Raw genomic sequence first — 98956 nt, forward strand, 5'->3', positions numbered from 1 at the left:
GCTGGCAGCTGGGGCCGGGGACGTCCACGCCCTGCCACAGCGACAGCGTGCCGAACAGACAGGTCTTCGGGTCGGCCGCGAAGTTCTTGATCAGCTCGCCTAGGGTCTCCTCGCCCTGCAGCAGTATCGGGAACTCGGGGATCCGGACCCGCAGTTCCTCGGCGGCCTGCTGGGCGCCCCGCATCGAGGAGAAGAGACCGAGGGTACGGCCGCCCGCGGCCTGGATCAGTTCGGTCAGTTCGTCGAGCATGTCGGCGCGGTCGCCGTCCCGCGCGGGGCGGGACAGGTGCTTGGCGACATAGAGGATGCCCTGCTTCGGGTAGTCGAAGGGGGATCCGACGTCGAGGCCCTTCCACTGCGGGAGGTCCTCGCCCTCCGTGCCCTCCGGGGCGAGGCCCAGGGAGGCGCCGACGCCGTTGAAGTCGCCGCCGAGCTTGAGGGTCGCCGAGGTGAGGACGACCGAGCGGTCCGCGAAGAGCTTCTCCCTGAGCAGGCCCGACACGGACATCGGGGCGACGCGGACGGAGGCGCCGAATCGGTCGTGACGCTCGTACCAGACGACGTCCCACTCGGAGCCGTTCACGATCCGCTCCGCCACGTCGTGCACGGTCTCCACGGAGGCCAGTGCCTGCTTGCGGACCGCGTCCTCGTCCTGGACCGACTTGTCGCGGGTGGTGCCGATCGCGGAGATCACGGTGCGGGCCGCGTCCCGCAGGGCCGCCAGCGCATAGCCGAGATCCTCCGGGATCTCCTCCAGACGGCCCGGCAGGGCCAGCTCCATCAGCCGCTCGAAGCCCTCGGCGGCGGTCTGGAGCTGATCGGCGGCCTTCTCGTCGATCAGCTTGGCGGCCCGTCGGACGGCGCGGTTGACCTGGCCCGGGGTGAGTTCGCCGGTGGCGACGCCGGTGACCCGGGAGACCAGCTCGTGCGCCTCGTCCACGATCAGCACCTCGTGCGGCGGGAGGACCGGGGCACCCTCGATGGCGTCGATGGCGAGCAGGGCGTGGTTCGTGACGACCACCTCGGCGAGCTTCGCGCGCTCGCGGGCCATCTCGGCGAAGCACTCCGCGCCGTAGGCGCACTTGGACGCGCCGAGGCACTCCCGGGAGGAGACCGACACCTGCGCCCAGGCCTTGTCGGAGACACCCGGGGTGAGGTCGTCGCGGTCGCCGCTCTCGGTCTCGTCGGACCAGTCCCGCAGCCGCAGCAGGTCCTGGCCCAGCTTGCTGGTGGGCGCGGCCGCCTCGAACTGGTCGAAGAGGCCCTCCTCCTCGTCCTGCGGGACCCCTTCGTGCAGACGGTGCAGGCACAGATAGTTCGACCTGCCCTTGAGCATCGCGAACTCGGGCCGCCGGCGCAGCAGCGGGTGCAGGGCGTCGACGGTCCGCGGGAGGTCCCGCTCCACGAGCTGTCTCTGCAGGGCCAGGGTCGCCGTCGCCACGACGACCCGCTCCCCGTGGGCGAGCGCGGGCACCAGATAGCCGAGCGACTTTCCGGTGCCGGTGCCGGCCTGGACCAGCAGATGGGATCCGTCGTCGATCGCTCCGGCGACCGATTCGGCCATGGTCACCTGGCCGGGGCGCTCCGTGCCGCCGACAGCTGTGACAGCGGCATGCAGGAGTTCAGGGAGTGAGGGCTTCGTCATAGCGCGACCACCCTACGACCCGGCACTGACAATCGGGCGATCAAGGCGGGGACGAGGGGTGGGATCACGCCGGGGCTCCTGGGCGGACGGGCCAAGGGGAGAAGGGCAGGCCGGAGACGGGACCGGTCCGAATTCTTTCGGACGGCCGGGAACTTGATCGGTCGCCGCTTCGTACTACATGTGTACGCGCAATCACTCAGCGCTACATCAGATGACGTAGGGACCGGTCTCGGATCATGAGCGCGGCCCGTTTGGCAGGCAGGTCGACCTCGGCGGCATAGCGGTAGCCGGCGTTGAGGAAGGCGGCCACGGAGGGGGTGTTGTGAAGATCGGGCTCCGCGACGACGCGCGCGCAGGCCGGGCGACGGTCGAGTACGAGATCGGCCACGGCTCTGAGCAGGGCGGACCCCAGTCCCCGTCGCCGGTCGGCGACATCGCCGATGAGGAGGTGGATCCCGGTGTCGTGCGGGCGGGCCGGATAGTGGCGGGCGAGAGGGTCCAGGTCGGCCCGGTAGATCTCCCAGTAGCTCATGGGAGTGCCGTCGAGCAGGCCCAGACACGGCACGCTGCGGCCGTCTCCCGCGAGTTGGGCGCGCAGATGCTCCTCGGTCTGCGTCAGTGAACCGGCCAGTTGCCAGAACGCGGCCACGGCGGGGTCGTTCATCCAGCGGCTGATGGCCGGCAGGTCGCGTTCGACACGGACCGGCTGGAGCCGGAAGGAGCCGACGGGGGTCTCGATGGGGCCCCAGGTCCCGACCTGGTCGAGCAGATCGACCGTGTCGAGTGCCTCGGACGCGTCGGGTGCGTCGGGTGCGTCGAAGAACACCTCGAAGGGGCCGATGGGGGTGTGGACGCGTGCCTCGGTGGCGGGGGCGGCCGTCCCACCGATGTCGGCGTCGGGTGCCTGTCCGGCGAAGAGGGCGCGGAGTTCGGAGGGAAGGCGGAGGTCCAGGGTGTCCTCGCAGTCCCGGACGTCCTCGGCGGGTCCAGGGTGGCCGGAACAGCCGGGATGGCCGGGATGGACAGGGTGCACGGGGTGAACCGGGACGGGGCCTGCGTCGGCGCTCGCGTCGGTGGGAGGCACGGTGCGCTCCTCTCAGGAGACGAGGTGGGTCATGTTCCTCGGTCGGTGGATGACGGGCGGTGCGGGAAAGGCGGTGCGAGAGAGGTGGTACGAGAAAGGCAGTGGGGTGTGCGGCCGGTGGTGAGTGGGTCGGTGGCAGGTAGGGCGGTGGCGAGTGGGGCGGTCCCGGCGTCGGTGGGATCGGGAGGGTCAGGAGTGGAGGGGGTTGGTGATGGTGACGTAGACGGACTGGGTGTCGACCGGGCCGACGACTTCGTCGAGGCCGTGCAGCCGGGTCAGCAGGTTGGCCTTGCAGCGCAGGACGGGTGAGTCGAGCAGGCGGCCGGGCAGGGAGCTGTGCAGCCCGGCGGGACCGGAGGCCGCGTCGGTGAGGAACCGGCGGAACGCGGCGAGCAGCAGGTGTTCGTCGGCGAGACGTTGGGAGCCGAACGCGCCGATCAGCCCGAGCACGTTGTTGATGGCGAGGTAGTAGGCGAAGCGTTCGTCGGTGACCTCGTCGGAGACGAAGGTGTCGCTGTGCTCGCCGATGCCGGGCAGCCGGGCGTCCAGGTCTGCCCGCCGTGACTCGCGGAAGTAGTAGCCCTGGTTGTCGCGGTAGCGGCCGCCGGCGGGCCAGCCGTCGGCGTCCAGCAGGAGCAGGGTGTTCTGCTGGTGGGCCTCCAGGGCGATGCCGGCCTCGCCGTCGAGCCAGAGCACCGGGCGGACGACCTGCTCCAGGTAGCGCAGGAACCACTCGGCACCGACGGCGCCGATGGGTCGGCCGGTGCGTTCGGCCAGCCTGGCGAGCAGCGTGGCGAGCCGTGACCGGTTCGGGCGGGGCCTGTCGGGCGCCGTCGGGGCGTCGAGGGGACGGGGGGTGACCAGCGCGGCGACGCAGGACACGTCGTCGGCCGGGGTGAACGGGTTGTGCCGGATCACCACGTCGAGCCCGGGCACGGGGCGGCCGTCCTGGCCGTCGACGGCCAGCCAGGCGGGGTCTCGGACGATGTCGAAGCCTGGGTGGGCGGCCTGCCAGTGCTTGCCGAGACCGGTGCGGAGCAGGCGGTGCACCTCGACGCCCCGGTGGAGTTCCTTGCGGAGGTTCTCCCGGCGGGAGTTGGTGATGCGCAGGCCCAGCGACAGTTTGAGCATGGCGGGGGCGCCGGTGCGGTGGACGGTTCGTACGGAGGAGGTGGGATGCCAGGGGGCGCCGAGCGGGCCCAGGTCCCGGAGGAGCCCGGCGTCGAGCAGAGCGGCGGTCTCTTCACGGTGGCGGATCTCACGGGCCTGCCAGGGGTGCAGGGGCAGGGCGGCGGCGTAGCCGTCGGGAAGGGGCAGCGGCAGGGCCGTGCCGACCAGGCGTTCCACGAGGTCCGGCGCGGGGACGGGGCGGCCGCGCTCGGTCCAGGCCGAGTCGGTGGCGAGAAGGGAGGAGGCGACAGCCATCCAGTGCAGACGGAACGAGCCGCGCAGCTCCGGTGAGTAGAGGCGGGCTTCGGAGTCGGTGAGTCCCTCGCGGCTCTTCGGGGTCGGGTGCAGCGGGTGTCCGAGGAGGAGCGCCTGCTCGGCGGCGAGGAAGCGGTCGGGACCGTCGGCGGGATGGGCGCGCCGGTCCGCGACGAAGGTGACCGTACGGCGTAGGGAGTCGGCGACCCGGGCCACGAGATCGCCGTCGTCCGGGGTGGCTCGGGCGGCCGGCAGGCCATCGGTGGGGGTGGCCGGGGCGACGGGGGCGGGGGCGTGCTCGGCGACGCCGGGGACGCCGTCGGTGGGACCGGGGTTGGCGTCGGCTCCGGCGCCTCCGGACCCGCCTCCAGCGCCAGCTCCGGCTCTGGTTCCGGCTGCGGCTCCAGTTCCGGCTCCGGCTCCGGCTCCGGCTCCGGCCGCCGTCTCGCGGGTGAGGAGGGCGGCGAGGGTGACCGCGTCGACCGGTGGCGCGGTGTGGGGGGCGTTGGTCAGGCGGGGTGGGCCGAAGCGGTGCCAACCGGTCGGGGACCAGTGGCGGACCGGGGTGAGCAGGCCCGCGCCGCTGGCGGGCAGCGGGATGCGGAGGGTGCCGGTGTCGGGCGCGGGGAGGTTCGTCTCGCGTACCCAGCAGCGGAGCAGGTTCTCCACGGCGGCGGCCTGGGCGGCGGTGTGGGCATCGGGGTGTTCCAGCAGGTCCCCGGTGTCGTCGCGGGGGCTCTCGGGCGAGGAGGTACGGCCGCGTTGCTGGGGAACCGACTCGGCGAGCGGAACGGGACGTCCCTGTGGGCCTTGGTCTCCGTGGTCGTCCGGGGTGGGGGTGGCGTTCAAGGGGGTTCCTCGGGGCTCGGGCGGTGCGGGTTCGTCCTCGTGCCGGGCGAACGGGGCTGATCGGGAGGTGAGAGGTGAGTGGAGTGCTGTCGGTCCGGAGGAGTTGGAGGGAGGGATGCGGAGGAAGGGGGTCGGGGGCGGGTCGGCCGGTTCGCCCGGGTGGGAGCGGGTGGGGGGGGTTGGTTGGGTGGGGCTGGGTGGGTTGGAGGCGGGCCGACCGCGCACCGGTCTGCTCCCGGTGTTCCGGTGGCGGGGGCCGGTGCGTTCCAGACGGCCCGCCGGGCTGGTTCCCTCCCAGCCCTGCTCCGGGCGACCGGTCCGCCTCGGGCACGTCACCCGCCTCGGTCGGCCGGGCCTTCCCGGATGCGTCGGATGCGTCCGGCCCGTCGGCCCGTTCCGGATCCCTCGGCTACCCAGCCGGCTCCTCGCGGCCGTCCGGGCGTCGGCGTCGGACGCCGTGGGCGGCCGGGTCGCGGGCCACTGCCGCGATGGCGTCGGCGAGGCGGTCCAGTACGGCGGTCGCCTGTTCGTCGGTGATGGTCAGCGGCGGCAGGAGTCGTACGACACCGGCGTGGCGGCCGCCGAGTTCGACGATCAGACCCCGTTCCAGACAGGCGCGCTGCACGGCGGAGGCCAGTTCGGGGGCGGCGGGGTGCGGCCCGGATCTGGCCGCACCGTCCGACCAGGCGGCGTTCGCCTCGGCACCCGGCCTCACCGCCGAACCGACCGCACCACCCCGGCCACCACCACGCACCACCTCACCCGCCGCCTCCGCCGAACCGACCGCACCACCCCGGCCGCCACCACGCACCGCCTCACCCGCCGTCTCCGCCGAACCGGCCCCACCACCCCGGCCGCCACCACGCACCGCCTCACCCGCCGTCTCCGCCGAACCGGCCCCACCACCCCGCCAGCCCCCGCACACTCCGTCACCCGCCGTCTCCGCAAAACCGGCCGCAGAATCGCCCAGTCCCAGTCCCAGTCCCAGTCCCAGTCCCGGCGCCGGGGCCGAAGCCGGGGCCGGGGCCGCCCGCTGCCCTGGACGGGCGTCTCCCTCGGGATCCACCAACTCCACGCCGATCATCAGTCCTCGGCCCCGCACATCCCCTACGCAGGCGAACTCGGACTGGAGGGTGCGGAGTTGGGTGAGCATGTGGGAGCCGAGGAGGCGCGCGCGGTCGGCGAGGGCGTTTTCGCGGACGTGGGCGAGGGTGGCGGTGCCGGCGGCCATGGCGAGTTGGTTGCCGCGGAAGGTGCCGGCGTGAGCGCCGGGTTCCCAGACGTCGAGGTCGTCGCGGTAGACGACGACGGCGAGGGGGAGGCTGCCGCCGATGGCCTTGGAGAGGACCATCACGTCGGGGGTGACTCCGCTGTGTTCGACGGCCCAGAACGCGCCGGTACGGCCCACCCCGGTCTGGACCTCGTCGGCGATGAGGGGGATGGACCGGTCGGCGGTGAGCCGGCGCATCCGGCGGAGCCAGTCGTCGGGGGCGGGGATGACCCCGCCTTCGCCCTGGACGGGTTCGAGGATCATCCCGGCGGGCAGCGGGACGCCGGACTTGGGGTCGTCGAGGACGGACTCGGTCCAGCGGGCGGCGAGTTCGGCGCCGCGCGGGCCGCCGACGCCGAACGGGCAGCGGTAGTCCTGGGGGTAGGGCAGCCGGGCGACGCGGACGTCGCCGGCTCCGCCGGAGGCGGCCAGGGCGCCGGTGGTCATCCCGTGGTAGGCGCCGGTGAAGGCGAGGATGCCGGTGCGGCCGGTCGCGGCGCGGACGAGTTTGAAGGCGGCCTCGACGGCGTCGGTGCCGGCGGGCCCGCAGAACTGGACGCGGGCGCGGTCGGCGAGGCCGGGAGGCAGCGTGCGGAACAGTTCGGTGATGAAGGCGTCCTTGACGGGGGTCGCCAGGTCGAGGACGGAGAGCGGGGCGCCGGAGTCGAGGACCTTGCGGATGGCCTCCAGCACGACGGGGTGGTTGTGGCCGAGGGCGAGGGTGCCGGCGCCGGAGAGGCAGTCCAGGTAGCGGCGGCCGTCGGCGCCCTCGATGGTCAGGCCGCGGGCGCGCACCGGCACGATGGGGAGGGCGCGCGCGTAGGTGCGGGCGCGCGATTCGCGGGCGGACTGGCGTCTCAGGATCCCCTCGTGCGCTGTGTGCGCTCCCCCGGACGTCTCCCCGGTCACCGACTCCGTCACGGCCACGGCTCGCTGTCCTCCCCGCTGTCCAGAGGCGAGTTGATCGGCGGGCACCGGGCACAGGCAGCGGGCACCCCACCGCTACCAACCCCGGACCGGCCGACGGGTTACGGGTCACCTCAAGATCCTTGCCCCCGGCGGGCCGGGCACCGTGTGCGGAAGGGAGCGAAGCCGGCGGCGACCCGGCGAACAGCGCCTCTCTCTCCGCACACAACGAACAGCGGCCGCCTCCCCACGCGGCGAACTGTCGCGCCCCCTCGCCCCGTTCGGCTCACCGAACGCGACGCGACCTCCCCTGAAATCTTTTCAGCCATGTCTTGACATACGAATGAAACGATTCGTAGCTTGGCCCATCATTTAGGTTCGTGAAGAGAGTTCACGGATATGAACTCGGAGGTGTTCATGGGCGTACGCCGACGACGTCGCCGCCCGGCAGCCGCCCTCGCCGCAGTGGGACTCGCCTTCAGAACGCTGGAGGTGTGGACCCGGAGCAACCCGGACCCCGCCGCCACCTACGAACGCATCTTCGCCGCCTTCACCAAGAAGACCGGTATCAAGATCGACTATCAGCCGGTCATCACGGCGCTGATGGGCAGTTACCAGGCGCAGGGCCTGCTCAAGACCGTCGGACTGGACGGCCGGCACTACGGCATCCCCTACTCCCGTCAGGCCCAGACCCCGATGATCCGCAAGGACCGGCTCAAGAAGCTGGGCCTGAAGGCGCCCACGACCTGGGACGAGATGCTCAGCGTCGCCAAGGCCTTCGCCGACCGCGACCCGGACGGGGGCGGCAAGAAGGACACGTACGGCATCGTCGTCCCGGGCAGCGCGCAGAACGGGTACGTCTCCCGGTGGGCCTCCAGCTTCCTGTGGCAGGGGGCGTGATCCTGCCGCTCGGCGCCTGGGGCTTCTCGGTGATGCTGCTGACCGAGTTCATGAAGGACATACCGGCCGAGATCGAGGAGGCGGCGCGGCTCGACGGCGTCGGCGAGTTCCGGATGCTGTGGCAGGTGATCCTGCCGCTGTGCAAGCCGGCGCTGGGCGTGGCCGGTGTCCTCGGGTTCGTCATGATCTGGGACCAGTACCTGCTCCCGCTGATCGCCTCGAAGGACCCCACCGACTACACGGTCACCGTCGCCCTCTCCATCCTGCGCACGGACCCCGAGGTCGGCTCCGGGGCGGTGCCGGCGGGCGCGGTCATCGCGCTGGTGCCCAGCCTGATCGTCTATCCGCTCCTCCAGCGCTCGCTGGTCACCGGCATCGCGGCCGGGGCCACCAAGGGCTGACAACCCCCACGTCTGAGAGAGACATGAAGTTCCAAGGAGTGCTGTTCTTCCCGGTCACCCCGTTCGCGGCCGACGGCTCGCTGGACGAGGACCGGCTCGCCCTGCACATCGAGTCCGGGGTGGCGGCCGGGGCCGGGGGCGTGTTCGTGGCCTGCGGCACCGGTGAGTTCCACGCGCTGACCGCCGAGGAGATCGAGCGGGCCACCCGGGTCGCCGTCGGCGTCACCGCCGGCCGGGTGCCGGTGCTGGCGGCGGCGGGCGGTCCCGTCCCGGCCGCCCGCGACCAGGCCGCCCGGATCGGGAGAGCGGGCGCCGACGGGATCCTGCTGCTGCCGCCGTACCTGGTGAGCGCACCGCAGCAGGGCCTGGTGCGGTACGTCGAGGAGGTCACCGATGCCACCGACCTGCCGGTCGTCTTCTACCAGCGCGGCACGGCCCGGCTGACCGAGGGCACGGCGGCCGCCATCGCCTCCCTGCCGCGGGTCGTCGGCCTCAAGGACGGCATCGGCGACATCGAGCTGATGCACCGCGTCGTCCGGGCGGTCCGGGCCGTCCCCGGCGGTGACCGGTTCGCCTTCTTCAACGGCCTGCCGACCGCCGAGATGACCGCGCCCGCCTACCGGGGCGTCGGCGTCGGCCTGTACTCCTCGGCGGTGTTCGCCTTCGCCCCGGAGATCGCCCTCGCCTTCCACCGGGCACTCGAAGAGGGCGACGAGACGGTCGTACAGACGCTGCTCGACACGTTCTACGCTCCGCTCGTCCGGCTCCGTGACGAGGTGCCGGGGTATGCCGTGTCCCTGGTGAAGGCCGGGGTGAGGATCCGCGGCCTGGACGTGGGCGGGGTGCGGGCGCCGCTGCTCGACCCCACGCCGGAGCATGTCGCCCGGCTCGCCGAACTCATCGATCACGGTCTGGAGGCCGTCACCGCATGAACACGAGAATCCGTGGGCTGATCATCACCCCGATCGCCTTCCGCGACCCGCCGCTGCTCAACTCCAACGGCGTGCACGAACCTCTCGCCCTGCGGATCGTGCTCCAGCTCGTCCTGGAGGACGGCACGGTCGGCCTCGGCGAGTCGCCGGGCGGGGCAGCACGCCTGGAACGCCTGGAGGCCGCGGCCGAGGTGGTCGTCGGCATGGACGTCTTCGACACCACGGCCCTCACGGCGGCGATCGACGCGGTGCTGCTGCCGACCGTGCCGAGCTCGCACGAGCGCGGCTGGACCACGAGCGCGGTGGAGGTCGCCTGTCTCGACGCGCAGGGCAGGCTGCTCGGCCGCCCGGTCAGCGACCTGCTCGGCGGCGCGGTCCGGGACGCGGTGCCGTTCGCCGCGTACCTCTTCTACAAGTGGGCGGAGCACCCCGCCCTGGACGGCCGCCCGGCGGTCGGCGACGACTGGGGGGCGGCGCTGGACCCGGCCGGGGTCGTCGCGCAGGCGCGGCTGATGCAGGAGCGGTACGGGTTCCGGTCGTTCAAGCTGAAGGGGGGCGTGTTCCCGCCGGACGAGGAGATCGCGGCGATACGGGCGCTGGCGGAGGCGTTCCCCGGGCAGCCGCTGCGGCTCGATCCCAATGTGGCCTGGTCGGTGGAGACTTCGGGGTACGTGGCGCGTGAGCTCGCCGACGTCCTCGAATACCTGGAGGACCCGACCGCGACCATCGAGGGCATGGCGGCCGTGGCGAAGGAATCGCCGCTTCCGCTCGCGACCAACATGTGCGTGATCGCCTGGGAGCAGCTGAGGCCCGCGATCGAGCAGAACGCGATCCAGGTGCTGCTGACCGACCACCACTACTGGGGCGGACTGCGTCGCACCCGTGAACTCGCCGCCGTCTGCGAGGCGTTCGGGCTCGCCCTGTCCATGCACTCCAACTCGCATCTGGGCATCAGCCTCGCGGCCATGACCCATGTCGCCGCGGCCATCCCGAACCTGGACCACTCCTGTGACACGCACTACCCGTGGAACAGCGCCGACGACGTGATCCGGCCCGGGGTACTGGAGTTCACGGACGGTGCCGTCCGGGTCCCCACCGGACCCGGGCTCGGCGTCGAACTCGATCACGAGGCGCTGGACCGGCTGCACCGGCTGTACCTGGAGTCGGGTGTACGCACCCGCGACGACACCGGCTACATGCGGCGCGTGGATCCCAGCTACGAACTGCGGTTGCCCCGCTGGTGAGTCCCGTAGCGAAACCGTTGCCCTTCCAGGGGAAGACCCCCACAGCGAGCGCATAGTGTGTGGCGCTGAAGTTCCTTACCAACAGGGGGAGTCACCACCATGCGATCCATCCGGCCGTCGTCCGCCCCGCGCCGGCGAAGGGGCGCGCCCCGCGCCCTGGCGGCCGTCGCCCTCGCCTCCGCGCTGGCGCTGACCGCCACCGCCTGCAACGGCTCCGGAGACGACAACGCGGGTGGCCCGGCGTCCGCGTCCGCCACGGCCGACACCGGCGACGGCAAGATCAAGATCCCGGACGACATCAAGAACAAGCTCAAAGAGCACGGGATCGACATCGACAAGTGGAAGAACGGCGCCTGGAAGAACTGGGACAAGGACGACTGGCTGCGCGAGGCCAACGACTTCATCAACCCCATCATCAAGGGGCTGTGGGACCCGAACCGGATGCGGGACGCCAACGACCCGGACAAGGACAAGGGTGTCGACGACAACGACATCTCCGGTGACCAGGGCGTGACGGACCCGACGCCGGAGCCGGTCCAGGCGAAGGCGGTCCGGCCGACGTACCACGGCAGCGCGGCCACCTCCGGGAAGGTGTTCTTCGACTCCCCCGAAGGCACGATGGTCTGCTCGGCGACGGTCGTCGAGGACCCCGCGCACCCGGGCAAGTCCAACCTGGTGTGGACGGCGGGGCACTGTGTGCACGCCGGCAAGAAGGGCGGCTGGTACCGGAACATCGCGTTCGTGCCGTCGTACAACGACCAGGGGCTGACGGGTGCGGCGCTGGCGAAGGCGACCCGGCCGGAGATCGCGCCGTACGGTGTCTGGTGGGGTGACGGGGCGCAGACCTCGCAGCAGTGGATCGACCAGGGCGGCGAGACGGGCGGCGACGGGGCGTCGTACGACTACGCGGTGATCCATGTGACGCCGGAGCAGGGGAACGGCGGCAAGTCCCTTGAGGAGACCGTCGGTTCGGCGCTGCCGGTGAACTTCGACGCGCCGGCGGTGCCGAAGGTGTCGAGCATCACGGCCACCGGGTATCCGGCGGCCAAGCCGTACGACGGGTCGCTGCTGTACCAGTGCGCGGACAAGCCGGGGCGGCTGTCGGTCGACGCGGCGGCGCCGACGATGTACCGGATCGGGTGCACGATGACCGGTGGGGCGTCCGGTGGTGGCTGGGTGGAGACCGGGGCCGACGGCAAGGCGGCGCTGGTGTCCAACACGTCGATCGGGCCGGTGAGTTCGGGGTGGCTGGCCGGGCCGCGGTTCGGTCCGGTGGCGAAGGGCGTGTACGAGGCGGTCAGTAAGAAGTTCGCCGGGCAGTAGGCGACTGTCGTCTCCCCGTAGGGGTGACTGTGGTTCGGCGGCTGACGGCCGTCGTGGGGTGCTCGCGCAGTTCCCCGCGCCCCTGGGTAAGTGAAGGCCCCGCTCCTCGAAAGGGAGCGGGGCCTTCACTTACGCCAAGCGTCACGCAGTCGGAGTCGGCACGTACGGGGCGAGTTCCGCCGCCAGTTCCTCGTGCACCCGGACCTTGAGGAGGGTGCCCTCGGCGGTGTGTTCCTCGGAGAGGACCTCGCCCTCGTTGTGGGCGCGGGCGACCAGCTTGCCGTGGGTGTAGGGGATCAGGGCCTCGATCTCGACCGACGGGCGGGGCAGCTCGTTGTCGACCAGGGCCAGCAGTTCGTCGATGCCCAGGCCGGTGCGGGCCGAGACCGCGATCGAGCGCTTCTCGTTGCGCAGCAGCCGCTGGAGGACCAGCGGGTCGGCCGCGTCCGCCTTGTTGATCACGACGATCTCGGGTACGCGGGTGGCGCCGACGTCCCTGATCACCTCGCGCACGGCGGCCAGCTGCTCCTCCGGGACCGGGTGCGAGCCGTCGACCACGTGCAGGATCAGGTCGGCGTCGCCGACCTCCTCCATGGTGGAGCGGAAGGCCTCGACCAGGTGGTGGGGCAGATGGCGGACGAAACCGACCGTGTCCGCCAGGGTGTAGAGGCGGCCGCTCGGGGTCTCCGCGCGGCGGACGGTCGGGTCCAGGGTCGCGAACAGGGCGTTCTCGACCAGGACACCGGCGCCCGTGAGGCGGTTGAGCAGGGAGGACTTGCCGGCGTTGGTGTAGCCCGCGATGGCGACGGACGGCACCTTGTTGCGCCGGCGTTCCTGGCGCTTGATCTCGCGGCCGGTCTTCATCTCCGCGATCTCCCGGCGCATCTTCGCCATCTTCTCGCGGATCCGCCGCCGGTCCGTCTCGATCTTGGTCTCACCGGGACCACGGGTGGCGAGGCCGCCGCCCTTGCCGCCGCCCATCTGACGGGACAGCGACTGACCCCAGCCGCGCAGCCTCGGCAGCATGTACTGCATCTGCGCGAGCGAGACCTGCGCCTTGCCCTCCCGGGACTTGGCGTGCTGGGCGAAGATGTCCAGGATCAGGGCGGTCCGGTCGATGACCTTGACCTTGACGACGTCCTCCAGCTGGATCAGCTGGCCCGGGCTCAGCTCACCGTCGCAGATGACGGTGTCGGCGCCCGTTTCGAGGACGACGTCGCGCAGCTCCAGGGCCTTGCCGGAGCCGATGTAGGTGGCCGGGTCGGGCTTGTCGCGGCGCTGGATGACGCCGTCGAGCACGAGCGCGCCCGCGGTCTCGGCGAGGGCGGCCAGCTCCGCGAGGGAGTTGTCCGCGTCCTGCACGGTGCCCGAGGTCCAGACCCCGACGAGCACGACCCGCTCCAGGCGGAGCTGTCGGTACTCGACCTCGGTGACGTCCTCGAGCTCGGTGGAGAGGCCCGCGACACGGCGCAGGGCCGCACGCTCGGAGCGGTCGAACTGGTCGCCGTCCCGCTCTCCGTCGATCTCGTGGCTCCAGGCGACGTCCTCTTCCATCAGGGCATCGGCCCGAAGACCGTCGGGGTAGTCCTGCGCGAGGCGCCTGGTGTCCTGGGAAGGGGAAGAAGAGGAGGTCATTGGGTCCTTTACGTCGATGGGGATGCCGAAACCGGCGCTCAGTGTGTCAACGTACGAGTACCCCGGGAGATTCCCCGCGACCCGTGCCGCGTGCCGCGCCGACCCCATGATGGTCGCACGGCACGCCCCGGCCCGGCACCGTGTTATTCCGAGGGCCGTTGTTCCGGGGGCCGCCCCGGCGTCACTTGCGGGCCTTCTGCTTCGCCGGGGCCGGGACCTGCTTCCAGTCCGGGTGGCCGGGCATCGGCGGGGTCTTCGCGCCGTACAGCCAGGCGTCGAAGAAGCCGGTCAGGTCGCGGTTCGCGATCGCGGAGGCGAGGTGGACGAAGTCGGCGGTGGTCGCCGTGGCGTCCTTGTGCTGCTGGACCCAGATCCGCTCCAGACGCTCGAAGGCGGGCTTGCCGATCTCCTGGCGCAGGGCGTAGAGGGCGAGGGCGGCGCCGTCGTAGATGTTCGGGCGGAAGATGCCGATCTTCTCGCCGGGCTTGGGCGGCTTGGGCAGGCCGGGCGGTCCGCCGGCGGCGCGCCAGCGGTCGGAGGCGCCGTACGCGGCCTTCATGCGGTTGATCATGGGCTGCTTGCCCTTCTCCTCCGCGTACAGCTCCTCGTACCAGGTGGCGTGGCCCTCGTTCAGCCAGACGTCCGACCAGACGCGCGGGCTGACGCTGTCGCCGAACCACTGGTGGGACAGCTCGTGCACCATGATCGACTCGAGGTACCACTTGGGGTACGCGGGCTCGGTGAACAGGCCCTTCTCGAAGAGGGAGAGGGTCTGGGTCTCCAGCTCGAAGCCGGTGGACGCCTGTGCCATGAGCACGCCGTACGTCTCGAACGGGTACGTCCCGACCTTGCTCTCCAGCCAGGCGATCTGGTCCGGGGTCTTGGCCAGCCAGGGTTCGAGCTTCTTGGCGTCGGCGCTGGGCACGACGTCCCGGACGGGCAGGCCGTGCGGTCCCTTGCGGTGCAGTACGGCGGAGCGGCCGATGGAGACCTGGGCGAGCTCGGTGGCCATGGGGTGCTGGGTGCGGTAGGTCCAGGTGGTGTCGGCGCCGACCCGGGCGGACCCGGTGGGCAGTCCGTTGGCGACGACCGTGTAGCCGTTCGGAGCGGTGATATGGAAGGTGAACATCGCCTTGTCGGACGGGTGGTCGTTGCACGGGAAGACCAGGTGGGCGGCGTCGGCCTGGTTGGCCATGGCGAGGCCGTCCGTGGTGCGCACCCAGCCGCCGTCCTGGTCCTTGGCGGACACCGGGTCGCTGGTGTGCCGCACCGTGATCCGGGTCCAGCTGCCCCGCCCCAGCGGCCGGTCGGGCGTGACGACCAGGTCCTCGCCGGCGCTGTCGAAGGCGGCGGGCCGGCCGTCGACCTCGACGGACTCCACCTTGCCGTGCGCGAAGTCCAGGTTGAGCCGGTCCAGGGCGGTGGTGGTCCAGGCGTCGATGGTGGTGACGGCCTGCAGCGGCTTGTCGTTGCTGCCGGGATAGGTGAAGGAGAGGTCGTACGACGCCACGTCGTACCCCGGGTTGCCGAGGTAGGGGAAGAGCCGGTCGCCGAGGCCGAGCGGGACCGGCGGGGCGCTCGCGCCGAGCAGGGCGACGGAGACGGCGGAGGCGAGGAGAGCGCCGGCCCGCCGGTGGCGGAGCGGGCCGGTGCCGCGTCCGGACGGGCGGGCGGGGCGCTGTGACGGGCGGGTGCGCAGGGTGAGCGGCATGGACCACCGCTACCAGCGCACCCCGGCCTCACGGCGGCGACATGCGACAAATCCACTCGAACGAGTAAGTCACTGGTGTTGCGCCCGGCCCACGTCGTACACACCGGCCACGTTGCGCATCGCGCGCATCAGGGCGGGCAGGTGGGCCGCGTCCGGGAGTTCGACCGTGTAGGTGTGGCGGACCCGCTGCTGACTGGGCGGTTCCACGGTCGCCGAGACGATCTCGGCGCCCTCCTGGGCCATCGCCTCGGTGAGGTCGGCGAGCAGATGCGGCCGGCCGAACGATTCGGCGACCAGGGTGACCCGGCAGGCGGTGCTGTCGCCCCAGCTCACGGCGGACTCCGGGCGGCCGGTGCCCTTCATGTGCGCCACCGCGGCGCACTCCACGCGGTGCACGGTGACCACTCCCCCGCGCACGGCGAAGCCGGTGACCTCGTCGGGCGGTACGGGCGTGCAGCAGCCGGCCAGCCGTACCGTCGCGTCGGGGCGGTCGACGACCACGGCGCTGGCGGTGCGGGGGGCGGGGGCCAGGGGCTCCGGGACGGGCCGCGTGGGCGCGGCCGCGGGGGCCTGCGGCTCCTCGGCGGCGTCCGGGTGGGTGGCGAGCCAGCGCTGGATGGCGATCCGGGCGGCCGCGGTGTGGGCGTGCTCCAGCCACTCCCGGGAGGGCTCGGAGGCCGGGTCCTGGCCCATCAGGAGCTGGACGGTGTCGCCGTCCCGCAGGACCGTGCTGAGGGTGGCGAGCCGGCCGTTGACGCGGGCGCCGATGCAGGCGTGCGCGTCCTCGCCGTACTGGGCGTAGGCGGCGTCCACGCAGGTGGCGCCCTCGGGCAGGCCGAGGGTGCCGCCGTCCGGGCGGAAGACGGTGATCTCGCGGTCCTGGGCGAGGTCCTCGCGCAGGGTGGACCAGAAGGTGTCGGTGTCGGGCGCGGCCTTCTGCCAGTCGAGGAGCCGGGAGAGCCAGCCGGGGCGGGTGGGGTCGGCGCGCTCGCCGTCGGCCGGGTCCTCGGCGGTCTCCGCCGCGGGGGCGTCGGCGGCCGGGGCGTAGGGGTTGCCTAGGGCGACGACTCCGGCCTCGGCGACCTTGTGCATCTGGTGGGTGCGGACGAGGACTTCGACGACCTGGCCGTCGGCGCGGGCGACCGCCGTGTGCAGCGACTGGTACAGGTTGAACTTCGGTACGGCGATGAAGTCCTTGAACTCCGAGACCACCGGGGTCAGACAGGTGTGCAGTTCGCCGAGGACGGCGTAACAGTCCGCGTCCTCGCCCACCAGCACCAGGAGCCGGCCGAAGTCGGCGCCGCGCAGTTCGCCGCGTTTGCGGCTGACGCGGTGCACGGAGACGAAGTGCCGGGGCCGGATGAGGACCTCGGCGGGGATGTCGGCCTCGCGCAGCACCCCGCGCACCTCGTCGGAGATCTCGGCGAGCGGGTCGTCGGCGCGGGCCGCGTTCTCGGCGATCAGCTCCCGGGTGTGCGCGTACTCCTCGGGGTGCAGGATGGCGAAGACCAGATCCTCCAGCTCGGTCTTCAGGGCCTGCACGCCGAGCCGTTCGGCGAGCGGGATGAGGACGTCACGGGTGACCTTGGCGATGCGTTCCTGTTTCTCGCGGCGCATCACCCCGAGGGTGCGCATGTTGTGCAGCCGGTCGGCGAGCTTGATCGACATCACGCGGACATCGCTGCCGGTGGCGACGAGCATCTTCCGGAAGGTCTCGGGTTCGGCGGCGGCCCCGTAGTCGACCTTCTCGAGTTTCGTCACCCCGTCGACCAGATAACGGACCTCCTCGCCGAACTGTTCCCGAACCTGGTCGAGCGTCACCTCGGTGTCCTCGACGGTGTCGTGGAGCAGGGACGCCGTCAGGGTGGTGGTCTCGGCGCCGAGTTCGGCGAGGATCAGGGTGACCGCGAGGGGATGCGTGATGTACGGCTCGCCGCTCTTGCGCATCTGGCCGCGGTGCGAGGACTCCGCCAGCACGTAGGCGCGGCGCAGCGGTTCGAGGTCGGCGTCGGGGTAGTGGGCGCGGTGCGCCTCGACGACATGACCGATGGCGTCGGGGAGTCTGCCGCGCGCGGCGTTCCCGAGCAGCGCCGCGCGGCCGAGCCGGCGCAGGTCGATCCGGGGGCGGGCCTTCCTGCGGACCGCCGCCGTGGGCACCGCGGGACCGGGCGTCGCAGGGTTCGTGGCCTCCGCACTCATGGGCACACCTCCGGCTCGTGACCGGCGGACGGGGCCCCAGGGCATACGCGGCTCAGGGATTGGCGACGTTCCCCCGTCCGTGCCGGTGCTTGATGCTATCGAGCCCACCGCGCCCGATTGACCGCCTCCCGCCGAGCGTGAAACGGATCACCCAATCGAGCGACGGTTTGGAGGTTTACGATTTTGCGCCACCTGTTCGGGGGGTGGCCGACGTTTCTGGCCATCAAGGCCAACGCGGGCCGTGCATCCGGGTGTTCACAGGCACCCGGACGCAGGGATCACGCGTTCAGCGGGCGGCGTTTTCCAGCCATTCGGCGTCGATCTCGCCCTCGGCCACGATCACCGCGGGACCGGTCATCTCGATCTCGCCGTCGGGGCGCTCCGTGATGACGAGGCGTCCGCCGGGCACGTCCACGGTGTACGTGGCCGGGTCGCCGGTGGCGGCGGGGTCGGCGCCGTCGCGGCGGGCGGTGGCCACGGCGACCGCGCAGGCGCCGGTGCCGCAGGAGCGGGTCTCACCGGAGCCGCGTTCGTGCACGCGCATCGCGACGTGGCGGGGGCCGCGGTCGACGACGAACTCGACGTTGACCCCTTCGGGGTAGGCCGACGAGGGGCTGAAGGGGGGCGCGGTGTAGAGATCGCCGGCGTCGGCGAGGTCCGCGACGAAGGCGACGGCGTGCGGGTTGCCCATGTTCACGTTCCGCGCGGGCCAGGTGCGGTCGCCGACGCTCACGGTGACGTCGCCCTCGGGGAGGCGGGCGCGGCCCATGCCGACGGTGATGTCGCCGGCCTTGTCGATGTGCACGGTCTTGACGCCGCCGCGGGTGGCGACGGTGAGATCGCCTTCCGTGACATGGCCGGCGTGCTGGAGGTAGCGGGCGAAGACGCGGACGCCGTTGCCGCACATCTCGGCGATCGAGCCGTCGCCGTTGCGGTAGTCCATGAACCACTCGGCGGCGGTGGCCATCCCCTTGGCCTCGGGGTGCGCGGCGGACCGTACGACGTGCAGCACGCCGTCGGCGCCGATGCCTGACCGGCGGTCGCACAGGGCGGCTACGGCGGCCGGGGTGAGGTCCAGGGTGTTCTCGGGGTCCGGGACGATCACGAAGTCGTTCTCGGTGCCGTGGCCCTTGAGGAAGGGGATGCTCATTCTTCGAGGGTAATGGAGGGTTGTGTCGTGGTCCGGCTGCGGGCCGGTGGGGGTTGGTCGCGCAGTTCCCCGCGCCCCTGACGGGGCGCTCCAGTGCGGGGCGCTTTCAGCATCCCCGCATTTCAGCGCAGTCTTGCTACGCGCCAGACGGCCAGGACGACCACGATCGCCACCAGGACCACGTAGCCGATCACCACGCGCCAGTCAGGGCGGCGGCCTGCGCCGCGGGCCGGGAAGCCTGGCAGGGTGTAGCCGACCTTCCTGGCCGCCATCATTCCCCAGCCCGCCGCGCAGGAGCAGATCAGCAGGCCCAGCATGGCGATCACCGCGCCGCTGTCGCCGAAGTCGAAGGCGAGGGGGAAGGCGAACATCAGGGAGCCGACCGCGGCGAGGCCCACGATGGGGGCGAGCTGCCACAGGCGCAGCCGGCGCTGCGGGCGGAGTTCGACCTCGACCTCGGGGCCGCTCGCGAACATCTCCTCCGGCTCGGGGCCGTCGGCGGTCACACCGCCGCCCACCGTGTCGTCCGGACCGTCCGAGCTCAGCCTGTCCTCGGCCTCTTCCGCCTCACTGGGCCCGACTGCGACGTGCTCGGTGTCTTGTGCGGTGTCGCGAGGGCCGGCCTCCATCGCCACGCGCCCTCCCAACCTAGGACTCCACTTGCGATCGAAGCTCGATGATGGCACGGCGCCGGAGGCCGCGATGACCGGTGGCGCATCCCGATGCCATGACGTGATCAGGCTGTGACCGGTCGTTCGACCAACGCCAGGGCCAGCCGCGGAAGTTCCTCGCGGTCCGCCGCGGCCCCACTCAACCAGTGCACCCGCGGGTCGCGCCTGAACCATGAATCCTGGCGGCGCGCGAAGCGCTTGGTGGCACGGACGGTCTCGGCCCGCGCTTCCGCTTCCGTGCAGTCTCCGGCGAGCGCCGCCAGGACCTGCTGGTAGCCGAGGGCGCGCGACGCCGTGCGGCCCTCGCGCAGCCCGTGCGCCTCCAGTGCGCGGACCTCGTCGACGAGTCCGGCCTCCCACATCCGGTCGACACGCAGCGCGATGCGCTCGTCGAGCTCGGGGCGCGCCACGTCGACACCGATCTGGAGGGTGTCGTACACCGAGTCGTGGCCGGGGAGGTTGGCGGTGAAGGGCTGGCCGGTGATCTCGATCACTTCGAGGGCACGGACGATACGACGGCCGTTGCTGGGCAGGATGGCCCGGCCGGCCTCGGGGTCGGCGGCGGCCAGCCGCGCGTGCAGCGCGCCGGAGCCGCGCAGCGCGAGTTCTTCCTCCAGGCGGGCCCTGACCTCGGGGTCGGTGCCGGGGAACTCCAGGTTGTCGACGGCGCCGCGGACGTAGAGCCCGGAGCCGCCGACCAGGATCGGCCAGCGGCCCTCGGCGAGCAGGGCGTCGATACGGGCGCGGGCGAGCCGCTGGTACTCGGCGACGGAGGCGGTGACGGACACGTCCCAGATGTCGAGCAGGTGGTGCGGGACACCGGCGCGCTCGCCCGGCGTCAGCTTGGCGGTCCCGATGTCCATCCCCCGGTACAGCTGCATGGAGTCGGCGTTGACGACCTCACCGCCGAGCCGTTGGGCCAGAAAGACACCGAGGTCGGACTTTCCGGCCGCGGTGGGGCCGACGACGGCGATGACACGGGGGGCGGGGGGTGCGCTGCTCACCGCACCAGTCTCGCAAACCTCGGCAGCGGGTCTCGAACGAGTTACGTGACAGTCCGTGTCCGGCTTCGTTGCCCGTTGCGAGGTCCCGCCGCCGCCGAGAGGCGGTGACCGGTTCTGACGCAATCGGACGCACCGGGTGACGCGGGATTTCGCTCGCACGAGTAACGTATGGAGTGGATATGGGCGTTTTTGCACGACTCCTCGGAAGGAAGCCGAAGGCGACGGAGGAGCCCGACGCCGAGACGCCGGTCGGCACCGAGCCGGACGGGTCCGAGGCGGCGAGCACGGCGGAGGAGGCGGCGGCCGAGGCGACAGCGGCGAAGGGGACGGACGAGGGCGACGACGGGAGCGCGGAAGCGGCGGCGGTGGCGACGGAGCCCGAGCCCGCCGCGGTGACCGCCGTCGCGAGCACCGAGATCCCCCGGCAGCAGTCCGCCAAGGAGGCCGCCGACAACGAGGCCGGCGAGGGCGCCCGCACATAACGGCCCGCGAGGGAAGCCATAGGGAAGGTAGCCATGGGTCTTTTGGACAATTTGAAGGCCAAGCTCGCCCCGGCCAAGGACAAGGCCTCTCACCTCGCGCAGCAGCACGAGGACAAGATCGACAAGCTTCAGCACGGCATCGACAAGGCCGCGCGGGTCGTCGACGAGAAGACCAAGGGCAAGTACAGCGACAAGATCCAGACGGGTACGGGCAAGGCCAAGGTCGCCATGGACCGGTTCGTGCATCCGGACGCCATGGGCGGGACCGGGGCCGACCCCACCACCCCGACCCGGCCGGAGGGTCCGCCGTCGGCTTCCTGAGCGGGGCGGACCGCGAAGATCGGCGGACGGCCGAGAGTCACCCGACTCCCGGCCGTCCGCCGTTTCCCCGGTTCGCCGTTTCCCGGAGTGCGGTGCTCAGGACCAGGTCGCCACGAGGTAGCAGACGCCGTACGGGGCGTCGTCGTGGAGCAGTGTGCCGGTGAGGTCCGCGTGCTCGGCTGCGCCGGCGAGGATCTGCCAGGGGGCGCGGCCGTCGGCCTTGAGGTCGTGGGCCAGCGCCGTGTCGAGGTTCTTGATCGCCGTGATGTCGGCCGTGCCGAGCGCCCGGGCGACCTCGGCGTCGAAGGGGGCCGCCCGCTCATCGAGGTAGCCGGGGGCCTTGAGCGTGCGGCAGGCGCTGGCGTCGCCCATCACCAGCAGGGCCACGCGCGCGGCCCGGCCGGCGATCTCCCGGCCGGCCTCGACGCACCGCTCGGTCTCCAGGGGCTCGCCCACCCCCAGTCCCTCGATCGGCGCGTCGGCCCAGCCGGTGCGCTCCAGCAGCCAGGCGCCGACGGCGAGCGAGGTCGGCAGTTCCCGCTCCCCCGCCTCACCGTCGCCCAGGCGTACGCCGACGTCGACGCCGAAACCACGGAAGGAGCCCCGGCTGCCCTGCGGGAACACGCCCCGGCCGGACTGCTCGGCGGGCCCGACCACCACCAGGAGGTCGGGCCGGGCGGCGGCGAGCACCCCGAGCGCGTCGGTGCAGGCGGCACGCGCGCCGTCCAGTTCGGGGGCGGCGCCGGCGGCGACCTCGGGCACGAGGAGCGGCGGGCTGGGGCAGACTGCGGCGGCGACAAGCACGACCGGCAGCCTAGTGCGGGTACCCGCCCTCGGGATCACTGGTCCACGCCAGTTCCGCCAGGCGGTAGAAGACCCGGTGGGTGGACATCATGCCGTCGATGTGCACGTAGTACGCGTCGCCGTCCCCCGTCCGGAACACCTCACGGCGCTGCTGGCGCAGGCCCATGCGGGGACGGTGGGTGCAGGCGATCTCGTAGAGGCTGGCCCGGGCCTGTTCGGGGGTCGCCTCGAAACGGACGACCTCCTCGACCTTGTACTGCTCCCCGTGGCCGAACTGCACGACCACCACCCACCGCGCCATGGTCCGCCGCCCCCTCGTGATCGGCGCCCGTGACGGCGCCCGTGATCGACGCGAGGAGTATGGCGCGCGCTCAGTGCGCCGCACAGCCCCCGGTGGCCGCCGGGAGCGGTTCCGGCACCCCGATCTTCGGCAGGCCCAGCAGCACGCCCGCCGGCTTCGCGGCCTCCGCCGCGTTCCGCTTCTCCCAGGCGTCGCCCGCGCGGGTGTGCCGTACGCCGAGCACCTGGCCCTCGGCGAGGAGGTGGTGCGGGGCGGCGTAGGTGATCTCCACGGTGACGACGTCGCCGGGGCGGACCTCCTGCTCCGGCTTGGTGAAGTGGACGAGCCGGTTGTCGGGGGCGCGGCCGGACAGCCGGTGCGTGGCGCCGTCCTTGCGGCCCTCGCCCTCGGCGACCATCAGCTCCAGGGTGCGGCCGACCTGCTTCTTGTTCTCCTCCCAGGAGATCTCCTCCTGGAGGGCGACGAGACGCTCGTAGCGCGCCTGGACGACCTCCTTGGGGATCTGGCCCTCCATGGTCGCGGCGGGGGTGCCGGGGCGCTTGGAGTACTGGAAGGTGAAGGCCTGGGTGAAGCGGGCCTCGCGCACGGCGTGCATCGTCTGCTCGAAGTCGGCCTCGGTCTCGCCGGGGAAGCCCACGATGATGTCGGTGGTGATGGCCGCGTGCGGGATGGCGGCGCGGACCTTCTCGATGATCCCGAGGTAGCGCTCCTGCCGGTAGGAGCGGCGCATGGCCTTGAGCACCGTGTCCGAGCCGGACTGGAGCGGCATGTGCAGCTGGGGCATCACGTTCGGGGTCTCGGCCATGGCCGCGATCACGTCGTCGGTGAAGTCGCGGGGGTGCGGGGAGGTGAACCGCACCCGCTCCAGTCCCTCGATGTTCCCGCACGCCCGCAGCAGCTTGCTGAAGGCCTCGCGGTCGCCGATGTCGGAGCCGTACGCGTTGACGTTCTGCCCGAGCAGGGTGATCTCGGAGACGCCCTCGCCGACCAGGGCCTCGATCTCGGCGAGGATGTCGCCGGTGCGGCGGTCCTTCTCCTTGCCGCGCAAGGCCGGGACGATGCAGAAGGTGCAGGTGTTGTTGCAGCCGACGGAGATCGAGACCCAGGCGGCGTAGGCGCTCTCGCGGCGGGTGGGCAGCGTGGAGGGGAACGCCTCCAGCGACTCGGCGATCTCGACCTGGGCCTCTTCCTGGACCCGGGCGCGCTCCAGCAGGACCGGCAGCTTGCCGATGTTGTGCGTACCGAAGACGACGTCGACCCAGGGGGCCTTCTTGACGATCGTGTCCTGGTCCTTCTGCGCCAGGCAGCCGCCGACCGCGATCTGCATCCCCGGCCGGGAGGCCTTCCTGGGCGCGAGCCGGCCCAGGTTGCCGTACAGCCGGTTGTCGGCGTTCTCCCGGACCGCGCACGTGTTGAAGACGACGACGTCCGCGTCGCCGTCCGAGCCCTCGGGCGCGCGCACGTACCCGGCCTCCTCCAGCAGCCCGGACAATCGCTCGGAGTCGTGGACGTTCATCTGGCACCCGTAGGTACGGACTTCGTAGGTCTTGGGTGCCGCTACGTCCACTGCGGGGCTCCGGTCGCTGCTGATGGTCATGGGTCAAGGGTAGGCGCTCCGCCGGGACCCCTGTCCCCCACTGCGGCGGAGCCCTCCTTGCCCGCGTACCGCAGGGGAAGCCCGGCTGGGCGGGCAGCCGCTAGCCGGGCCGGCCGAGGCCGAGGGCCGCGTGGACGGCGGTGTGGACCTGGGCGGTGACGGTCTCCGGGGTGGAGGTGTCGAGCTTGCCGTCGAGGTGGAGGAAGGCCAGGCCGTGGACCAGGGCCCAGACGGCCGTGGGCAGTCCGTCGTGGGCGCCGCCGGGGAAGGCGTCGCGGACGAGGGCGTCGACGTAGGCGGTGAGCGCGGCGGTCGCCTCGGCGCGTTCGGGGCTGTCCGGGTCGCAGGGCTCCGCGAACATGGCCCGGAACAGCGCCGGGTGGTCGAGGGCGAACCGGACGTAGGCCACGGCGACGGCGACCAGGTCGTCGGGGGCCGCGGGCGCGGGATGCGCCGCCGTGAGGCAGCCGGCGAGTTCGCGGTAGCCCTCGGCGGCCACGGCGGACACGAGCGCGTCCCGGTCGGCGTAGTGGCGGTAGGGGGCCGTGGGCGAGACCCCGGCCCGGCGGGCCACCGCCCGCAGCGACAGCGCGCCGCTGCCGTCCTCCTCCAGCAGTTCGCGGGCCGCGCGCAGGCAGGCGGCCCGGAGATCGCCGTGATGGTACGAGTCACTCGCCGGTGGCATGGGTCACCCTCACGCATGTTTACAGTGCTGACATCGGTCGCCTAATGTGAGCGCCGTACACATTGTTGGCGCCGCGCACATTCTACGGCGGCCGGAGAGGAGACCCCGGATGACCAGCCCCTTGTTCTCGCCCCTGCGACTGCGCTCCGGGCAGGTGCTGCCCAACCGGATCGCGAAGGCGGCCATGGAGGAGGGGATGGCCGGCGCCGGTCAGCTCCCGGACGAGCGGCTCCTCGCCCTGTACCGGCGGTGGGGCGGTGGCGGCGCCGGCCTGCTGATCACCGGCAATGTGATGGTGCACGCCGAGGCGCTGACCGGCCCGGGCGGTGTCGTCCTCGACGCGGCCACCCCGCTGGAGCCGTTCGCCGCGTGGGCCGAGGCCGGCCGGTCCGGGGGCGCGGCGATGTGGATGCAGATCAACCATCCCGGCCGCCAGGTCCAGGCCGAGATGCCCGGCGTGGTGTGGGGGCCGTCGGACGTCGGCGTCGAGATCGGCCGGCACAGCAGGCGGTTCGGCCGCCCGAGCGCCATGGCACCGGACCAGATCGAGGCCACCGTGCGGCGGTTCGCGGTCACCGCGGAGCGGGCCGCGCGGGCGGGCTTCGACGGCGTGCAGATCCACGCGGCCCACGGCTACCTGCTCTCGCAGTTCCTGTCCCCGCTGGTCAACCGGCGCACCGACCGGTGGGGCGGTCCGCTGGAGAACCGGGCGCGGATGCTGCTGGACGTGGTGCGTGCCGTACGGGCCGCGGTACCGCCGGAGTTCGCGGTCGCGGTGAAGCTGAACTCGGCCGACTTCCAGCGCGGCGGCTTCGACGTCGACGACGCCCGCCGGGTGATCGCCCTGCTCGAACCGCTCGGTGTCGACCTGGTGGAGCTGTCCGGCGGCAGCTACGAGAGCCCCGCCATGTCGGGCCGCCCGGCCGACGCCCGGACCCGGGCCCGCGAGGCCTACTTCCTGGACCTGGCGAAGGACCTGGCCGCCACGAGCCCGCTCCCCCTCATGCTCACCGGCGGCATCACCCGGCGGGACACCGCCGAGCAGGTCCTGGCCGACGGCGTCGACCTGGTCGGGATGGGCACCGCGCTGGCGGTGGCCCCGGACCTGCCCGGCCAGTGGCGGCGGGGCGCGGGGGCGGACGCCCGGCTGCGGCCGGTGACCTGGTCGGACAAGACGCTCGCCGCGGCGGCCGGGATGGCCCTGGTCCGCCGCCAGCTGCGCCGGATGGCCCGGGGCGGCGAACCGGCGCTCGGCACCCGTCCGGCCTGCGCGCTCGTCTCCGAGCAGCTGGTGGCGCGCCGCCAGCTGCGCCGCTACCGCGCCTGGTTGCCGGAGGCGGCCTCACACCGCCAGCGCGCAGACCACTGACGGCACGGACGCGGTGGCGACCGGCTCGCCCAGGACCCCGGAGTCCCGGACCGGCAGCACGGCCAGGGTGCCGCTGTGCTGGTTGGCGACGAGGAGGTGGCCGGGGACCGGGGTCAGCCCGCGCGGCCAGCCGCCACCACAGGGGGTCTCGCCGAGCGGCACCAGGGTGATGCCGTCGATCCGGAAGGCCGCCACCGTCTCGGCGCCCCGGTTGGTGACCCAGACGAAGCGGTCCGAGACGACGATCCCGCCGGGCTGGTTGGGCACCCCGGCGTCCGTCGCGGGCACCCGGGACAGCTCGACGAGGGTGCCGGTCGCCGCGTCGTACCGGTGGCAGGTCACCGTCGAGGAGAGTTCGTCGGCGCTGAACACCAGGTCGCCGGTGGGCGTGAAGGCGAGGTGGCGGGGTCCGGAGCCGGGGCGCAGCCGGTTCACCGCGGTGCGCTCCAGGGTGCCGTCGGCGGTGTCCAGGCGGTAGGCGAACACCGCGTCGGCGCCGAGATCGGTGGCGAGCACGAACCGGCCCGCCGGGTCGACCAGCACCTGGTGGGCGTGGCTGCCCTCCTGCCGTCCGACGACCGGACCCGACCCCTTGTGCTCGACGACGTCCGTGAGGTCCGCGATCCGGCCCGCCGCGTCCAGCCGGTGCACGGCGACCGTGCCGGGCAGGGTGTCGGTGCCGTAGTTGGCGGTCAGCAGCCAGTCGCCGTCCGGGTGGACGGTGAGGTGGCAGGGGTTGGCACCGCCGCTGGTGACCGGCGCGCCGAGGGCGGTCGGCGCGCCCCCCGGCGTGGCGAAGGCTCCGACGGCGCCCTCGGTGGACTCGTGGGTGGTGTAGACGACGGGCAGGGTCGGGTGGGCGGCCAGGAAGGACGCGCCGCTCGCGGGGACCGGCGACGCCTCGGTGGTCAGCACCGGCCCGTTCAGGCGCAGCGAGGTGAGACCGACCCCCTCACCTCCGGTGTCGGGGGTGTAGGAGCCGGCGAGAACTGTGGGCATGGGGATTCCTCGGGTGCGGTCGGCACAACAGGTCGTCGGGGCGCCGGGGCGTCGGGGCGCCGGGGCGTCGGGGCGCCGGGGCGTCGGGGCGCCGGGGCGTCGGTCGGTGCGGTACGTCATGGGCAGGTCCAGCACGTCGTACGTCAGCGCAGCACGTCGTCATGGTGGTCCAGCAGGGCGAGTTCGGTGCGCCGGGGCAGGCCCTCCCAGTCCCCGGTGGTGGAGACGGCGAAGGCGCCGAGCCGGGCGGCGGTGCGCAGCCGGTGGTGCGGGGGCTCGCCGGCGAGGAGTTCGGCGAGGTAGCCGGCGACGAACGCGTCCCCGGCGCCCACCGAGTCGTGCACCCGCACGGGGAGCGCGGGCTGCCGGTAGGGCACTCCGTCGAGGAGGGCGTACGCGCCGTCGGCGCCCAGCTTCACCACCGCCCCGCCCGGTCCCAGCTCGCAGAGTCCCTTGGCGAGTTCCTCGGGCTCGTGGAGGTCGGGCACCGCGAGCCGGGCCTCGTGCGGTCCGGCGAACACCAGGTCGCTGTCGCGCAGCAGGGGCAGTACGGCCCGCCGGGCGTCGGCCTCGCTCCACAGCAGGGAGCGGAAGTTGATGTCGAAGGAGACGAGGACACCCGCGTCCTTGGCGATCCGCACCGCCCGGCGGACCGCGCTCGCGGGGTCGTCGCCGAGGGCCGGGGTGATCCCGGTGATGTGCAGGACCGCGGCCCCCGCGACGACCTGCTCGGGGATGTCCTCGGGGGCGAGCCGGACCCCGGCCGTCGCGGTGCGGTAGTACCGCATGCGGTGGTGGCCGCTGGTGCGCCGCTCCTTGAGGAGCAGCGAGGTCGGGGCGGGGTCGCGGACGGCCAGCGCGGTGACGCCCTCGGCACGCAGTTCGCGCAGCACGAGTTCGCCGAGCTGGTCCTCGCCGACCCGGCCGATCCAGGTGGCCCGGCCGCCGAGCCGGCTCACCCCGACAGCGACGTTGGACTCGGCCCCGGCGACCCCGAGGCGCAGCGCGGTGCCGAGGGCGAGGGGGCCCGGCTCGCCGGCGGCGAGGACGGCGAGGGTCTCGCCGACGGTGACGAGGTACGGCTGGCCGGCATCGGCAGTGGTGTTCACGCGTCGCCCTTCCCGGCCCGCGCCGCGGGCCTGACCGTCTCCAGCAGGTCGCGTGCTCTCCGGGTGAGCGCGGCGAGGGCCGCCGGGTCGCCGGGGGCCCGGTCCGCGCCGCGCAGCAGCGGGGAGCCGACGCCCACGGCACAGGCCCCGGCGGCCAGGTACGCCGCGGCCTCGGCGAGGTCCACGCCGCCGACCGCGACCAGCGGGATGTCCGGGAGCGGGGCGCGCAGTTGCCGTAGATACGCGGGTCCGCCGGTGCAGGCGGGGAAGAGCTTGACGGCGGCGGCGCCGGCCCGCCAGGCGGTGGCCACCTCGGTGGGGGTCCAGGCGCCCGGGTAGCAGGGGATGCCGAGGTCGGCGGCGGCGCGGATCACGTCGGGTTCGACGACGGGGGCGACCAGGAACTCGGCACCGGCGGCGACCGCGTCGCGCAGGTCGGCCGGGGTCATGACCGTACCCGCGCCGACCGCCGCGGACGGGCCGAGCTCCGCCCGGATCCGGGCGAGGGCGTCGAGGGCGCCCGTGGTGGTGAGGGTGATCTCCAGGCAGGTGACCCCGCCGGCGGCGAGGGCGCGGGCGACGGCGGGCAGCCCGGTGGCGTCGGCCGAGCGCAGGATGGCCATCGCACGGGTGCGGACCAGCTGCGGGGTGAGGGCGGGGCGTGCGGTCACTTGACCGCTCCCGCGGACATGCCGGCGACGACCTGGCGCTGGAAGAACACGAAGATGACCAGCAGCGGCAGGACGCCGAGCAGGGCGGCCGGGAACAGGGTGGTCGGCTGCACGGTGTGCGGGTCGATGAAGGAGTAGGCGTTCACCATGACGGTGCGCTTGTCGGGGTCCTGGAGGAAGACCAGCGGGACGAGCAGGTCGTTCCAGATCTGCAGGGCGACGAAGGTCAGCAGGGTGCTGGTCACCGGCCGCAGCAGCGGGAGCACGACGACGAAGAAGGTGCGGAACGCGCCGCAGCCGTCGAGCGCGGCGGCCTCCTCCAGGTCGACCGGGATGGAGCGGATGAAGCTGGTGTAGAAGAACACGGCCAGCGGCAGGTTGATCGCGGTGTAGATGAAGACCACGCCCGCGTAGGTGTCGAGCAGGTTCATGTCCCGCATCAGCAGGTACAGCGGCGCCACCACCACGAACACGGGGATGGAGGTGCCGAGGATGAACAGCCGGTACACGGTCGTGGACCAGCCCGCGGTGATCCGGGCCAGCGGGTACCCGGCCAGCGAGCCCAGCACGGTGATGCACACGCAGGAGAGCCCGGTGATCAGCAGGGTGTTGAGGGTGCTCGGCCCGTAGTGGATCTGGCTGAAGGCGTCGCTGAAGTTCTTCAGCGTGAAGGAGTGCGGGATCCCCAGCGGGGAGCGGGCGACATCGGCCGCGGTGCGCAGCGAGGTGACGACCGTGAAGAGGAACGGCAGCACGAACAGCACGGTGCCCAGGCAGAGCAGGGCGGTGCCGAGGCCGTGGGCGATCAGCCGCCCCTTGGCGGATATGGAGGGTGGAGAGGTCATGGTGGCGATCCGTCCGAATCGATCAGGTGCGGTACGACGTCACACGCGCCGACGTCAGATGCGCTGCCGTCGGCCGCGCTGTCAGATGCGCCGTTCGCGCAGCCTGAGCAGGGAGTTGGTCGCGCTGGACAGGACGACCACGGTCACCAGCAGCAGCACCGACAGCGCGACGCCGAGGGCGAACTTCCCGCCGCCGAAGATGTTCCGGTAGACCAGCAGGGTCAGGGTGTCGGTGGCACCGGCCGGGCCGCCGTTGGTGAGGACGAGCGGGAACTCGAAGACCTTCAGCGAGCCGATCAGGCTGAGGGTGACGTTGACGGTCAGGGCGGGGGCGAGCAGCGGCCACTCGATGCTGCGGAACCGCCGCCAGCCGCTCGCGCCGTCCAGCGCGGCCGCCTCCAGCAGTTCGGTCGGCATGCTCATGTAGCTGGCGAGGAAGATCGCGCAGGAGTAGCCGGTGAACATCCAGACGTTGACGGCGGCCACCGCGTACAGCGCGGTGTGCGGGTCGCCCAGCCAGACGTGTCGCAGGCTGCCGAGGCCGATCGCGTCGAGCAGGCCGTTCAGCCCGCCGCCGGGTGCGAAGAGGTACGACCAGATGAACGCGGCCATCACCGGGGAGATCAGCGTCGGCGTCAGCAGCACGACGTTGAGCACCTTGCGGACCCCGGGCCGGCGGAACAGCATCGCGGCGAAGAGCAGGCCGAGCCCGTTCTGCACGACGACGACCACGACCGCGTAGAGCACGGTGTGCCACAGGGCGGCGGAGATGGCCGGGTCGTCCGCCATCGCCCGGTACTGGTCGAGCCCGACGAAGTTCGCCACCGGGCCGCCGAGGCTGTCGGTGAAGCTCAGATAGACGCCCCGGACCAGCGGATACAGCATGAAGACGCTGTACACGGCGATCGCCGGGAGCAGGAAGGCGGCCATGGTGGCGCGCCGGCGGTGGAACACGAGGTCGATCCTCCTTGGCCGGGGGGCCGCGGTGCGGGCGGGGCGAAAGGGGCGGGGAAGCGGGCCGCACCCGCACCGCGGCGGTCCCGGGACGGGACTCGGTAGGCCGGTCTACTTGGCGGAGGCCGCCGTCTGGATGTCCTTCAGGGTCTGCGCCTCGGAGGCCTGGCCCAGCAGGAACGCCTGGATCTTGGAGCCGACGGTGGTCTCGGCGGTCGCGCCGTACCAGGAGTCGGACGGCAGGACGCGGTAACGGCCTTCGTTGAAGGCGGCGTTGAAGGTCTTGGTCTCCGTGGCGTCCGGGGTCGTACCGCCGGTGAAGGGGGACTCGGCGTGCTCGGCGTCCAGGTACTTGGCGAGGTTCTCGCTCTGGGACCAGAACTTCACGTACTCCTTGGCCGCGTCGGCGTGCTGCGACTGGGAGTTGACGCCCCACATGGTGCCGGAGAAGAGCATGGCGTTGGGCTTGGTGCCGGCGGCGCCGGCCGGCCAGGGGGTGAACTGGACCGGGAAGTCGGCCTTGGCGACGTTGGAGACCTGCCAGGCGCCCTGGTACCAGAAGGCGCTCTTGCCGGCGCTGAAGTCCTGCGGACCCTGCGACCACTCGTCGACGCCGAGCTCGTTCTTCCAGCTGATGTACCCCTTGTCCTCAAGGGTCTTGAGCTGGTCCAGCGAGGTCTTCCAGTCGGTGCCGAAGGAGGCCTTGCCGGCCAGGAAGTCGGCGTCCCACTGCTTGTTCTTCTGGTAGACGAGGGTGGAGCCGATCGCCTGGAAGGTGGAGCTGCCGGTCCAGCCGGACTTGTCGGGCAGCGCGATCGGGGTGATGCCGGCCTTCTTGACCTTGGCGAGGTCGGCGAGGAACGTCGGCCAGTCGGCGGGGACCTCGGTGACACCGGCCTTCTTCAGCAGGTCCATGTTGGTGTACAGGCCGATGCCGATCAGCTCCATCGGCATGGCGAGGACCTTGCCGTCGCTGGTCGCGAAGGGCTTGGCGGAGTCGGAGATCCGGCTCGCCCAGGACTCCTGGGAGAGGTCGGCGAGGTAGCCGGAGGCGCCCCACTTCTTCATCTTGTCCGTGTCGACCATGATCACGTCGCCGGCCTTGCCGCCGAGCAGCTCGGGCTGGAGCTTCTGGGTGTAGGTGTCGTTCGCGGTGATGTACTCGAAGTCGACCTTGATGTCCGGATGGGCCTTCTCGAAGGCCTTGTTGATCTCCGCGACGTTCGCGGGCTCCGCGCCGCCGCCCTTCCACGCCTCGACCTTGATGTGCACCTTCCCGTCCGCGGAGGACGAGCCGGAGCCACCGCCACAGGCGGCGAGCGTGGTCGCCAGGGCGGCGACCGTGGTGGCGACTGCGAGCAGTCTCCCGGAGCGCTTCATTGCACACCTCACCCATTCGTCGGCGCAGGCCGACATCTCGTGTTTGCGGGGATTGATTGCGGGATGCAGCTCGGTCGACATGTCGAACCGAGTCTGGAATGACGAACAAAGTGGGGGGCGGGGGGGATGGGGGGGTACGAACGGATCGGGATCTCGAACAGTCGGGGCGGTCCGGATTGCGGACCGCTGCCACTGGCTGGTTTCAGTCCCGCCGTTTCGGCCGGGTCTGCATGGATATATCACTGATATCCACTTGAGGAAACCGGTTGACCAAGACTTCGGCGAACGCTAGGTTGCGGCGCCAGAAGGTGTCAAGAGGCCGAACACAACACCCCACAGGGAGGAACCCCAGTGCCCGATCAGCCAGTACGGGCCAGGCTGGTGGATGTCGCCAGGGAGGCCGGCGTCTCCAAGGCGACCGTGTCCAAGGTGCTCAACGGACGGCAGGACCTGTCCGTCCGCCCCGAGACCAGAGCGCGCATCCACGAGGTGGCCGAGGCGCTCGGCTACCGCCCGCACTCCGGTGCCCGCGCGCTGGCCGGCGCGAGCACCCACGCCCTGGCCCTGCTGGTCCCCTCCCTCGGCAACCCGACCTACGTCACCATCTCCCGCGGCGCCTACCAGCGCGCCCGTGAGCTGGGCTATCTCTCCCTGCTCGCCGAGGACTTCGACGGGCAGGAGGCCGACGAGACCTTCAACGACCTGGTCAAGGAGGGCCGCGTGGACGGGCTGCTGATCGCCTCCGCCCGCCCCGGCCATCCGCTCCTGGAGACCCTGCGCCGCAGCCCCGTCCCGCATGTCTTCCTCAACCGCGCGGTCGAGGGCTCGGGGCGCAACGTCACCATGGACGTGGCCCGTTCCAGCGTCACCGCGCTCGACCACCTGCACGAGCTCGGCCACCGCGTGGTGGGCCATGTCGCGGGCCCGACCGGCATCAAGCCCAGCGAGGACCGCAGACAGGCGTTCCTCGACCGCGCCGGCGAGCTGGGACTGCTCGCCGCCCCGGTCGCCACCGGCGAGTTCACCGAGGAGGGCGGTGCCACGGCCGCCCGCGCGCTGCTCGCCCCCACCGACACCCGCCCACCGGTCACCGCGCTGTACACCAGCTCGCTGGCCCAGGCGATCGGCGCGCTGCACGCGATCGGCGAACTCGGCCTGCGGGTCCCCGAGGACGTCTCGCTGGTCGGCAACGACGACCTGCCGGTCGCCGGTTACCTCACCCCCTCCCTCACCACCGTCGCGATGCCCCTGTACGAGCTGGGCACCGCCGCCGTCGACGCCCTGGTCGCCGAGATCGAGGGCAAGTCACCCGGGGACGTGGTCGTCCCCACCGAGCCGCGGCTGGTCCTGCGCGGCTCCACCGCTCCCCCCGGCCGAGCCGGGCGAAAGACCCTGACCTAACGGGATGACCGAGCCGCCGGTCGCACCGAGAGGAACCCCATGAGCCGCACCATCCCCACCCGCTTCGCCGGGCGCACCGCCCTGCTCACCGCCGCCGCCTCCGGCATCGGCGCGGCCACCGCCCACCGGCTGGCCGGTGAAGGCGCGTCCGTGCTGGTCACCGACGTGGACGAGGCGGGCGCCGCCCGGGTGGCCGAGGAGGTCCGCGCCAAGGGCGGGGACGCCCGCCACCGCGCCCTCGACGTGACCTCCGCCGAGGCCTGGCCGGAGGCGGTCCGGGCCGCCGAGGAGTGGACCGGCCGCCTCGACCTCCTCCACCTCAACGCCGGCCGCAACCTGCCCGGCGCCGTCCACGAACTCTCCGACGCCTCCTGGCACAGCCATCTGCGCCTGGCCCTCGACTCGGTCTTCTACGGCTGCCGGGCGGCCGTACCCCTGCTGTCGGCCGCCCGGGGCGCGATCGTCATCACCTCGTCCGTGCACGCGGTCCTCGGCTTCAGCGGCTTCCCCGCGTACGCGGCCGCCAAGGGCGGGGTGACCGCGCTGGTACGGCAGTTGGCGGTGGAGTACGGCGGCCGGATCCGGGTCAACGCGGTGGTGCCCGGGGCCGTGGACACCGGCCTGTGGGTGGACGCCCCCGCCGAGTACCGCGCGCAGACCGCCGCCCGCACCCCGGTCGGCCGGATCGGCGAACCCGAGGACATCGCCGCGGCCGTCGCCTTCCTCGGCTCCGAGGACGCCTCGTTCATCACCGGCCAGAACCTGGTCGTGGACGGCGGCCGCAGCATCAGCGCGCAGGAGTAGCGCGCATCCCCCTGTTCGGCTTCAGCGACTCTCACGTCACCGCCTCGGGCTCTCGTGCCCGCGGACCCGGAGGTCCCGCACCATGAAAATCACCGGATACGAGCTGTTCTTCGTCGAACCGCGCTGGCTGTTCCTGCGCGTCGACACCGACGAGGGCGTTTCCGGCTGGGGAGAACCCATCGTCGAGGGCAAGGCGCACACGACGGCGAAGGCCGTGGAGGAGATGTTCGACTACCTCCTCGGCCAGGACCCGGCCCGGATCGAGGAGCACTGGCAGATGCTCGCGAAGGGCGGCTTCTACCGGGGCGGCCCGGTGCTCAGCAGCGCCCTCGCCGGTATCGACCAGGCCCTGTGGGACATCGCGGGCAAGACCCACGGCGTGCCCGTGCACCAGCTCCTGGGCGGCCATGTCCGCGACCGGGTCCGCATCTACGGCTGGCTGTACGGCGAGACCCCCGAGGAACTCGCCGAGTCGGCGGCCGGCCAGGTGGCCAAGGGCCTGACCGCCGTGAAGATGAACCCCTGCGCGCAGCTGGAGCCGCTGGCCACGCCGGCCGCGATCGCCGCGATCGTGGACCGGGTGACCGCGGTCCGCGAGGCGATCGGCCCCGACCGTGACCTGGCCCTCGACTTCCACGGCCGGTTCAGCGGGGCGATGTCGCGGCGGGTCCTGCCGTATCTGGAGCCGTTGCTGCCGATGTTCGTGGAGGAGCCGGTCCTGCCGGAGTTCACGCGCGACCTCGGCGAGGTCGTCCGCGCCACGTCCATTCCCATCGCCACGGGCGAACGGCTCTTCTCCCGCTGGGACTTCCGCGAGGTGCTGGCCGACGGCATCGCGGTCGCCCAGCCCGACATCAGCCACGCGGGCGGCATCTCGGAGACGCGGCGCATCGCGGCGATGGCCGAGGCGTACGACGTGCTGGTGGCCCCGCACTGCCCCCTCGGCCCCATCGCCCTCGCCGCGAGCCTCCAGCTCGACTTCGCCATCCCGAACTTCCTGATCCAGGAGCAGTCACTGGGGATCGGGTACGGGGACAGCAGCGGGTTGCTGGGGTATCTGGCCGATGCCTCGCCGTTCGAGGTGCGGGACGGCCACATCGAGCGGCTCACCGGTCCGGGGCTCGGCATCGAGATCGACGAGGCGGTGATCCGGGAGGCGGCGGAGAAGGGGCACCGCTGGCGCAACCCGGTGTGGCGGAACAGGGACGGGTCGCTGGCGTCCTGGTAGCGCCGGTAGCGGGACGGCTGCGGCCCGGTGGGGGTTGTTCGCGCAGTTCCCCGCGCCCCTAAAGGGGCGCTCGCCGTAGCGCCCCTTTAGGGGCGCGGGGAACTGCGCGACCAGCCACGACGCACCCGCACCCGAAAACGGTCCCGCACCCCCTGCTTCTCTGCCCCCACCCCACAGGTCCCGGACGGGCCCGCTGCAACGGACCCGCCCGGTTTTCGGAGGACACTCACTCTCACCAAGGAGCGTCGCAATGAAGCGTCGCAGATCGGCCGTGCGTACGGCCAGTCGAACATCCCGTGTACTGACCCTTCTGGCCACCCTGGCCGGCATCCTGCTCGTCCCGGCCACCGCCGCACACGCCGCCGGCACCGCCTACTACGTGAACTGCTCGGCGTCCACCAACGGCACCGGCACGCAGAGCAGCCCCTGGAACGCGGTCAGCAGCGTCAACGCCACCACCTTCACCGCCGGCGACAGCATCCTCTTCGCCGCCGGCACCACCTGCACCGGCCAGCTCACCCCGGGCGGCTCGGGAACCTCGGGCAGCAACATCTCGATCAGCTCCTACGGCTCCGGTGCCAAGCCGGTCATCGACGCGGCCGGTGCCACCGGCGCGGTCGTCAAGCTGCTCAACCAGCAGTACTGGGACATCGGCGGCCTGGAGCTGATCGACAACGCCTCCTCGCCCGCCTACCGCTCCGGCGTCCTCGCCGAGAACAGCTCCGGCGGCGTCCTGCACCACATCCGCGTGCACGACATGTACATCCACAACATCGCGGGCTACGGCGGCGGCTGGTACTCCACCAACGCGGGCGTCGGCGTCCAGACCGACCACACCACCCCGGTCTCCACCTGGGACGACGTCGTGGTCGAGAACAACACCTTCGACCACGTCGACCGGATCGCGGTCGCCGTCACCCCGGACGGGGACGGCCAGGGCACCGGCCTGACCACGAACACGGTCATCCGCAACAACACGATGACCTATGACGGCGCCGACGACATCCTCGTCGTGAAGAACGACGGCGCCCTGATCGACGGCAACAAGGCGGGTTACGGCGGCGCCAAGTCCACCTGCCCGCCGTCCGGCCAGTACTGCAACGGCGCCTCCGCCGGCATCTGGATGTCCGGCAGCAGCAACACCGTCGTCCAGAACAACGAGGTCTACTGCCACATCAACGGCGCCGACGGCACCGGCTTCGACGTGGACTGGGGCAACCACAACACCACGTTCCAGTACAACTACAGCCACCAGAACCTCGGCGGCTTCCTGCTGGTGATGCCCCCGTTCACCATCGCCAACGAGCCCACCTCCACCGTCCCCAGCGACGGCACGGTGGTCCGCTACAACATCAGCGAGAACGACGGCAGCAACTCCGGCTGCCCCACCTCCGGCACCCAGACCCACGGCGGCGGAGTCCTGCACTTCGTGGGCGGCGTCCCGAACCAGAGCGGCAGCGCCGGCGCGGTCCCGCTGTTCTACAACAACACCTTCTCCGTCCGGGACGGCCTGTCCACCCCGATCCTGTACTCCCGCTCCGGCACCTCCATCAGCGGCGCCCTGTCCTTCCAGAACAACGCCGTCTTCAACTACGGGTCCGGGAACTACTTCACCACCACCGGCACCTCGACCTACTCCAACAACCTCTTCTACGGCAACCACCCGTCCCGCGAGCCCGCCGACGCCGCGAAGGTGACCGCCGACCCCGAGTTCCGCAACCCGGGCAACGCGAACACCTCGTCCTCGTACACCGGCAAGAACGCCTACCAGGTGCACGCCTCCTCCCCGGTGATCCGGGCCGGCACGGTGATCAGCTCCAACGGTGGCCAGGACGCGTTCGGCAACGCCGTCTCCGCGACGGCAGCCCCCAACATCGGCGCCTACAACGGCACCGGCGGCAACCTGCTCTCCAACGCCGGTTTCGAGACGGGCTCGCTGAGCCCGTGGACGCAGGCCAGCGGCAACTCCTCCTCCGTGACCGCTGCCAACGCCCGCACCGGAAGCTACGCGCTCACCACCACCGCGAGCGGCAGCGGCGCAAACCAGGCCCTCACCGGCCTCAGCCCCGGCACCACCTACCTGCTGACCGGCTGGGCCAAGGTCGCCACCGCGGGCGAGACCCTCGCGATCGGCGTGAAGAACTTCGGCGGCACCGAGACCTACACCAACATCGCGACCACGGCGTACAGCCAGGCGGCGGTCCTGTTCACCACCGGGTCGTCGAGCACCACGGCGACCGTCTACTGCTGGAAGAACGCCGGTGGCAGCGGCGCCGGTTACTGCGACGACCTCGCGGTGGAGCCGCTGTCCTCCGCCACCAACGCCGTCACCAACCCCGGCTACGAGACCGGCGCGCTGACCCCGTGGGTCCAGTCCACCGGTACGGCGTCCGGTGTGGTCGCCTCCAACGCCCGCTCCGGCAGCTACGCGCTCCAGACCGGGGTCAGTGCCAGCGGTGCCATCCAGACCGTCAGCGGTCTCACCTCCAGCGGCACCTATCTGCTGGTCGGCTGGGCCAAGGTGGCCACCGCCGGTGAGGAGGTCGCGGTGGGCGTGAAGAGCTTCGGCGGTACGGAGACGTACCTCAGGGCCTCGACCACGTCCTACGCCCAGCAGCCCCTCTTCTTCACCACGGGCGTCTCCACCACCTCCGCCGGTGTCTACTGCTACAAGAACTCCGGTTCGGCGGCCGGTTACTGCGACGACTACTCGCTGATCAAGCTGTCGTAACGGCAGACGGCGGATCGACGAGCGGGCGGGCGGGCCGGGTCACCGGCCCGCCCGTTCCGTCATCTTCCGAAGAGCTCGTCATCTTCCGAAGAGCTCGTTCAGGTCCGTCTGCGAGATCTGGTTGTCGGCGTAGGAGAAGGTCCCCCGGTCCGCCAGCTCCCGTGCCGCGCCCAGCAGCCGCGCGTACATCGCCCGCGCGATGCTGCCGCCGACCGTGACCCGGCGCACCCCGAGTTCGCGCAGGTCGGCCAGGGACAGGGCAGCGCCCGTCAGCCCCATCACCACGTTCAGCGGCCCGTCGATCTCCTTCACCAGGGTGCCGATCGTCCCCGCGTCGGCCGCGCCCGGGACGAACGCGCAGTCCGCGCCAGCCGCCAGATAGGCGTTGGCCCGGCGCACGGCCTCCGCCAGCGGGCCGCCGGTGAGCAGCACGTCGGTACGGCCGACCAGGACGAACGGCTCGCCGGCCGCGTCGACCACCTGGCGGGCGGCACGGATCCGGTCGGCCGACAGTTCCGGGTCGTACAGCGGCCGGGAGCGCTCGCCGGTGAAGTCCTCGATGTTGCCGCCCGCGGCCCCGGCCCCGAGGGTCAGCGCGATCGTCTCGGCGACGGTCTCGGGCGCCTCGCCGAAGCCGTCCTCCAGGTCCGCGCTCACCGGGATCCGCACCCCGGCGACGATCTCGCCGACGCGGCCCACCATGGTGTCGCGGTCGACCCGGTCACCGCCGTAGTCGTGGTCCGGGCGGCCCAGCGAGAAGGCCACGCCCGCGCTGGTGGTGGCCACGGCCGGGAACCCGGCCGACTCCAGGATCCGGGCGCTTCCCGCGTCCCAGGCGTTGGGCAGCAGGAAGCAGCCTTCCCGGTGCAGTTCGACGAAGCGTGCGGCCAGTTCACTGCGTTCTGTGTCCACGCCGACCAGTCTGTCAGCCGCCACTGACAACCAGGCCTCATCGGCTCCCGGCGAGATCCAGGGCGATGTCCGTGATCATGTCCTCCTGACCGCCGACCAGCTTGCGACGGCCCACCTCGACCAGGATCGCCCGGGTGTCCAGGCCGTGCCTGCGGGCCGCGGCCTCGGCGTGCCGCAGGAAGCTGGAGTACACGCCCGCGTAGCCGAGGGTGAGCGTCTCGCGGTCCACCCGCACCTCGCGGTCCTGTAGCGGTCGTACGACGTCGTCGGCCGCGTCCATCAGCGGGAACAGCTCGCAGCCGTGCTCCCAGCCCATGAGGTCGGCGACCGCGATGAACGCCTCCAGCGGGCAGTTGCCGGCCCCGGCGCCCTGGCCGGCGAGGGAGGCGTCGACGCGGGTGACGCCGTTCTCGACGGCGACGACCGAGTTGGCCACGCCCAGGCCGAGGTTGTGGTGGGCGTGGATGCCCAGCTCGGTGGCCGGGTCGAGGAGGTCACGGTAGGCGCGGACGCGGTCGCGGACGCCGTCCATGGTGAGGCGGCCGCCGGAGTCGGTGACGTAGACGCAGTGCGCGCCGTAGGACTCCATGAGCTGTGCCTGGCGGGCCAGTTCGGCGGGCTCGGCGAGGTGGGACATCATCAGGAAGCCCGCCACGTCCATGCCCAGCTCGCGCGCGGCGGCGATGTGCTGGGCGGAGATGTCGGCCTCGGTGCAGTGGGTGGCGATGCGGACCGAGCGGATGCCCAGGGAGTGGGCCTGCTTGAGGTCGTGGACCGTGCCGATGCCCGGGAGGAGGAGCGTGGTGGGGATCGCCCGGCGCACGGCGCCCACGACCGCCTCGATCCACTCCCAGTCGGTGTGCGCGCCGGCGCCGTAGGTGACGCTGGAGCCGGACAGGCCGTCGCCGTGGGCGACTTCGATCGCGCGGGCCCCGGCCGTGTCGAGGGCGGCGGCGATGGTGCGGGCCTGGTCGACGGTGTAGCGGTGGCGGACGGCGTGCATGCCGTCCCGCAGGGTGACGTCCTGGACGTACAGGCTGGGACGGGTCATCGGGACGCCACCTCCGGGGCGTTGGTGGCGGCCATGCGCTCGGCGGTGCGCAGCGCGGCCGAGGTCATGATGTCGAGGTTGCCCGCGTAGGCGGGCAGGTAGTGGGCGGCGCCCTCCACCTCCAGGAAGACGGACACCTTCACGGCGTTCCCGCCGGGGGCCAGGGTGTTCAGGGGATCGTCGGCGGCCACCCGTTCGAACTGCACCTGCTGCTTGAGGCGGTAGCCGGGGACGTAGGTCTGCACGCGCGCGACCATCCGCTCCACCGACTCCGTGACCGCCGTGTCGTCGCAGTCGCCGACCAGGCAGTGCACGGTGTCCCGCATGATCAGGGGCGGTTCGGCCGGGTTGAGCACGATGATCGCCTTGCCGCGGGCCGCGCCGCCGACCTTCTCGATGGCGGCGGACGTGGTCTCGGTGAACTCGTCGATGTTGGCGCGGGTGCCGGGTCCGGCGGAGCGCGACGAGATCGAGGCGACGATCTCGCCGTAGTGGACGGGGGTCACGGCGTTCACCGCGGCGACGATCGGGATGGTGGCCTGGCCGCCGCAGGTGACCATGTTGACGTTGGGGGCGTCCAGGTGGGCGTCGCCGTTGACGGGCGGGACGACGTACGGGCCGAGCGCGGCCGGGGTGAGGTCGACGACCCTCTTCCCGTGCGCGCGCAGGACCTCGTCGTGGCGGCGGTGGGCGCCGGCCGAGGTGGCGTCGAAGACGAGCGACACATCCTCGAAGGCGTCCATCGCCACCAGACCGTCGACGCCCTCGTGGGTGGTGGCCACCTTCAGGCGGCGGGCGCGGGCCAGGCCGTCCGATTCCGGGTCGATACCCACCATCGCGGCGATCTCCAGGCTCTCCGACAGCCTGAGGACCTTGATCATCAGATCGGTGCCGATGTTCCCGGACCCGATCACGGCGACCTTCGTGGTCATGCTGCTCCCTCGGTGGCGAAGACTGCCCCGACCGTGCCGAGGCCTTCGATGCGGGCGGTGAACTCGTCGCCCGGGGCGGCCGCCGCCATCGGGCCGAGCGCGCCGGTCAGGACGATGTCGCCGGCCCGCAGCGGGTCGCCGAGCCCGGCGAGGGTGGCGGCGAGCCAGCGTGCGGCGGTGAGCGGGCTGCCCAGGCAGTCGGCGCCGGTGCCCCGCGAGACGGTCTCGCCGTTCCGGGTCAGCGTCATCCGGACGGCCCGCAGGTCGACGCGGTCCACCGGGACGGGCGTGCCGCCGAGGACGAACAGGCCACAGGAGGCGTTGTCGGCGACGGTGTCGACGATGGTGATGTCCCAGTCGGCGATCCGGCTGTCCACGATCTCCAGCGCGGGCAGCGCGAAGGCGGTGGCCCGCAGGAGGTCGGCGACGGTCGGGTCGCGGTGCGGCAGGTCCGCGCCCAGCACCAGGGCGACCTCGGCCTCGACCTTGGGCTGCAGCAGCCGTCCGGGGGCGACGGTCTCGCCCTCGCCGACCGCCATGTCCGCGAAGAGCGCCCCGAAGTCGGGCTGCCCGACCCCGAGCTGGCGCTGCACGGCGGGCGAGGTCAGCCCGATCTTGCGGCCCACCAGCCGGCGGCCGGCCGCCACCCCCCGCTCCACATGGAGCCGCTGCACCGCGTAGGCGGTCTCGATGTCGCCCTCGGGGAGCAGGGCGCGGACGGGGGCGCAGGGGGTACCGGTGCGGGTGGCTTCGTCGAGGACGTCGGCCACCTTGGTGACGAGGTCGGGGCTCATGCCGACAGGTATAGGCGGGCTCCGCGAGACCGGGCAAAATATGTTCCGTGACACGGAACAGCGCACAGGGGAGCATGCTCGACAAGGCCGTGGCCGTCCTGGACTGCTACCGGCCGGACGGCGGCGCGTTCCGTCTGACGGAACTGGTCGAACGGTCCGGGCTGCCCAAGACGACCGTGTTCCGGCTCTGCGCCGACCTGGTCCGGCTCGGTCTGCTGGAACGGGACGCGGAGACCTACCGGCTGGGCGGGGCCCTCTTCGAGCTGGGCTCGCTGGTGCCGCGCCGGCAGGATCTGCGGGAGGCCGCGCTGCCCTTCCTCCAGGACCTCTTCGAGGCCACGCACGAGACCGTGCACCTCGGGGTGCGCGAGGGCCACGAGGTGGTCTACGTGGAGCGGATCCACGGCCACGACGTGCTGCGGCTGCCGTCCCGGATCGGCGGCCGGCTGCCCCTGAGCTGCACGGGGGTCGGCAAGGCGCTGCTGGCGTTCTCGGGCTCCGAGCTGGTGGAGGAGGTGCTGGCCGCGCCGCTCCCCCGGCTCACCCCGCACTCGATCACCGACCCGGGGCGGCTGCGCACCGCCGTCGAGCAGGCCCAGGTCGCGGGTCTGGCCTACGAGGAGGAAGAGGCCGCGCCGGGCGTCAGCTGCATCGCGGCGCCGGTCTTCGACGGTCCCACGGCGGTCGCGGCGCTCTCGGTCGCCGTGCCGTGCGGCCGGTTCCGCCCGGCGCAGCTGGCCCCGGCGGTGCGGACGGCGGCGCTGGGGCTGTCGCGGGCGCTGCGGACAGTTCCCCGCACCCCCGACCGGTCGCGCTAGGCTGGCGCCGCAGCTGGTTCGTCCCGTCCGCCAGACGGGACGTCGCAAGAGGGAACCCGGTGGGAATCCGGGACTGCCCCGCAGCGGTGAGTGGGAACGAACGCCGTCATACGCACTGGATCCACCGGGTCCGGGAAGCGACGGCCAGTAGGTGTCCTCCGGTCAGGAGGGCGTGCCCGCGAGTCCGAAGACCTGCCACCTGCCCGTGCGCGAACCACTCGTGCGCGGACATCCCGGTGACCTCGAGGGCGGGTCGGCGCACACATCGGACGGACGGTCGCGTACCGGCATTGCCGCGTACGACCGCTGCCGTCCGGTTCGTCACCCCTTCGCGCTCTCGTCCCGTCGTCCGGGATCTCAGGGATTCATCTCGCGAAGGAGATCTCCGTGACCAGCAAGTCCACAGCCGCGGTGGCCCGGGCCACCGTGTACGGCTACCCCCGTCAGGGGCCGAACCGGGAGCTGAAGAAGGCGATCGAGGGCTACTGGAAGGGCCGGGTCGACGCCGACGCCCTGCGGGCCACCGCCGCCGGACTCCGCCGGAGCACCTGGCGGCAGCTCTCCGGGGCCGGCGTCCACGAGGTGCCGACCGGCGACTTCTCGTTCTACGACCACGTCCTCGACACCACCGTCATGGTCGGCGCGATCCCGCAGCGGCACCGGGCGGCCGTCGAGGCCGACGCCCTGGACGGCTACTTCGCCATGGCCCGCGGCACCCAGGACGTCGCGCCGCTGGAGATGACGAAGTGGTTCGACACCAACTACCACTACCTGGTCCCGGAGTTGGGTCCGGACACGGTGTTCGCGGCCGACTCGGCCAAGCAGGTCGGCGAGTTGCGGGAGGCCCTGGCCCTCAGCCTCGCCGCCCGGCCGGTCCTGGTCGGGCCGGTCACCTATCTGCTGCTCGCCAAGCCGGCGCCCGGCGTGCCCGCCGGTTTCGACCCGCTCACCCTCCTCGACCGGCTGGTCCCGGTGTACGCCGAGGTGCTCGCCGACCTGCGGGCGGCCGGCGCCGAGTGGGTGCAGCTGGACGAACCCGCCCTGGTCCAGGACCGCACCCCGGCCGAGCTGGACGCCGTCGCCCGCGCCTACTGCGAACTGGGCGCCCGCGCCGACCGGCCCCGGCTGCTGGTCGCCTCCTACTTCGACCGGCTCGGCGAGGCCCTGCCGGTGCTGGCCAAGGCCCCGGTCGAGGGGCTGGCGCTGGACTTCACCGGGGCGGCGGCCGCCAACCTGGACGCCCTCGCCGCCGTCGGCGGGCTGCCCGGCAAGCGGCTGGTCGCCGGGGTCGTCAACGGACGGAACATCTGGGTCGACGACCTGTCCGCGTCCCTCGCCGTCCTCGGCACCCTGCTGGGCCTGGCGGACCGGGTCGACGTCGCCGCCTCCTGCTCGCTCCTCCATGTGCCGCTGGACGCGGCGGCCGAGCGGGACATCGAGCCGCAGATCCTGCGCTGGCTGGCCTTCGCCCGGCAGAAGACCGCCGAGGTCGTCACCCTGGCCCGGGGCCTCGCCCGGGGCACCGACACGATCGCGGCCGAACTGGCCGCCAACCGCGCCGACCTGGCCTCCCGCGCGGCTTCGCCGATCACCCACGACCCCGCCGTCCGGGCCCGCGCGGCGGCCGTCACCGCCTTCGACGCCCGCCGCTCCTACCCGTATCCCCAGCGCGCCGCCGCCCAACGCGCCCGTCTCCGGCTGCCGTTGCTGCCCACGACCACCATCGGCTCGTTCCCGCAGACCGACGAACTGCGCACCGCGCGGGCGGACCTGCGGGCCGGGCGGATCGGCACGGCCGGGTACGAGGACCGGGTGCGGGCCGAGGTCCAGGAGGTGATCGCCTTCCAGGAGAAGGCCGGGCTGGACGTCCTGGTGCACGGCGAACCCGAACGCAACGACATGGTCCAGTACTTCGCCGAGCAGCTCACCGGCTACCTGGCCACCCGGCACGGCTGGGTCCAGTCGTACGGCACCCGGTACGTCCGCCCGCCGATCCTGGCCGGCGACATCGCCCGCCCCGAGCCGATGACGGTGCGCTGGACGTCGTACGCCCAGTCCCTCACCGACCGTCCGGTCAAGGGCATGCTGACCGGCCCGGTGACCATGCTGGCCTGGTCGTTCGTCCGTGACGACCAGCCTCTCGGCGACACCGCCCGGCAGGTCGCCCTCGCCCTGCGCGACGAGGTCAACGATCTTGAGGCCGCCGGGACTTCCGTCATCCAGGTGGACGAGCCCGCGCTGCGCGAGACCCTGCCGCTGCGGGACGCCGACCGGGACGCCTACCTCGCGTGGGCGACCGAGGCGTTCCGGCTCACCACCGCCGGAGTCCGTCCGGACACCCAGATCCACACGCACATGTGCTACGCCGAGTTCGGTGACATCGTCCGGGCCATCGACGACCTCGACGCGGACGTCATCAGCCTGGAAGCCGCCCGCTCGCACATGGAGATCGCCCGCGAACTCGCCGCGCACGGCTACCCGCGCGAGGCCGGCCCCGGTGTCTACGACATCCACTCGCCCCGGGTGCCGAGCGCGGCCGAGGCCGCCGGCCTGGTGCGGACCGGGCTGCGGGCGATCCCCGCCGAACGGCTGTGGGTGAACCCCGACTGCGGCCTGAAGACCCGCGGCTGGCCCGAGGTGCGGGCCGCCCTGGAGAACCTGGTCGCGGCGGCGCGGTCGGTGCGCGCGGAGCTGTAGCCGGATCCTGCGGCGGGTGCCGGAGCGCGTACTGTCAGGCGCGTCCGGCACCCGCCGCAGACGGACGTCCAAGGAGGAACTCCCCCGTGACCTGCCGAGTCATCCTGATAGCCCCGGCGATGACCCCCTCGCTGCGGCGGGCCCGCTTCGACGACGGCGACTCCATCGAGAACCCCTCAGCGGTGGCGCTGGACCTGCCCGCCGCCGGCCGCGCGGTCGGCTCGCCCAGCGTGCGGTGCCGGGAGACGGCGGTGGCGCTGGGCCTCGACGCCTCGGCGGAGCCGGATCTGGCGGGCCTGGACGCGGGCCGCTGGCGGGGGCGGACCCTGGAGGAGGTCGGCGCCGCCGAGCCCGAGGCACTGGTCCGGTGGATGTCCGACCCGGGGGCCGCTCCGCACGGGGGCGAATCGGTACGGGAGTTCTGCGCGCGGGTCGCCAAGTGGCTGGAGTCGGCGGGCCGGACGGCCGGTCGGACGGTCGCCGTGGTGGAGCCGGAGGTGGTGCGGGCGGTGGTGCTGCACGTGCTCGGGGCGCCCGAGACCGCGTTCTGGCGCGTGGACGTCCCGCCGCTGGCGGCGACGGAGGTCACCGGCGGGCCCGGGCGCTGGAACCTTCGGCTCGGCCAGGTCGGCGGCTGACCCCCGCCGGCGATCGGCCTCCGGCGGGGGGCCGGAAAAGCGGTGGAGCGACACGCTCCGCCGTGCCTAGGGTCGCGCCATGACCACCCGCACCTTCCGCGTCACCGTCCGCGGCGTCTTCGACGGACTCGGCGCCGAACAGCGCGCCGAACTGCTGTCCCGGGCCGCCGACCACGATGTGCTGCACGCGGCCTTCACACCCGAGGGCCACCTCAGCTACGACATCGCCGCCCGCCCGGCCTTCACCTTCCGCTTCCAGGACACCGGGGAGGAAGAGGAGGACATCCTGGTGGCGACCGAGCGCGCCGAGGAGGCGGCCCGGGCATGGCTCGACGAGCGCGGGTACGGCTACAAGAACCTCCGCTCCAGCGCGGAGGACCTCTCCCAGGCACCCCTGAGCAAGCGACAGCGCAGGGCCGCCGCGCAGCAGCAGGGCTGACCTTCACGGAAACGGCCACGGCGGCCTGAAGTCGCCGTGGTTCAGGTCACGTCGGGAGGTGGCCGAATTGTGGAGGGCCGGTGTCCACGGGCGTGGCATGCTCGGGGCCACACCGAGTTACCGGCCGGTACTACCCGTCGGTAGCCATGTTCGGTGTCTCTTCGTCACCCCCCACCACTCCCAGGACTGACCTTGCGCAGACGCACGAGGCCCGGGCATGCCCTGCTGCCCGCCTTCGCCGTGACCGCCCTCCTCCTCTCCGCCGGCTGCTCCGCTCCGCAACACCAGACCTCCGCCGGGGACCGCGCCCAGGAGACCGCCCGGGTCTCCGACGACACCACCGCCGCCGCCCGCACGGACGGCCAGGCGCTCGCCGTCGCCGCCGCGCCGGCCGCCACCACGACCGCCGCCGGTTCTGCGGGCTCGGGCCGGCCCGCCCACCGGACCACCCTCACCGTCAGCAGATACGACAGCAAGACCCGCCGCGCCGTCATATCCAAGGCGGGCAAGGGCACTTCACCGGCCTCCCCCTCCCCGACCGTCTCCCCCGGCCCCACCCCCTCGGCCTCGGCCTCCTCCCATCAGGCCGCCGTCGGCGACGTCATCGCCAGCGCCCCCGCGCCCGGCGCCCCCGACGGGCTGCTCGCCAAGGTCACCAAGGTGATCGGCGAGACCGGCGCGGGCACCGAGGTGCAGACCGAGCCGGCCACCCTGGACGCCCTGCTCGGCGACGACACCGCGAAGGGCACCGTGCCGGTCGACCCGGCCGCCTTCGACGTCGACAAACTGCTGCCCGACGTCAAGGTGTCCTGGTCCAAGTCGGGTGATGTGCGGGTCGGCCCCGAGGGCGCCACCGTGCCGCTCGGCAGCCTCCGCCTGGACGTCAGCGCCGAGGTGCCGACCGCCGAGGGCGCTCCGGCCGCCGCCTCGGCCTCGGTGTCGGGCTTCGTCCAGGTCGCCCCGCAGGTCGACTTCGCCTACGGCGGCGCGGGCACCGGCTCCGCACCCGGCTCCGCCTACCTGGGCGTGTCCGGCGACTGGGACTCCGGCTGGGCGGTCAAGGGCCGGGTCGCGGCGGCCACGGCCACCCCGCTGCGCATCCCGTTCGCCAAGGTGCACGCCGATCCGGTCCTCCAGGTCGGCCCGGTCCCCGTCGTCGTCAACCTCGACCTCACCTGCTACCTCCAGGTCAGTGGCGACGGGAAGATCACCGTCGACGTGGAGCAGAGCCTCAAGGGCGACTTCAAGGCGGGCGGCACCTTCGGCACGGCCCAGGGCTGGACGCCGGTGAGCAGCTCCGACATGACGAGCACCCCGGTGCGCACGTCGGTGACCACCGGCGGGAACGTCAAGACCGCGCTGGGCGCCGAGGCCTCCGTCGGCCTCTACGGCAGCGTGGGCGTCACCGCCGACCTGGCCCCCTATCTGCGCGGCGAGGCCACCGGCACGGTCACCGCCACCTCGGCCACCCCGGGCGCGGACGCCCAGGGCACCTGGAACCTCTACGGCGGAGTCGACCTCTCCGGTGCCCTGCGCCTCCAGCTCTCCGTCTTCGGCACACCGGTGCTGGAGCGGACCGTGCCGCTGGGCGCCCTGCACCGCGAGTGGAAGCTGGCGGGCGGCTCGCTCTGACCCCTGCTCAGGATGCGCCGCCGGGTATCCAGCCCTGGCGGCGCAGCTCCGCCGAGACGTCCGGCGCCCGGTAGTGCTCGCCCTTGAGGACCTTGCCGTCGGCCCGCCGGGCGACCTGCCCGTCGGGCCCCAGCTTGCTCATGTTGGAGCGGTGGACCTCGGCGATGACCGCGTCGAGGTCGATCCCGTGCACCAGCGCGGTGCCGTACGCCACATAGACCACGTCGGCCAGTTCGTGCGCGAGCCGGTCGAGGGGCCCCTCGACCGCCACCTCGGCGACCTCCGCGGCCTCCTCGGCGAGCAGCTCCCCCCGGTGCGCGGCCAGTTCGCCGGAGACCTCGGTCGGCGTGGTGCGGGCGTCCAAACCGAAGGCGTGGTGGAACTCCCGGACGAGGTCGGCGGGCGAGGGGCTGGTCATGCCGACGACTCTATCGGCCGCCACCGACAATCCCGTCCCGCTGCCGCCCTGCCCTGGTCAGGACGGTGACCGGCTGGCAGGATCGCGCGCATGTCCAAGGTGTTCCCCCGTATCGGCAGGCGCCGCGCGCTCCAGGGCGCGGCCGCCTGCTTCGTCGCGTTCGGCCTGCTGCTGTGGTGGCTGCTGCCGCTGGGCGAGAAGCCGCCGACCGGGACGATCACCTTCAGCACCGGGACGCTGCGCGGGGTCTACCAGGAGTACGGCGTGCGGCTGCGCACCGAGCTGGGCAAGGACATGCCGGGGCTGAAGGTGAAGCTGGTCCAGAGCGCGGGGTCGTACGAGAACGTGCGCAAGGTCGCGACCGGCAAGGTGGACTTCACCATCGCGGCGGCCGACGCGGTGGAGACGTACAAGCTGAACCACGGCCGGGGCGCGGACCGGATGCGCGGGGTGGCCCGGCTCTACGACGACTACGTGCAGCTCGTCGTACCCCAGGGCTCGGGCATCACCAGCGTCGCGCAGCTGCGGCACAAGCGGGTGGCGATAGGACTGCCCAACTCGGGCGTGCGGCTCATCGCCAACCGGGTGCTCAGGGCGGCCGGGATAGACCCCACGCAGGACATCACGCCGATGGCCGACGGCATAGACACCGGACCGGACCGGCTGCGGCAGGGCAAGATCGACGCGTTCTTCTGGTCGGGCGGACTGCCCACCAAGGGGCTGCTGGACCTCGCGAGGAAGTTCCGTTTCGCGTTCGTACCGATCGACGGGACCCTCGTCACCAAGCTGCACACCGAGAGCGAGGCCGCGCTCTACTACCGGGCCACCAACATGCCCGAGTCCGCGTACCCGTCCGTGCAGCAGGGCACCACCGTCGCGACCATCGCCGTCTCCAACCTCCTCATGACCCGCAAGGACATGGATCCACGCCTCACCGAGTGGCTCACCCGCACGGTCATCAAGAGCCGCGACGACATCGGCGCCCACGTCCACTCCGCCCAACTCGTGGACCTGCGCACGGCCATCTACACGGACCCCCTGCCGCTGCAGGAGGGCGCCCGCCGCTACTACCGCTCGGTGAAACCCTGAAAGCTTTGAGACGTCCCTGACTGCAGCGCCCCTTCAGGGGCGCGGGGAACTGCGCGAGAAGTCCCCACTCCGCGGCACCGAAACACTCACCCGCAGCCCCCGCTGCCCATCGTGCTCATGGTGCTCGTAGGCGATCGCGCCCCCGCCCGCCGCCAGCAACGCCCGGCTGATCGACAACCCCAGCCCCGACCCCTTCACGTTCTGGTGCCGCCCGCTCCGCCAGAACCGGTCCCCCACCCGCGCCAGCTCCTCGTCGGTCAGTCCCGGCCCCGTGTCGGTCACCACGACCGTCGACAGATCCCCGTCGGCCGCCACGGACACCTCCACCACGCCCCCCTCCGGCGTGAACTTCACCGCGTTGTCGATCACCGCGTCCAACGCGCTGGACAGCGTGATCGGGTCCGCCCACCCGGTGACCGGCGGGCAGTCCCCGGTCAGCCGGACCCCCTTCGCCGTGGCCGCCGGCGCCCACGCGGCGACCCGCTCCGTCGCCAGCCGCCCGATGTCGGTCAGCATCAGGTCCGCCTCGGCGTGCTCGGCCAGCGCGAGGTCGAGCAGGTCGTCGAGGACCTGCGCGAGCCGCTTGCCCTCGGTCCGGACGGAGGCGATCTCCTCGTTGCCCTCGGGGAGTTCGAGGGCGAGCAGTTCGATGCGCAGCAGCAGCGCGGCGAGCGGGTTCCGCAACTGGTGCGACGCGTCGGCGACGAAGGCACGCTGCTGCTCCAGCACGTCCTCGACGTTGTCCGCCATCTCGTTGAACGACCGGGCCAGCCGTCTGAGTTCCGGCGGCCCGCCGGCCGCCGCGACCCGGGACTTGAGGCGGCCGCTCGCGATCGCGTGGGTGGTGGCGTCGAGGACCCGGACCGGACGCAGCACCCACCCGGTGAGCCGCAGTGCCGCCCCGACGGCGAGCAGCATCGCGGCGATCTCCCCGGCGCCGATCAGCAGCCAGCCGCGCAGGGTCCGGGAACGCATCGGCCCGGTGGGCGAGTCGGTGACGACGACGGCGACGACGTCACCGTCCCGGATCACCGGGGAGGCCACGACGAGCCGGGTGCGCTGCCAGGGCCACACCTGCGCGGGGTCGTGGCTGCGGCGGCTGAGCAGCGCCTCGTTGAAGGCCTCCCAGACCTCGCCCGTCCGCGGCAGCACCCAGTCGTCGGGGGCGTTGGCCATGGAGGACGCGTTGCGGTAGAAGACGCCCGCGCGGATGCCGTAGACGCCGTAGTAGCTGGCGAGTTCGCGGCGGAGGGTCTCCAGCCGGTCGTCCGTGCGCATGGGCCGCGCGGTGGTGGGTGTGTCGGTGACGAACTGGGCGAGGGCGGCGAACCGCGCGGTGTCGTCGATCCGGTCGACGACGACCTTCTGCTGCTGGGCGGCGGCCGTGCTGACGGCGAGCGGGACGCCGAGCGCGAGCAGCACGGCCGCCATCAGGACGATGAGCAGCGGGAGGAGTCGTGTGCGCACCCGTCCCCGCTACGCGGCCGGGGCGACGAGCCGGTAGCCGACGCCGCGTACGGTCTCGATGAGCGCGGGCATGCGCAGCTTGGCGCGCAGGGAGGCGACATGCACCTCCAGGGTGCGGCCGGTGCCCTCCCAACTGGTCTGCCAGACCTCGCTGATGATCTGTTCGCGGCGGAAGACCACGCCGGGCCGCTGGGCGAGCAGCGCCAGCAGGTCGAACTCCTTGCGGGTGAGCTGGACGACCGTGCCGTCCACGCTGACCTGCCGGGTGGGCAGTTCGATGTGGACGGGGCCGAGCCGGAGCGCGCTGTCGCCGCCGGCCGGGCCGTCCTCGTGGAGGGAGCGCCGGCTGACGGCGTGGATCCGGGCGAGCAGTTCCCCGGTGTCGTACGGCTTCACCACGTAGTCGTCGGCGCCGAGGTTGAGGCCGTGGATGCGGGAGCGGACGTCGGAGCGGGCGGTGACCATGATGACGGGGGTGCTGGTGCGCTTGCGGATCTTTCCGCAGACCTCGTAGCCGTCCTGGTCGGGCAGGCCGAGGTCGAGGAGGACGACGTCGTAGGCGTCGCTGTCGGGGACGAGGGCCTGGAGGGCCTCCTCGCCGCTGCGCGCGTGGGTGACGGAGAACCCGTGTCTGGCCAGGACCGCGGAGAGAGCGGCGGCGACGTGGTTGTCGTCCTCGACGAGCAGCAGTCTCATCCCGGCCCCCTCCGGTTCAGCGGTCGTACGCCCGCGCGTGCGTGCATCAGGGCAGTCACGCTGATGGACGCCGATGGCGTCAAGTGGGTTCCGGCGGCGGGCCGGCTTCCGTTACCCGGCCGATATGCGGGCAGGTCACAACTGCTACGACACGTGTCCGAATGCTATCGGATCGTGATGCTCAGATCTCCCTCAGATGTAATGACGCAGGTCATCGGCTCTCATTACATTCCTCCGAAACCGAGGAGGACGGAGCCCGATAGCGATGACCGAAGTATCGGTGGCCGAGGAAGACATGGCCGCGACCGGCGAACTGGTCGTCCTGAAGAGCGTCAACAAGCACTTCGGCGCGTTGCACGTGCTCCAGGACATCGACCTGACGATCGCCCGCGGCGAGGTCGTCGTGGTGATCGGGCCCTCCGGGTCCGGCAAGTCCACTCTGTGCCGCACCATCAACCGTCTGGAGACCGTCGACTCCGGGACGATCACGATCGACGGCAAGCCGCTGCCCCAGGAGGGCAAGGAGCTGGCCCGGCTCCGTGCCGACGTCGGCATGGTCTTCCAGTCGTTCAATCTCTTCGCGCACAAGACGGTGCTGGAGAACGTGATGCTCGGTCAGCTCAAGGTCCGCAGGACCGAGCGGAAGCAGGCCGAGGAGAAGGCCCGCGCGCTGCTGGACCGGGTCGGCGTGGGCACCCAGGCCGACAAGTACCCCGCGCAGCTCTCCGGTGGCCAGCAGCAGCGCGTCGCGATCGCGCGGGCGCTGGCGATGGGCCCGAAGGTCATGCTCTTCGACGAGCCGACCTCGGCCCTCGACCCCGAGATGATCAACGAGGTCCTTGAGGTCATGCAGCAGCTGGCCCGGGACGGCATGACGATGATCGTCGTCACGCACGAGATGGGCTTCGCCCGGTCGGCCGCGAACCGGGTGGTCTTCATGGCCGACGGCCGGATCGTCGAACAGGCCGCACCCGACCAGTTCTTCAGCAACCCGCGCAGCGACCGGGCCAAGGACTTCCTGTCGAAGATCCTGCACCACTGACCCGCACGGCGATCCAGCAACCTTTCACCACTCAAAGGATGTTCATCATGCAGCTCCGCAAGGTCACCGCCGCCTCGGCCGCCGTGCTCGCGCTCGCCCTGTCCGCCACGGCGTGCGGCGGCAACGACAAGGACGACAGCGGTTCGTCGGGCGGCGGCAAGAAGATCACCGTCGGCATCAAGTTCGACCAGCCCGGCATCGGCCAGAAGACCCCGCAGGGCTACTCCGGCTTCGACGTGGACGTCGCCACGTATGTCGCGAAGAAGCTCGGCTACAGCGCGGACCAGATCGAGTGGAAGGAGTCCAAGAGCGCCGACCGCGAGACCATGCTGCAGCGCGGTGACGTGGACTTCATCGCCGCGTCGTACTCGATCACCCCGGAGCGCCAGCAGAAGGTCGACTTCGCCGGTCCGTACCTGCTGGCCCACCAGGACGTGCTGATCCGCTCCGACGACACGTCCATCACGTCGGCGTCGGACCTCAACAGCAAGAAGCTGTGCTCGGTCACCGGCTCGACCTCGGCGCAGAACGTCAAGGACAAGCTGGCGCCCAAGGCGGACCTGCAGCAGTACCCGACGTACTCGGCCTGTCTGACCGGTCTCCAGAACAAGGCCATCGACGCGCTGACCACCGACGACTCGATCCTCGCCGGCTACGCCTCGCAGTCGCAGTTCAAGGGCAAGTTCAAGCTCGGCGGTCTCAAGATGACCAACGAGAACTACGGCATCGGTGTCAAGAAGGGCAGCGACCTCAAGGCGAAGATCAACACCGCCCTGGAGTCGATGGTCTCGGACGGTTCCTGGCAGAAGGCCGTGGACAAGAACTTCGGTCCGGCCGGCTACAAGAACGAGCCCGCGCCGAAGATCGGCGACGTCAAGAGCTGAAGCAGCGCCTGACGGGTGCGCCGTCGCCGGACGGCGGCGCGCCGGGGCCGACCACGAGCGGGAGCGCGGGACATCGTGTTCGACTTTCTTGAAGGTTACGACCTGCTGGGGGCCTTCTGGGTGACGGTTCAGCTCACCCTGCTCTCGGCCGCCGGTTCGCTGGTCTGGGGCACCCTGCTGGCCGGCATGCGCGTCGGCCCGGTGCCGCTGATGCGCGGCTTCGGCACCGCCTACGTCAACGTGGTGCGGAACATCCCGCTGACGGTGATCATCCTGTTCACCTCACTGGGCCTGAACCAGACCCTCAACATCAGCCTGGGCGCCGACAACTTCGACACCATCAACTTCCGGCTCGCCGTGCTCGGTCTGATCGCCTACACCTCGGCGTTCGTGTGCGAGGCGATCCGGTCCGGCATCAACACGGTGCCGGTCGGACAGGCGGAGGCGGCCCGCGCACTCGGGCTGAGCTTCACCCAGGTACTGACCGTGGTGGTACTGCCGCAGGCGTTCCGCTCCGTGATCGGCCCGCTCGCCAACGTACTGATCGCGCTCACCAAGAACACCACGGTGGCCGCCGCGATCGGGGTGGCCGAGGCGGCCCTGCTGATGAAGAAGATGATCGAGAACGAGGCACAACTCCTGCTGATCTCCGCGGTCTTCGCGTTCGGCTTCGTGTGCCTGACGCTGCCGACCGGTCTGATCCTCGGCTGGGTGGGCAAGAAGGTGGCGGTGAAGCGATGACCTCCGTGCTGTACGACGCCCAGGGCCCGCGGGCCAAGCGGCGCAACATCGTCTACTCCGCCGTGTTCCTGGTCGCCGCCGTGGCCGTGGTCTGGTGGGTCTACCGGAGCCTGGACGACAAGGGGCAGCTGGACTGGGAGAAGTGGAAGCCCTTCTTCGCCGGCTCCGAGGCCTGGACCACGTACATCCTGCCCGGTCTGAAGAACACCCTGATCGCGGCCGCCCTCTCCATGCTCATCGCGCTGCCGCTCGGCGCCGTCTTCGGCATCGCACGCCTGTCCGACCATGCCTGGGTGCGGATACCGGCCGGCGTGGTCGTGGAGTTCTTCCGCGCGATCCCGGTGCTGATCCTGATGATCTTCGGGGTCGCCCTGTTCGCCGAGTACACCGGCGTCAGCTCCGACGACCGTCCGCTGTACGCGGTGGTCACCGGCCTGGTGCTGTACAACGCCTCGGTGCTCGCGGAGATCGTCCGGGCGGGCATCCTCGCCCTGCCGAAGGGCCAGACGGAGGCGGCGCAGGCGATCGGCCTGCGCAAGACCCAGATCATGACGTCGATCCTGCTCCCGCAGGCGGTCACCGCGATGCTCCCGGCGATCGTCAGCCAGCTCGTCGTGATCGTGAAGGACACGGCGCTCGGCGGCGCCGTCCTCACCTTCCCCGAGCTGCTGGCCTCGGTCTCCCCGATGAGCTCGTACTACGGCGCGAACACCATCGCCAGCTTCACGATCGTGGCGGTGATCTTCGTGGCGCTCAACTTCACCCTCACCACCTTCGCGAGCTGGCTGGAGGGCCGGCTGCGGCGCAGCAAGCGCGGCACCGGCGCGGTGCTGGGCGCGGACGACGTCGAGGAGCTCAACGCGGCCGAGGTCGGCGGCTCCTTCGGCACCGGAGCCTCCGCCTGACCCTCGGTCAACCCGCGCGACACGCACGGAGGCAGCGGCCGTACGACCGCTGCCTCCGCCGTTTTCCCTTGCGCCACGGCACCCGCGCGCCCGCCATGCTGACGTGTCCCCGGGTGCGCCGCTTGACCGGGTGGCGCCCAGTCTGTTGCATACGTTCTGTGATCGTGCACCCTGCTCCAACCACTTGTTCATCCATGTCCGTCGGGACTTGCGTACGGGCAGGGGGCGCCGCGCCGTGGACCCGGTGATCATCGTCGGAGCGGGGCCCGTCGGGCTCACGCTCGCCCTGGCGCTGGCCCGCCAGGAGGTGCCGTCCGTCGTCCTGGACGAGGGCCCGGGCAAGGACGAGCCGCGCCCCGCGCGCACGGTGGTGCTGCGCGAGGACACCGCCGCCCTGGTGGTCCGGCTGAGCGGCGCCCCGCTGGACGACCTGGGCGCGCGCTGGACCGGCTGGCGGTCGATGCGGCGCCGGCAGGTGATGCGCGAGGTCGTCTTCGACGACGCCGCCGAACCGTCTCCGCTGCACCTCGCGCAGCATGTGCTGACCAACGCGCTGCGTGCCGCGATCGCCGACGAACCGCTGGTCAAGGTGGCCACGGACAGCCGTCTGGACACGATCGAGCAGGAGCGCTCCGGCGTCACCGCGCACACCCGCGGCCCCCGGGCCACCTGGTGGCGGGGCAGCTACCTGGTGGGCTGCGACGGCCCGCGCTCGACCGTGCGCAAGCTGCTGGACATCCGCTTCCCGGGCCGTACCGCGGTGGAACGGCACGCGGTCGCCGCGCTGCGCGCGGAACTTCCGTGGCCCGGTCAGGCGTTGCTCCATCGGACCCCGCCGTGGCGGATGTCCGGGCCCCCGGCCGGGGAGGTGACCGCCCGCCCCCTCCCGGACGGCGTGTGGCGCCTGGACTGGCTGCTGCCGCCCGGCAAGGACCTGGTCACGCCCGAGCTCCTGGTGGCCCGGATCCGCGAGACCCTCGCGGGCTGGACGGGCGGCCCCACACCGCCGTACGACCTGCTCGACACCGGAGTCCACACCGTGCACCACCGCCTGGCCCGCCGCTGGCGGGTGGGCCGGGTCTTCGTCGCCGGGGACGCGGCGCACCTGCTCGGGGTGCTCGGGACGCACGGGCTGGACGAGGGGCTGCGGGACGTCGACAACCTCGCCTGGAAGCTGGCCCCGGCCTGGCACCACGGCCCGCACGAGGCGCTCCTCGACAGCTACCAGACCGAGCGGCGGGCGGTGGTGGCGGCCCGGCTGCGCGCCGCCGACCAGGTGCTGCCGGTGCTGCGCGGCGGTGGCGGGCTGCGCGGCATCGTCCCCGGCGCATCCCGGGGGCACGACGCGCTCCTCATCGACGGTCACCTGGGGCACGGCCCGCTCGGTGCGCCGGGGGCGTACGCCGACTCGCCCCTGGCGCCCCGGCACCTGGAGCACGAGCTCCCGGTCGACACCCCGCCCGGGTCCCCGGTCACCGACGTCCGGGTCACCGCGGAGGACGGCACCTTCGTGCGACTCCGCTCGCGGCTCGGCCGGGGCGCGCTGCTCGTCGTCCTCATCGCGCCCGGCACCGGGGTGTGGGACCGCAAGCACTGGGTCTCCGCCGGGATCATGCCCCGGCTGGCGGCGGCCGTGACCGCGCTGCCGCACCGCGCCGAACTGCTGGTCGCCGAGGCGTACCCGGGCGCACCGGCGCACACCGTGCTGCTCGTGCGCCCCGACGGCCACCTGGTCACCGCGCTCAACGGGGTCCGCCCGGCCGATCTGTACGCGGCGGCCGAGGCGACGCTGGGCGGGAAGGACACGGAGCAGACGGAGACGGAGACGGAGGCGGAGGCCGAGGCCGGTTCCACCGCGCGGTGATCCCCGCGCGGTGACCCCCTGTGGTGGCCGCGCGGTCCACATCCTGACGGTGAGTTGACCGGTGTGCACCGGCGTGGTGTACTCCGGATCGTGAACGACACCACTGTGCGCCTGTGGCGGAAGGTCCATGTGGACCTCGTCCGCTATGCGGGCTGCGTGTGTCTTCCGTCCTGCTGATTTCGCATCTCACCTCTCTGCGGGCGCCCTCTGCGCCCCTTTCTGCGAACCCTCATCAGGAACGGTGCACGTGTCTGCCTCTCTTTCCTCGTCCGTTTCTCCCTCCGCCTCCGCGCCCGGCGCCGCGCCCACCCAGGCGGACCTCCTCGACTTCGTGCGGCGTACGGCCGTCGACGCCGAGCTGATCTCCTCGCTCCCGCTCGACCCCGAGGGCCGCACCTGGGTACGGCTCGACGGCCCCGCCGGCAGCGAGGCCTGGCTGATCGGCTGGCCACCCGGCAGCGGCACCGGCTGGCACGACCACGCGGAGTCGGTCGGCGCCTTCCTCACCGCCGCGGGCGAACTGCACGAGAACTCGCTCGCCACCCGGCTGCCCACCGACGGCTGGAAGACCCTGGAGCTCTCCGAGGGCGTCGACCGAGAGCGCCGACTGCCCGCCGGAAAGGGCCGCTCCTTCGGCCGCGACCATGTCCACGAGGTGTTCAACGAGTCCACCGAGCACCACGCGATCTCCGTCCACGCCTACTACCCGCCGCTGCCCCGGATCCGCCGCTACAGCCGCAGCGGCCCGGTGCTCCGCCTGGAGCAGGTCGAGCGCCCGGAGGACTGGCAGTGAGCGGCACCGAGCAGGTGGAGCAACAGCCGGTGGGCATCGACGAGTTGCTGGACCGGGTGCGCGCGGGCTACCGGCGCGTCGAGGCGCAGGAGGCGCACGAAGCGGCGCGGACCGGGGACGCCTTGCTGGTCGACATCCGGTACGCGGCACTGCGCGAGCGGGACGGGGTGATCCCGGGCGCCCTCGTCATAGAACGCAACGAGCTGGAGTGGCGGCTCGACCCCCAGGGCAGCCACCGGACCCCCGAGGCCACCGGCCACGACCTCCAGGTCGTGGTGATCTGCAACGAGGGCTACGCCTCCAGCCTCGCCGCCGCCTCCCTGCACCAGCTGGGCCTGCACCGGGCGACGGACCTGATAGGCGGCTTCCAGGCATGGAAGGCAGCAGGACTACCGGTCGCCCTCTAGTCCTCTAGTCCTCTAGTCCTCTAGTCCTCTAGTCCTCTAGCCGTCGGGTCCTCCGGCCGCCCTCCAGCCATCGATCCGCCCGGCCGCCCTCCAGTCCCCGAGCCGTCCTGGCTCCCCCACGCCTACGGCGCTCCGGTGCCGGTCGGGGCCGCGCGGCCGTCGATGAGGGCGGCGAGCCCGTCGAGCACCCGGCCGAGCCCGAACTCCCAGGCGTGCCCGGGGCTGTACGCGGCACCCTGCGCGGTGCCCGCCGCCGTGCCGACCCGGGCGGCGGTGGGATAGGCACGCGGGTCCAGCACCCTTTCCAGCAGCGGGGCGTTGGCCGCCCACCACTGCTCGTCGTCCATCGCGCTGTCCTGCCGGGCGGCGCGCGCCTCCGCCGCCGAGCGGGCGTTGGCCTGGACGAAGGTGAGCACAAAGGTCAGGGCGGCGTCCATCTCGACGTCGTCGAGCCCGAGCCCGTCCAGCGCCGACAGTTCGTGCTCGTACTTGGCCATCATCCCCGGCCCCAACGGCGGGCGGCCGGTGGAGACCGCCGCCGCCCAGGGGTGCGCGTCGAACAGCGCCCGGTTCTCCTCGGCCACCGCGGCCAGCCGGACCCGCCACGGCCGGCCGGCGGTGTCGGCCCGGGACATCCGCAGGTAGGCGGTGTCCAGCATGAGGTCCAGCAGCTCGGCCTTGCCCGGCACATAGGTGTAGAGCGTCATCGGGACCACGCCCAGCTGCTGCGCGACACGGCGCATGGTGACCGCGTCCAGCCCCTCGGCGTCCGCCAGCCCGACGGCGACATCGACGACCGTGTCGATGTCCAGCCGCTGCCGCGGTCCGCGTCGCGGGGCGGCGGGGATCCGCCAGAGCAGTTCCAGGGAGCGGGCCGGATCACCGGCACCGCTTCGGTCGAGAGGCATTCCGTCATCCTCCCCCACGAAGCGCCGCCCCCTCGCCACTTACTCTGTACGTAGTACACTGTACCTCGTACAGAGTAATTTCCCCGACCAAGGAGTGCCTGTGCCGATCACCGCTTCCGCCGTCTCCCTGAACGTCGACGACGTCGTGGCCTCCAGCGCCTTCCTCACCGAACACTTCGGCTTCCGCGAGGAGACGGCCGCCGACGGGTTCGCGTCACTGGCCCGCGACGACGCCGGGATGAACGTCGTCTACCTGCGGCGCGGACTCGCCTCGCTCCCCGAGGACCAGCGCGAGGACCACGCCGACGGGGTGATCCTCGCTTTCGTCGTCGACAACCTCGAAGCCGAACTGGCCCGCCTGACCGCCGAGGGCGTCACGATCACGATGCCGCTGCGCGAGGAGCCCTGGGGCGAACGCGCCTTCCAGGTCACCGACCCCAACGGCGTCATCGTCCAGCTCGTCGACTGGAACGCGTCCGACGGCCACTGAGCCGACCCGCCCCCGGCCCTTCAGTCCCTCGCCGTCGCCACCGTCACCGCGGGCACCCGCAGCGCCACCCGCCCGGGAAGCGCCGCGGCCACCAGCGCGAGCAGCGCGGCGATCGCGACGACGGTCACGTACAGCAAGGGCGTGACCGTCGGCGCGGCCCGGCCCGTCATACCGACGCTGAACGCGGTCAGGACGGCGAGCGCGATGCCGCTGCCGAGGGCCGTGGCCAGCGTCAGCACCGAGAGCACCTCGGTGCGCAGCATCCGCAGCACCTGGCGGCGGGTGGCCCCGGCCAGCCTGAGCAGGGCGAACTCACGGACCCGCTCGGCGACCGACATCGCGAGCGTGTTGACGACCGCGATCGCGGTGAACGCCAGGACCAGCCCCATGGCCAGGTAGTTGACCTCGGCGTTGTCCTGCTGCCGGTCGGCCTGGAGGGAGTCGGCGGCGGCCGGCGAAAGAATCCGCAGCCCCGGGAACTCACGGAGCGTAGTCGCGAGTTGTGTCTGTGTACGGGCTGTGCTGACGAGGACGGAGGAGGCGAGCGGATTGTCCACGTGGTGCACGACGAGGTCGTGGGCGAAGGTGAGGTCGCCGAAGCCCAGACCCCGGGCGTAGACGGCGGCGACGGTGAGCGTGGCGGGCGTGCCGTCGCCGAGGGTGAGGCTCAGGGTGCTGCCCGGCTTCAAGTGGTGCTGATCGGCGGCGATTTCGCTGACGGCGACGGTGCGGTCGGTGAGGCGGTCCAGGGAGCCGGCGGTGACCTCGGGGTCCCAGGTGCGGGCGAGGCCCTCGGGGGTGACCCCCTGGGCCGGGTACTTGTCGAGTCCGACGCGGACGGTCGTGCGGACCACTTCGGTGACGGCGTCGTGGTCCGTGCGCAATCGCCGTGCCGCCGCGGCCGGTACGCCCGGTCCCTGGGCGGCGACGACCCAGTCGGCGGTGACTCCGGCGCGGGCCTGGGCGCGGGCGGCGTCGCCGAGGGTCGACTGGACGAACAGCACGGTGCAGGTCATGCCGATGAGCAGGGTGAGGGGGGTGACGACGGAGGCCATCCGGGCGGCGTTGCCGCGCAGGTTGGCGGTGGCGAGCCGGCCGCCGTGACCGGTGAGCCGCAGCGGTCCGGCGAGCAGCAGCACGGCCGCCCTGACCAGCAGCGGGCCGAGCAGGGCGACGGAGGTGGAGAGGACCACGACGGCGAGGAAGGTGACGGGGGTCGACGCGGGCTCGGTACGCAGGGAGGTGAGCAGCACGACGAGCACGACCCCGCCGGCGAGCAGCAGCAGACCGGCGGCGATCCGTCCCCAGGCGACCCGGGCGGGCTCGACCCGCGCTTCGGCCAGCGCCTCGGTCGGCCGGATCCGGGTGATGCGCCGGGAGGCGATCCGGGCGGCGGCCCAGGCACCGGCCAGGGTCGCGGCGAGCGCGGCGAACGGCGGGAAGACGCCGGTGGTGTGCTGAAGCGTGGCGGGTACGGCGCCCAGGGCGACGAACCTGCTCTGCAGCCACGCACCGAGCGGCAGCCCGAGGAGCGCGCCCATCGTGCCGGCGACCGCGCCGACGATCAGCGCCTCTCGGCCGAGCAGCCGGCGGATCTGGCCGGGGGTGGCGGCGAGGGCGCGCAGCAGGGCGAGTTCGCGGTGCCGCTGCTGGACGGTGAGCGCGAAGGTGCCGACGACCACCAGGATCGCCACCAGCAGCGAGGTCCCGCCCATGGCGGCGCCCATGCTGACCAGCCGGACCCGGGCGGCGGCCGCGTCCAGGAACTCGACGGGGCCGCGGGCGTCGCCGGTGGAGACCTGGGCGGTGGTGCCGCGCAGCGCCCGCGCCACGGCCTGCTTCAGCCGGTCCGGGTCGGTGCCGTGCTCGGGCAGCACACCGAACGCCGTGACCTGCCCGGGGTGCGCGGCCAGCCTGCGGGCCTCGGCGGCGGAGAAGAAGAGGGACGTCTGGTGGCCGACGCCGGTGGCCGGGGCGGCGATCCCGGTGATCCGGTAGGCGCGCGGGGCCCGCGTCGACTGCACGGTGAGTGTGTCACCGGGCGCCAGGTGGGCGCGCGCGGCGAGGTCGCGGTCGACGACCAGGTCGGTGGCGGCCCTCGGGGCGGCACCGGAGACCAGCCGGTACGGGGTGAGCACGGCGGACTCCCAGGCGTGCCCGTAGGCGGTACGGCCGCCGGTGCCGGCCGGGGTCGACGGCTGGGCGAGGAAGGTCAGTTCGGGCACGACCCGGGCGACTCCGGGGGTGCGCGCGAGTCTGCTCTCCAGCCCGGCCGGCAGCCAGGCGCGCTCGGCGATGGGTTTCGCCTTGTGCTTGACCTTGGTCTTGCCGTGCTTGTGCTTGACGGTGGTGCGGTGGACGTACTGGTCGGCGGAGACCACGACGGGGGCCGCCGCCCAGCGCTCGGTGCGGATCGTGCCGCGCAGGCCGGTGTCGAGGAGGGTGCCGCAGGCGGAGATCAGCGCGGCCGCGCACAGCAGGGCGACGAAGGCGCCGAGGAACCCGGCCTTGCGGGCGCGGACGGTCTTGAGGGCGTAGCGCAGCATCATGGCGTACACGGTCGTCCACCCGCAGGTGCCCGGGCACTGCGGTGGTCCGGCGTCTTGGAAGGGGGTTATCCCCACCCTCGCCGTGACCGACCGCCCGGCCGACGGCCCGTCAGAAGTCCCCGCCCTCCAGGAACTCCGTGTCCTCGCCCTCTTCTTCCAGGGCCTGCCGGACGATCCTGAGCGCCATGCCCTCGGCGTATCCCTTGCGGGCGAGCATGCCGGCGAGGCGGCGGATGCGCCGGTCCCGGTCAAGGCCCTGGGTGGAGCGGAGCTTGCGGGCGACGAGTTCGCGCGCGGTCTCCTCCTCCTGCTCGGAGTCGAGCTGCCCGACGGCCTCGTCGATGAGCGAGGGCTCGACGCCCTTGGTCCGCAGTTCCCGGGCGAGGGCACGCCGGGCCAGCCCCCGGCCGTGGTGCCGGGACTCCACCCAGGCGTCCGCGAACGCGCTGTCGTTGATCAGCCCGACCTCCTCGAACCGCGACAGCACCTCCTCGGCGACCTCGTCCGGGATCTCCCGCTTGCGCAGGGCGTCCGCGAGCTGCTTCCGGGTGCGTGGCGTCCCGGTGAGCAGGCGCAGACAGATCGCCCGCGCCCGCTCAGCCGGGTCCGCCGGAGGCTCCCCCTGCTCGGCCCTCGACAAGGAGGAGGAACCCCCGTCCTCACCGGACGGCTCCCCGAAGCCACGCCGACGGCGCGTCCCGGACTTCCGCGGGCCACGGCCGGGTGATCCGTGTCCGCGGGGCCCGTCCGGGCCGTCGTGCGTGCCGTCTTCGTACACACCGCCGTACGAAGCGGGCAGACCGTCGTCCTCGTACGAGCCGTCACGCCCGTATGAGCTCTCGCTCCCCCGTGCGGCACCACCGCGGCGGCGCCTGCGCGCCCCCGGGTAGGCCTCGCCGTCCCGTCCGTACCCGTCGCCGCCCGTGCCGTGGGCCTCGCCGCCGTCCCCGGCGGAGCCCGGGTCGCCCCCGGCGCCCCTCCCCCGTGGGGCACCGGGGGACGTGTACTCGTGGTCGGCCCAGTCGGTTCGTCGTGTCACGGCGTCAGCTCTTGGCGGTGGCGGCCTTGGGCTTGGTGACCTTGGCGACGGCCGGGGCCGGCACCGTCTTCGCCGCGTCGTCCGTGGCCGCGGTGGTGGCCGCGTCCGCGCCCGGCTCGGCGGCGGGCTTCTCCGGGCGGACACCGACGCCCAGCTTCTCCTTGATCTTCTTCTCGATCTCGTTGGCCAGGTCGGGGTTGTCCTTGAGGAAGTTGCGCGCGTTCTCCTTGCCCTGGCCGAGCTGGTCGCCCTCGTACGTGTACCAGGCGCCGGCCTTGCGGACGAAGCCGTTCTCCACGCCCATGTCGATCAGGCCGCCCTCGCGGCTGATGCCCTGGCCGTAGAGGATGTCGAACTCGGCCTGCTTGAAGGGCGGTGCGACCTTGTTCTTGACGACCTTGACCCGGGTGCGGTTGCCGACCGCCTCCGTGCCGTCCTTCAGGGTCTCGATGCGGCGGATGTCGAGTCGCACCGAGGCGTAGAACTTCAGCGCGCGGCCACCGGTCGTGGTCTCCGGGGAGCCGAACATCACGCCGATCTTCTCGCGGAGCTGGTTGATGAAGATCGCGGTGGTCTTGGACTGGTTGAGCGCGCTGGTGATCTTCCGCAGCGCCTGGCTCATCAGACGGGCCTGGAGACCGACGTGGCTGTCGCCCATCTCGCCCTCGATCTCCGCGCGCGGGACGAGCGCGGCGACGGAGTCGATGACGATGAGGTCGAGGGCGCCGGAGCGGACCAGCATGTCCACGATCTCCAGGGCCTGCTCGCCGTTGTCCGGCTGGGAGAGGATCAGGTTGTCGATGTCGACGCCGAGCTTCTGCGCGTACTCGGGGTCGAGGGCGTGCTCCGCGTCCACGAACGCGACCTGGCCGCCCGCCTTCTGCGCGTTGGCCACGGCGTGCAGGGTCAGGGTCGTCTTACCGGAGGACTCCGGTCCGTAGATCTCCACGACGCGGCCGCGCGGCAGGCCACCGACACCGAGGGCGACGTCGAGCGCGGTCGAACCGGTCGAGATGACCTCGATGGGCTCCTTCGTCCGGTCACCCATGCGCATGACCGCGCCCTTGCCGAATTGCCGTTCAATCTGTGCGAGCGCGGCGTCGAGCGCCTTCTCGCGGTCGGTTCCTGCCATGGGTTCCACCCGGTTTGCTTGAGTCGATCGCTTCACGTCAAAGACGCTAACGCCTGCCACTGACAATGCGCCCCGACGCCGGTCCGGCCTGTGGATAACTCGGGGACGTAACGGACGAAACCGTTCCCAACTACCGCTGGAATCCCCGTCGTGAGTTCCGCCGGAGCCTCCATAAGAATGGATGTTCGATTTTCGTGTCAAGCGCACCACGCGGTACTCCCGTACTTCCCCGCACCGCGCACACCCACCGCGCACTCCCCGGCGCACGGGTCGGGAGCGGGCGTTCACGGCGCACGGCACGGCAGCGTGCTCGCCACGTGCCCCGCGATGCCCGAAACGGCGTTCACCCGATCGTGAGTTTCCGCATGCCCGCGGCCTCCGTGCCGTGATGCTCGAAGAGGCGGCCGGTGAGCGGCGCCGCCGCCGGGTGCCGTGGGTGGGGAGAACGCATGACACGTGGGACGGGACGACGCGGCCTGGACGAGCAGGCCCTGCTGCTGGCGGCGGGGCTCGCCGACCTGGCGGTGAGCACGGTGGGCACCGCCTTCGGGACGTTACGCGGCTTGCTGCGCCGCTCGGACACGGCCGCGCTGGCGGCGGAGGCCGAGCACGACCTCACCGCGCGGGGGCGCCTGGTCCTGGACCGGTACGCGAGCGTCCCCCCGGCCCATCTGGAGATCCTCGCCCGGCACGCCCTCGCCCGGCGGACCTCCGCCGATGACTGACCGGTGGGATCCGGCCGTCTTCAAGAGCCGTGTCGACGAGGTACTGCGCCGCTTCGTCGCCGAGGAGGCCGACCGGTTCGCTGCGGTCGACCCGCTGCTGGGCCCGGTGGCCGAGCAGCTGGAGGCGGCGGTCGCGGACGGCAAGCGGCTGCGGGCGGCGTTCTGCTACTGGGGCTGGCGTGCGGTGGGCCAGCCGGACAGCGACGCGCTGGTACGGGCGGCGGCCTCCATGGAACTCGTGCACGCCGCCGCCGTCGTACACGACGACCTCATCGACGACAGCCCGCTGCGGCACGGCCGCCCCACCGCGCACATCGCCCTGCGGACCGCCGTACGCGACCGCGCGGGCGCCGACGACAGCGCGCGGGCGCTGACGATCGACACCGCGCGGGCGCTGGCGATGCTCGTGGGCGATCTGCTGATGTCGCTGGCCGGGCAGCTGTTCGCGACCTGCGGACTGCCCGCCGCCTACCTCGCCCGGGCCCGCCCCCTGTGGTCGGTGCTGGCCCGGGAGCTGATCGCCGGCGAGTGCCTGGAGATCCTGCGCACGGGGGCCGGTCCGGACACCACGGCCTCGCTGAAGGTGATCCGCTACAAGACCGCTAAGTACACCGTCGAGCAGCCCCTGTTGATCGGCGGCGCCCTGGCCGGGGCCGGTGACCGGCTGCGTGAGGGGTACTCCGCGTACGGGCTGCCGCTGGGCGAGGCGTTCCAGCTCCGCGACGACCTGCTGGGCCTGTTCGGGGCCCCGGAGCACACCGGCAAGGCCAACGCCGACGACGTGCGCGGCCACCGGCCCACCGCCCTGCTCGCGGAGACCTGGCGGCTCGCCCGTGACGACGACCGGGAGCGGCTGGGCGCGCTGCTCGGCAGCCGTGACCTGGACGCGGACGGCCTGGACGCGGTCCGCGAGGTGATGTGCCGGCTCGGGGCGCCCGACCGGATCGAGGCCATGATCGGCGCGCGGGTGGCGACGGCGCTCGACGCCCTGCACGACCTGGACGTGCCGCCCCCGGCCGCCGGTGCCCTGACCGCGCTGGCCCACTCGGCCACGGTCCGCCGGTCCTGACGCCGCTGCCCCTTCTCCCGCCCGCGTTCTCCCGCCCGCGTTGTCCCACCCGTGTTCTCCCGCCCGTGTTCTCCCGCCCGCGAAGACGAAGACAAGGAGCCCTGCCGTGATCCACACCGAGGCCTCGATGGACGCCCTGCGGGACGCCGGTGACGAACTCGCCGACGCCACGGTCGCCGCCCTCTTCGAGCGCGGGGAGGTGGGCACGTTCAACACCCTGATGCGGTACGTCTCCACCGCCGGCGCGCCGCTGCCGGACGGGCTGCCCGACGTCGCGCGGGAGTACCTGGAGGCCACCCGGGTCCCGCCGTCCTGGGTCGACTGGGGCGAGATGGAGAAGGCCCGGCTGTTCTTCATCGACAACAACGTGCACATCTCGACCGCGCTCTCCTTCGCCTCCATGCCGGCCTGTTACGTCGTCCCGCGCGTGGCGAAGCTGCTGTCGGCCACCCACGGGCTGAAGTACCCCTCCAAGCGGATGGCGGAGACCGGCCAGTTCACCGTCTACCTGATGCGGCCCGACGCCTTCGAGGCCGGGAGCCGCTTCGTCCCGGCCGCCCAGAAGGTGCGGCTGCTGCACGCCTCGATCCGGCATCACCTCAGGCGCGAGAACCGCTGGGACACCGAGGCGCTCGGCACACCGATCTGCCAGGAGGACATGATCGGCGGCCAGATGTTCTTCTCGCTGCTGGTCCTCGACAGCCTGCACCGGCTGGGCATCCATCTGTCCACGGAGGGCGCGGAGGCGTACTACTACGCGTGGCGGGTGGTCGGCGCCATGCTCGGCGTCGACCAGGAGGCCGTCCCGAAGACCCTCGACGAGGCGCGCGCCTTCCTCGACCTGTACATGGTCCGGTACATGGGCCCCTCCGAGGAGGGCGCGGTCCTGACCCGGCAGCTCATCGACCTCTACGAGGAGGTCGTCCCCGGCACCTTCTTCGACCCGATCGTCTCGGCGCTCATCCGCCACCTGGTCGGCGACACCTGCGCGGACTGGCTGGAGGTGCCGCGCACCCCGTGGGACACCGTCGTCAAGGCCGTACCGCACCTCCTCGGCGTCCTGGAGACCATCGAGGACCGCTCCCCGCTGGGCGCCTGGGCCCTGGACCGCCTCGGCCACCTCACCACCGTCCTCGAACTGTCCTCCCTCACCCGCGGCCGTGTCATGCACTACGCCATCCCCGAACACCTCAAGAAGGACTACGGCGTCTCCGGCACGGTGCCGCGCACCCGGCGCTGGACCCCGCCGGCCGCCACGGTCTCCTGACCGCCCCTGCGCCCCGTTGCTCCCCGTACTCCTCAAGGCGTACGGCGGCCGTCTTCGGCCGGACGACGACCGCGCGGCCGGCTCCCGGGAGGCTGGGCGCATGCCCTCGCCCGTGCGGACACCGACCCGCAGACCACCGTCGAACGCCCTGCCCGGGGTCCGTCCCGCCGAGCGTCTCTGTCACGCGACCGGCGCGCTCCTCATCTTCTCCGGCCTGGCGCACCTGGTGGTGTTCGCGGCGGACGGCGGCCCCTGGTACGGGCCGGTCTCCTGGCGCAAGCCGGTCACGTTCGGGCTCTCCTTCGGGCTGACCCTGATCGCGGTCACCTGGGTCACCTCGTATCTGAGGATCGGGGAGCGGCTGCGCACCGTGCTGCTCCTCGTGTTCGCCGCCGACTGCGTGGTGGAGGTCGGCGGGATCACCCTGCAGGCGTGGCGGCGGGTGCCCTCGCATCTCGACATGGAGACACCGTTCGACACGGCGGTGTCGATGACGCTCGCGGTGGGCGGCGGGGTGCTGGTGGTGCTGCTCACCGTCTTCGCCGTCGTGTCCTTCCGGCGGCGGCCGGCCGGTCCCGTCGGCATGGCGCTCGCGGTGCGGTCCGGGTTCGCGATCCTGCTGGTGGCGCTGGTCTCGGGGGCCGCGATGATCGCGCGCGGGGTGGTGCTCGTCCGGACCGGGCACCAGCAGGCGGCCTACGGCTCGACGGCCCCGCTCAAGCCGCTGCACGGGGTCAGCCTGCACGCGGTGCTGGTCCTGCCGGCGCTCGCCCGGCTGTTGTCCCGCACCACATGGAGCGAACAGGTCCGGTGGCGGATCGTGGCCACGGCGGTGGGCTGCTACACGGCCGCCGTCGCCGCGGCCGGGGTATGGGCGGTGCTCACCTACTGATACTGATCGCGCTGATCGCGGCGGCCGTCAGACAGAACTCTCCTCAGGTTCCTCGACCGGCCGCTGCCATATCAGCCGTCGCGCGCGCGTGAGCAGCCCCGGACCGCCGGCGCCACGGCGGCGGTGCCCGTGCACCCGGGGGTCGTCCGTGACGTCGTACCGCTTCACATAGGCGCCCAGGAACGCCTGGAGCGTGGCGACCGCCGGGATGGCGATCAGCGCGCCGACGGCGCCGAGGAGCGCGGTGCCCGCGATGACCGAGCCGAAGGCGACCGCCGGGTGGATGTCGACGGACTTGGAGGTCAGCTTGGGCTGGAGCATGTAGTTCTCGAACTGCTGGTAGATCACGACGAACACCAGCACCCACACCGCGTACAGCGGGTTGACGGTGAACGCGATCAGCATCGGCAGGGCGCCCGCGAGATAGGTGCCGATGGTGGGGATGAACTGCGAGACCAGGCCCACCCAGACGCCCAGCACGGGCGCGTACGGCACGCCCAGGGCCTCCAGCAGGATGTAGTGGGCGATGCCGGAGATCAGCGCCATCACACCGCGCGAGTACAGATAGCCGCCGGTCTTGTCGACGGCGATCTCCCAGGCGCGCAGCACCTCGGCCTGACGGGCGGGCGGCAGCACGGAGCACAGGGTGCGGCGCAGCCGGGGGCCGTCGGCGGCGAAGTAGAAGGCGAACAGCGTGATCGTCAGCAGCTGGAACAGGCCGCCGAGCACCTGCCCGGAGACATCGAGCACCCCGGCCGCGCTGTTCTGCGCGTACTTGCGCAGCCAGTCGGAGTGCAGCAGGCCCTCCTGGACGTCGACCCGCCTCACTTGGCTGTGGAAGGTCTCGTTGACCCAGTTGATGACCGAGTCCAGGTAGTCCGGGAAGTCCTCGACGATCTTGTTGATCTGTCCGGCCAGCATCGAGCCGAGCAGGGTGACGAAACCCGCGACGGCGATCACCAGGCCGAGGAAGACCAGGAAGGTCGCGAACCCACGGCGCATGCCGCGGGAGGCCATCCAGCTCACCGCGGGCTCGATGGCCAGCGCCAGGAAGAACGCGATGAGGATGTTGATCAGCAGGCCGGTGAGCTGGTGGAAGGCCCAGCTGCCCAGCTGGAACGCGGCGACGAGGGCGAGCGCCAGCACCATGGCGCGCGGCAGCCAGCGCGGCATGCGGGCACTCCGCAGCGCGGCGCCGGCGGCCGAGGGTGCGGCGGGCGGCGTCGTGTCGACCGGGGAGGTGTCCTGGGCGGTGCGCCCGTCGTCGTCAGTGGGTGCCACGGTGCAAGTCTCGCCCACGCCACTGACAACGCGTGGCCCGTATCCGATCTCCGTGCACGGTCAGCGCCTCTCCCCCGGAACGTTCATGACCGTGCAGACCACGCGCCACACGTCCTTGGCCTCCCAGCCCGAGTCCAGCGCCTCGTGCACCGTCAGCCCGCCGAGCTCCGTCATCACATGATCGCGCGCGAAGGTGTCGGCGTACCCGGAACCGAAGTGTTCCGCCATCCGCTGCCAGAAGACCGTCAACCGCATGACACCAGTATCCCGCCCCTGAGAGTGGGCCCTGCCCGGGAGCGCTTGCCGAGACCGCTTTCCGCCCTACGGTCTTTCGCATGGCCGAAACCGGAGCTTCCCCACTCCCCTCTGCGCCCCCGGCGCACTCCCCGCTGTTCCGCGCCGAGCAGTTCATGTGGCTCACCGCACGCGTGCTGGAGCAGCGGCTCTTCTCGTACCACTTCCTGAACGGCGGCCCCGATCCGGTGGAGACGGCGCTGGACGCCTACCGCAACGAGGACGGCGGATACGGTCACGCGCTGGAGCCCGATCTGCGCGGTCCGGTGAGCCAGCCGCTGCCCACCGGGCACGCGCTGCGCGTCCTGGACGCCATCGGGCGCTGCGGCGGCCAGCGGGCGGAGCGCGTGTGCCGCTACCTCACGGCCGTCTCCACGGCGGACGGGGCGCTGCCGGCGATCCATCCGAGTCAGCGCGGCTATCCGGCCGCCCCGTTCATCCCGATCGTCGACGACCCGCCCAGCGAACTCCTGGCCACCGGTCCGGTGGTGGGTCTGCTGCACCGCAACGAGGTGTGGCACGCCTGGCTGTTCCGGGCCACCGACTTCTGCTGGGAGGCGGTGGATGCGCTGGAGAAGTCGCACCCCTACGAGGTCGAGGCCGCGGTCGCCTTCCTGGACACGGCACCCGACCGGCCGCGTGCGGAGGCGGCCGCCGACCGGCTGGGCCGTCTGGTGCGCGAGCACCGGCTGGCCGCGCTGGACCCGGCGCGGCTGGGCGCGTACCCGGTCGCACCCGGCTACGCGCCCGGTGAACACCACTTCCCGCACGACTTCGCGAGGACCCCGGACTCGCTCGCGCGCGCGTGGTTCACCGACGAGGAGATGGACCGCTCGCTGGAGTTCCTCGCCGCGGAGCAGGCGGCGGACGGCGGCTGGCCCGTCCGCTGGCGGCAGTGGGCGCCGGCCGCCGCCCTGGAGGCCCGCCCCATGGTGACCATCGACGCCCTGCGTACCCTCAAGGCGTACGGCCGTTTCGTGGGGTGACGGATCTCTCAGCCGGTGAGGGCGCGCAGGCCCGCCGTGACCACCACGGCAACGCCGACGACGACCAGGAAGGGCGCGCGCAGCACCAGCGCCACGGCGGCCGCCCCGAGCCCCGCGGCCCGGGCGTCCAGCACGAGCGCGTGCCCGTCGGCGAACGTCTGCTGGGCCGTGAGGGCGGCGAGCAGGGCCACCGGCAGCAGGGCGGCCAGCCGCCGCACCACCGGCCGCTCCAGGACGCCCGCGGGCACCAGCAGTCCGACGAGCTTGACGGCGTAGCAGCCGAGGGCGGTCGCGCCGACCGCGATCCAGACGTTCATCGGGTCTCCTCGGGTGCGTCGTCGGGTACCTGGCCGGACGCGTGACGGGATGCGCGATGGGGTGCCTGACCGGATACGTGACCGGATACGCCGTGGGGTGCCTGACCGGATGCCTCGCTGGATGCGTCGCCGGGTGCGTCGCCGAGCGCGCCGTCGAGCGCGCCGTCGTGGCTACGGCCAGACCTGCGGCCGGAGACGAAGAGTGCGGCCGGCGCCGCCAGCGCGGCCACCAGGACCGGCACGCCCGCGGGCAGCACGGGCAGCAGACCGAGGCCCAGCAGCACCGCGAGGGCGGCGACCGCGCGCTCCGTCGTGCCTCGCAGCATGGGGGCGAGCAGCGCCAGGAAGACGGCGGGTCCGGCCGCGTCCAGGCCCCAGGCGTCGGTGTCCCCGACGGCCTTGGCGCCGAGCGCGCCCAGCAGGGTGGTGAGGTTCCACAGCACGTACAGGCTGAGCCCGGTGACCGTGAAGCCGATCCGCGCGGCGCGGCGCGTCGGCTGGGACAGGGTCACCGCGGTGGTCTCGTCGATCACCCACTGGGCGGCGAACGGCCGCACCGCGCGCGGGAGGGCGAGGACCTGCGACAGCCGCAGCCCGTAGAACGCGTTGCGCACCCCGAGGAAGAAGGCACCGGCCGCCGCGGTGAGCGGGTTGCCCCCGGCCGCGAGCGCGCCCACCAGGGCGAACTGCGAGGCGCCGGTGAACACCAGGAGGCTGAGCGCGCAGGTCTGGAGCAGGCCGAGCCCGCTGCCGGCCGAGGTCACCCCGAAGGCGAACCCGGAGAGTCCCACGGCGACCCCGACCCCGAGGGCGTCCCGGACGACGGCGGAGTCAGGCTTCGGCTCCCCTTCGCCGCGTATGTCTGCGAGTGCTGTCTGCTGTGCCACGCCCAGCACGCTACGGACGGGCGTCCCGCGCGTCTTGTACGTTCTTGCGCTCACGCTGGTAGGCCCCCGGCGGGACGCCGACGATCCGCGCGAAGTGCCGGTTGAGGTGCGGCTGGTCGGTGAAGCCGACGGCGACGGCCGCCTCGGCGGGTGCCGTGCCGGCGTCCAGCAGCAGCCGGGCGCGGCGCACCCGGGCGTCGGTCAGCCAGGTGTGCGGCGGCATGCCGTAGGCGTCCCGGAACGCCCGCAGCAGCGCGAACGGGCTGGTGCCGAGGTCACCGGCGAGCCGTTCCAGGGTCGGCGGCTCGGTCATCCGCTCCTCCAGCACGGCACGCGCGCGTGCGGCGAGCCTGGCGCCGGCGGTGCGGACCTGCCGCTGCGGCAGCGGGCCGCCGTTCAGCCGGAGCAGCCGGGTCACCGCGACCCGCAGCAGGGTGTCGGCGGCGAGCGCGTTGCCCTCGTCGGCGGCGCGCAGCACCCGGTGCACGAGGGCGACGCTGTACGGGTCGTCGAGCACAGGACTGACGAAGCCGGGGGTGCCCCGGATCGCGGTGGTCTCGGCGGCGATCCCCGCGACGAGGTCCGGCGCCGGGTAGACCGCCCCGTACCGCCAGCCCTCGGGCACCCCGGCCCGCCCGGTGTGCGCGGTGTCCGGGTTGACCAGCGCGAGCGCCCCCGCTCCCGCGGACACGTCGGAGCCCCGGTGGTGGAAGACCTCGACACCGTCCGCGATGGCGGCGATCACGAAGTGCTCATGGGTATGCCGAACGAACGTCTTACGCACATACCGAGCACGCAACAGATCAACACCGGGCAACGCCTCATACCGCCAGTGCCGCGCCTGCTCGTCCACTCCCGCCATGCACCCATTGTCCGACCGCACACCCCCCGCGACCGCCCCCAACCACATCCCCCGCTCCTACCCGGCCTTCCTGAGCCCCCCGCCCCCTCTCCTGAGCCGCTCTCTCCCCCACCCCTCCTGAGCCGCTCTCTCCCCCCCGCCCCCGCCCAGTCGCTCCTCCCACCCCCTTCCTTCTCTCCGCGCAGCCGCCGACGGCGAATCCGCCCCACGGGGGCCACCCGCACCCGACGACGAGACCGTCACGAGTGGTGCGGGTAGGAACACAAGGCTCGAAGGCCAAGTCGAGGACATCTCCGCAGGTCAGCCCCACTTGTCAGTGCCCGGGTGCAGGATGGACCCATGGCGAAATCCGCTCACCGAGCCCTCGACGGCTTCTCCCCCGCGACCCGCGGCTGGTTCACGGGGGCGTTTTCCGCGCCCACCGCGGCCCAGGCAGGCGCGTGGCAGGCCATCGGCGCGGGCTCGGACGTGCTGGTGGTCGCCCCGACCGGCTCCGGCAAGACGCTGGCCGCCTTCCTCGCCGCCCTGGACCAGCTGACCGCCACCCCGCCCCCGGCCGACCCGAGGAAGCGCTGCCGGGTGCTGTACGTGTCACCGCTGAAAGCATTGGCCGTCGACGTCGAGCGGAACCTGCGCAGCCCGCTGACCGGCATCCGCCAGGAGTCCGTCCGGCTCGGCCTGCCCGAGCCGGAGGTCAGGGTGGGCATCCGCTCCGGCGACACCCCGCCCGCCGAGCGCCGCGCCCTGTCCACCCGCCCGCCGGACATCCTGATCACCACCCCCGAGTCCCTGTTCCTGATGCTGACGTCGGCCACGCGCGACGCGCTGACCGGCATCGAAACGGTGATCCTGGACGAGGTGCACGCGGTAGCCGGCACCAAGCGCGGCGCGCATCTCGCGCTCTCCCTGGAGCGGCTGGACGAACTGCTGCCGAAACCGGCCCGCCGTATCGGCCTCTCGGCGACGGTCCGCCCGGTCGACGAGGTGGCCCGTTATCTCTCGCCGCACCGCAAGGTGGAGATCGTCCAGCCCAGGTCCGGCAAGGAGTTCGACCTCTCCGTGGTCGTCCCGGTGCAGGACATGGGAGAGCTGGGCGGGTCCCCGGCCACCGACGGCGGCGAGGGCGCGGAGAAGCCGTCGATCTGGCCGCATGTGGAGGAGCGGATCGCCGACCTGGTCCAGGCGCACCGCTCCACGATCGTGTTCGCCAACTCGCGCCGGCTGGCGGAGCGGCTGTGCAACCGGCTCAACGAGATCGCCTACGAGCGCCTGACCGGCGAGCCGCTGGACGAACACCACTCGCCCGCCGAGCTGATGGGCGGTTCGGGCGCGGCCCAGGGCGCCCCGCCGGTCATCGCCCGCGCGCACCACGGCTCGGTCTCCAAGGAGCAGCGTGCCCTGGTCGAGGAGGACCTGAAGGCCGGCCGGCTGCCCGCCGTGGTGGCCACCTCCAGCCTCGAACTGGGCATCGACATGGGCGCGGTGGACCTGGTCGTCCAGGTCGAGTCCCCGCCCTCGGTCGCCTCCGGCCTGCAGCGCGTCGGCCGCGCGGGACACCAGGTCGGCGCGGTCTCCACCGGCGTGGTCTTCCCCAAGTACCGCGGCGACCTGGTGCAGGCCGCCGTGGTCACCGAGCGGATGCGCACCGGCTCCATCGAGTCCCTGAGGGTCCCGGCCAACCCCCTCGACGTCCTGGCCCAGCAGCTGGTCGCGATGACCTCGCTGGACACCTGGCAGGTCGACGACCTGCTCGCGACGGTCCGCCGCGCGGCCCCCTTCGCCGCGCTCCCGGAGTCGGCGTTCACAGCGGTTCTCGACATGCTCGCGGGCCGCTATCCGTCGGACGCGTTCGCGGAGCTGCGCCCGCGCGTGGTCTGGGACCGGGTCGCCGGGACCGTCACCGGCCGCCCTGGCGCCCAGCGCCTCGCCGTCACCTCCGGCGGCACCATCCCGGACCGCGGCCTCTTCGGCGTCTTCCTCGCCGGCGCCGACCCCAAGAAGGGCGGCGGCCGGGTCGGCGAGCTGGACGAGGAGATGGTGTACGAGTCCCGGGTGGGCGATGTCTTCACCCTGGGCACCAGTTCCTGGCGCATCGAGGACATCACCCGGGACCGTGTCCTGGTCTCCCCCGCCCCCGGCGTGCCCGGCCGCCTGCCCTTCTGGAAGGGGGACCAGCTGGGCCGTCCGCTCGAACTGGGCCGCGCGGTCGGCGCGTTCCTGCGCGAGGTCGGCGCGCTCCCCAAGGACGACGCCCGCCTGCGCCTGCTGGCGGCGGGCCTGGACGCGTGGGCGGCGGACAACGTGCTGTCGTACCTCGACGAACAGCGCGAGGCCTGCGGCCACATCCCCGACGACCGCACGATCGTCGTGGAGCGCTTCCGCGACGAGCTGGGCGACTGGCGGGTCGTCGTCCACTCCCCCTTCGGCGCCCAGGTCCACGCCCCCTGGGCGCTCGCCCTCGGTGCCCGGCTGTCCGAGCGCTACGGCATGGACGCCCAGGTCATGCACGCCGACGACGGCATCGTGCTGCGGCTGCCGGACGCCGACCTGATGGGCCTCGACCTGCTCGACCAGGCCCCCATGAAGGCGGGTACCGAGTACGACGCGGAGCAGGCGCCGGTCGGCGCGGCGGACGTCGCCTTCGACAAGGGCGAGGTCGACCAGATCGTCACCGACCAGGTCGGCGGCTCGGCCCTGTTCGCCGCCCGCTTCCGGGAGTGCGCCGCCCGCGCGCTGCTGCTGCCGCGCCGCAACCCCGGCAAGCGCACCCCGCTGTGGCAGCAGCGCCAGCGCGCCGCGCAACTGCTTCAGGTGGCGAGCGAGTTCGGGTCCTTCCCGATCGTCCTGGAGGCCGTCCGCGAGTGCCTCCAGGACGTCTTCGACGTCCCGGGCCTGGTCGAGCTGATGGGCGACCTGGAGTCCCGCAAGGTCCGCCTGGTCGAGGTCACCACCCCGGAGCCGTCGCCCTTCGCCCGCTCCCTCCTCTTCGGCTACGTCGCCCAGTTCCTGTACGAGGGCGACTCCCCGCTCGCCGAGCGACGCGCGGCCGCGCTCTCCCTGGACTCCCGGCTGCTGGCCGAGCTGCTGGGCCAGGCGGAGCTGCGCGAACTGCTCGACGCGGACGTCCTGACCGAGCTGGAGCGCGAACTCCAGTGGCTCAGCGAGGACCGGCGGATCAAGGACCCCGAAGGCGTTGCCGACGTGCTGCGGCTGCTCGGCCCGCTCACCGACGCCGAGTTGGTGGAGCGGGGCGCCGAGCCGCGGTGGGCCCAGGAGCTGGCGGGCGCCCGCCGGGCCATCAAGGTCCGGATCGCCGGCACCGACCACTGGGCGGCGATCGAGGACGCGGGCCGGCTGCGCGACGCCCTCGGCACCGCCCTGCCGGTGGGCGTCCCCGAGGCCTTCACCGAGCCCGTGAAGGACCCGCTCGGCGACCTCCTCGCCCGGTACGCGCGCACCCACGGCCCGTTCACGTCGGCCACCGCGGCCGCCCGCTTCGGCCTCGGAGTGGCGGTGACCGAGGGCGCCCTGCAACGGCTCGCCGCGGGCGGCAGGGTCGTGCAGGGCGAGTTCCATCCGGCGGGCATCGGCCAGGAGTGGTGCGACGCGGCGGTCCTGCGCAGGCTGCGCCGCCGCTCCCTGGCCGCGCTCCGGCACGAGCTGGAGCCGGTGGCACCGGCCGCGCTCGCCCAGTTCCTGCCGCAGTGGCAGCACATCGGCAAGGGGCACGGGCTGCGCGGTGTCGACGGACTGGTGCGCGCCGTGGAGCAGTTGCAGGGCGCGTCGGTCCCGGCCTCGGCCCTGGAGAAGCTGGTCCTGCCGTCCCGCGTGGCGGGCTACACGCCCTCGATGCTCGACGAACTCACCGCAGCCGGAGAGGTCGTGTGGGCGGGCGCGGGTGCCCTGCCGGGCAAGGACGGCTGGGTCTCCCTGTATCTGGCGGACGCGGCCCCCGTGCTCCTGCCGCCCCCGCACCCCCTGGAACCGACCGCGCTCCACCAGTCGGTCCTGGACGCCCTCTCCGGCGGCTACGGCCTGTTCTTCCGCCAGATCGCCGACCAGATCCGTGCCACCACCCACCCCGACGCCACCGACCCCCAACTGGCCGACGCCCTCTGGGACCTGGCCTGGTCCGGCCGTCTCACCAACGACACCCTGGCCCCGATGCGCTCCCTGCTGGGCTCGGGCCGCACCGCCGGTTCCACGGCCCACCGCGCCAAGCGGACGGTCCCGCGCGGCCGCTACGGCTCCCTGACGGCCGCCGCCCGCACCGCCTCCCGGACCGGCCCGCCGACCGTCGCCGGACGCTGGTCCCTGCTGCCGCAGCGCGAGCCGGACACCACCGTGCGCGCCCACGCCCTGGCCCGCACCCTCCTCGACCGGCACGGCGTGGTCACCCGGGGGGCGGTCGCCGCGGAGGGCGTCGAGGGCGGCTTCTCGGCGGTGTACCGCATCCTGTCGGCGTTCGAGGAGAGCGGCCAGGCCCGCCGGGGTTATGTCGTCGAGGGCCTCGGCGCGGCCCAGTTCGCGATGGACGGCGCGGTCGACCGGCTGCGCGCGGTGTCCAACGCCCGCGACCGCGGCGAGGCCCTGCCCGGCACCGACTTCGGAAACAACCGTCCTACGGCTTCCACGGCGTCCACGACGCCCACCCCCTTCGACACCGAGGCGCCCTTCACCCCCCTCGGCCCCTTCGACGGCGCCGACTTCCCCGAATTCACCGAACTCTCCGACCTCGACGGTGACTTCACCTGGCCCCCCGAGCCCCGCACCGCCCCCGGCGACTACGTCTCCCCCAAGGACCTCGCCCCCGCCGACCCCTTCACAAGCCCTGGCTACGGCGGTCCCCGAGGCGGCGGCCCGCAAGGCGGCGGTCCCGCCAACCCGTACGCCTACGGCAACCACCGCGCCCGCACCCCCGCCGCCCCCGACCCCAGAGCCGTGGTCCTCGCCGCCGCCGACCCCGCGAACGCCTACGGCGCCGCCCTCTCCTGGCCCGAGCCCCCGACGGACGCCGGGCACAAGCCGGGCCGCAAGGCGGGCTCGCTGGTCGTCCTGGTGGACGGCGAACTCACCCTCTACATGGAACGCGGCGGCAAGACCCTGCTGGCCTGGCCCTCCGCCCCGGACACGGCCGCCACCGACGACCCCCGACTCCGCACGGCCGCCGAGGCCCTCGCGGCCGCCGCCCGCGCGGGCACCCTCGGCACGGTGACGGTGGAGCGGGTCAACGGCGCCTCCGCCCTGACCTCGCCCCTGGGCGTCCTCCTGGAAGGAGCGGGCTTCATCGCGACCCCACGCGGCCTGCGCCTGCGGGCGTGAACCACGGCGCGAGCCGCACCGCTCACCCCCTCGTGTCACCCTTGACCCATGCCCGAAGGTGACACGGTCTGGCAGGCCGCGCGGCGCCTGCACGGGGCGCTCGCCGGCCAGGTGCTGACCCGCAGCGACTTCCGGGTGCCCCAGTACGCCACCGTCGATCTCACCGGCCGAACCGTCCTCGGCACCACCCCGCGCGGCAAGCACCTGCTCACCCGCTTCGAGGGCGGTCTGACCCTGCACACGCATCTGCGGATGGAGGGCGCGTGGAAGGTCTACGGCGGCGCCGAGCGCTGGAAGGGCGGCCCGGCGCACCAGATCCGGGCGATCCTCGGCACCGCCGACCGCACGGCCGTCGGATACCGCCTCCAGGTCCTGGAGTTCCTGCGCACCGGCGAGGAGGAACGCGCCGTGGGCCACCTCGGCCCCGACCTGCTGGGCCCCGACTGGAACCCCGACCGCGCCCTCGCCAACCTGCTCGCGGACCCCGCCCGCCCGCTCGGCGAGGCCCTGCTCGACCAGCGCAACCTGGCCGGCATCGGCAACATCTACAAGAGCGAGCTCTGCTTCCTGATCGGCGCGACCCCCTGGCTCCCGGTCGGCGCGCTCCCCGCCGACCGCGCCGCGAAGCTTCCTGCCCTGGCCCAGCGGCTCCTGGAGGCCAACCGCGACCGCCCGGTGCGCCGGACCACCGGCCTGCGCGACCAGGACCTGTTCGTCTACGGTCGCGCGCCCCGCCCCTGTCTGCGCTGCCGCACCTCCATCCGCGTCGCCGACCAGGGCGACGGCTCCCGCGAGCGCCCCACCTACTGGTGCCCCGCCTGCCAGACCGGCCCCGGCCCGGCCGCGGGCCCGCCCCGGATCCGGAGAACCCGCACAACTAATTGACGACCCGTCAGAAACGCTCGTACCGTCCCCTCATGCCCCTCAAGGCGTACGACCTCACCGGACGCACGGCATTCGTCACCGGCGCCGCCGGCGGCATCGGCCGGGCCTCCGCCGTACTGCTCGCCGAGGCGGGCGCGACCGTGCACTGCGCCGACCGGGACGCGGACGGCCTGCACGAGACCGCCACGCTGATCAAGGACCGGGGCGGTACCGCCCAGACCCACACCCTCGACGTGACCGACCGCGCGCGGCTCGGGCAGGCCGTCCGGTCCTGCGGACGGCTCGACGTCATGGCGGCGATCGCCGGGATCATGCACCGCAGCCCGGTCCTGGAGACCAGGGACGAGGACCTCGACCGGGTCCTGGACGTCAACTTCAAGGGCGTCCTGCACGCCTGCCAGGAGGCGGCCCGCCTGATGCTGGCCGGGCGGAACGGGGGCAGCATCATCACGATGGCGTCCGGCGCGATCGACACCGGCGGTCCCGGCCTGCTCTGCTACGGCGCGGCCAAGGCGGCCGTGGTCCAGCTGACCAAGACGCTCGCCAACGAGGTCGGCCGGCAGGGCATCCGCGTCAACGCGGTCGCCCCCGGCTGGACCCGCACCCCCATGACCACGCGGGACGACGGCGAGGAACAGCGGCAGACCGAGGCGTTCATGGCCCGGATGTCACCGCTGGGCCGGGTCGGTGAGGCGGAGGACATCGCGCACGCCGTGCTCTATCTGGCCTCCGACGCCTCCTCGTTCACGACGGGCCAGATCCTGCGTCCGAACGGAGGGGTGGCGATGCCCTGGTAGCCCCCTCGGCCCGCCAGGCCGTCCGCCACCGCCCCGGTCCCAGGGCGCCCGCCGCCCGGACCCTCGGCACACAGTTCACCGGCAGCAGGCTCAGTCCCCATCCCCCGGCGGCCACGGTCCCTTCCAGCGCCCCGGCGCCACCGGCGAACACGAGCCGCAGCACGGCCCACCACCACACCGCCGCCAGCCCGAAGGCAACCCCCCAGCGCACTATCCGCCCCACCACCATGGCCGCCACCTCCAGCCGGACGCTAGAACGCCGCCCGGTCCGCCGGAAAGGCGCACCGAGGGCTCACCGATGCAGCGGCCGTCGCCCCGCCCCGGCCACCGCTACACGTTCTCCGCCTGGAACATCCAGTGATGTTTCTCCAGATCCGCCGTGATCCCGATGAAGATGTCCTGGGACACCGGATCGGCCTCCGCGGTCGACATCACCCGGTCCCGCATCCGGGTGATCACCGCGCCCAGCGCGTCCACCAGGGTGCCCACCGCGTCCGCGTCCTTGACCCAGCCCCCGGGAGCCGTACCGATACCGCTGCCGGAGGCCACCGTGGCCGCACGCCCGTCCGGTGAGACGCCGAGCGCCGAGGCGCGCTCCGCGACCGTGTCGGAGTGGGCCCGGGCCGTGTCCACGACCTCGTCGAGCTGGAGGTGGACGGAGCGGAAGCGGGGCCCGACCACGTTCCAGTGGATCTGCTTGGCGACCAGCGCCAGTCCACCAGATCGACGAGGGCGCCCTGCAGCGCCTCGGCCACGGCCTTCAGATCCGCGTCGGACAGCGGGCTCTTCACGACGTACATGCTCTCTCCGGTGGTCGGTCGGCCCCCTGTCACGCCCCTCCCACCATGACCGCACCGCCGGACACCGGCAAATGGACGCACAGCGCCCGCGGACGCACGAAGACCCCGGCCGCACCTCCCCGGGTGTCCCCGGAGAGGCCCCGGCCGGGGCCTCGTACACTTCTTCGACGCCGGGTCGGCGCCGCATCGGTCTACGCTCGCGCAGGCGTCACGCGGCGACCACGTCCACTGCCTCGGCGGGTGCCTTGATGGTCACCCGTTCCGGTGGCACACCGGTCACCGAGACGGTACCCAGCATCGGCCGAACCGGCGTGGGAACGGACTCGGTGGCCTGGGCGGACTGGGCCAGCTCGGCGAGGGCGAGCTCGTCGCTCACTTCCCGCATGAGCTCGGACATCCGTACGTCCAGCGCGTCGCAGATGGCGGAGAGCAGCTCGGAGGATGCCTCCTTCTGCCCCCGCTCCACCTCGGAGAGATAGCCGAGTGAGACTCGGGCGGACGAGGAGACTTCGCGCAGAGTACGGCCCTGGCGCTGGCGCTGCCGACGCAGCACGTCACCCAGCAGGCGACGGAGCAGAATCATCGGTGGCTCCCTCCTCGGACCGCGTAGCCGCATCCTTCACGCCCCACCGTACCGCCTTGCGCCGCGGCCGTGCGGGGAGCGATGTCGTGTTCACTCAGGGCTGCAAACATCAAAACCCCCCGTTCTGTTCCGTATCCTGTGTCCGCTCATTCCCGGTCTGTTCGCTCGCAAGCTCCCTCAGGAGCAGTGCGAGTACGCTCCGTACACTCTCTCTACGAATTTCCTCGCGGTCGCCGTTCAACCGCAGGGCCTCCACTTTTCCGCCAGCGGCAGAACCGGAACCAGCGCCGAACGGCCCGTCCACGGCCACGAAAACCGTCCCGACCGGCCGGCCGTCCTGCGGTTCCGGACCGGCGACTCCGGTGGTCGCGAGGCCCCAGTCGGCGCCCAGCGCCTTCCGCACTCCGGCCGCCATCTGGGCCGCGACCTGCGGATCCACCGCTCCCCGCTGGGCCAGCAGGGTGGCGTCGACGTCCAGCAGGTCGTGCTTGAGTTCGGTGGCGTACGCGGTGACCGATCCCCGGAACGCCTTGGACGCCCCCGGAACCGTGGTGATCTCGGCCGCCACCAGACCGCCGGTCAGCGACTCGGCGACAGCGAGGGTCTGCCCCCTCACTGTCAGTAGTCGCACCAGTTCGGCGGCCGTGGAATTCACGCTTCCGTCTCCTCCGACGCCGCCGCGCGCTCGGCGATTCCCTGCCGCCGCAGCACAATGGCCTGTCTCACATAGTCGAGGCCGGTGACCACGGTCAGAACGACGGCCGCGGCCATCACCCAGAACCTCAGAGTCGCCAGCCATCCCGTCAGTGCCAGCACGTACATCCCGACGGCCACGCCCTGGGTGAGGGTCTTGAGCTTGCCGCCGCGGCTGGCCGGGATCACGCCGTAGCGGATGACCACGAAACGCATCAGCGTGATGCCGAGTTCCCGGGCGAGGATCACGATCGTCACCCACCAGGGCAGATCGCCCAGCGCGGACAGACAGATCAGCGCCGCCCCCATGATCGCCTTGTCGGCGATGGGGTCGGCGATCTTCCCGAAGTCGGTGACGAGGTCGTAGGTGCGCGCCAGATGGCCGTCGAACAGGTCGGTGATCATCGCGATGGCGAAGGCGGCCCAGGCGAGCGAGCGCCACGCCGGGTCGTACCCGCCGCCGGCCAGCATCAGGGCGACGAAGCCGGGCACCAGGACCAGCCGGAGCATGGTCAGCAGATTGGCGACGTTCCACACGCTGGCCTGGTTGACGGCGGCCGCCGCGATCTTCCCGCCGCGCGGCGGCCTCTCGTCGTGCTGCGGGCCGGCCTGTGACTCGCTCTGGGGACCTCGCTGAGGACCGGAGGTGGCGGCGGAGCCCGGGGCGCCCTGCGCGCCGGAGGGTCCGCCCGCGGCGGACGCCGGGACTCCGGTCATCTGCCGTCCTCCTCGCTCCACGCGGCCGAGCCCTGCAACGGCTCGGCCACCAGGTCGACACCTTCCGTACCGACCACCTTCGCCTCGACCATACGACCGACGGACAGCCCTTCGCCGCTCGTGAGCAGCACCTGTCCGTCCGTCTCGGGCGCCTGGTGGGCCCCGCGGCCGTAGACGCCGTCCTCGTCGTCGACCGACTCCACCAGGACGTGCACGGTCTCGCCGACGCGCTCCTCGGCGCGCTGCGAGACGAGTTCCTCGGCGAGCTGGGAGATGTGCGCGAGCCGCTCGGCGACGACGTCCTCGTCGAGCTTGTTCTCGTACGTCGCGGCCTCGGTGCCCTCCTCGTCGGAGTAGCCGAAGACGCCGATGGCGTCGAGGCGGGCGCCGTTCAGGAAGCGCTCCAGCTCGCCCAGGTCGGACTCGGACTCGCCCGGGAAGCCGACGATGAAGTTGGAGCGGACGCCGGCCTGCGGGGCCTTGCTCCGGATGGTGTCGAGCAGCTCCAGGAAGCGGTCGGTGTCGCCGAAGCGGCGCATGGAGCGCAGCACGCCCGGCGCCGAGTGCTGGAAGGACAGGTCGAAGTACGGGACGACCTTGGGGGTGGAGGTCAGCACGTCGATCAGGCCGGGGCGCATCTCGGCGGGCTGGAGGTAGCTCACCCGCACCCGCTCGATGCCGTCGACCTCGGCGAGATCGGGCAGCAGGGACTCCAGGAGACGGATGTCACCCAGGTCCTTGCCGTAGGAGGTGTTGTTCTCGGAGACCAGCATGACCTCCTTCACCCCCTGCTCGGCCAGCCAGCGGGTCTCGTTCAGCACGTCGCTCGGGCGGCGGGAGATGAAGGACCCGCGGAAGGACGGGATGGCGCAGAAGGAGCAGCGGCGGTCGCAGCCGGAGGCGAGCTTCACCGAGGCGACCGGGGAGCCGTCCAGACGGCGGCGCAGGGGCGCACGCGGGCCGGAGGCGGGCGCGACGCCCTCGGGGAGGTCGGTCGGGCCGTGACCCGGCAGCGCCACCGTCGCGGCCGAGTCCTGCCGCTCGGCCGGGCTGATGGGCAGCAGCTTGCGGCGGTCGCGCGGGGTGTGCGAGGCGTGGATGCCGCCGTTGAGGATGGTCTGCAGCCGGTCGGAGATGTCGGAGTAGTCGTCGAAGCCGAGCACGCCGTCCGCCTCGGGCAGCGCCTCGGCGAGCTCCTTGCCGTACCGCTCGGCCATGCAGCCCACCGCCACGACGGCCTGGGTTCTGCCGTGCCCCTTGAGGTCATTGGCCTCCAGGAGGGCGTCGACGGAGTCCTTCTTGGCGGCCTCGACGAAACCACAGGTGTTGACGACGGCGACGTCCGCGTCCGATGCGTCCTCGACAAGCTGCCAGCCGTCCGCCTCCAAACGGCCTGCGAGCTCCTCCGAGTCCACCTCGTTACGGGCGCAGCCGAGAGTGACGAGTGCGACGGTACGGCGTTCAGGCATGGGCTCAAGACTACTTTGTCTCACTGACAGCCCACGTCGAAGGGGCTGGCCGATCATGGCCAACCCCTTGTGTACGCGCGCGAACCGAACAGTTATCCGACTTCGGGGTCGCCCTTGGTGTACGTCAGACGCTCCACGGCACCCGGCCGGAACTGGTCCTCGATCTTCTTCCCGTTGACGTAGAGCTGGATCGCTCCGGCGTCGCCGAGGATCAGGTTGATCTTGGAGCTGTCCTGGAAGGTCTTGGAGTCGCCCTTCTTCAGGAGCCCGTCGAAGAGCATCCGGCCGTTGTGGTCCTTGGCCGAGATCCAGCTGCGTCCGTTGACCGCGCTGACCTGGACGGTGACCTTGTCCTGGGGCGCGGCGGCGATCGCGCTGTCGGAGGGCTCGGGGGTCTTGTCCGGCTTGCTTTCCTTCGGGGTCGGCGAGACCGGCTTGCTGGTCGTCGGGGCGGGGCCCTCGGCGACGGACTGCTTGGCGTCGTCGCCGTCGCCGCCCTTGAAGGCGGTGAAGCCGACGAAACCGATCACGACGACGATCGCGGCGACCATGGCCGCCGTCCAGTTGGGTCCGCGCCGCTCGGGACGGATGCGTTCCGCCTCGAACAGTGGTGCGGCGGGCGTCGGCGCGGGCCGCCCACCACCGTGCTCGGCCGCGAACTGCGCGAGCAGCGGCTCGGGGTCGAGGCCGACGGCCTTGGCCAGGGTCCGGATGTGCCCACGGGCGTAGACATCGCCGCCGCACGGGGCGAAATCGTCCGCCTCGATGGCGTGCACGATGCCGATCCGGACCCGGGTGCTCCCGCTGATGTCGTCGACGGTCAGCCCGGCGGCGATGCGGGCCTGTTTGAGGGCTCGGCCTACGGAGGGGCGGTTTTCCTCGGACTCGTCTTGGAACGGACGCTCGTCTTCAGGGGAGTTGCTGCCGATGGACACGGGGGCGCCTTTCGAGCGTGTAGCCACCTGTGCTGGAGGTTCAGTCTATGGGGGGTGCAAAAGGGTGAGGCAACCGGGCGGTACGACTTTGTACGCCATCGGTATGGCCGGACATCCCGATGGCGGGTCAGGTGTGCGCCCCAGAATGGGGTGCACACCTTTCCTTTCGCTCAACTTGACGTGCGTCAAAGGGAAACGGTTGCCCGAGGATCTCTAACGAGTGGATCACGACCGTGACTCCACCCGGTCTACAGGCGCCCGTGCCCTGAGACAGACCTACCCCTCAGACTCCCCACGGATCACGGCAAGCACTCCATCCAGCTCATCGGGTTTCACCAGAACGTCGCGCGCCTTCGAACCCTCGCTCGGCCCGACCACCCCGCGGGACTCCATCAGGTCCATGAGCCGGCCGGCCTTGGCGAAGCCCACGCGCAGCTTGCGCTGGAGCATAGAAGTGGAGCCGAACTGGGTGGAGACGACCAGCTCGGCCGCCTGGCAGAGCAGGTCGAGGTCGTCGCCGATGTCCTCGTCGATCTCCTTCTTCTGCTTGGTGCCCACGACGACGTCGTCCCGGAAGACCGGCGTCATCTGGTCCTTGCAGTGCTGGACGACGGCCGCGACCTCGTCCTCGGTGACGAACGCGCCCTGCATACGGGTCGGCTTGTTCTGCCCCATCGGCAGATACAGCCCGTCGCCCTTGCCGATGAGCTTCTCGGCGCCCGGCTGGTCCAGGATGACGCGGCTGTCGGCCAGCGAGGAGGTGGCGAAGGCGAGCCGCGAGGGCACGTTCGCCTTGATGAGGCCGGTGACGACGTCGACGGACGGCCGCTGGGTGGCAAGCACCAGGTGGATGCCGGCCGCGCGCGCGAGCTGCGTGATGCGCACGATCGAGTCCTCGACGTCCCGTGGCGCGACCATCATCAGGTCGGCGAGCTCGTCGACGATCACCAGCAGGTAGGGATAGGTCTTGAGCTCGCGCTCGCTGCCCTCCGGCGTCTTGAGCTTGCCGTCGCGGATGGCCTGGTTGAAGTCGTCAATGTGCCGGTACCCGAACGCCGCCAGGTCGTCGTAGCGCAGGTCCATCTCGCGTACGACCCACTGGAGCGCCTCGGCGGCCCGCTTCGGGTTGGTGATGATCGGCGTGATCAGGTGCGGGATGCCCTCGTAGGCGGTCAGCTCGACCCGCTTGGGGTCGACGAGGACCATCCGGACGTCCTCGGGGGTCGCGCGGACCATGATCGACGTGATCAGGCAGTTGATGCACGACGACTTGCCGGAACCGGTGGCTCCGGCGACCAGCACGTGCGGCATCTTCGCCAGGTTGGCCATCACGTAGCCGCCCTCGACGTCCTTGCCGAGTGCCACCAGCATGGGGTGCTCGTCCTCGGCGGCGGCGGCCAGCCGGAGCACGTCACCGAGGTTGACCATCTCGCGGTCCGTGTTCGGGATCTCGATGCCGACCGCGGACTTGCCGGGGATCGGCGAGATGATCCGCACGTCGGGGCTGGCGACGGCGTACGCGATGTTCTTGGTCAGCGCGGTGATCCGCTCGACCTTCACGGCCGGGCCCAGCTCGACCTCGTAGCGCGTGACCGTCGGCCCGCGCGTGAAGCCGGTGACCGCCGCGTCGACCTTGAACTCGGAGAACACGTTGGTGAGCGAGGCGACGACCCGGTCGTTGGCCTCGCTGCGCGCCTTGCCGGGGCCGCCGCGCGTGAGGAGTTCCAGCGAGGGCAGCGAGTACGTGATGTCACCGGAGAGCTGGAGCTGCTCGGCGCGCGGGGGCAGGTCGCGGGGTTCGTCGGGGGCCGGTTTGGTCAGGTCCGCGACGACGCCCTCGAGCTTCTCCTGCTTCGGCCGCGCGGCCGGCACCGGACTCGGCCTCGGGCTCGCGGCGGGGCTCGGACTCGGCACGGGCGTGGGGGTGGTGTCCTCGCGGTCGCCGACGCTGACGCCCTGGGTGAGGTCGGCGACGAGCGGCGAGGGCGGCATACCGTGCAGGACGGCCCCGTCGAGCGCGGCGGCGGCAGCGGCGGCGACGTCCACGGCGTCCATCTGGCGGCCCAGTTCGGGCTGCGGCACCGCGGAGCGCCTCGGGCGGCCGCGGCGCTTGGCGAGGGCCTGCTGCTCGGCGCTGTCGGGGTCGTACTCGCCGGGGGCGCTCGCACGCTTGCGGGAGCGTGCGGGCAGCGCCTCGCGCCACTGCTCGTCGTAGCGCTCGTCGTCCTCGCCGAACTCGCCGAACTCGTCCGGATCGGGGTCGTGCACCAGCCCGAGGCGCACGCCGAGCGCGCGCAGCCGCTGCGGGATGGCGTTCACCGGGGTCGCGGTGACGACGAGCAGCCCGAAGATCGTGAGCAGTGCCAGCAGCGGCACGGCGAGGACCTCGGTCATGGTGTAGGTCAGCGGGGTCGCCGCCGCCCAGCCGATGAGGCCGCCGGCGTCCCTTATGCCCTGCATGCCGTCGCTGCGCGCGGGCGAGCCGCAGGCGATGTGGACCTGCCCGAGCACGCCGATGATCAGCGCGGACAGGCCGATCACGATCCGGCCGTTGGCCTCCGGCTGCTCGGGGTGGCGCATGAACCGTACGGCGATCACCGCGAGCAGTATCGGCACCAGCAGGTCGAGGCGGCCGAAGGCGCCGGTGACGAGGATCTCGACCAGGTCGCCGACCGGACCGCGCAGATCGGCCCAGGTGCCGGCGGCGACGATCAGGGCGATGCCGAGCAGCAGCAGGGCGACGCCGTCCTTGCGGTGGGCGGGGTCCAGGTTCTTGGCTCCCTGTCCTATGCCGCGGAAGACGGCCCCGACGGCATGCGCCAGGCCCAGCCAGACGGCGCGCACCAGGCGGTACACGCCCCCGGTGGGGCTGGGCGCCGGCTTGGGCGCCGGCGCGGACTTCTTCGCCGCGGTCCTCTTGGCGGGCGCCTTCTTGGCCGGGGCTTTCTTCGCGGCGGCCTTCTTCGCCGGAGCCTTCGAGGGAGCGGCCTTCTTCGCGGGCTGCTTCTTGGCTGCCGAGGGACGTGAGGCCATGGGTGTGAGATTACCGGGGGATGCGGCAGGGGACACGTGTGCCCACTGCTTCACCCGTTCGTGTCGCCCTTGACGGGGCGCGGAGCTGACGCGGACTCATGGGCAACTCCGGCCGCCCTCGGGGTCAGTTCTGCGAAGGGAGCGCCGGGGCGCTGCCGCCCGTGCCCGGCTCCAGGGCGTCCAGGGCCCGGCGCAGCCCGGTCAGTTTGCGCTCCAGATGGGCCGCCGTGGCCACCGCCGCCGCGTCCGCGGACTCGTCGTCCAGCTGCTTGGACAGGGCCTCGGCCTGCTCCTCGACGGCCGCGAGCCGTGCGGAGAGCTCGGCGAGCAGCCCCGCGGACTCCTTGCCGGCGACCGCGCCGCCCTTGCCGCCGCCCTCCAACTGGAGCCGCAGCAGCGCCGCCTGCTCACGGAGCTGGCAGTTCTTCATGTACAGCTCGACGAAGACCGAGACCTTGGCGCGCAGCACCCACGGGTCGAAGGGCTTGGAGATGTAGTCGACCGCGCCCGCCGCGTAGCCCCGGAAGGTGTGGTGCGGGCCGTGGTTGATGGCGGTGAGGAAGATGATCGGGATGTCCCGGGTCCGCTCCCGGCGCTTGATGTGCGCCGCGGTCTCGAATCCGTCCATGCCCGGCATCTGGACGTCCAGCAGAATGACCGCGAAGTCGTCCGTGAGCAGTGCCTTGAGCGCTTCCTCCCCGGACGATGCCCGCACCAGTGTCTGATCCAACGCAGAGAGGATCGCCTCCAGCGCCAGCAGATTCTCCGGCCGGTCATCGACCAGGAGGATCTTGGCCTTCTGCACCATGGCCCGCCCTCCTCGCCCCGGATGTGCACCGGGCGCCGCCCCAGGGGACGACTCCCTTTCGCCGCCCGTCCTTGTGCCGGTCATGGTAGCCGCACCCCGCCTGTCGCCACACCCTGTCACCGCGATGTCACTGTGCACGTAGCAGAAACGCAGCCGGAGACCAGAAGGTTCCCCCAATCCCGTACTTCTACACGGGTCCGGCCACCCTGAGTCAGCAACTCCCCGTGCACACGGAAGGTTCCCGTAACGTTCACATCACACCTGGTCGCTCCGGTCACTCCTCGCGCATCCACTGCTCCATCACCGCCAGCAGGTGATCGGGATCGACCGGCTTGGTGACATAGTCGGACGCGCCCGACTCGATCGCCTTCTCCCGGTCGCCCTTCATCGCCTTGGCGGTCAGCGCGATGATCGGCAGTCCGGCGAACTGCGGCATCCGGCGGATCGCCGTGGTCGTCGCATAGCCGTCCATCTCCGGCATCATGATGTCCATCAGGACGACCGCGACGTCGTCGTGCTGTTCAAGGACCTCGATGCCCTCCCGGCCGTTCTCGGCGTACAGCACCGACAGACCGTGCTGCTCCAGGACGCTGGTGAGCGCGAAGACGTTGCGGATGTCGTCGTCGACGATCAGCACCTTCTCCCCGGCGAACCGCACGCCCCGGCGCGGCTGCGGCGCCCTCGACTCCTGCTCGGCGAGGACCGGCCATGCCTCGGTCAGCTGCGGGACGCCCCGCCGCCGGCGCCGGAAGAGCGCGGCGGCACCGTTCTGGGTCTCCTGGTACGACTTCACCTCGGCCGGCGTCTCGATCTCCGCGCCGGACAGCTCCATGGAGTGGTTCTGGGAGGCGACCAGGTCCCCGGCCTCCAGCGCGGGCACGGACTGCTGGTAGCCCTGCGGCGGCAGCTCGCTGGGGTGCAGCGGCAGGTACAGCGTGAACGTCGAGCCGCGGCCCGGTTCGCTCTGCGCGTGGATCTCGCCGCCCAGCAGCTGCGCGATCTCCCGCGAGATCGACAGTCCGAGGCCCGTACCGCCGTACTTGCGGCTGGTCGTGCCGTCGGCCTGCTTGAACGCCTCGAAGATCACCCGCATCTTGCTGGCCGCGATCCCGATGCCGGTGTCGGTCACCGAGAACGCGATCAGCGGCGCGTCCGGATCACTGAGCGAACCGGCCTCCAGAAGCTGCTCCCTGATCCCCACCGGCACATCACCGCTCGCCGGCCGGATCACCAGCTCCACCGACCCGGAGTCGGTGAACTTCACCGCGTTGGACAGCAGGTTGCGCAGCACCTGGAGAAGCCGCTGTTCGTCGGTGTGCAGGGTGGCGGGCAGCTCCGGCGAGACCCGTACGGACAGGTCCAGGCCCTTCTCCGCGGTCAGCGGCCGGAAGGTGGCCTCCACGTAGTCCACGAGCTGGACCAGCGCGATACGCGTCGGGGAGACGTCCATCTTGCCCGCCTCGACCTTCGACAGGTCCAGGATGTCGTTGATCAGCTGCAGCAGGTCGGAACCGGCCCCGTGGATGGTCTCGGCGAACTCGACCTGCTTGGGCGAGAGATTGCCCTCGGCGTTGTCCGCGAGCAGCTTGGCCAGGATCAGCAGCGAGTTGAGCGGGGTGCGCAGCTCGTGCGACATGTTGGCGAGGAACTCGCTCTTGTAGCGCATGGAGACGGCGAGTTGCTCGGCACGCTCCTCCAGAACCTGCCGGGCCTCCTCGATCTCGGTGTTCTTCACCTCGATGTCGCGGTTCTGCTGGGCCAGCAGCTCGGCCTTCTCCTCCAGTTCGGCGTTGGACGCCTGGAGTGCCTTCTGCCGGTTCTCCAGCTCGGCCGACCGCTCCTGCAGCTGTTCGGTCAGCTCCTGCGACTGCTTCAGCAGCACCTCGGTCTTGGTGTTGACGGAGATGGTGTTGACGCTGGTCGCGATCATCTCGGCGATCTGGTTCAGGAAGTCCTTCTGGATCTGCGTAAACGGCGTGAAGGACGCCAGCTCGATCACACCGAGCACCTTGCCCTCGAACAGCACCGGAAGCACGATCACCTGCGCCGGCGGGGCCTCGCCGAGCCCGGAGGAGATCTTCAGATAACCGGAGGGCGCCTTCTCCACCAGGATCGTGCGCTTCTCCTGGGCGGCCGTGCCGATCAGCGCCTCACCGGGCCGGAACGACGTCGGCATGGAGCCCATCGAGTAGCCGTACGACCCCAGCATGCGCAGCTCGTACGCGTCCTCGTTCTCGGTGCTCGCGTCCTTGCCGTCGACCAGCGGCATCCCCAGGAAGAACGCGCCGTGCTGCGCCGAGACCACGGGCGTCAGCTCGCTCATGATCAGCGAGGCCACGTCCGCCAGGTCGCGACGGCCCTGCATCAGCGCGGAGATACGCGCCAGGTTGCCCTTCAGCCAGTCCTGCTCCTGGTTGGCGACGGTGGTGTCGCGCAGGTTGGCGATCATCTTGTTGGTGTAGTCCTGGAGTTCCTTGATCTCGCCGGACGCGTCCACGTCGATCTTCAGGTTCAGGTCGCCGCGGGTCACCGCGGTCGCCACGCGCGCGATGGCACGCACCTGCCGGGTCAGGTTCCCGGCCATCTCGTTCACGGACTCGGTCAGGTCCCGCCAGGTGCCGTCGACGTCCCGCACACGCGCCTGACCGCCCAGCTGCCCCTCGGTGCCCACCTCGCGGGCCACACGCGTGACCTCCTCGGCGAAACTGGACAGCTGATCAACCATGGTGTTGATCGTCGTCTTGAGTTCGAGGATCTCACCACGGGCGTCAATGTCGATCTTCTTGGTCAGGTCGCCCTTGGCGATGGCCGTGGTGACCATCGCGATGTTGCGCACCTGGCCGGTCAGGTTCGACGCCATCCCGTTCACCGACTCGGTGAGGTCCTTCCACGTGCCCGCCACACCCGGCACATGCGCCTGACCGCCCAGGATGCCGTCCGTACCCACCTCACGGGCCACCTTGGTGACCTGGTCCGCGAACGAACTCAGCGTCTTCACCATCGTGTTGATCGTGTCGGCGAGCTGGGCCACCTCACCGCTCGCCTCGATGGTGACCTGCCGGGTCAGGTCGCCGTTGGCGACCGCCGCCGAGACCTGGGAGATGTTCCGCACCTGCGTGGTCAGGTTGTTGGCCATCAGGTTCACGTTGTTGCTGAGGTCCTTCCAGATACCCGTGATACCCGGAACGTGCGCCTGACCGCCCAGGATGCCCTCGGTACCCACCTCACGGGCCACCCGGGTCACCTGCTCGGCGAAGCTGGACAGCTGGTCGACCATCGTGTTGACCGTCGTGACGAGTTCGAGGATCTCGCCCTTCGCGTCAACAGTGATCTTCTTCGACAGATCGCCCTTGGCGACGGCCGTCGTGACCTCGGCGATGTTGCGCACCTGGATCGTCAGGTTGTTCGCCATGAAGTTCACGGACTGGGTGAGGTCCTTCCAGGTGCCCGCCACCCCCTGCACCTCGGCCTGGCCGCCGAGGATGCCCTCGGTGCCCACCTCGCGCGCGACGCGCGTGACCTCCTGGGCGAACGACGACAGCTGGTCCACCATCGTGTTCAGGGTGTTCTTCAGCTCCTGGATCTCACCGCGCGCGTCCACGGTGATCTTCTGGGAGAGGTCACCGCGGGCCACCGCGGTCGCCACCTGCGCGATGTTGCGCACCTGGGCCGTCAGGTTGCCGGCCATGCCGTTCACGGAATCCGTCAGGTCCCGCCACACACCGGCCACACCGGGCACCTGGGCCTGACCGCCGAGGCGGCCCTCCGTACCCACCTCACGGGCCACCTTGGTGACCTGGTCGGCGAAGGCGGAGAGTTGATCGACCATCGTGTTGATCGTGTTCTTCAGTTCCAGGATCTCGCCGCGCGCGTCGACGTCGATCTTCTGGGACAGGTCGCCCCGCGCCACCGCCGTCGTCACCTGGGCGATCTGCCGCACCTGCGAGGTCAGGTTGCCGGCCATGAAGTTGACGGAGTCCGTGAGCTCCTTCCAGGTGCCCGAGACGCCGTCCACCCGGGCCTGACCGCCCAGCCGGCCCTCGGTGCCCACGTCCCTGGCCATCCGCGTCACCTGGTCGGCGAAGCTGGAGAGCTGGTCCACCATCGTGTTCACGGTGTTCTTCAGCTTCAGCATCTCGCCGGAGACGTCGACCGTGACCTTCTGCGAGAGGTCGCCGTTGGCCACCGCCGTCGTCACCTGGGCGATATTGCGCACCTGGCCGGTGAGGTTGCGGAATGCGGTGTTGACGGAGTCCGTCAAGTCCTTCCACGTTCCCGCGGCTCCGGGCACCTGCGCCTGACCGCCCAGCTCACCCTCGACACCGATCTCCCGGGCCACCCGGGTGACCTCCGCACCGAACGACGACAGTTGATCAACCATGCCGTTGACGGTGTTCTTCAGCTCCAGCATCTCGCCGGCCACGTCGACCGTGACCTTCTGCGAGAGGTCACCGTTGGCCACCGACGTCGTCACCTGGGCGATGTCCCGCACCTGAATCGTCAGATTCCGGAACACCGTGTTGACGGAGTCCGTCAGGTCCTTCCACGTACCCGCCACACCCGGCACGGTCGCCTGACCGCCCAGCTGCCCGGCGGCACCCACCTCGTTGGCCACCCGGGTGACCTCGTCCGCGAAGATCCGCAGCGTCTCGGTCATCTGGTTGATCGTCTCGGCGAGCTGCGCGACCTCACCCCGCGCCGGGACGGTCACCTTGCGCGACAGGTCACCGTTGGCGACCGCGGTGGTCACCTCCGAGATCCCGCGCACCTGTGCCGTCAGGTTGCCGGCCATCGTGTTGACGGAGTCCGTGAGTTCCTTCCACGTACCCGCCACCCCCGGGACATGCGCCTGACCGCCCAGGATGCCGTCCGTGCCCACCTCACGGGCGACCCGGGTCACCTCGGAGGAGAACGCGGACAGCTGGTCCACCATCGTGTTGACGGTTTCCTTCAGCTCCAGCATCTCGCCGGCGACCTGGACGGTGACCTTCCGCGACAGGTCACCCTTGGCGACCGCCGTCGTCACCAGCGCGATGTCCCGCACCTGAGCCGTCAGGCGGTTCGCCATCGTGTTGACGGAGTCCGTGAGATCCCGCCAGGAACCGGACATACCGCGCACCCGGGCCTGACCGCCCAACTTGCCCTCGGTACCCACCTCGCTGGCCACACGCGTGACCTCGTCGGTGAACGTCGACAACTGGTCGACCAGGTTGTTGACGGTCCGCCCGACCTTCAGGAACTCACCGCGCAACGGATGCCCGGCCCCGTCCGCCGACTGCGTCCGCAGCTCCATCCGCGGCGACAGATCACCCTCCGCCACCGCCGTCAGGACCCGGCCCACCTCCGAGACCGGCCGTACGAGATCGTCGACCAGGGCGTTGGAGTTGTCGACGGCGGCCGCCCAAGAGCCTTCACAGGCACCCGTTTCCAGCCGTTCCGTGAGTTTTCCCTCACGTCCGACGACACGCCGTACCCGAGACAACTCACCCGTGAGGTGGAGATTACGGTCGGCCACCTCGTTGAAGACCGCCGCGATCTCCGACATCACGCCGTCGCCCGACACCGTGAGCCGCTTGCGGAAGTTGCCGTCCCGCATCGCCACCAGGGCCACCAGCAGCCGGTCCAGGGCCGCCGAGTCCACCTCCGTGGTCCCGCCGCCACCCCGCCGCCTGCTCAGGGACTGTCCGCCTTTCGCGCGCGCCTTAGTGCCCCGCGTCGCTGCGCCAGACTCCACTGTGTCCCTCCCGCAGGGGTCGACCGTTACTGCTGTGCTCGGATACCGCCATACTCGGCGTACCGCTTACTTCGGCGTACCAGTTACTGCTGCGTATTTCTGCCAGATGAGATCCGGCCACACCAGGGGCTGCTGCCCGCCGTACACGGAACGCACTCAGGCTGATCGGACCTTCACCAGAAGCTTGCCCAGTGTTTCACCCTGTCCGAACCAGGCCATAACAGTTCGGCAGCTTCGCACATCGTCCGCACACCCTGGGGGCGTAAACACTGGCGACCGGCATCCGCTCGGACGGCGAAGGTAAGTAACCTTGCATGCGGCTGTCCAGCCGTACCGGTCCGACCGGCCTGGGCGGTGGCACGAGAACGAGCGGGCATTCGGAGGGGCGGCCGCAGACCATGACCACCGGAGTGATCCCCGGGGGACACAACCCGGAGCCACGGCCCACGGGCGAGCGCATGCCGCAACAGCGGCACGAGCCGACCGGCCAGGGAAGCCCGCATGTCGAGACCCGGTCGAGGAGTTCTGTGATCACCGCGCGCGCGGCCTCCACCTTCGAGCCCGTCGGGCGATCGGTCGCGACCGCCCGCTCCTTCGTCCGCGACACACTCCAGGGCTGGGGCTTCGCCGACGTCGTCGACGACGCCGTGGTCCTCACCAGCGAACTGGTGACCAACGCCGTGGTGCACGCGGGCACCCACGCCGACGTCCTGTGCCTGCGCACGGACGACGGCGTACGCATCGAGGTCGCCGACCGCTACCCGGAACGCGAGGTCCCGCTCCAGGGCTCCGCAATCAACATGGGCAGCCCCGACCGCGAGGGCGGCCGCGGACTCCAGCTGTGCGCGGCCCTCGCCGCCCGCTGGGGTGTCGAGTACACGCCCACCCACAAGAACGTCTGGTTCCAGCTCGATCTCCCCGAGCGCCCGGTGGGCACCCGCGCGGCAGGACCGTCCCTCCCCGCCGACCTCCTGCCCCTCGCCGACGGCAGGGTCCGGGTCGCGGTCGTCCAGATCGACCGAAAGGGCTCGGTCTCGGCCTGGAACGAGGACGCCGAGGAACTCTTCGGCCACGCCGCCGCCGAGGTCACCGGCAAGCCGCTCACCGACCTCGCCGCCTGGCCGCACACCCCCGGCACCGGCACCGGCATCGCCGAGGCCCTCCAGCTCTCCCGCTGGGAGGGCAGTTACGGCATCCGCGGCGCCGACGGCCGCGTCACCTCCGTCTACGCCTCGCACCTGAGGGTCCGTGACACCGGCGGCGAGCCCTCCACCGTCTGCCTGCTGGTCCGCGACCACGAACGCGCCGTCCTGCAGACCCCGTTGCGCGTCCCCTCCGCCGACGGCGTCGGCGCCTCGGACGGCCAGAGCACCGACCCCTTCGAGGTGTTCATCGGCTCCCCGGCCCCCGACGACCTCGACGGCCTCCTCCAGCGCACCGTGGAACGCGCCCGCGACATGCTCGACGCCGACTCCGCCTTCCTGCTCCTCGCCACCGACGACGAGACCGAGTTGGAGGTCCGCGCCTCCACCGGCCTCCCGTCCGCCCGTCAGCGCTTCGCACGCGTCCCCGTGGAAGCCGGCCCCGGCCGCTACGGCTCGGCCCGTATGCCGGCCGTACACGACGATCTGACGGCCGTTCCGGGCGCGGTCCCCCTCCTGGGCGGCACCGGCATGCGTTCGGTCGTCACGGTCCCGCTGAAGGTCGAGGGCCGCCTCACGGGCTCCCTGGGCGTCGCGGCCGAGGCTCCGGGCAGATACTCCAACGAGGAGGCGCTGCGCCTCCAGTTCGCCGCCGACCGCATCGCCCTGGCCGTCGAGTCGGCCCGCCTGGGCGAGCTGGAGCGGCTGCGCCGCGGCTCCCTCAGCTTCCTGGTCGAGGCCTCCGACCTGCTCGCCGGCACCCTTGACCGCGACCAGACCCTCGCCCTGATGGCGCAGATGACGGTCCCCACCCTCGCCACCTGGTGCGCGGTCTACACGATCGCCGACCAGGCCTCCGAGCCGTACCTGTCCTACGTCCTGCACGAGGACGAGGAACTCATCGACGGCATCAAGTCGTTGCTCTCCAAGGTCCCGCCGCCGGACCCGGTACCCACCCCCGGCGCCCGGGTCTGGACCGCCCCCGGCGAGCACGCCCACCAGGCCGCCCTGCGCAGCTCCATGCGCACCCTCGGCCTGACCGGCGGCCCCGCCCGCCAGGTCTCCTCCGCCATCGGCCCCACCCTCGCCACGGCCTCCGCCGTCGGCGGCGAGACGGTCGTCCTCCCGCTCGTCGCCCGCAACCGGGTCATCGGCATGCTGACGCTCGGCAAGCCCACCGACGAGCACTTCCGCCAGGAGATCCTCGAACTGGCCGAGGACCTCTCCCGACGGGCCGCCCTGGCCCTCGACAACGCCCGCCTGTACTCGGAGCGCACGGCCATCAGCCAGGCCCTCCAGCGCAGCCTCCTGCCCCCGGGCACCCCGCACATCGACGGCGTCGAGGTCGAGGTCATCTACCGCGCGGCCGGCGAGGGCAACGAGGTCGGCGGCGACTTCTACGACGTCTTCCCCATCTCCGACGGCGCCTACGGCTTCGCCATCGGCGACGTCTGCGGTACGGGCCCCAACGCGGCCGCCGTGACCGGCCTCGCCCGGCACGCCCTCCGCCTCCTGGCCCGGGAGGGCCTCAGCGGCCCCGCGGTCCTGGAGCGCCTCAACTCGGCCATCCTGGACGAGGGCGCCCGCAGCCGCTTCCTGACCCTCCTCTACGGCGAGATGCGCCCCCAGGAGGACGGCAGCGCCGAGATGAAGGTGGTCTGCGCCGGCCACCCGCTCCCGCTCCGCCTGCGCCAGGACGGCACGGTGGAGGCCGCCGCCGAACCCCAGCCGCTCCTCGGTGTCATCGAGGACCTGGAGCTGTACGAGCAGACGGTCACCCTCGACCCGGGCGACGTCCTCCTCTGCGTCACGGACGGCGTGACCGAACGCCGCGAAGGCACCCGCATGCTCGGCGACGACGGCCTCGCGGACGTCCTCACGACCTGTACGGGCCTGACGGCGGGCGCGGTCGCCGCCCGCATCATGCGCGCGGTGGAGCGTTTCGCGTCCGACGCCCCGTCGGACGACATGGCGATTCTGGCGATGCGGGTCCCCGGCCTCCAGAAGGACTGAGGGCGGGGCCGGAAGGAAACGCGAAAAAGCCCCACCCGAAAGGGTGAGGCTTTTCTCTGCGGAGCCCCCAAACGGAATCGAACCGTTGACCTTCTCCTTACCATGGAGACGCTCTGCCGACTGAGCTATGGGGGCCTGTCGCCTTTTCGAGGTTTCCCCCGCGGCAACGGAATAGATCATACCCCGAACAGACCCGAGTTCCCAAACCCGTTCAGAAGGCGGGCTGAAGCAGTCCACCGAGGGCATTGCAGGCGGAGACGATCCGCTGCATCTCCCGCTTGGTCAACGAGGCGTCCACGGGCAGCGCCAGCGTCTCGTCGGCGGCCCGCTCGGTCTCCGGCAGGGACACGCACCGGCGGTACTCCGGCAGCCGGTGCACCGGCGTCTTCACCGGCACCCTGCAGTCAACTCCCTTGCCTCGCAGGGCGCGAGCGAAGGCGTCCCGGTCGGGCCGGCCGTTCCCCGGCACCCGCACCACGTACTGCTGGTAGGTGTGCCCGTCACCACCGTCCGGCGTCCGCACCCCGCGCAGCTTCGCATCGAGATAGGTGGCCCGCTGCCGCCGCTGCGCGATCTCGTCGTACGGCGCCTCGGACTCCCCCTGCTCCAGCACCAGCAGCCCGTGCCGCTGGCCCAGCGCACGCAACCCCGTGACGTCGGCCCACCGTCCAAACCGGTGTACGACAACGACAGCCGCGGAACGGCCGGTTACCGCCGCTTCCACCGCCGTCACGTCCAGGCAGTAGGTGACCGGATCTATGTCCGCGAACACCGGGAGCGCACCGGCCAGTGTCACGGCCTCGGCGACCTCGACGTTCCCGAAGGCCGGCACGATGACCTCGTCACCGACTCCGACGCCGGCGGCCCTGAGCATTGCAGCAGTACCCATGCTGGGATGCTCGGTGCGCAACGTGAACTTTGCGTTACGCAAACCAAAAAAGGGTTGGACCCGGAACCGAAGTTCCAGATCCAACCCTTTCAAAATTTGTTCGGCGGCGTCCTACTCTCCCACAGGGTCCCCCCTGCAGTACCATCGGCGCTGTAAGGCTTAGCTTCCGGGTTCGGAATGTAACCGGGC

General features: G+C 71.9%; 79 protein-coding genes, 1 tRNA gene, 1 rRNA gene, 3 pseudogenes and 1 riboswitch (1 of these 85 running past the window's edge). Of the genes and pseudogenes, 36 read left to right on the forward strand and 48 right to left on the reverse strand.

Annotated elements, in window-relative coordinates:
• From ACIPSJ_RS36510 to ACIPSJ_RS36525, 4 genes are all read right to left on the reverse strand, one after another.
• Positions 1-1645 carry the 5' portion of an ATP-dependent DNA helicase gene (locus ACIPSJ_RS36510; protein WP_401352365.1) on the reverse strand. 332 nt of this gene lie to the left of the window's left edge, so 1645 of the gene's 1977 nt are visible here — the first part of the coding sequence; its start codon is at positions 1643-1645; the stop codon falls past the left edge of the window.
• Between the two features lie 202 nt (positions 1646-1847).
• Complete coding sequence (locus tag ACIPSJ_RS36515) at positions 1848-2729, reverse strand: GNAT family N-acetyltransferase (protein WP_401352368.1); 882 nt, start codon at positions 2727-2729, stop codon at positions 1848-1850.
• 189 nt (positions 2730-2918) lie between these two features.
• The gene (locus ACIPSJ_RS36520) at positions 2919-5003 is read right to left on the reverse strand and encodes an IucA/IucC family protein (RefSeq protein WP_401352371.1); all 2085 of its coding nucleotides are present in this window, start codon (positions 5001-5003) and stop codon (positions 2919-2921) included.
• A gap of 409 nt (positions 5004-5412) precedes the next feature.
• On the reverse strand, positions 5413-7200 hold the full coding sequence (locus ACIPSJ_RS36525) for a diaminobutyrate--2-oxoglutarate transaminase family protein (RefSeq protein WP_401352374.1): 1788 nt from the start codon (positions 7198-7200) through the stop codon (positions 5413-5415).
• Positions 7201-7782: 582 nt separating this feature from the next.
• On the opposite strand from ACIPSJ_RS36525, the gene ACIPSJ_RS36530 reads away from it, so the two are divergent.
• From ACIPSJ_RS36530 to ACIPSJ_RS36550, 5 genes and pseudogenes are all read left to right on the forward strand, one after another.
• Positions 7783-8079 (forward strand): extracellular solute-binding protein, encoded by a 297-nt coding sequence (locus tag ACIPSJ_RS36530; protein WP_401352535.1) that lies wholly within the window; start codon positions 7783-7785, stop codon positions 8077-8079.
• Positions 8073-8480: pseudogene (locus tag ACIPSJ_RS36535) on the forward strand (carbohydrate ABC transporter permease); the annotation flags it as partial. The gene ACIPSJ_RS36530 and the pseudogene ACIPSJ_RS36535, both read left to right, overlap by 7 nt.
• On the forward strand, positions 8477-9412 hold the full coding sequence (locus ACIPSJ_RS36540; protein WP_401352538.1) for a 5-dehydro-4-deoxyglucarate dehydratase: 936 nt from the start codon (positions 8477-8479) through the stop codon (positions 9410-9412). The pseudogene ACIPSJ_RS36535 and the gene ACIPSJ_RS36540, both read left to right, overlap by 4 nt.
• Positions 9409-10656 (forward strand): glucarate dehydratase family protein, encoded by a 1248-nt coding sequence (locus ACIPSJ_RS36545; protein WP_401352377.1) that lies wholly within the window; start codon positions 9409-9411, stop codon positions 10654-10656. Before ACIPSJ_RS36540 ends, ACIPSJ_RS36545 begins: the two co-directional genes overlap by 4 nt.
• A gap of 99 nt (positions 10657-10755) precedes the next feature.
• A complete protein-coding gene (locus ACIPSJ_RS36550; protein WP_359210709.1) occupies positions 10756-11979 on the forward strand; it encodes a hypothetical protein in 1224 nt (407 codons plus the stop codon).
• A 141-nt stretch (positions 11980-12120) separates the two neighbouring features.
• Here ACIPSJ_RS36550 and hflX read toward each other — a convergent pair whose 3' ends face one another.
• From hflX to miaA, 6 genes are all read right to left on the reverse strand, one after another.
• Entirely contained in the window at positions 12121-13614 is a 1494-nt protein-coding gene (gene hflX / locus ACIPSJ_RS36555) for a GTPase HflX (protein ID WP_359210706.1), read from the reverse strand.
• A gap of 181 nt (positions 13615-13795) precedes the next feature.
• The gene (locus ACIPSJ_RS36560) at positions 13796-15325 is read right to left on the reverse strand and encodes a M1 family metallopeptidase (RefSeq protein ID WP_401352380.1); all 1530 of its coding nucleotides are present in this window, start codon (positions 15323-15325) and stop codon (positions 13796-13798) included.
• Between the two features lie 69 nt (positions 15326-15394).
• The gene (locus tag ACIPSJ_RS36565; protein ID WP_359210701.1) at positions 15395-17524 is read right to left on the reverse strand and encodes an HD domain-containing protein; all 2130 of its coding nucleotides are present in this window, start codon (positions 17522-17524) and stop codon (positions 15395-15397) included.
• Positions 17525-17810: 286 nt separating this feature from the next.
• Positions 17811-18674, reverse strand: coding sequence for a diaminopimelate epimerase (gene dapF, locus ACIPSJ_RS36570; protein ID WP_401352383.1), 864 nt, complete (start codon positions 18672-18674; stop codon positions 17811-17813).
• A 122-nt stretch (positions 18675-18796) separates the two neighbouring features.
• Entirely contained in the window at positions 18797-19303 is a 507-nt protein-coding gene (locus ACIPSJ_RS36575; protein WP_401352541.1) for a hypothetical protein, read from the reverse strand.
• 107 nt (positions 19304-19410) lie between these two features.
• Complete coding sequence (gene miaA / locus ACIPSJ_RS36580; RefSeq protein WP_359210694.1) at positions 19411-20349, reverse strand: tRNA (adenosine(37)-N6)-dimethylallyltransferase MiaA; 939 nt, start codon at positions 20347-20349, stop codon at positions 19411-19413.
• 179 nt (positions 20350-20528) lie between these two features.
• Between miaA and ACIPSJ_RS36585 the strand changes: the two genes are divergently transcribed.
• Complete coding sequence (locus ACIPSJ_RS36585) at positions 20529-20831, forward strand: hypothetical protein (RefSeq protein ID WP_401352385.1); 303 nt, start codon at positions 20529-20531, stop codon at positions 20829-20831.
• Positions 20832-20864: 33 nt separating this feature from the next.
• Positions 20865-21152: an antitoxin gene (locus ACIPSJ_RS36590; RefSeq protein WP_359210688.1), complete on the forward strand. Its 288-nt coding sequence runs from the start codon at positions 20865-20867 to the stop codon at positions 21150-21152.
• 96 nt (positions 21153-21248) lie between these two features.
• Here the strand turns inward: ACIPSJ_RS36590 and ACIPSJ_RS36595 are convergent, their stop codons facing one another.
• The 4 genes from ACIPSJ_RS36595 to ACIPSJ_RS36610 all read right to left on the reverse strand — a co-directional run bounded on the left by ACIPSJ_RS36595 (position 21249) and on the right by ACIPSJ_RS36610 (position 24539).
• Positions 21249-21956, reverse strand: coding sequence for a class III extradiol dioxygenase subunit B-like domain-containing protein (locus tag ACIPSJ_RS36595; protein WP_401352388.1), 708 nt, complete (start codon positions 21954-21956; stop codon positions 21249-21251).
• 10 nt (positions 21957-21966) lie between these two features.
• Complete coding sequence (locus ACIPSJ_RS36600) at positions 21967-22257, reverse strand: hypothetical protein (RefSeq protein WP_401352391.1); 291 nt, start codon at positions 22255-22257, stop codon at positions 21967-21969.
• A gap of 70 nt (positions 22258-22327) precedes the next feature.
• Positions 22328-23854 (reverse strand): tRNA (N6-isopentenyl adenosine(37)-C2)-methylthiotransferase MiaB, encoded by a 1527-nt coding sequence (gene miaB, locus ACIPSJ_RS36605; RefSeq protein ID WP_401352394.1) that lies wholly within the window; start codon positions 23852-23854, stop codon positions 22328-22330.
• Between the two features lie 100 nt (positions 23855-23954).
• Complete coding sequence (locus ACIPSJ_RS36610) at positions 23955-24539, reverse strand: TetR/AcrR family transcriptional regulator (protein WP_401352397.1); 585 nt, start codon at positions 24537-24539, stop codon at positions 23955-23957.
• A 109-nt stretch (positions 24540-24648) separates the two neighbouring features.
• Here ACIPSJ_RS36610 and ACIPSJ_RS36615 point away from each other — a divergent pair, with 109 nt between their 5' ends.
• Complete coding sequence (locus tag ACIPSJ_RS36615) at positions 24649-25908, forward strand: NADH:flavin oxidoreductase/NADH oxidase family protein (protein WP_401352400.1); 1260 nt, start codon at positions 24649-24651, stop codon at positions 25906-25908.
• On the opposite strand, the gene ACIPSJ_RS36620 is transcribed toward ACIPSJ_RS36615, so the two are convergent.
• The 6 genes from ACIPSJ_RS36620 to ACIPSJ_RS36645 form a co-directional block, all read right to left on the reverse strand.
• A complete protein-coding gene (locus tag ACIPSJ_RS36620) occupies positions 25882-26907 on the reverse strand; it encodes a lactonase family protein (RefSeq protein WP_401352403.1) in 1026 nt (341 codons plus the stop codon). The genes ACIPSJ_RS36615 and ACIPSJ_RS36620 overlap by 27 nt on opposite strands.
• A 143-nt stretch (positions 26908-27050) precedes the next feature.
• Positions 27051-28016, reverse strand: a complete 966-nt coding sequence (locus tag ACIPSJ_RS36625) for a sugar kinase (protein WP_401352405.1) — start codon at positions 28014-28016, stop codon at positions 27051-27053.
• Entirely contained in the window at positions 28013-28687 is a 675-nt protein-coding gene (locus ACIPSJ_RS36630) for a bifunctional 4-hydroxy-2-oxoglutarate aldolase/2-dehydro-3-deoxy-phosphogluconate aldolase (protein ID WP_401352408.1), read from the reverse strand. The genes ACIPSJ_RS36625 and ACIPSJ_RS36630 overlap by 4 nt, the downstream gene beginning before the upstream one ends.
• Positions 28684-29532 (reverse strand): carbohydrate ABC transporter permease, encoded by an 849-nt coding sequence (locus tag ACIPSJ_RS36635; protein WP_401352410.1) that lies wholly within the window; start codon positions 29530-29532, stop codon positions 28684-28686. Before ACIPSJ_RS36635 ends, ACIPSJ_RS36630 begins: the two co-directional genes overlap by 4 nt.
• A gap of 81 nt (positions 29533-29613) precedes the next feature.
• Positions 29614-30486 carry a carbohydrate ABC transporter permease gene (locus ACIPSJ_RS36640; RefSeq protein ID WP_401352412.1) on the reverse strand — a complete coding sequence of 291 codons (873 nt, stop codon included), beginning with the start codon at positions 30484-30486 and terminating at the stop codon, positions 29614-29616.
• Positions 30487-30597: 111 nt separating this feature from the next.
• A complete protein-coding gene (locus ACIPSJ_RS36645; RefSeq protein ID WP_401352415.1) occupies positions 30598-31866 on the reverse strand; it encodes an ABC transporter substrate-binding protein in 1269 nt (422 codons plus the stop codon).
• A gap of 351 nt (positions 31867-32217) precedes the next feature.
• Here ACIPSJ_RS36645 and ACIPSJ_RS36650 point away from each other — a divergent pair, with 351 nt between their 5' ends.
• From ACIPSJ_RS36650 to ACIPSJ_RS36665, 4 genes are all read left to right on the forward strand, one after another.
• The gene (locus ACIPSJ_RS36650; RefSeq protein WP_401352418.1) at positions 32218-33267 is read left to right on the forward strand and encodes a LacI family DNA-binding transcriptional regulator; all 1050 of its coding nucleotides are present in this window, start codon (positions 32218-32220) and stop codon (positions 33265-33267) included.
• A 39-nt stretch (positions 33268-33306) separates the two neighbouring features.
• On the forward strand, positions 33307-34071 hold the full coding sequence (locus ACIPSJ_RS36655) for an SDR family NAD(P)-dependent oxidoreductase (protein ID WP_359210651.1): 765 nt from the start codon (positions 33307-33309) through the stop codon (positions 34069-34071).
• An 82-nt stretch (positions 34072-34153) separates the two neighbouring features.
• The gene (gene dgoD / locus ACIPSJ_RS36660) at positions 34154-35299 is read left to right on the forward strand and encodes a galactonate dehydratase (RefSeq protein WP_359210648.1); all 1146 of its coding nucleotides are present in this window, start codon (positions 34154-34156) and stop codon (positions 35297-35299) included.
• A gap of 250 nt (positions 35300-35549) precedes the next feature.
• Positions 35550-38030, forward strand: a complete 2481-nt coding sequence (locus ACIPSJ_RS36665; RefSeq protein WP_401352422.1) for a carbohydrate binding domain-containing protein — start codon at positions 35550-35552, stop codon at positions 38028-38030.
• Between the two features lie 78 nt (positions 38031-38108).
• Here ACIPSJ_RS36665 and ACIPSJ_RS36670 read toward each other — a convergent pair whose 3' ends face one another.
• From ACIPSJ_RS36670 to mhpD, 4 genes are read right to left on the reverse strand one after another with little or no spacing between them, the layout of a single operon-like run.
• Entirely contained in the window at positions 38109-38942 is an 834-nt protein-coding gene (locus ACIPSJ_RS36670) for an isocitrate lyase/phosphoenolpyruvate mutase family protein (protein WP_401352425.1), read from the reverse strand.
• A 37-nt stretch (positions 38943-38979) separates the two neighbouring features.
• Positions 38980-39993, reverse strand: a complete 1014-nt coding sequence (dmpG, locus tag ACIPSJ_RS36675) for a 4-hydroxy-2-oxovalerate aldolase (RefSeq protein WP_401352428.1) — start codon at positions 39991-39993, stop codon at positions 38980-38982.
• On the reverse strand, positions 39990-40925 hold the full coding sequence (locus tag ACIPSJ_RS36680) for an acetaldehyde dehydrogenase (acetylating) (protein ID WP_401352431.1): 936 nt from the start codon (positions 40923-40925) through the stop codon (positions 39990-39992). Before ACIPSJ_RS36680 ends, dmpG begins: the two co-directional genes overlap by 4 nt.
• The gene (mhpD, locus tag ACIPSJ_RS36685) at positions 40922-41719 is read right to left on the reverse strand and encodes a 2-keto-4-pentenoate hydratase (protein ID WP_401352434.1); all 798 of its coding nucleotides are present in this window, start codon (positions 41717-41719) and stop codon (positions 40922-40924) included. The genes ACIPSJ_RS36680 and mhpD overlap by 4 nt, the downstream gene beginning before the upstream one ends.
• A 74-nt stretch (positions 41720-41793) precedes the next feature.
• Here mhpD and ACIPSJ_RS36690 point away from each other — a divergent pair, with 74 nt between their 5' ends.
• From ACIPSJ_RS36690 to ACIPSJ_RS36710, 5 genes are all read left to right on the forward strand, one after another.
• Entirely contained in the window at positions 41794-42537 is a 744-nt protein-coding gene (locus ACIPSJ_RS36690) for an IclR family transcriptional regulator (protein ID WP_401352544.1), read from the forward strand.
• Positions 42535-42752: riboswitch (cobalamin riboswitch) on the forward strand. (Overlaps the previous gene by 3 nt.)
• A gap of 172 nt (positions 42753-42924) precedes the next feature.
• Entirely contained in the window at positions 42925-45234 is a 2310-nt protein-coding gene (gene metE, locus ACIPSJ_RS36695) for a 5-methyltetrahydropteroyltriglutamate--homocysteine S-methyltransferase (RefSeq protein WP_401352436.1), read from the forward strand.
• An 86-nt stretch (positions 45235-45320) separates the two neighbouring features.
• A complete protein-coding gene (locus ACIPSJ_RS36700; RefSeq protein ID WP_401352439.1) occupies positions 45321-45872 on the forward strand; it encodes a histidine phosphatase family protein in 552 nt (183 codons plus the stop codon).
• Positions 45873-45951: 79 nt separating this feature from the next.
• Positions 45952-46311 carry a DUF6204 family protein gene (locus tag ACIPSJ_RS36705; protein ID WP_401352441.1) on the forward strand — a complete coding sequence of 120 codons (360 nt, stop codon included), beginning with the start codon at positions 45952-45954 and terminating at the stop codon, positions 46309-46311.
• 192 nt (positions 46312-46503) lie between these two features.
• Entirely contained in the window at positions 46504-47943 is a 1440-nt protein-coding gene (locus tag ACIPSJ_RS36710) for a hypothetical protein (protein ID WP_401352443.1), read from the forward strand.
• 7 nt (positions 47944-47950) lie between these two features.
• Here ACIPSJ_RS36710 and ACIPSJ_RS36715 read toward each other — a convergent pair whose 3' ends face one another.
• Positions 47951-48361, reverse strand: coding sequence for a MazG nucleotide pyrophosphohydrolase domain-containing protein (locus ACIPSJ_RS36715; protein ID WP_359224020.1), 411 nt, complete (start codon positions 48359-48361; stop codon positions 47951-47953).
• 90 nt (positions 48362-48451) lie between these two features.
• On the opposite strand from ACIPSJ_RS36715, the gene ACIPSJ_RS36720 reads away from it, so the two are divergent.
• On the forward strand, positions 48452-49450 hold the full coding sequence (locus ACIPSJ_RS36720) for a TAXI family TRAP transporter solute-binding subunit (protein WP_401352446.1): 999 nt from the start codon (positions 48452-48454) through the stop codon (positions 49448-49450).
• Positions 49451-49483: 33 nt separating this feature from the next.
• Here ACIPSJ_RS36720 and ACIPSJ_RS36725 read toward each other — a convergent pair whose 3' ends face one another.
• Positions 49484-50917: an ATP-binding protein gene (locus ACIPSJ_RS36725; RefSeq protein ID WP_401352448.1), complete on the reverse strand. Its 1434-nt coding sequence runs from the start codon at positions 50915-50917 to the stop codon at positions 49484-49486.
• Between the two features lie 9 nt (positions 50918-50926).
• Entirely contained in the window at positions 50927-51613 is a 687-nt protein-coding gene (locus tag ACIPSJ_RS36730) for a response regulator transcription factor (RefSeq protein ID WP_355721295.1), read from the reverse strand.
• Positions 51614-51878: 265 nt separating this feature from the next.
• Between ACIPSJ_RS36730 and ACIPSJ_RS36735 the strand changes: the two genes are divergently transcribed.
• The 8 genes from ACIPSJ_RS36735 (at position 51879) to ACIPSJ_RS36770 (ending at position 58249) form a co-directional block, all read left to right on the forward strand.
• Positions 51879-52655, forward strand: a complete 777-nt coding sequence (locus ACIPSJ_RS36735) for an amino acid ABC transporter ATP-binding protein (RefSeq protein ID WP_355721298.1) — start codon at positions 51879-51881, stop codon at positions 52653-52655.
• A 47-nt stretch (positions 52656-52702) separates the two neighbouring features.
• Positions 52703-53539: a glutamate ABC transporter substrate-binding protein gene (locus ACIPSJ_RS36740; RefSeq protein ID WP_359224011.1), complete on the forward strand. Its 837-nt coding sequence runs from the start codon at positions 52703-52705 to the stop codon at positions 53537-53539.
• A gap of 75 nt (positions 53540-53614) precedes the next feature.
• Positions 53615-54280, forward strand: a complete 666-nt coding sequence (locus ACIPSJ_RS36745; RefSeq protein WP_355721304.1) for an amino acid ABC transporter permease — start codon at positions 53615-53617, stop codon at positions 54278-54280.
• Positions 54277-55185 (forward strand): amino acid ABC transporter permease, encoded by a 909-nt coding sequence (locus tag ACIPSJ_RS36750; protein ID WP_359224008.1) that lies wholly within the window; start codon positions 54277-54279, stop codon positions 55183-55185. Before ACIPSJ_RS36745 ends, ACIPSJ_RS36750 begins: the two co-directional genes overlap by 4 nt.
• A gap of 235 nt (positions 55186-55420) precedes the next feature.
• A complete protein-coding gene (locus ACIPSJ_RS36755; RefSeq protein WP_401352546.1) occupies positions 55421-57049 on the forward strand; it encodes an FAD-dependent monooxygenase in 1629 nt (542 codons plus the stop codon).
• Between the two features lie 105 nt (positions 57050-57154).
• Positions 57155-57226 carry a putative leader peptide gene (locus ACIPSJ_RS36760; protein ID WP_311737274.1) on the forward strand — a complete coding sequence of 24 codons (72 nt, stop codon included), beginning with the start codon at positions 57155-57157 and terminating at the stop codon, positions 57224-57226.
• Positions 57227-57290: 64 nt separating this feature from the next.
• Positions 57291-57842, forward strand: coding sequence for a cysteine dioxygenase (locus tag ACIPSJ_RS36765; protein WP_401352452.1), 552 nt, complete (start codon positions 57291-57293; stop codon positions 57840-57842).
• Complete coding sequence (locus tag ACIPSJ_RS36770) at positions 57839-58249, forward strand: rhodanese-like domain-containing protein (RefSeq protein WP_401352454.1); 411 nt, start codon at positions 57839-57841, stop codon at positions 58247-58249. Before ACIPSJ_RS36765 ends, ACIPSJ_RS36770 begins: the two co-directional genes overlap by 4 nt.
• A 122-nt stretch (positions 58250-58371) precedes the next feature.
• On the opposite strand, the gene ACIPSJ_RS36775 is transcribed toward ACIPSJ_RS36770, so the two are convergent.
• The gene (locus ACIPSJ_RS36775; RefSeq protein WP_401352456.1) at positions 58372-59157 is read right to left on the reverse strand and encodes a TetR/AcrR family transcriptional regulator; all 786 of its coding nucleotides are present in this window, start codon (positions 59155-59157) and stop codon (positions 58372-58374) included.
• Between the two features lie 100 nt (positions 59158-59257).
• On the opposite strand from ACIPSJ_RS36775, the gene ACIPSJ_RS36780 reads away from it, so the two are divergent.
• Positions 59258-59647, forward strand: a complete 390-nt coding sequence (locus tag ACIPSJ_RS36780; RefSeq protein ID WP_359223999.1) for a VOC family protein — start codon at positions 59258-59260, stop codon at positions 59645-59647.
• Between the two features lie 20 nt (positions 59648-59667).
• Here the strand turns inward: ACIPSJ_RS36780 and ACIPSJ_RS36785 are convergent, their stop codons facing one another.
• From ACIPSJ_RS36785 to recA, 3 genes are all read right to left on the reverse strand, one after another.
• Positions 59668-62196, reverse strand: a complete 2529-nt coding sequence (locus ACIPSJ_RS36785; protein ID WP_401352549.1) for an FtsX-like permease family protein — start codon at positions 62194-62196, stop codon at positions 59668-59670.
• A 109-nt stretch (positions 62197-62305) separates the two neighbouring features.
• Positions 62306-63235, reverse strand: a complete 930-nt coding sequence (gene recX, locus ACIPSJ_RS36790; RefSeq protein WP_359223997.1) for a recombination regulator RecX — start codon at positions 63233-63235, stop codon at positions 62306-62308.
• 4 nt (positions 63236-63239) lie between these two features.
• Entirely contained in the window at positions 63240-64367 is a 1128-nt protein-coding gene (gene recA, locus ACIPSJ_RS36795) for a recombinase RecA (protein ID WP_359223995.1), read from the reverse strand.
• A 449-nt stretch (positions 64368-64816) separates the two neighbouring features.
• Between recA and ACIPSJ_RS36800 the strand changes: the two genes are divergently transcribed.
• From ACIPSJ_RS36800 to ACIPSJ_RS36815, 4 genes are all read left to right on the forward strand, one after another.
• Entirely contained in the window at positions 64817-65092 is a 276-nt protein-coding gene (locus ACIPSJ_RS36800; RefSeq protein ID WP_365686392.1) for a polyprenyl synthetase, read from the forward strand.
• The gene (locus tag ACIPSJ_RS36805; protein ID WP_401352460.1) at positions 65085-66161 is read left to right on the forward strand and encodes a polyprenyl synthetase family protein; all 1077 of its coding nucleotides are present in this window, start codon (positions 65085-65087) and stop codon (positions 66159-66161) included. The genes ACIPSJ_RS36800 and ACIPSJ_RS36805 overlap by 8 nt, the downstream gene beginning before the upstream one ends.
• A 106-nt stretch (positions 66162-66267) precedes the next feature.
• The gene (locus ACIPSJ_RS36810) at positions 66268-67428 is read left to right on the forward strand and encodes an oxygenase MpaB family protein (protein WP_401352463.1); all 1161 of its coding nucleotides are present in this window, start codon (positions 66268-66270) and stop codon (positions 67426-67428) included.
• 100 nt (positions 67429-67528) lie between these two features.
• Complete coding sequence (locus ACIPSJ_RS36815) at positions 67529-68320, forward strand: hypothetical protein (protein ID WP_401352465.1); 792 nt, start codon at positions 67529-67531, stop codon at positions 68318-68320.
• Positions 68321-68347: 27 nt separating this feature from the next.
• On the opposite strand, the gene ACIPSJ_RS36820 is transcribed toward ACIPSJ_RS36815, so the two are convergent.
• Entirely contained in the window at positions 68348-69601 is a 1254-nt protein-coding gene (locus ACIPSJ_RS36820) for an AI-2E family transporter (RefSeq protein ID WP_401352468.1), read from the reverse strand.
• Between the two features lie 60 nt (positions 69602-69661).
• Positions 69662-69856: a DUF3046 domain-containing protein gene (locus ACIPSJ_RS36825; RefSeq protein WP_355721338.1), complete on the reverse strand. Its 195-nt coding sequence runs from the start codon at positions 69854-69856 to the stop codon at positions 69662-69664.
• 80 nt (positions 69857-69936) lie between these two features.
• Here ACIPSJ_RS36825 and ACIPSJ_RS36830 point away from each other — a divergent pair, with 80 nt between their 5' ends.
• Positions 69937-70881 carry a hypothetical protein gene (locus ACIPSJ_RS36830; RefSeq protein WP_401352471.1) on the forward strand — a complete coding sequence of 315 codons (945 nt, stop codon included), beginning with the start codon at positions 69937-69939 and terminating at the stop codon, positions 70879-70881.
• A gap of 8 nt (positions 70882-70889) precedes the next feature.
• Here the strand turns inward: ACIPSJ_RS36830 and ACIPSJ_RS36835 are convergent, their stop codons facing one another.
• From ACIPSJ_RS36835 to ACIPSJ_RS36845, 3 genes and pseudogenes are all read right to left on the reverse strand, one after another.
• Positions 70890-71198: an AzlD domain-containing protein gene (locus ACIPSJ_RS36835; protein WP_359223982.1), complete on the reverse strand. Its 309-nt coding sequence runs from the start codon at positions 71196-71198 to the stop codon at positions 70890-70892.
• A complete protein-coding gene (locus ACIPSJ_RS36840) occupies positions 71195-72085 on the reverse strand; it encodes an AzlC family ABC transporter permease (RefSeq protein ID WP_401352474.1) in 891 nt (296 codons plus the stop codon). The genes ACIPSJ_RS36835 and ACIPSJ_RS36840 overlap by 4 nt, the downstream gene beginning before the upstream one ends.
• Positions 72086-72113: 28 nt before the next feature.
• Positions 72114-72947: pseudogene (locus tag ACIPSJ_RS36845) on the reverse strand (AraC family transcriptional regulator); the annotation flags it as partial.
• Between the two features lie 339 nt (positions 72948-73286).
• Here ACIPSJ_RS36845 and ACIPSJ_RS36850 point away from each other — a divergent pair.
• Genes ACIPSJ_RS36850 through ACIPSJ_RS36860 form a run of 3 tightly spaced genes read left to right on the forward strand, consistent with a single transcriptional unit; the run spans position 73287 to position 79951 of the window.
• Complete coding sequence (locus tag ACIPSJ_RS36850; RefSeq protein ID WP_401352477.1) at positions 73287-78269, forward strand: ATP-dependent helicase; 4983 nt, start codon at positions 73287-73289, stop codon at positions 78267-78269.
• A gap of 48 nt (positions 78270-78317) precedes the next feature.
• Positions 78318-79154, forward strand: a complete 837-nt coding sequence (locus tag ACIPSJ_RS36855) for an Fpg/Nei family DNA glycosylase (protein ID WP_401352480.1) — start codon at positions 78318-78320, stop codon at positions 79152-79154.
• Between the two features lie 32 nt (positions 79155-79186).
• The gene (locus ACIPSJ_RS36860) at positions 79187-79951 is read left to right on the forward strand and encodes an SDR family NAD(P)-dependent oxidoreductase (RefSeq protein ID WP_401352483.1); all 765 of its coding nucleotides are present in this window, start codon (positions 79187-79189) and stop codon (positions 79949-79951) included.
• 330 nt (positions 79952-80281) lie between these two features.
• Here the strand turns inward: ACIPSJ_RS36860 and ACIPSJ_RS36865 are convergent.
• The 9 genes and pseudogenes from ACIPSJ_RS36865 to ACIPSJ_RS36905 all read right to left on the reverse strand — a co-directional run bounded on the left by ACIPSJ_RS36865 (position 80282) and on the right by ACIPSJ_RS36905 (position 94723).
• Positions 80282-80751 (reverse strand): annotated as a pseudogene (locus tag ACIPSJ_RS36865) (Dps family protein).
• Between the two features lie 208 nt (positions 80752-80959).
• Positions 80960-81334 (reverse strand): helix-turn-helix transcriptional regulator, encoded by a 375-nt coding sequence (locus ACIPSJ_RS36870; RefSeq protein ID WP_132894382.1) that lies wholly within the window; start codon positions 81332-81334, stop codon positions 80960-80962.
• A gap of 109 nt (positions 81335-81443) precedes the next feature.
• Positions 81444-81989, reverse strand: coding sequence for a CinA family protein (locus ACIPSJ_RS36875; protein WP_359223969.1), 546 nt, complete (start codon positions 81987-81989; stop codon positions 81444-81446).
• On the reverse strand, positions 81986-82744 hold the full coding sequence (gene pgsA, locus ACIPSJ_RS36880; RefSeq protein WP_359223967.1) for a CDP-diacylglycerol--glycerol-3-phosphate 3-phosphatidyltransferase: 759 nt from the start codon (positions 82742-82744) through the stop codon (positions 81986-81988). Before pgsA ends, ACIPSJ_RS36875 begins: the two co-directional genes overlap by 4 nt.
• The gene (gene rimO, locus ACIPSJ_RS36885; RefSeq protein WP_359223965.1) at positions 82741-84213 is read right to left on the reverse strand and encodes a 30S ribosomal protein S12 methylthiotransferase RimO; all 1473 of its coding nucleotides are present in this window, start codon (positions 84211-84213) and stop codon (positions 82741-82743) included. Before rimO ends, pgsA begins: the two co-directional genes overlap by 4 nt.
• Before the next feature lie 92 nt (positions 84214-84305).
• Complete coding sequence (locus ACIPSJ_RS36890) at positions 84306-85148, reverse strand: RodZ domain-containing protein (protein ID WP_359223963.1); 843 nt, start codon at positions 85146-85148, stop codon at positions 84306-84308.
• 276 nt (positions 85149-85424) lie between these two features.
• Positions 85425-88181, reverse strand: a complete 2757-nt coding sequence (locus tag ACIPSJ_RS36895; RefSeq protein WP_401352489.1) for a DNA translocase FtsK — start codon at positions 88179-88181, stop codon at positions 85425-85427.
• 124 nt (positions 88182-88305) lie between these two features.
• A complete protein-coding gene (locus ACIPSJ_RS36900; protein ID WP_355721381.1) occupies positions 88306-88989 on the reverse strand; it encodes a response regulator in 684 nt (227 codons plus the stop codon).
• 274 nt (positions 88990-89263) lie between these two features.
• On the reverse strand, positions 89264-94723 hold the full coding sequence (locus tag ACIPSJ_RS36905; RefSeq protein WP_401352492.1) for a HAMP domain-containing protein: 5460 nt from the start codon (positions 94721-94723) through the stop codon (positions 89264-89266).
• Positions 94724-95121: 398 nt separating this feature from the next.
• On the opposite strand from ACIPSJ_RS36905, the gene ACIPSJ_RS36910 reads away from it, so the two are divergent.
• Positions 95122-97878: a SpoIIE family protein phosphatase gene (locus ACIPSJ_RS36910; RefSeq protein ID WP_359223955.1), complete on the forward strand. Its 2757-nt coding sequence runs from the start codon at positions 95122-95124 to the stop codon at positions 97876-97878.
• 62 nt (positions 97879-97940) lie between these two features.
• On the opposite strand, the gene ACIPSJ_RS36915 is transcribed toward ACIPSJ_RS36910, so the two are convergent.
• The 3 genes from ACIPSJ_RS36915 to rrf form a co-directional block, all read right to left on the reverse strand.
• Positions 97941-98013: transfer RNA gene (locus ACIPSJ_RS36915), tRNA-Thr, on the reverse strand.
• A gap of 76 nt (positions 98014-98089) precedes the next feature.
• Positions 98090-98767, reverse strand: a complete 678-nt coding sequence (locus ACIPSJ_RS36920; protein ID WP_401352494.1) for a DegT/DnrJ/EryC1/StrS family aminotransferase — start codon at positions 98765-98767, stop codon at positions 98090-98092.
• Between the two features lie 98 nt (positions 98768-98865).
• Positions 98866-98956: ribosomal RNA gene (gene rrf, locus ACIPSJ_RS36925) — 5S ribosomal RNA — on the reverse strand; the annotation flags it as partial.

It is taken from the genome of Streptomyces sp. NPDC090088, assembly GCF_044747345.1.
In the GTDB taxonomy this organism is placed as follows: Bacteria; Actinomycetota; Actinomycetes; order Streptomycetales; family Streptomycetaceae; genus Streptomyces.

What these genes read in the sequence shown, in the direction of transcription:
- ACIPSJ_RS36530 (WP_401352535.1), top strand. Translation starts at nt 7,783, where the DNA reads ATGGGCAGTTACCAGGCGCAGGGCCTGCTCAAGACCGTCGGACTGGAC.
- ACIPSJ_RS36545 (WP_401352377.1), top strand. Translation starts at nt 9,409, where the DNA reads ATGAACACGAGAATCCGTGGGCTGATCATCACCCCGATCGCCTTCCGC.
- ACIPSJ_RS36550 (WP_359210709.1), top strand. Translation starts at nt 10,756, where the DNA reads ATGCGATCCATCCGGCCGTCGTCCGCCCCGCGCCGGCGAAGGGGCGCG.
- hflX (WP_359210706.1), bottom strand. Translation starts at nt 13,614, where the DNA reads ATGACCTCCTCTTCTTCCCCTTCCCAGGACACCAGGCGCCTCGCGCAG.
- ACIPSJ_RS36560 (WP_401352380.1), bottom strand. Translation starts at nt 15,325, where the DNA reads ATGCCGCTCACCCTGCGCACCCGCCCGTCACAGCGCCCCGCCCGCCCG.
- ACIPSJ_RS36565 (WP_359210701.1), bottom strand. Translation starts at nt 17,524, where the DNA reads ATGAGTGCGGAGGCCACGAACCCTGCGACGCCCGGTCCCGCGGTGCCC.
- dapF (WP_401352383.1), bottom strand. Translation starts at nt 18,674, where the DNA reads ATGAGCATCCCCTTCCTCAAGGGCCACGGCACCGAGAACGACTTCGTG.
- ACIPSJ_RS36575 (WP_401352541.1), bottom strand. Translation starts at nt 19,303, where the DNA reads ATGGAGGCCGGCCCTCGCGACACCGCACAAGACACCGAGCACGTCGCA.
- ACIPSJ_RS36585 (WP_401352385.1), top strand. Translation starts at nt 20,529, where the DNA reads ATGGGCGTTTTTGCACGACTCCTCGGAAGGAAGCCGAAGGCGACGGAG.
- ACIPSJ_RS36590 (WP_359210688.1), top strand. Translation starts at nt 20,865, where the DNA reads ATGGGTCTTTTGGACAATTTGAAGGCCAAGCTCGCCCCGGCCAAGGAC.
- ACIPSJ_RS36600 (WP_401352391.1), bottom strand. Translation starts at nt 22,257, where the DNA reads ATGGCGCGGTGGGTGGTGGTCGTGCAGTTCGGCCACGGGGAGCAGTAC.
- miaB (WP_401352394.1), bottom strand. Translation starts at nt 23,854, where the DNA reads ATGACCATCAGCAGCGACCGGAGCCCCGCAGTGGACGTAGCGGCACCC.
- ACIPSJ_RS36610 (WP_401352397.1), bottom strand. Translation starts at nt 24,539, where the DNA reads ATGCCACCGGCGAGTGACTCGTACCATCACGGCGATCTCCGGGCCGCC.
- ACIPSJ_RS36615 (WP_401352400.1), top strand. Translation starts at nt 24,649, where the DNA reads ATGACCAGCCCCTTGTTCTCGCCCCTGCGACTGCGCTCCGGGCAGGTG.
- ACIPSJ_RS36620 (WP_401352403.1), bottom strand. Translation starts at nt 26,907, where the DNA reads ATGCCCACAGTTCTCGCCGGCTCCTACACCCCCGACACCGGAGGTGAG.
- ACIPSJ_RS36635 (WP_401352410.1), bottom strand. Translation starts at nt 29,532, where the DNA reads ATGACCTCTCCACCCTCCATATCCGCCAAGGGGCGGCTGATCGCCCAC.
- ACIPSJ_RS36645 (WP_401352415.1), bottom strand. Translation starts at nt 31,866, where the DNA reads ATGAAGCGCTCCGGGAGACTGCTCGCAGTCGCCACCACGGTCGCCGCC.
- ACIPSJ_RS36655 (WP_359210651.1), top strand. Translation starts at nt 33,307, where the DNA reads ATGAGCCGCACCATCCCCACCCGCTTCGCCGGGCGCACCGCCCTGCTC.
- dgoD (WP_359210648.1), top strand. Translation starts at nt 34,154, where the DNA reads ATGAAAATCACCGGATACGAGCTGTTCTTCGTCGAACCGCGCTGGCTG.
- ACIPSJ_RS36665 (WP_401352422.1), top strand. Translation starts at nt 35,550, where the DNA reads ATGAAGCGTCGCAGATCGGCCGTGCGTACGGCCAGTCGAACATCCCGT.
- dmpG (WP_401352428.1), bottom strand. Translation starts at nt 39,993, where the DNA reads ATGACCCGTCCCAGCCTGTACGTCCAGGACGTCACCCTGCGGGACGGC.
- ACIPSJ_RS36680 (WP_401352431.1), bottom strand. Translation starts at nt 40,925, where the DNA reads ATGACCACGAAGGTCGCCGTGATCGGGTCCGGGAACATCGGCACCGAT.
- mhpD (WP_401352434.1), bottom strand. Translation starts at nt 41,719, where the DNA reads ATGAGCCCCGACCTCGTCACCAAGGTGGCCGACGTCCTCGACGAAGCC.
- ACIPSJ_RS36690 (WP_401352544.1), top strand. Translation starts at nt 41,794, where the DNA reads ATGCTCGACAAGGCCGTGGCCGTCCTGGACTGCTACCGGCCGGACGGC.
- ACIPSJ_RS36705 (WP_401352441.1), top strand. Translation starts at nt 45,952, where the DNA reads ATGACCACCCGCACCTTCCGCGTCACCGTCCGCGGCGTCTTCGACGGA.
- ACIPSJ_RS36715 (WP_359224020.1), bottom strand. Translation starts at nt 48,361, where the DNA reads ATGACCAGCCCCTCGCCCGCCGACCTCGTCCGGGAGTTCCACCACGCC.
- ACIPSJ_RS36720 (WP_401352446.1), top strand. Translation starts at nt 48,452, where the DNA reads ATGTCCAAGGTGTTCCCCCGTATCGGCAGGCGCCGCGCGCTCCAGGGC.
- ACIPSJ_RS36730 (WP_355721295.1), bottom strand. Translation starts at nt 51,613, where the DNA reads ATGAGACTGCTGCTCGTCGAGGACGACAACCACGTCGCCGCCGCTCTC.
- ACIPSJ_RS36735 (WP_355721298.1), top strand. Translation starts at nt 51,879, where the DNA reads ATGACCGAAGTATCGGTGGCCGAGGAAGACATGGCCGCGACCGGCGAA.
- ACIPSJ_RS36740 (WP_359224011.1), top strand. Translation starts at nt 52,703, where the DNA reads ATGCAGCTCCGCAAGGTCACCGCCGCCTCGGCCGCCGTGCTCGCGCTC.
- ACIPSJ_RS36750 (WP_359224008.1), top strand. Translation starts at nt 54,277, where the DNA reads ATGACCTCCGTGCTGTACGACGCCCAGGGCCCGCGGGCCAAGCGGCGC.
- ACIPSJ_RS36775 (WP_401352456.1), bottom strand. Translation starts at nt 59,157, where the DNA reads ATGCCTCTCGACCGAAGCGGTGCCGGTGATCCGGCCCGCTCCCTGGAA.
- ACIPSJ_RS36785 (WP_401352549.1), bottom strand. Translation starts at nt 62,196, where the DNA reads ATGATGCTGCGCTACGCCCTCAAGACCGTCCGCGCCCGCAAGGCCGGG.
- recA (WP_359223995.1), bottom strand. Translation starts at nt 64,367, where the DNA reads ATGGCAGGAACCGACCGCGAGAAGGCGCTCGACGCCGCGCTCGCACAG.
- ACIPSJ_RS36800 (WP_365686392.1), top strand. Translation starts at nt 64,817, where the DNA reads ATGACACGTGGGACGGGACGACGCGGCCTGGACGAGCAGGCCCTGCTG.
- ACIPSJ_RS36805 (WP_401352460.1), top strand. Translation starts at nt 65,085, where the DNA reads ATGACTGACCGGTGGGATCCGGCCGTCTTCAAGAGCCGTGTCGACGAG.
- ACIPSJ_RS36815 (WP_401352465.1), top strand. Translation starts at nt 67,529, where the DNA reads ATGCCCTCGCCCGTGCGGACACCGACCCGCAGACCACCGTCGAACGCC.
- ACIPSJ_RS36825 (WP_355721338.1), bottom strand. Translation starts at nt 69,856, where the DNA reads ATGCGGTTGACGGTCTTCTGGCAGCGGATGGCGGAACACTTCGGTTCC.
- ACIPSJ_RS36830 (WP_401352471.1), top strand. Translation starts at nt 69,937, where the DNA reads ATGGCCGAAACCGGAGCTTCCCCACTCCCCTCTGCGCCCCCGGCGCAC.
- ACIPSJ_RS36835 (WP_359223982.1), bottom strand. Translation starts at nt 71,198, where the DNA reads ATGAACGTCTGGATCGCGGTCGGCGCGACCGCCCTCGGCTGCTACGCC.
- ACIPSJ_RS36850 (WP_401352477.1), top strand. Translation starts at nt 73,287, where the DNA reads ATGGCGAAATCCGCTCACCGAGCCCTCGACGGCTTCTCCCCCGCGACC.
- ACIPSJ_RS36855 (WP_401352480.1), top strand. Translation starts at nt 78,318, where the DNA reads ATGCCCGAAGGTGACACGGTCTGGCAGGCCGCGCGGCGCCTGCACGGG.
- ACIPSJ_RS36860 (WP_401352483.1), top strand. Translation starts at nt 79,187, where the DNA reads ATGCCCCTCAAGGCGTACGACCTCACCGGACGCACGGCATTCGTCACC.
- ACIPSJ_RS36870 (WP_132894382.1), bottom strand. Translation starts at nt 81,334, where the DNA reads ATGATTCTGCTCCGTCGCCTGCTGGGTGACGTGCTGCGTCGGCAGCGC.
- pgsA (WP_359223967.1), bottom strand. Translation starts at nt 82,744, where the DNA reads ATGACCGGAGTCCCGGCGTCCGCCGCGGGCGGACCCTCCGGCGCGCAG.
- rimO (WP_359223965.1), bottom strand. Translation starts at nt 84,213, where the DNA reads ATGCCTGAACGCCGTACCGTCGCACTCGTCACTCTCGGCTGCGCCCGT.
- ACIPSJ_RS36895 (WP_401352489.1), bottom strand. Translation starts at nt 88,181, where the DNA reads ATGGCCTCACGTCCCTCGGCAGCCAAGAAGCAGCCCGCGAAGAAGGCC.
- ACIPSJ_RS36900 (WP_355721381.1), bottom strand. Translation starts at nt 88,989, where the DNA reads ATGGTGCAGAAGGCCAAGATCCTCCTGGTCGATGACCGGCCGGAGAAT.
- ACIPSJ_RS36910 (WP_359223955.1), top strand. Translation starts at nt 95,122, where the DNA reads ATGACCACCGGAGTGATCCCCGGGGGACACAACCCGGAGCCACGGCCC.
- ACIPSJ_RS36920 (WP_401352494.1), bottom strand. Translation starts at nt 98,767, where the DNA reads ATGGGTACTGCTGCAATGCTCAGGGCCGCCGGCGTCGGAGTCGGTGAC.